A 115,343-nucleotide genomic window follows, 5' to 3' on the forward strand; every position below is an offset into this window, starting at 1 on the left:
GATGCATTCTTTATCGGCGCTTGGGTGAAAGGAGGAGGGGCGAAATCTCCCACGGTCTGTACTGCGTCAACAGTCAGAATCGAGCCTTGTCCCTCCTCCTCCCTTCAAGTCCTACCATACAAGCGAGACTGTTCGCGAAGGCGGCCTGCCAGCCGACCAATCTTCTGTCTGATGTACTCAGTTCCACTGTAGGAGTGAGCCTGCTCGCGATGGCGGCCTGCCAGCGACCAATCTTCTGTCAGATGTACTCAATCCAATTGTGGGAGCGAGCCTGCTCGCGAAAGCGGCCTGCCAATCGACCGATTTCCAGCTGTCTGACCTCAACCCAACAGCGCATTCGGTCTCATTCGGCTCTTGGAAAACCATGTCCCCGAGCCATTGCCGCCACATACAGCGTCAACACCAACAATCCAGCAACAAACCACGGAAATACCCCCACACCGAGGTTCCCCAGCAACAAACCACCCACCAACCCCCCGCCAGCAATCCCGACATTCCACAGCGTAACCAACATCGATTGCGCTGTGTCGGCAGCCTCTTTCGCAGTTTTCGCCGAGGCGGTTTGCAGCAGCGAGGGCATTGCGCCAAACGCCAGTCCCCACACAGCGGTGGCGATGTAAACCACGCTTGGCGAGTCGCGCCACAGGCCCAGTGCTATCGCGGACAGCAGGAACAGTCCGGCACTGATCAACACCAGTTCGCGCAGCCAGCGGTCAATCAGGCTGCCGACGATCCATAGGCTCAGCACCGAGGCGAGGCCGAATACCAGCAGCACGCGGTCGACACTCGCATCTAGCCCGGAGGGTTGCAGGAAGGGCGCGATGTAGGTGTACAGCAGATTGTGCGCAACGACGTAGGTGAGCGTGACCAGCAATACCGATCGCACGCCCGGCAAGGTAAACACCTGACGCAGCGGCATGCGCTTTCCCACGCGTTCGCCGGCGAAGTCTGGTACTTGCCAGCGCACCCAGACCACTAGCACAACGGTCAACGCGGTCATGATGGCAAAGCTCAGGCGCCAGCCGACAAGGGTGCCGAGCAGGGTGCCTGCCGGTATCCCCAGTGACAGCGCAAGCGGCGCGCCGAGCATGGCCACGGTAATGGCGCGGCCTTGCAGGTGCGGGGCGACCATGCGGCTCGCGTATCCCGCCAGTAGTGCCCAAAGCAAACCGGCAAATACCCCGGCGATAAAGCGGGCGATCAGGGTTAGCCAGTACCACTCCGACAGGGCGGTGATGCTGTTGGCGATGGCAAAGCCGGCGATGGCGGACAGCAGCAGCGGTCTGCGGCGCCAGCCGCGGGTGGCGATCGTCAGGGGAATTGCTGCGAGTATCGAACCGATCGCGTACAGCGTGACCAATTGCCCGATCAGCGCCTGGGAGACGTTCAGGCCGCTGCTCATCTGCGGCAACAGGCCGGCAGGCATGGCTTCCGTCATGACCGTTATGAATCCGGCAGTGGCCAGCGCCAGTAGTGCACCAAGAGGTAATCGCTCGTGGCGATCGACAGGCTGTACAAGTGCGGAGCAACCGAGTTGGGCATCGTTCATGAGCTGGCATCCATGTGCAAGGTAGACGAGGAGCACAGGGTAGGGCGCTGCAGATCGGCGAAAAACGGGTTAAGGTTCCGAACATATCGGATACGGATGTCAGCAATGGGAGGTTGGTATGGATAGCCTGGGCAGTATTTCGGTGTTTGTTCAGGTCGCCGAGACGCGCAGTTTTACTGAGGCTGGCCGACTGCAAGGGGTTTCATCGTCGGCGGTGGGCAAAAGTATCGCGCGGCTGGAAGCGCGACTCGGCGTGCGGCTGTTTCAACGCACCACTCGCAGCGTTACGCTGACCAGTGAAGGCGCACTGTTTCTGGAGCGCTGTCGCAAGATTCTCGCGGAAGTCGAGGCGGCGGAGTTCGAGTTGTGCGATGCGGCTGCGAAACCCCATGGCAAGTTGCGCATCAGCTTGCCACAGGTGCATGGCCTAGTGATGCCGGTCATGAACGAGTTCATGGCGTTGTACCCGCAGATTGAACTGGATCTGGATTTGACCGATCGCATGGTCGATGTGGTTGAAGAAGGTTTCGACGCCGTAATCCGCACCGGTAAACCACGGGATTCGCGACTGATGGCGCGACCGTTGGGCGAGTTTCACATGGTGCTGGTAGCCAGCCCCGCTTATTTACAGCAACGCGGTGTGCCGCAAACGCCCGGCGACCTGGCGACTCATGCGTGCCTTCGGCACACGTTTCATGCCACCGGCAAACTGGAAGCCTGGCCGTTGATTCGCGCGGAGGGCGCCGCCGAGCCGACGTTGCCGACTCGGCTGGTCAGTACGTCGATCGAGGCAGTGAGCCATGCCGTGCTGGCCGGCATGGGCATTGCCTGTCTGCCGGATTTCATGACCCGCGAGGCCGAGGCGCAAGGCCGCTTGCAGCGGGTGCTCGACGCGCATCTGCAGCACACCGGGCAGTTCTGGGTGCTATGGCCATCGAGTCGCCACGCCACGGCGAAATTGCGCGTGTTCATTGATCACTTGGCGTTGCGACTTTTTCCCGCAACTGACGGTCGATAGAGTTGTAACTGCTTTAAGACACTAATCCATGCGCCGCGGGGGCGTGATCTGTTGCACAATACGCCCCGGACTGTTTTCTCTCAGGATGTTCAATGTTGATTTCCACTCCCATGCGTGTTGTCGGGTTGGCGCTGTTGTTGACCGCTGTTGCCGGCTGTTCGAAAGACAAGCCGATGTATGAGCATGAGAACTTCGATGACTCCGGCACGTTTTCGCGCAATTACCCGGTGACCGATTCGGTCAGTTGCGAAGCGGCCCGTCGTGCGTTGCTCAGTCAGGGTTACATCATCACCAGCAGTGACCCGAAACTGGTCAGTGGCCACAAGAGTTTCCAGCAAACCGGCGATACCCATATGGAGATCAGCTTCAACGTGGTCTGCGCCGATGACGGCAGTGCCGGGCACCATGCGACGATGTTCGCCAACGCCTTGCAGGATCGCTACGCGCTGAAGAAAACCAACAACTCGGCCAGTCTCGGCGTGGGTGTGTTGGGTTCGGTGTCGATGCCGATCGGCTCGTCCGACGATTCGATGGTCAAGGTTGCCAGCGAGACGGTGACCTCGCAGAAGTTCTATGAGCGCTTCTTCACGTTGGTGGAGTTGTTCTTGCCGGCGGACGCGAAGAAAGCGGCGCATATCGAAGAGAAGCCGAAGGCTGATCTGGGTGTGCCTGAGGTGAAGGCGGCTCCGGCAGCGCTGGCGCCAACACCGACGCCAGCACCTGCGCCCGCCGCAACGCCTGCACCTGCTGCCGAGCCGGCTCCGGCGCCTGCTGAGGTCGCGCCCGTGACGTCGGAACCTGTTGCGCCACCGGCAGAGGCGCCGCCGATCACTCCGGCCCCGAGCGCAGAACCTGCACCGGCGACCGAAACCATCACGCCACCGGCCAACCCGGATATCCCGCCGCCCTCCGAGCCGATCCCGGCGATGCCAGCGTCCGGCCAATAAACCAGCCTCACCGCAAATCCCTGTGGGAGCGAGCCTGCTCGCGAAGACGGACTTTCAGTCACCTATGTGCTGAAGGGTCCGACGCCTTCGCGAGCAGGCTCGCTCCCACAGTGGTTTCTGATGCACTTAAAATCTCGTTACATTCCCCTGACAAAATTCCCGCGATAAATTCCTGACCACCTGCTACGTTTTATTCATGAAGGCCGGGTTTCACTTTTCCTTCACACGAGCACGTTAAGCTCGAGGCACTGTGCATTTGCTCAGGCCCATTCAAGAGAGCAGCAGGGGGATTACGCGATGGATGAATATCAAGAAGAGCTGCTTGAGTACCAGGCCTTTGAACTGGATCAACCCGAGCCCGCCGAAGACGCCACCGAGCTTTAACTCGCAGCTTGAAGCTTGAAGCTTGAAGCTTGAAGCTTGAAGCTGGTAACTCGCAGCTGCTTTTATGCCGTTTTGCGGTGACTGCGGCGGAATTCCCCCGGCGTCTGACCGCTCCAGCGTTTGAAGGCTCGCTGGAACGCTTCGGCTGAGGCAAACCCCAGCAGATAAGCGATTTCTCCGAAGGCCAGTTCAGTATCGCGGATATACGTCATCGCCAGATCCCGGCGCGTGTCGTTGAGGATCGCGCGAAACTGCGTACCTTCCTCGGCCAGTTTGCGTCGCAAGGTCCAGGTCGGCAGCTTCAGGCGTGCCGCCACTTCTTCCAGGTCGGGTTCCCGGCCACCATTGAGCAAAGGCCCCAGTAGCTGAGTGATGCGTTCGCGCAGGCTGCGGGTTCGGGTCAATTGCTCCAGTTCCCGTTCACACAGTTGCAGCAGATGCCGCCAGGTACTCGGGCAATGCTCGGGATTACGCTGTGCGAGGCTGTCGAGGCTCAGGCGCAGTTGATTACGCTCTGCACCGAACTGGATCGGGCAATCGCCCAACACGCTATAGGCATCGCGGTAATCCGGTTCTTCGAATTCGATTTCGATACGTTCAGCGCGCAGCGGTTCACGGCTGACGCTGGAGAGCTGATGCAGCCACCCGGCGATGATCGAGTCCACGACAAAACGGTTATAGGCGTTGTACGGGCTGATCGAATAGAAACGCAGCCACGCGCCATGGGCATCTTCGTGGAAGCTGGACTGGCCGCGATAGTTGGAGCCGTACAACGCCTCGAAACGGATCAGGCAGCGCGCGGCCTCACGCACGGTCGGCGCTTGTGCGGCGGTGACGCCGGCCAGCCCGGCCTGACTCAGGCGACTGAGCTGGCCCATGCGCAGGCCCAGCGCCGAATCGCCGGTCAACTGAATCGCCGCGTGGCCCAGGCGCATATAGCGCGGAATCGACAAACGCGCACCGGCCTCGGCCAGTCGCGCGGCGTCCAGACCATATTGCTCGAGCAACGGCTGTGGATCGGCTGCATGACTGCGCACGGCATCGGCGAGGCTGTGCACGAAGCCCACCGACAGATCCCCAAGGCGCATCGGCAGCGGCTTCATGGTTTACAACCAGAGGTTCAGCAAGCGCGCGCCACGGGCCTCGCCATCGGCAAACTGCTGACCGTTGCTGCTGAGGAAACTCTGGCCGGAACTGGCCTTGTCCCAGAACTGCCCACGCAGGAAAACGCTCATGCCGGCAATCGCTCGACTGCTCGGCGGTTGTGCAGTAAGGGTCAGGCGATGCCAGGCCTGGCCTTCGGTGAGTTCGCCGGGTTTGAGGCTGACCGAGCTCGGGGTGTTGGAACTCTTGTAGCCGCGCCAAGGCAGGTTCCAGGCACGATGACCGAGTACTTGCGCGGGCACCGCGACCAATTGCGCGCCTTGCTCGTCGAGTTTGCGGTAGTTATCCGGATACCAGCTGTCGCTGCCAATCAGCACGCCGAGGCGTCCGGCCGGAGTATCGACGACATTGAGCAAGTGTTTGTCTGCGCCTTCGATCACTTCTCGCTGATCGAACACCGGGTGCATCTGCCGTTGCGGCTGGCCAAGCGGCACGCCATCACGACTGAACACCACACTGCTATTGAACAACGCGCCGCTGCCGGGTTTGAGCTGGCCGTCGCGGATGCTCGGTTCTGGCAGCACGATCGAGCCGGCCACCAGCGTCACATGAAACTCCTTGGCCAGACCACCGAACAGCGCCTGATAGTCCTTGGCCATGGCCTTGGATTTCATGCGCAGGTACGCATCGTTGAGACGGTCTTTGCCGTTGGCGCTGAGCCAGGCGCGGGCAAACAATAACGGATTGCTCGCCGCCAGCCAGTTCATTGCTTCGGCGAGGGTCGGGGCCTGATACAACTCGTCTTTCTCGCCGCTGAGCAGCAGCCAGGTGCCGACGTTCTCCGGCAACACCACCACGGTTTTGTCATTCAACAACCCTTGATCCTGCGCTTGCTGCAGGTAGGCCGCCAGTTTGCGACGCAGGCGCTCGGGGCTCTGGTAGTCCGTGGGAAACAATTCGGGCTGGATGCCGAGCAGATTGCCACGGTCGGCGGGCGTGCCCTGGTTGACCGCCAGCTTGATACGCAGGTCCGACAAGTAATGTCCCGTCGGCCGATCCGCCGCCCACATGGCGTAGGTGGTCAGAGCGGCGACAATGGCCATGGAAAAGAACAGATACAAAAGTTTGCGCATGTAAACCAACAACTACCGGGTACAGGGTATGGCGACTAGGGTAGGGCGCATGGGCCTGGTTGCCAAGGGGCGCTGCGCATTTGGATCAATAAGTTGTCAGTTACGGTCATTGAGTGACAGCGATGCGACTCTTAGTCTGTCGAACATGACTGACGGGAGCCGCAGAGCCCCCGCAACTTTTCCGTGATTGCTCGTTGTGGAGTTACCGATGACCGCCGCTCATTACCCGCACCTGTTGGCCCCGCTGGACCTGGGATTCACCACGCTGCGCAACCGCACCCTGATGGGTTCGATGCACACCGGCCTGGAAGAAAAACCGGGCGGTTTCGAGCGCATGGCGGCGTACTTCGCTGAGCGTGCGCGCGGCGGTGTTGGCCTGATGGTCACCGGCGGTATCGGTCCGAACGACGAGGGCGGCGTGTATTCCGGCGCGGCCAAGCTGACCACCGAAGAAGAAGCGCTCAAGCACCGCATCGTTACCCGCGCGGTGCACGAGGCGGGTGGCAAGATCTGCATGCAGATCCTCCACGCCGGGCGTTATGCCTACAGCCCGAAACAAGTCGCGCCGAGTGCGGTTCAGGCGCCGATCAACCCGTTCAAGCCTAAAGAGCTGGACGAAGAAGGCATCGAGAAGCAGATCAGCGATTTCGTCACCTGCTCGGTGCTGGCGCAGACCGCAGAGTACGACGGCGTCGAGATCATGGGTTCGGAAGGTTATTTCATTAACCAGTTCCTTGCCGCGCACACCAACCACCGCACCGACCGCTGGGGTGGCAGCTACGAAAACCGCATGCGCCTGCCGGTGGAAATCGTTCGCCGTGTCCGCGAAGCGGTCGGCCCGAACTTCATCATCATTTTCCGTTTGTCGATGCTCGATCTGGTCGAGGGCGGCAGCACCTGGGACGAGATCGTCACCCTGGCCAAAGCCATCGAGCAGGCCGGCGCGACCATCATCAACACTGGCATTGGCTGGCACGAAGCGCGGATCCCGACCATCGCCACCAAAGTGCCGCGCGCGGCGTTCAGCAAGGTCACGGCCAAGCTGCGTGGCTCGGTGAAGATCCCGTTGATCACTACTAACCGCATCAATACCCCGGAAATCGCCGAGCAGATTCTCGCCGAAGGTGATGCCGACATGGTCTCGATGGCGCGGCCGTTCCTCGCGGATCCGGACTTCGTCAACAAGGCCGCCGAAGGCCGCGCCGACGAAATCAACACCTGCATCGGCTGCAACCAGGCGTGCCTCGATCACACCTTCGGCGGCAAGCTGACCAGTTGCCTGGTCAACCCGCGTGCCTGCCACGAGACCGAACTGAACTACCTGCCCGTGCAGCAGATCAAGAAAATCGCCGTGGTCGGCGCCGGTCCTGCCGGGTTGTCCGCTGCGACCGTGGCCGCCGAGCGTGGCCATCAGGTGACGTTGTTCGATTCGGCCAGTGAAATTGGCGGCCAGTTCAACATCGCCAAGCGCGTGCCGGGCAAGGAAGAGTTCTTTGAAACCCTGCGTTACTTCAAACGCAAGCTGCAGACCACAAACGTCGAGGTGTGCCTGAATACCCGCGTCGACGTGGCGAAACTGGTTGAAGGCGGTTACGACGAAATCATCCTCGCCACCGGTATTGCGCCGCGTCTGCCGGCGATTCCGGGCGTAGAAAACGCCAAGGTGTTGAGCTACATCGACGTGATCCTTGAGCGCAAACCGGTTGGCAAACGCGTGGCCGTGATTGGCGCCGGTGGTATCGGTTTTGACGTCTCGGAATTCCTCGTTCACCAAGGCGTAGCGACCAGTCAGGATCGCGCCGCGTTCTGGAAAGAGTGGGGCATCGATACGCAACTGGAAGCACGCGGTGGCGTTGCCGGGATCAAAGCCGCACCGCATGCACCGGCCCGCGAAGTGTTCCTGTTGCAGCGCAAGAAAACCAAGGTTGGCGATGGCTTGGGCAAAACCACCGGCTGGATTCACCGTACCGGTCTGAAGAACAAGCAGGTACAAATGCTCAACAGCGTTGAATACCTGAGCATCGACGACCAAGGCCTGCACATCCGCATCGGCGAAACCGGCGAGCCGCAAGTACTGGCGGTGGACAACATTGTGATCTGCGCGGGGCAGGATCCGCTGCGTGAACTGCATGATGGTTTGGTGGAAGCGGGGCAGAATGTGCACCTTATCGGTGGTGCCGATGTCGCGGCCGAGCTGGATGCCAAGCGTGCGATCAACCAGGGCTCGCGCCTCGCCGCTGAACTTTAAGCTCCGCCGCTTGACCTGTGGGAGCGAGCCTGCTCGCGAAAGCGGAGTGTCAGCCAATACACCTGTCGACTGACACGACGCCTTCGCGAGCAGGCTCGCTCCCACAGGGTTTGTGTTGTTCACAGATGCAGTGAACACCATCGAACAAATGTAGGAGTGAGCCTGCTCGCGATGGCGGCTTGTGAGCGACTAGAATGCGAGCTCTGTCCAGATCGAATCGCCGCCCATGCTTTTGCCTCCCTCCGATTGGTTACCCCAAGCCCCTCTCGAACACCTTCACCTCGACTGGCTGAAAACCGCCGGTATTGAAGTCGCGATCCTGCGCCTAGACCAGATCGACCCGCTGATCAGCGGCAACAAATGGTTCAAACTCGTCGAACACCTGAAAGCCGCTGACCGCTTGGGTGCCGAAGGCATCATCAGCCTCGGTGGTGCGCATTCCAATCATCTGCACGCGTTGGCGGCGGCGGGGAAACGGTTGGGGTTCAAAACCGTGGGGCTGTTGCGCGGGCATGCACAGGAAACGCCGACAGTGCAGGATTTGCAGGCGTTCGGCATGCGACTGCATTGGTTGGGTTACGGTGGCTATCGCGCACGAAACGAGCCAGGCTTCTGGGAGCCTTGGCTCGCGCAGTATCCGCAGTTGTATGCGGTGCCCGAGGGCGGTGGCGGTTTATCGGGGGCGCTCGGTTGTGCCGCGATCAAGAAACAGGCGCAAGCGCAATTGGCCACGCTCGGCTGGAGCGATTACCACGGATGGTGGCTGGCTTGCGGCACCGGGACGACACTCGCCGGGCTGGTCCTCGCCGAGGCCGGCGCGCATCCGGTCTATGGCGCGCTCGCAGTGCCTGAAGATCACGGCGTGGCGCCGCAGGTCGAGTCGATTATGCAGTCAGCCGGACTGGCCACTGCCGGCTATGAACTGATCGACGCCAGCCGTGGCGGTTTTGCCAAGGTTGATCCGGTGTTGCTGGAGTTCATCGAACAAACCGAGCAAGCCAGCGGCGTTCCTTTGGAGCCGTTGTACACAGGCAAAGCATTGCTGGCGCTCAAGCAGAAGGTCGAGGCAGGCAAGTTCACAACCGGCACGCGGCTGATCTTCATTCACACCGGTGGCTTGCAGGGCCGGCGCGGTTTTATCGCCAGCCCCTGACGATCAACCGCGCTTGGGCATCATCCGCAGCAGCGTGTTATCACCGACCACGTAATGGTGATAGAGCCCCGCCAGCGCATGCAGCCCGATCAGCCAGTAACCCACAGTGGCGATCAGTACATGCCAGCCCTCAACCTGTTTGGCGAAATCCTTGTTCTCCGCGACCAGCAGCGGCAGATCAAAACCATAGAACATCACCTGATGCCCTTCGGCGCTGGTAATCAGCCAGCCCAGAATCGGCATGCTGATCATGAACAGGTACAGCGCCCAGTGCATCAGCCGCGCCAGCACGGTTTGCCATTGCGGCGAGGCGGGGAAAATTTTCGGTGCCGGGCCGATGCTGCGTGCGAGCAGGCGAAACCACACCAGCACAAACACGGTCAGGCCGAGCATGTAGTGCACTTCGCGGATCAGCGTGCGCCCGCCACTGCCTTTGGGAAACAGGCCGCGCAACTCCATGCTGGCGTACACCAGCACCAACAGGACCAGCATCAGCCAGTGCAACAGGACCGATACGGTGCTGTAGCGTGATTCGGAACTTGTCCACGGCATACGGTGTTTCCTCACAGATCAGGGTCGAAACCTGCCGTTCTTGAGCGACGGCATGCTTTAACTGTAATCCGCTTTGGCGGATTTGCCTGAGGCTGATCGGACTTTCAATGCTCTGAGTCAGGGCTTGCCAATAAAAAACGCCAGCGTCGTGCAGACACTGGCGTTTTTCTTTGCAGCAAGCGGCAGGGATCAGCTCGATTGCGGCATTTCACCGTTGGCCAGACGCTTGTTGATGTCGGCGATGACTTCCGGCAAATCGGTAATGGTGTCGATCATGTAATGCGGGCGCGAGCCTTCGAACAGCGCGTGAATGCGTTTGCGCTCGCTGGCCAGTTCATCGCTGCCCAAGGCACGGAACCCTTCGTAGTCCAGACCCAACGCGTTGCCCGAGCAGATCAGCGCCACGGTCCACATTCCGGCGCGGCGGCCTTCGAGAATGCCCGGCACGGTATCGTCGATCTTCACGCACGCCGCGACATCGTCAATGCCCAGCGCGATCACGTTGGCCAGCGCCTGCGCCGGCCATGGGCGACCATTCGGCACTTCGTCGGTGGCGACCACGTGGTCGGCGACGTAGCCGTTGGTAGCGGCCAGTTCGACGACTTTATCCATTACTTGTTTCGGATAACCGGAGCAAGAGCCGATCTTGATCCCTTGCTGACGCAGGTTGGCGATGGTTTCCAGAGCGCCGGGAATCAGCGCCGAGTGTTCGGCGATCTTCTCGATCTGCAGCGGCATGAAGCGATTGTAGATCGCGGTGACGTCGTCATCGCTCGGCGTGCGGCCGAACGCCTTGCGATAACGTTCGGCCACTTGCGGCTGATCGCAGAGCGTGCGGATGTGATCCCACTTGCCCATGCCCATCGGGCCACGGGCTTCTTCGATGGAGACCTGCACGTCGAACTCGGCGAAGGCTTCGACGAAGATCTGCGTCGGTGCGAACGAGCCGAAATCGACCACGGTACCGGCCCAGTCGAGGATCGCGGCTTGCAGCTTGGTTGGGTTTTCGTAGTTCATGGCAATCAAATTCCTGAGTTGGCAATGCAATTCAAATGTAGGAGTGAGCCTGCTCGCGATAGCGGTTGATCATTCAACATCTTCGTCGACTGACACGGCCTCATCGCGAGCAGGCTCACTCCTACAGGGGATTGGTGGTGTTCTTAGACTTCGAGGACTTCCATCTCGCGCAACACTTCGCCGACCGCCGCGACGGCCTGGCGCATTTCGTCCGGGCTGACATGGCCGATGCAGCCGACGCGGAAGGTTTCGACCTGGGTCAATTTGCCCGGATAGAGGATGTAACCCTTGGCCTTGACCCGTTCGTAGAAATCCTTGAACTGATAACGCGGATCTTGCGGCGCATGGAACGTGGCAATGATCGGCGCCTGAATCGCCGCTGGCAGGAAGCTGCGCAAACCGAGCTTGCCCATCTCGTCCATCAACGCCTGACAGTTGGCGGCATAACGCGCATGTCGCGCCGGCAGGCCACCTTCTTCGTTGTATTGCAGCAACGCTTCGTGCAGCGCCGCGACCACGTGGGTCGGCGGGGTGAAGCGCCATTGCCCGGTTTTCATCATGTAGGCGTGCTGGTCGTACAGGTCCATCGCCAGCGAATGCGAATTACCGGCGGCAGCGGCCAGAGACTCTTTGCGAGCGAAGACAAACCCCATCCCCGGTACGCCTTCCAGGCATTTGCCGGACGCGGCGATCAGCGCGTCGAACGGCACTTGTTGCGCATCCACCGGCAGTGCGCCGAAGGAACTCATGGCATCGATAATCAGGCGTTTACCGTGTTGTTCGACGACCTGGGCAATCTCCGCCAGCGGATTGAGAATGCCGGTGCTGGTTTCGCAGTGAATCAGCGCGACGTGGGTGATGTCGCTGTCGGCGCGCAGCAGACGATCGACGTCAGCGGCGGTGGTCGGTTCGTCTTCAGCGGTTTCGAAGGTGCTGAACGAGCGGCCGAGTACTTCGCAGATCTTCGCCAGACGCTTGCCGTAGGCGCCGTTGATCAGCACCAGCACTTTGCCGTCACGTGGCACCAAGGTGCCGATCGCCGCTTCAACGGCGAAGGTGCCGCTGCCCTGCAATGGCACGCAGTGGTGAGTGGCGGCGCCGTTGAGGATCGCCAGCAATTGTTCGCAAAGGCTGGCGGTCAGTTGATTGAAACGGTCATCCCATGACCCCCAGTCGACCATCATCGCCTGGCGGGTGCGGGCCGAAGTGGTCAACGGGCCGGGAGTGAGCAGGATGGGTTCGGCGATACTCATTCGTGTGTCCTCGGATAGCGCTGTGGGATGAAGCTACGGGGCATACGTTGCAATTCGCCGTTGCATCAATCAAATTGTTTGTTGTTATGCTAGCCATCAGTGAGAGTTATCCATGAACCTGTTCCAGCTCCGCGCCTTCGATGCCGTGGCCCGTGAAGGCAGCTTCACCCGCGCCGCCGCGCGCTTGTTCATCAGTCAGCCGGCAGTCACCGGGCACATCAAGGCGCTGGAGGAGCACTACCAGATCACCCTGTTACGGCGCACCGCGCGACGGGTGGAACTGACTGAGGAGGGCACCAAACTCGCGGCGATTACCCGCGCGATGTTCGGCCTGGCGGAAGAGGCGCAAACCCTGCTTGAAGCTAACCGGCAATTGCTGACCGGGCGGCTGGAAGTGGCGGCGGACGGGCCGCACATGGTCATGCCGATGCTGGCCAGCCTGCGTGCACGCTATCCGGGGATCACGGTGAATCTGCGTTTGGGCAATGCCCAGGAAACCTTGGCGGCGTTGTTGTCGGAACACGCCGATGTGGCGGTGTTGACCGAAGTGGAGCCGCGCAAAGGCCTGCATCTGCAGGCGTTGAGCGAATCGCGGATTTGCGCGCTAGTGCCGGCGGGGCACCCATGGGCGGTGCGTGCCGGTGAAGTGAAACTCAAGGAACTGGATCAGGTGATCATGGTGCTGCGCGAGCCGAGTTCGATCACCCGGCGTACGTTTGATCAGGCCTGTGCGCAGGCGTCGATCCATCCGCGGGTGTTGCTGGAGCTCGATAGCCGTGAGGCGGTGACCGAAGCCGTCGCGGCTGAGTTGGGCGTTGGCGTGGTGTCATCGGTGGAGGTTAGTCATGACCCGCGGGTGGTGGCGATTCCGATTGTCGGCGAGGGGCTAATGAACCGGCACATGATCGGCTGCATGGAGCGGCGCCGGGAGTTGCGCTTGATTCAGGCATTCTTTGGCCTGGCGCCGGTCTGATACACCGTGGCGCTCCATTCGCGAGCAGGCTCGCTCCCACAGGGATATGCATTCCAAATGTGGGAGCGAGCCTGCTCGCGAAGGGGCCATCACGGTTCACCCAAGACTCTGGCGAACCATATCGAGAAAGGTCGCCACCACCCGTCGATTGCTTTGTTCACGCAAACACACCAGCGTCTCTGTCAGCCGTCGTGTGCAGTCGACAATCGGCAACGCACACACCCGCGAATCCGCACCAAACTCCGCCGCTGAAACCACGCCGACACCAATCCCGACCACCACCGCCTCACGCGCCGCTTCCCGTCCTTCCACCTGAATCGCCGGGCGAATGCGAAACCCCGCCCGGGCCATTTCCTCTTCCAGCGTTTGCCGCGTCACTGAACCGTGTTCACGCAGCACCAGCGGCGTGTCATCCAGGTCTGCCAGGCAGATCGATTCACGCTCGGCCCACGGATGATTGCGCGAAACGAACGCCACCATCGGATCATTGCGCAGCGGCACACACAGCAAGCGCTCATCACTGACATCCCGCCCGAGCAACGCCAGGTCGGCCTGATAGTTGAACAGGCGAAATAACGATTCATCGGTGTTGCCGGTCTCGATCTTCACGCTGATTCCCGGATAGCGCTCACAGAAGCGCGCGATCTGCGGCAGCACGTGGACCGGCGCATCCACTGCCAGAATCAGGCTGCCGGTCTGCAAGGCCTGGGATTCCTGCAACAGTTCCTGTGCTTCGGCTTCAATCACAAACAGGCGCTGGGTGATCGCCAGCAAGCGCTCGCCCAAGTCGGTCAGGCGTACGGAACGTTTATTGCGGTGAAACAGCAACACGCCGAAACGCTCTTCGAGTTTGCGCACTTGGTCGGATATCGCCGGTTGCGTGAGAAAAAGGCGCCCGGCGGCTTTGGTGAAGCTTCCATGCACGGCCACGGCGTGGAAGGCTTTGAGTTGGGCGTGGGACACCGACATGCAGTCACCTGATCGTTTAGTCAGTAACAAGCTGAGCTTATGTGTGAAATACGATAAATCGATTTTATTTATTAAACAGTAATTGCTTTGATCGGCTCACGCCATCGCTGACTGTCCGCTCGGGCAGCACGTTGGCCATGAGCCTGTGCGTGCAACAGCAGGACTCATCTGACCGATATCGCCGTAGGGACGGGGTGATATCGCAGTGCTCAACAATAAAAACACAGGCGTTTTGCTTAACGATTCTGCCGGCACACTCACACCCTGAGGTCAGAACCACTATGAACAAGCACATCGGCACCATTGCGCGTTGGCGCGTGCAGATTTTCGCGATTACCTGGCTTGCTTACGCCGCTTTCTACTTCACCCGCAAAGCGTTTTCGGTGGCCAAACTCGGCATCGCCGAAGACCCGACCTTCATGCTCGACAAGATGGCCATGGCCAACCTCGATGCGATTTATCTGGCGGCTTATGCCCTCGGCCAGTTCACCTGGGGCATGCTCGCCGACCGCTTTGGTCCTCGGGTCGTGGTGCTTGGTGGTCTGCTGATTTCCGCGGCAGCGGCGCTGGTGATGGGCAGTTACGCCACGTTGCCGATCTTCGCTACTTGTATGTTGATTCAGGGCTTGGCGCAGTCCACCGGATGGTCGGGATTGTGCAAAAACCTCGGTAGTTTTTTCCCCTCCCAACAACGCGGGCGAGTGCTCGGGTTATGGAGTTCCTGCTACGCCTTTGGTGGTCTGGTGGCGTCGCCGTTCGCCGGCTGGTGGGCGTACACCTTGATGGGCACCTGGCACGCGGCGTTCATTTCCAGTGCGGTGGTGGTCGCCGTCGTGGCGGTGTTGTTCTTTATCTTCCAGCGCAATAAACCGGAAGACGTCGGCTTGCCGGCGGTCGAGCCGGAACCTGAACTGACGGCGGAAGAAACCGAGGCCAACAGCAAACTCAGTGTCTGGGAGCCGTTAAAGGAAATCCTGCGTAACCGCACGGTGCTGGTGCTGGGCCTGGCGTATTTCATGTTGAAACCGGCGCGTTACGCGATTCTGTTGTGGGGCCCGGTGATTGTCTTTGAACAGATGCCCAGTGTCGGCAAGGTCGGCGCGGCGATCATTCCCACTTCGTTTGAACTGGCCGGGTTGCTCGGGCCGATCCTGATCGGGCTGGCCTCGGACAAACTGTTCGGCGCCCGGCGCATGCCGGCCTGCGTGTTGAGCCTGCTGGCGCTGACCGTGACGCTGGCGCTGTTCATGGCTGCGTTGCAGAGCGGCAGTGTGTTGCTGGTGGTCGCGCTGCTGTTCGTCATGGGCCTGACCTTGTACGGGCCGGACTCGATGATCAGCGGTGCCGCCGCGATCGACTTCGGCAAAGCCAAGGCCGGCGCCACCGCGGCCGGTTTCGTCAACGGCTGCGGCTCGGTCGGTGCGGTACTTGGCGGTTTGCTGCCGGGTTACTTCGACTCGGTGACGGTGTTTATCGTCTTCGCCGGTTGCGCACTGTTCTCGGCGCTGGTGCTGATTCCGCACTGGAACAGCCGCCCGGTCGGCGTGATGGAACCGCGCGCCTCAATCCCCAATTGCCCGCTGACGATCAAACCCCTGCGTTCCTGAAACCCTTGCCTCGCGGCCTGCTGCGGTGCTCGCGGCAGGCTGGGTTGTGGCCATCTGACTTGGAGAAAACCCATGAGACCGTTTTGGCTGGAGCAGGCCTTGCAGGCCGAGACCTCTGAAACCTGCCCGCCGTTGCAGGGCGAAGTACGCACCGATGTGTGCATTGTCGGCGGCGGCTACACCGGGTTGTGGACAGCAATCATGCTCAAGCAACAGAACCCTGAACTCGATGTGTTGCTGATCGAAGCGGACATCTGCGGCGCCGGCGCCAGTGGCCGTAATGGCGGATGTGCGTTGTCGTGGTCGGCGAAATATTTCACCCTTGAGCGCCTGTTTGGCGTCGAGGAAGCGGTGCGTCTGGTCAAGGAATCGGAACGCAGTATCCACGCGATCGGCGAGTTCTGTGAGCAGTACGGCGTCGATGCCGATTACCGTCTCGACGGCACGCTGTACACCGCGACCAACCGCGCGCAGGTCGGCTCGACCGACGCGGTGATCGCCGCACTGGAACGCAATGGCATCAACTCGTTCTCCCAGCGTCCGCTCGCCGATGTGCAGCGCATGGCCGGTTCGAGCAAGCATCTGGAAGGCTGGTTCTCGCCGGCAGCGGCCAGTGTGCAGCCGGGCAAACTGGTGCGTGGCTTGCGTCGGGTGGCATTGCAGTTGGGTGTGAAGATTCACGAAAACACGGCAATGAGCGGGCTGGAAGAAGGGCGTCCCGCACGCCTGCAAACGCCGACTGGCAGCATCGTTGCCGATCGCGTGGTGCTGGCGATGAATGCGTGGATGGCCCGTGCTTTCCCGCAATTCGAGCGCAGCGTGGCGATTGTCTCCAGCGACATGTTGATCACCGAACCGCGCCCGGATCTGTTGCAGGAGATCGGTTTGACCAGCGGCGTGACGGTGCTCGATTCGCGGATTTTCGTGCACTACTACCACAACACCCCCGACGGCCGGATCATGCTCGGCAAGGGCGGCAACACCTTCGCGTTTGGCGGGCGCATGCTGCCGGTGTTCGATCAGCCATCGCCGTATGCCAGCCTGCTGAAAAACAGCCTCGCCGACTTCTTCCCGGCGTTTGCCGATGTAAAAGTAGATGCCACCTGGAACGGCCCGTCGGATCGCTCGGTCACCGGTTTGCCGTTCTTCGGCCAGATGAGCAGCGCCGGCAATGTGTTTTACGGTTTCGGTTATTCGGGCAGCGGCGTCGGCCCGTGTCATATGGGCGGGCAGATTCTCGCGTCACTGGTGCAAGGCCTGGACAACCCGTGGACGCGCTCGCCGCTGGTCAACGGGCCGCTGGGTTATTTCCCGCCGGAGCCGATCCGTTACCTCGGCTCGTTGGTGGTGCGCAATGCGATCCGCCGCAAGGAGCGCGCCGAGGATAACGGGCGGCGCCCTCGGCATCTCGACGTGCGCCTGGCGAAATTCGCCGCTGCGGCCGGCAAGGCTGACAAAGGTTAATGCACTGCTGCACAGGCAGGAACTGCGGCAACTCCTGCCGATTGGGGCTAATGGGCGTCGCTATTGAGCAGCCAGTCGAGCAATAAGCTGCTGTCGCGGGCGCGCGGTGACTCGCGAGGCGGGGGCTTGCGTGAGTTGCCCAAGCACAGAATGGGCCGATCCGGATCGCTGTCGAGAAAGCTCACCCACACTTCGCTGCCGACACAGGGTAACTCCTCAGGGACGATTCGCCCGTTGGCCCTGGTCATGGCGATGGGCAGCCATATCGCATCGGCATTGGCATCGTCATCGGGTGCTGAATCCGCTGGCCACAACCTGACGGCGACGCGCCCCTGGTCGTCGAGTCTTGCCGGTTGCCCCTCGATACCAAGTACGTTCGCCAAGTGATACCCGGCGATGCTCGGGCGCTGTTGTTTAAGCGGCGGGCGAAAGTCTGTCGACCACGGTTGGGCAGTGAAATCGTTGTGATAGCGGTGTACCGTCGGCGTCGGGTCAAGAATCGAGGGGTGTTGACCCTGATGGCTAATGGCAGTGATCCGCCATTGTTCGTTGAAGCTGTTGATCGGATGTTCGCTGACTTGCAGCAAATGTCCGCTAAGCAACCCAATACAGTCGCTGCGGCCATTGACCGAACGAAGGTGGCAGCGTTGTCGCTCCAAGTGCCGTCGACTGCGTTGCTCGCTGTGGCGTTGTTCCAGAGAAAGCACCGGCGGCCGGGCCATTGATCGGCTTTGATTGGCAGCATCCTCGTCGATGGCCCGCTGCCCCCGATTGCGTACCGTGGGCAGTGTCGTCATGGGCGCGGCGTGGTGATGCTGGAATAGCGCGCTGACGCAGCGTGAGCGCGTTTGCTGATCATCCATGAACGGCACCAGGGCCGGTTCTTGCGGCAAACTCAGGCTGTCATCGGCGAAAACGACGACGTGACCGTCCGCGCGGTGTTCGAAGTGATAGTGGATACCTTCTTCCTCGCAGAGCCTGTGCAGCAGTGCCAGATCGCTTTCCTCGAACTGGATGCAGAACGGCCGCACCGGATAGCACCCCACGGTCATTTCAATCCGGTAGCCCTCGGCGGGCAGAGCATTTTCCGCGAGCAACTGCTGGAGAATCTGCGGCACGCTCTGTTGCACGAACACTCGACGTCTGCTCGGCTGTGCCAACCGCTGCAGCGACGGCACTATCATCAGGCGATAGCCGATGCGATGGGTACCGCAATGTTCACAACTGGCGCTGTGGATGATCCCGTGAATCCCGTGATGGTCGTCCAGGCGCAGGAATACCGGTTGCTGCAACAGCGTACCCGGCGCCACGGCGGGGGCCAGACCGATAAGTTCGATGTCGAACCGGTAAGGCTGGTTGAGCGCTTCCTCGCCGCGAAAGCGCAACACCGGCAGGCATAAACCGCTATTGGTCAGGGTCAGGGTAAACGGACTTTCCTTGTCATTGAGCATTCGAACAGGCTCTGTCAGGCAATACGGGTTTAAGAGGGTACGAAACCCCAGCGCCGAAAGGTCATGTCAAAGGGTGTTTTCAGAATCGCCCTACAAGGTCTGGTGAAGATGTCGATTCCACATTGTTTTTTTGGTCGATTGCCGACTTTAGGCCGTATAAACTTGCCGGCACGCGTCGGCCAATAGATGTCTCGGCGCCACAGATCAAGAGAGTGAGTAATGGGCGCACAGTGGAAGGTTAAACACAAAGAAGCGGCAGCCAACGCCAAGGGCAAGATCTTCGGCAAACTGGTGAAGGAAATCACCATCGCTGCCCGCAACGGTGCCGATACCACCACCAACGCACACCTGCGTCTGGTGGTCGAACAGGCCAAGAAAGCCTCGATGCCAAAAGAAACCCTGGATCGCGCGATCAAGAAAGGCGCCGGTCTGCTGGGTGAAACCGTGCAATACCATCGCGTGACCTACGAAGGCTTCGCCCCGCACCAGGTGCCGCTGATCGTCGAGTGCGTGACCGACAACATCAACCGTACTGTCGCGGAAATCCGCGTGGCCTTCCGCAAGGGCCAACTGGGCGCTTCCGGCTCGGTGGCCTGGGACTTCAACCACGTCGGCATGATCGAAGCCTCGCCGGACACTCCGGACGCCGATCCGGAAATGGCCGCGATCGAAGCCGGTGCTCAGGATTTCGAGCCGGGCGAAGAGGGCGCGACGCTGTTCCTGACCGATCCTACTGACCTGGACTCGGTGCAGAAAGCGCTGCCAGAGCAAGGCTTCACCGTGCTGTCGGCCAAGCTGGGCTACCAGCCGAAGAACCCGGTCAGCGGTTTGAGCGACGAGCAGATGGCTGAGGTTGAAGCGTTCCTCGAAGGCCTCGACAACCATGATGACGTGCAGGACATGTTTGTCGGCCTGGCGGGCTGATCGACTTCGTCAGTGATGGCCTCATCGCTGGCAGGCTAGCTCCCACACTGGATCTGTGGCGTTCACAAATCCCCTGTAGGAGCGAGCCTGCTCGCGATTGACCGCGCAGCGGTCACAGATTCTCAAGTTGCCGAATGACTTCGTCAAACCCCGGCCGCGCCAGCACATCCGCCTGACAGCAACGCCGCTCCAGCTCCTCAAGCACCGCACGCCGCTCATCACTCAACCCCGAGTCGATGCGCGCCAGCAATTCCCCCAGCAAAATCCCGAACGCACGCACTTCGATGCGTTGCAACGCGCGAGTTTCCGCTGTATCGGCAATGGCGTGGAACGACGCACCACCAAAATCGCCGAGCAGGCAATCGCCGCGCTCATTCAACAGAATGTTGTGCCCGTAGAGATCGCCGTGGGTGATGCCTTGCTGGTGCAAGTGATCGGCTGCCGAAGCGATGCCTTTGGCAATGTTCAGCGCGACCTCGGCAGTGAACCGGCAATCATCGGCGTAAACATCTCGTGAGCAAGACGCCAGGCTGGGCAGACCGGCGAGGTTGCCGAACGACGGATCGATCAACTGCATCACCAAGCCTTGCTGGCCGTCGGGATGGCCAATGATGCGCCCTTCGACCCGGATCAGATTGGGATGCAGGCCTGCGCTGATACAGGCATTCATTTCGTGCAGCGGCGAACCGTCGCTGGTCATTTCACCTTTGTACAGCTTCACCGCGACCGGTGTCACTGAGCCATCGTCGCGTTGCCAGCTCGCCCGGGAAATCACCCCCGAGGCACCTTCGCCCAAACGCTGTTCCAGACGCAGCGCCGACCAGGAGATTTGTGGTGTCGCTTCCAGCGCGGCAGCGTCCGCCTCGGTCTCCAGCGGGTTACCGGCGTAGGCCAGCCAGGTCAGGCTCGGCAGGTTGAGCAGCCACTGCGGCAGTTCGCTCAGGCGGTTGGCAGAGATGCGCAGCAGCTCCAGACGATGGCAGTTGCTCAGGGAGGGCGGCAGCGTTTGCAGACGGTTGCCGGACAGCATGAGTTTTTGCAGGGCAGGGCGCTCACCCAGTTCGATCGGCAGGTTCTCGATGCAGTTGTCGGTCAGGATCAGCCAGCGCAACGCTGGTGGCAGAGCGTTGCCGGGTACGTTGACGATGCGGTTGGCCTTGAAGCCGATCATCGTCAGGGCAGCGCACTGGCCGAGGCAGGCCGGCAGTTCGGTGAACGGGTTGTCGGAGCAGAACAGCACGCGCAGGCGTGTCAGACGATGCAAGTCATCCGGCAGGCTACTCAATTGGTTGCCGCTGAGGTTGAGGATTTCCAGAGTGTCGGCCAGATCGAAAATCTCGCGCGGGAACTCGGTCAGTCCGCAGGACAGATCCAGTCGCGTAATGCCCGACAACTCGCCGGCGCGTAATTGAGCAAGGGTGTGCATGTTGGTGTTCGCTATTGATCAGGGGCGCGCCGCTGGGGCGCGGGAATGGGCGACATGATAACGGCAAAGCCCGGGTTTGAATTGGACAGGTGGCGAAACTTCAGATGCCCTTGGTGGGAGCGAGCCTGCTCGCGAAGGTGGAGTGTCAGCCGCTGATGTTTTGACTGATCGGGCGCTTTCGCGAGCAAGCTCGCTCCCACTGGGCCGGTGTGGTCAGTCGTCGTTGTGCATCTCTTGCAACTGCCCCAAGCGGCTGCGGGTGCGCGCCAGGTCAATGGCGTGGCCTTCCAGGCTTTCACGCAAGGGCAGCCGGCCGAGTAGCGTCAGATGTTTGTCCTGGTCGTACAGCACGTCGATCAGGTTGATGAAGCGCTGTTGCGCGGCGATCGAGCATTCCCCCAGCTCTGGTAGATCATCAATGATCCAGCGATCGAAACGTCGGCACAGTTCCAGATAGTCCATGACCGCCGTTGGCTGTTCACACAGATCGCTGAAGGTAAAACCGACCCGCCGCTCTTCACACAATCGAGCCTGAAACTGCCGGGTGCCGACGGATAACCGAATGGCTGGCGTATCGGCCGGCGGCAGCTCCAGAGCGGTGCGTTGCGCTGGCGTGGCCGGCCACACGTAATGCCCCTGAGTGAAGATCTGATGTGCAGAGTGGCGCGCCTGACTGCGGTAATCGTGCGGACCACCGACTTCCATCACCTGCATGCGCGTATTGATCAGTTCGATCACCGGTTTGAAGCGCGCGTGATAGAGCGGATTGGGCAGCAGCCCTTCCGGCGCATAGTTGGAGGTGACCAACAGCAGAATTCGCCGTTTGAACAGTGCCTTGAACAGCCGGGTGATGAGCATGGCATCGCCGATGTCATGCACATGAAACTCGTCGAAACACAGCACCCGACAATCCTCCAGCAGTTCGTCGAGGGTCACTTCGAGGGCATCGTCCTGCTCGCGATGGCTGAACATGCCCTGATGCAATTGCGCGAAAAACTGATGGAAATGCAGGCGCCGTTTCTGGGTGATCGGCAAGGCCTGAAAAAAGCCATCGAGCAACCAGCTCTTGCCGCGTCCGACGGCGCCGAACAGATAGAGACTCGGCGCGGTTCGGTTGCTGGCGCCAAACAGCAGACTGGCCTGCTGCGCCATGCAATCAATGACGCGCTGCTGGCTGTGGCTGAGGGTGTAACCCTGACCGCCGGCCTTGTGCCGGAAGTAATCGCGGATCGACTGGGCGCTGGCGTCATGCCCGGCACCGGCCGGCAAACCCTTGCCCAACCAGCGGCGCAACGCCGGCCAGCGCTGGATCAGTCGCGATCGTTTCGGCGGGTGGACAGGCACTGTGGGCGTCTCCGTGTTCGTCAAGACCGGCTCCCGGGAGCGCGGCGACACAGTGTAACCAGGCGCCGGGTTGGCCAGCCACCACAGCGGATCGACAGTGGGCGGTAATTGAACAAATTTGTGCGGCACGTACAGCTATTTTTAGCGACATGGCTCGACCTGTTGCCAACCTTTCGAAACATATCCCGGGCGATCCCTGGATCCAATCGACTGGCGGAATCGTCGACCGTTGCTAACCTCAATCACAGAAACGACGTCGCAAGTGATCACTGACAAGGAACGGCGCAGTGAATGTACATGTGGTCATGGGCCTGCTGGGGGCACTCGTTGCGCCTGTTCATGCGGCAGATCTTCAGGTTGAAGTGCGCGTCGATGTGCAGCGCGGCTGCCAGTTGGTCGGCCAGCAGCGTAACGCCGGCATCGAGCAACTGGGTGTGCTCGACTTCGGCAGCACCGCACGCCTCGATGACCCCGCCGGGCCATTGGGCGCGGCGTTGACCAATCAGCGCCTGCCACGGCTGGAGTGCAACCCGGACACGCCGTACCAGATGCGCGTCGACGGTGGCTTGCATGGCGGTGTCGGTGAGGTCCGCTATATGGCCGCTTCGACGGGCAGCAAACCGATTCCGTACCGCTTGTATCAGGACGCGGCGCGACGGCTGCCGCTGGTGGTGGATGTGCCGGTCAGCGGGCGGGTGCCGGACAGCGGCACAGTGGAGCTGCCACTGTACGCGCGGATCGAGCGATTGGCCGAAGTGCCGCGAGTCGGGCGTTATTCGGATCTGGTCAAGGTAACGGTCACCTGGTGATCGCGATGGCAACAGGCACCGGTGGACGCGGGTGCACAAGGAAGGCGTTCAATGATGAGCGCGGTGATTGAGTCAGCGTAAAGGAGCAGGGACGGTCGCGATGACAGGAAAACACTGGATGGTGGTGGCGGCAGGTACGCTGGCATTGCTCGCAGACGAGGCGCAAGCGGCGGTCAGTGGGCAGATCAATGCGCGGCTGATCCTGATTGCCGGCTGCGAAGTCACCAACACCAGTACTCCCGACAGCCCGGTCAGTGCCCTCGGTACCCTCGATTTCGGCCTTCAGGGGCCCACCTGGAACGCACCGATCAAGGCCAGTCTCGACGGTGACAGCAGCGGCAAGCTCAACGTCGCCTGCAACCCCTCGGTCACCGGTTTCACCGTCACCATCGACGGCGGCACCCACGGTGACGGCAATACCCGGCGCCTCAGCAACGGCCGCCAGACTCTGCCCTATCAGCTGTTCGTCGATCCCTCCGGCGCCCGGAGCTACAGCATCGGCCAGCAACACAATTTCGCTGTCACCAGCGCTGCGCAGATACCCATTCCGGTATTTGGCTCGGTGGTGGCGAATACCCGTGCGGTACCGGCAGGTGTCTATACCGACACGCTGACGGTGACGCTCGACTGGTAACCCCGTAGAGGACGGACACCATGCGTACGTTTGCATCAAGGATAGGTTTGTCGTTGCTTGGCCTGGCGCTGGTTTCCAGTGCCAACGCCGCCACCACGGTCACCGGCCAGATCACCTCCAGCCTGATACTGATCAGCAGTTGTCAGGTCAACGGTGCGGGCGGTTCCACCGGGCTGAACTTCGGTGCGTTGAACTTCGGCACCGCCAACAGCCTGTTCACCACGGCCACCGGGCAAGTGTTGGGCGGTGGTGGCGGGGCGCTGTCGATTCTCTGCTCCAGCGGCACCACGCCGACGGTCAAAGTGCGCGCCGGTTCCCATGACGGCATGTCGCCGGGCGGCACCCGAGCGTTGTACGACGGGGTGGCCAATTACGTGCCGTACGACTTGTACACCGATGCCGGGCACTCGCAACTGCTGGCGATCGACGGGACGATCAATCTCGCCGCCAGCACCGGTGTCGCGCAGACGGTGAACATCTACGGTCAGGCGGTGGGCAAGGCCGGTTTGCCGGCGGGGACGTACACCGACACCGTCGCTGTTGAACTGACGTTCTGATGCCATGCGCCGCCATGGCTGTGCCGCGCTGCTCCTGCTCTGTGCGGGCAGTGCACCGCTGCCGCTGACCGCAGCGACGAGCCAGAGCTTTCAGGTCAGTGCCACGGTCACTGCCGGGTGTCTGGTGGTGGGCGGGGTGTCGAATTATGGCGGGCTGAACTTCGGTTCACGTTCGGCGCTGGCCACCGGCACCGTGCAGGTCGCGCTGACCGGCGGGGTGCAATTGCAATGCACGCCGGGGGTGACGCTGAACATGAGCGTTGATGGCGGCCAGTACAACAGCAGTGGCCGGCACATGCAGGTCAACAGCGGCAGTGCGCGGGTGGCGTATGCGCTGTTTCGCGATGCGGCGTACAGCCAGAGCCTGGGCATTGGCCAGAGCGTGGCGGTGGCCTACAGCGATGCGAACAACATCAGCCTGCCGATTTACGGTCAGGTGCAATTGCCGGGCAATCAGCCTGGGGGGACGTACAGCGACGTGTTGCAGGTGCAACTGTCGTGGTAAGGCGAAGTTGAATGGCCGACAAGGAGCAGGTTTATGGGGTCAGTGACGTCACGGCATTCTTTCGTGCGCTGTGTGATGTGGACGATGGTCATGCTTGGGGCAAGCCAGGCACAAGCGGCGAGTTCGGTACTGATCTGGCCGATCGATCCGGTGCTGGAGGCTGATCAACAGGCCAGTGCGCTGTGGCTGGAAAACCGTGGCAGCGAAACTGCCAATCTGCAGATCCGCGTATTCGGCTGGAGCCAGAGTGGTTTCGCCGAGCAATACCAGAACCAGCGCGACGTGATCGGCAGCCCGCCGGTGGCGAAGATCGAACCGGGGCAGAAACAATTGGTGCGTCTGACCCGCACCAAAGAGGTGCCGCCGGGGCAGGAACTGGCCTACCGGATCATCATCGACGAAATTCCTTCCGCACAACCCACGACCGCTGACGGCGGCAAAACAGCGGCAGCGATCCGCTTCCAGATGCGTTATTCGGTGCCGCTGTTTGCCTATGGCGCGGGGCTGTGGAGCAAGGAAGACAGCACCCGTGCGCGCGATCCCAAAGGTGTCGGCCTGCCGCAGTTGAGCTGGCGCACGGTAGCCGTGGACGGCAAGCCTTATGTGGAAGTGCGCAATCAGGGCGCGGTGCATGCGCGGCTGACCGACGTGGCAATCAAACAGGCCGGGCAGAGCAGACCGCTGGCCGAAGGGCTGTTGGGGTACGTGCTGCCGGGGGCGGTAATGCGCTGGCCGGCACCGGGGCCGTTGGCCGGTGATTCGGCGTTGCAGGTGCGGGTGAACGGCGCGCCGCAGGTGCAGAGCATTACACCTGCCAAGTGAGTGAGTCGTAGCGCAGTTATCTGACGTCGGCTAAAGCGGTATCAGGGAGGATTCAGTCCATTGACGGACGTAAAACGCGTATGAACCCAGGACGGGTTCGCCGTATTCAGCGTCCGTTGTGGCTCATCACCGGCGCGTGTTGCCTGATGTTCGTTCAACCATCCGGGGCCGGCGATCTGCCGCCGCCTCCCAGCGGCATGGAGGCCGTCAGTGATGCACAGTTGTTTCTGGAACTGGTGGTCAACCAGATGAATACCGGGCGCGTGGTGGCGGTGCAGCAGCGCGACGGGCGCTTGTTTGTCCCGGCGACGGCATTGCGCGAAACCGGCATGAAACTGCCCGACAGCCTTGGCGCCGAGGTCGATCTCGACAGTCTGGCGGGGCTGCACTGTGATTACGACAGTGTTGGTCAACGCTTGCTGCTGGACGTGCCGCCGGACTGGCTACCGGAACAGTTCATCGGCAATCGCCAGGCTTACCCGCGTACCCCGGCGCTGAGCAGTTTCGGCGCGTTGTTCAACTATGACCTGTACCTCAATGACACCGACGATGCTGGCACTTACCTGGCGGCGTGGAACGAAGTGCGGCTGTTCGACAGCTGGGGCACGCTGTCCAACACCGGGCAATACCGGCGCACCTTGTCCGGTGATTCGCTCAACACGCTGGACAACGGCTACTTGCGCTACGACACCACCTGGAGTTACTCCGATGACGAGCGGATGCTCACCTACGAGGCCGGTGACGTCATCAGCGGTGCGTTGCCGTGGAGCAATTCGGTACGTCTGGGCGGCGTGCAGTTCTCGCGGGATTTTGCCGTGCGCCCGGATCTGGTGACCTATCCGTTGCCGCAATTTGCCGGTGAAGCGGCGGTGCCGTCCTCGGTGGATCTGTTCATCAATGGCTACAAGTCCAGCAGCGCAGATTTGCAGCCCGGGCCGTACACGCTGACCAATATTCCGTTCATCAACGGTGCGGGCGAAGCCGTCGTAGTGACCACTGATGCGCTCGGTCGGCAAGTTTCGACCACGGTGCCGTTCTATGTCACCAGCACTTTGCTGCAAAAAGGTTTGAGCGATTTTTCTGTGGCCGCCGGTACGTTGCGTCGCGACTACGGTTTGAAGGATTTCAACTACGGGCCGGGTGTCACCTCCGGCAGCCTGCGCTATGGCGTCAGCGATAGCTTCACTCTGGAAAGCCATGCCGAAGCGGCCGACTCGCTGACACTGGGCGGCCTCGGTGGCAACTGGCAACTCGGTAACTTTGGTGTGCTCAACAGTGCGTTGAGCCAAAGCCGTTTCGATGGCGAGGGCGGTCACCAGGTCAGCCTCGGTTATCAGTACAGCAACCAGCGTTTCAGCTTTTCCTACCAACGCCTGCAACGCCACGATCAATATGCCGACCTGACTGTGGTCGACAGCCCCTATATCAGCCTTAGCCGGCGCAGCGAACAGGCGACGCTGAGTCTCAACCTCGACCGCTGGGGCAGTCTCGGCGCCGGTTACTTCGATGTGCGCGCGGCGGATGATTCGCGCACGCGGCTGCTCAACCTCAGTTGGAGCAAACCGCTGTGGCGCAACAGTAGTTTCTACCTGTCGGCCAACCGCGAGATCGGCGACAGCAACTGGGCGGTGCAGGCGCAATTGGTGATTCCGTTCGATCTGCGCGGCAGCCTGGCGATCAGCAGTGATCGCAGTAAAACCGGGCAAAGCCAGCAGCGGGTCAACTACAGCCGCGCGGTGCCGACCGAGGGCGGCGTAGGTTTCAATCTGGGTTACGCCAAGGGTGACGGCGCCGATTATCGTCAGGCCGACGTCACCTGGCGTCTGCAATCGGTGCAGTTGCAGGCTGGTGTCTACGGCACTTCCGACGCCGAAACCCGTTGGGCCGATGCCAGTGGTTCGCTGGTATGGATGGACCGTCAGGTGTTTGCTGCCAACCGCATCGACGACGCGTTTGTGGTGGTCAGCACCGATGGTTTTGCCGACATTCCGGTGCGCTACGAAAACCAGCAGGTCGGTCAGACCGACAAGAACGGTCATCTGCTGGTGCCATGGAGCAGCGCCTATTACCGCGGCAAGTATGAAATCGATCCACTGAATCTGCCGGCCAACGTGCGCAGTCCCAACGTCGAACAGCGCATTGCCGTGCGCCGAGGCAGCGGTTATCTGCTGGAGTTTCCGCTGAGCCGGGTGATCGCCGCGAGCATCGTGCTGGTCGACCCGCAGCAGCGCGAGTTGCCGCTGGGCGCGGGTGTTTTGCACGAGCAGAGCGGCACGCGGACGGTGGTCGGTTGGGACGGGCTGGTTTATCTGGAAAACCTGCAGGCGCAGAACTCGCTGCAAGTGACGCTGGCCGACGGCAAGACCTGTCAGGCGCAGTTCAGTGTCGACCTGAATCAGGATCAGGTGCCGTTGCTCGGGCCGTTGGTGTGTCAATGATGTTCAGGCGATGGCAATTGGCGCTGGCGCTGATGCTGCCGGGAGCGGTACAGGCCGCGTGTTCGGTGGTCAGCACCACGCCGGCGGCGTTCGGTACGCTCAGTTCGATTGCCGTGCGCACGACTTCGCAGCCCAGTTCCACATTGAATGCGGGGTTCAGTTGCACCGGTTCGCTGCTGTCCCTGCTGACCAGTAACGACCACTTCTGGGGCACTGTTTCTTCGAGTCAAGGTGGTTTGGTCGGGCCGACCGGCGATGTCATCAGCTACACGATCTACGCCAACAACAGCACCAGCTACCCGCTGACGCGCGGCACGGCCTATGACTTTGCGCGCAACGGCATCATCGATGCCCTGGGCCTGCTCAACGGTACGACGCCGAAAACCGTGCCGCTCTACCTCGGTACAACTATTGGCAGCAACGTTGCCGCCGGGGTGTACACCGAGACCCTGAGTATTTTCTGGAACTGGAATTACTGCTCGGGGATCGGCATCGGTGCCATCTGTCTCGGGCGCGATATCGCCAGCGGCACGACGTCGTTGACGGTGAATCTGACGGTGTCCAATGATTGCACGATTACTGCGCCGAACATCGCCTTTGGCAGCGCGCCGGTGGTCAGCGCTTTTACTCCGGTGACCGGACAGACGATCAATCTGGCTTGCACCAAGGGCAGTGCCTACACCGTGGGGTTGAGCGACGGGCAGAACGCGGTGAGTGTCGGCGGGCGGCGCCGGATGATTTCCGGGAGCAATTATCTGGCCTACGACATTTTCAAAAGTGCCGGCACTACGCGCTGGGGCAGCGTCGGCGCGGCGCGGCGGGCGAGTACCGATGCCGAGATCAATCCGGGGAACGGCTTGGGCACGGGCAGTCAGATTTTCAACTACAACGCGAAGATCTACACCGACCAGACCACGCCGCCGGCCGGTACTTATCTGGACAATGTGGTTTTGGACGTAGGTTTCTGAGCCTGACGCTGAACCCTTGTGGGAGCGAGCCTGCTCGCGAATGCGGTGTGTCATTCAGCAACGATGCGACTGATCTGGCGCCTTCGCGAGCAGGCTCGCTCCCACAGGGGGGAGGTGGTGATTTTCAGAATTGCAGTGATTGCTTGAGCTGTTGCGCCGCCGGTGTATCGACCGGGCTGACCATCGCATAGTTGTACCCGCCGCCCGACCAGTACTCGGCCTGCAAGTCGCCATCACTGCGGCTGCCACGCGGCAAAAAGGTGTTCTTCGGCCCCGGCGGGCGCACGTAGAAACTCACCTTGTGGCCACTGCCATCCTCATACATCACCATCGCTGCCGGACCTTCATCAGTGCTGAGCAAGCGTCCGCTGACCGGTTCGAACCCGGCCGCCTTCAGATCCGGTAAACGACTGGCCCGGTTGAAATAACGATCGAGCCAACGTTGCATGTCGCCGTCACTCTCCACCTTGTAATCAGCCGGCAGCATGCCTTGCTGGGCAATCAGGCGATAGGCCTGCAAAGCATCGGTCATCGGCAACATGGACGGGCGCACGAGGGTCATTTCCCGCGCCTGCCAGCCACTGAATCCGCCGACGCTGACCGCGATCAGCAATACCGCCGCGCTGGCCAGATGACGACGCGACTGGCGCTGACGGCGCTGGCGGATCATCGCTGGATCAAGCGCCGGATTGGCCGGCTGCTGCAATGCGCCGCTGAGTGCCGCGCGCAATTGTTGGGCATCCTGTTGCCAGGCGCGCACCTGCGCCGCTTCGTCCGGGTGACTGGCTAGCCAGGTCTCCAGCACACGCCGGTCGGCGTCGCTGAGTTGGTGGTCGACATACGCGTGCAGGTCACGCTCGTTGGGAGGCAGGCTGATCATTTGAGTATCCGCAAAGAAGGGCTGCTGATTTCGCCGTCGCTGAGTTGGCGCAAGGCCTGGCGGGCGCGGGACAGGCGCGACATCACGGTGCCGATCGGGGCGCCGAGAATCTCGGCGACCTCTTTATAGGAAAGGCCTTCCACCGACACCATCAGCAGCAGGGCACGCTGTTCGGTGGGTAGGCGATCGAAGGCTTGCAGGGTCGACTGGGCGATGACGGTGCGCTCGGCCGAGGGCTCGGCGTCGTCGCGACCGGTGAAGAATTCGAGCATGCGCGCATAGCGTCGGGAGCGGCGATGGGCGTCGAGAAACTGCCGATACAGGATCGCAAACAGCCAGGCACGCAAATCGCCGTCGGCGCGTTTGTGGCCCCAACTCGACAGCGCCCGCTCTAGGCTGGCCTGCACCAGATCGTCGGCGCTACTGCTGTTGCGTGTCAGTGACACGGCAAAGCGGCGCAATCTGGGAATGATTTCTCTCAACTGTTCGTCGAATTCGCTCATGAAATTCTACTAGTCACTACGCTGTGGACTAGGGAGACGCCCGTCGCTGGAGGTTATTCCACGTTCGGAAAAATAAATACCGTCGTGTGGAATAAACCCGGACGAGGTGCGTCTTGCTGATTCTTCCTACTTGTGGCCGATGGCCCTGGAGTTTTTCATGGTTGATCGTTCATCACCCGATACTGCGCCGCCCGGCGGGCCAAAGCGCCCGCCACTGAGTGCGGCGAGCCTGATTCTGCGTCTGGGCGGCATTGCTGTGGTTGTCGCCGCAGTGGCCGGGGCATTCGCCTACGTTCACGGCAACTTTGACCCACAACGCCTGACGCCAAAAGCGCTGGTCGATGTGCTGGAGAAAAACAACGGCGTGCACCCCGGGTTTCGCCGTAACCACGCCAAAGGCGTGTGCGTGATCGGCCATTTCGAGAGCAGTGGCGAGGCGCGGGTGTTTTCCACTGCGCAGGTGTTCAACGAACCGCAGACCCCGGTGGTCGGGCGATTCGCGCTGCCGGCGGGCAATCCGTATGCACCGGACAGCAGCGTGCCGATTCGCAGTCTGGCGCTACGGTTCACCCAAGCCAACGGGCAGCAGTGGCGCACCGGGATGAACAGCATGCCGGTGTTCCCGGTCGGTACGCCTGAGGCGTTCTATCAATTGCAGCAGGCGCAATCGCCGGATCCGGCCACCGGTAAACCGGATCCGGCGAAGGTCCCGGCATTCTTCGCCGCGCACCCGGAAACCGTGCCGTTTCTGACGTGGGTGAAGACCGCCAAACCTTCGGCCAGTTACGCCACCGAAACCTATAACAGTGTCAACGCGTTCTATCTGGTCGACGCCAGCGGTAAAAAGCAGGCTGTGCGCTGGAGCATGACGCCGTTGGCGCGCGACGCTGCGGGCGCCAGTGCACCTGAGGGCGGCGATTTTCTCGAGAAGGATCTGGTGCAACGCTTGGCATCCGCGCCGCTGCGCTTTCAGTTGAATATCACTCTGGCCAATCCTGAGGATCCGGTGAACGACGCCAGCAAGACCTGGCCCCAGGGGCGCAAGGTGCTGAATGCGGGCACGTTGGTGCTGGAAAAGACCCAGCCGCAACTGAGCGGCGAATGCCGTGACATCAACTACGACCCGCTGGTGCTGCCGGCCGGGATTCAAGGTTCCGACGACCCGTTGCTCGCGGCGCGTTCCGCCGGTTACGCCAATTCCTATCTGCGTCGCACCAGCGAAGTCAGCCAGTTGCCCGCTGCCAAACAGGAGGCTCGCCCATGAGAACTCAACCGACGCATTTCGCACTGTTGGCGCGACTGCTGCACTGGCTGATGGCGCTGATGATCATCGCCATGCTGTTTATCGGCGCCGCCATGGTCACCTCGGTTTCCGAGCGACATGAATGGTTGATCCATCTGCACAAACCGCTGGGCATCGCGATTCTGGCGCTGGTGATTGTGCGTTTGCTGGTGCGGCTGACCACGCGCCAGCCACCGTTGCCCGCGGATCTGCCGGATTGGCAAGTGCTGGCGGCCAAGGCTTCGCATTTGTTGCTGTACGCGTTGATGCTGGTGTTGCCGTTGCTCGGCTGGGCGATGATCAGCGCTTCGGGTGAGCCGGTCATGCTCAGTACAACGCTGCAGTTGCCAGCGATTGTTCCGGCCGATGCACAGTTGTTTGCGTTTCTGCGCAAGGCTCACGGGTATCTAGCTTATTTGTTGTTCCTGACGGTGTTGTTGCACCTGGCGGCGGCGCTGTTTCATGGCTGGATCCGCCGCGACGAGGTGCTCGACAGCATGTTGCGCGGTCGCGATCGCGGTTAACTCGCTTGAGTGGCGCATCGAGCCGGTGCGCCGCTTTTCAGGGTCAGCCACCAGTACGCGAGCGCCACGGCGTTGATGCCCGCGCCGAGCAGGCACACGCCAATCCAGCCGGCCCACGCGTACATCGCGGTCGAGCCGATGGAGCCGAGCGCGCTGCCGATCGAGTAAAACAACATGTAACCGGCGGTGAGACGGCTTTGCGCTTCGGGGCGTACGCTGTAGATCATGCTCTGGCTGGTGACGTGTACGGCTTGCAGGCCTAGATCCAAAGTGATCACGCCGAGCAGCAAAGCCCACAGCGAAGATTGGGTGAGGGCGATTGGTAGCCATGAAGCGAGCATCAGCAACAGCGAAAGACCGCTGACCCATTGCCCGAGGCCGCGATCAGCCAAGTGTCCGGCCCGTGCGGCGGCCAGCGCACCCGCTGCGCCGGCCAGTCCGAACAGACCGATTTCACTGTGCGACAGGGACAGTGGCGGCGCGGCCAGTGGCAACACCATCGGCGTCCACAGCACCATCGCGCTGGCGAAGGTCAGCAGGGCGAGGATCGCGCGTTGGCGCAGTACCGGTTCTTCTTTGAACAAACCGAAAACCGAGGCGATCAGTGCAATGTAGCCAGTCGCCGGTTGTGGTGATTCATGCTTGGGTAGAACTCGAAACAGCAGCAACGCCATCACCAGGGTCAGCCCGGCTGACAGAAAGTAGATCGCTCGCCACCCAGCCAGATCAGCCATGCCGCCGGCGACTGTGCGAGCCAGCAGGATGCCGACGACGATGCCGCTGGTGACCACACCGACCACGCGCCCGCGTTGTGCCGGGACAGCAAGTGTTGCGGCGTAAGCCACCAGCACCTGCGTCACTACGGCGAGCAGCCCCGTCAACGTCATGCCGAGCAGCAGCCAGACACTGCTGGGCGCCAACGCGATCATCAACAACGCCGCTGCCGACAGCAGGGTTTGAGTGACGATCAATCGGCGTCGATTGAGCAGATCGCCGAGGGGCACCAGTAACACCAGACCGATGCCGTAACCGATTTGCGTCAGGGTGATGACGATGCCGATAGTTGCCGGCGACATCGCAAACGCTTCAGCCATGGCGTCCAGCAAAGGCTGGGCGTAATACACGTTGCCCACGGCCAGCCCACAGGCCACAGAGAAAAGCAAAACGACGCTGCTTTTGAGAGGTTTCATATCTCGCATCCTTTTAGGTTTCAAAATAAAACCTTGATCACGGTATTGATTCGGGTTTTATTTTGCAACCTGTTTGCGCGGAACTGTGAATCGCAGAAAGCAAAAGATCGCAGACAAGCTGCGATCTTTTACAGGAAGCGGGAGGGGGATCAGCGCAGGGTATCAACCATGTCAGCGATAGTGGTCAGCACGTCTTTACCCAACTGTTTTGAGCGCTTGCCCGACCAGCCGGTGACTTTGTCGGGATGGTCGTCGTGATCCTTGAACGGCATTTCCAGCGTCAGCGACAGGCAGTCGTATTTCTGTCCGACGCTGTTGCACGCCAGGGTCATGTTGGCTTGGCCCGGTTCGTCGCGGGTGTAGCCGTACTTGGTCTGGAAATCTTTGGTGGTGTGTTTCAGATGGCTGCGGAAGTGTTCTTCGAGCTTCTCGATTCGCGGCGTGTAGCCGGGATTGCCTTCGCAGCCGGCGGTGAATACGTGGGGGATTTCTTCGTCGCCATGTACGTCGAGGAACAGATCGACGCCGTACTTTTCCATTTGCTGTTGTACGAAAAGTACCTCGGGGCTGACGTCCTGACTGGCGTTCTGCCAGGCGCGATTCAAGTCCTGGCCCATCGCGTTGGTGCGCAAGTGACCGTGGAAGGCACCGTCGGGATTCATGTTCGGCACCAGGTACAGATCAGCGCTGGCCAGCAGTTTGTTCAGCACGGGATCGTCGTGTCTTTCCAGACGTTCGATGACGCCTTCCATGAACCATTCAGCCATGTGTTCGCCGGGATGCTGTTGAGCAATGATCCAGATTTTGCGCTGACCTTCGGCACCGGTGCCTTTGCGCAGAAGCTGAATGTCGCGACCTTCGACGCTCTTGCCGGTGGCCAGCAATTCGGTGCCGGCCTTGCTCAGTGCCTGATCGATCAACCAGTCGTGACGGCCACGGCTATAGGGTTCGAAGTAGGCGAACCAGGCGTGGGTCTGCTCGGCTTCGAGACAAAAACGCAGGCTGTCACCTTCAAAACTGGTTGGAATGCGGAACCAATTGACGTGGTCGTAGGAAGCGACTGCCTGATAGCCGGTCCAGGCTTTGTTATAGGAGGATTGGCTGGCGTTGACCAGGCGAAACCAGTGTTCCTGATGAACATGCAGACCGCTGGCCTTGAAGTGGAACCACTGAAAATGGGCGCTGCGGGTATCCGGGCGAATGGCCAGAACCGGATTGAGCGGATTGCTGATGTCGATGACTTGGATGTTGCCGCTGTCGAAGTTGGCGCTGATGTCGAACGAGGATTTGGCCACGGTCATAATCGATTCCTGAATATGATTTTTATGGCCGTTACTGTACACGCAGGCAGGTCTGAAACCGAGGGGAATTGCGGGGTGTGGCGGGGGGCGTCCTCCATGACGCGGATGCAGCTTAGAGAGTGTGCGATTGATTCTCAAGTGCTAATTGTCATTAGTTTGCCCCAATGTGGCCGGGGTTGGCTTGTCATTCGATATTCTTTTGATATTATCCGCGCCATCGAATTTGCAACACCTGAAGACTTCATTAGCCTGAAGCCACAAGCCCGAAAAACGGGCAAAAAAAAGACCCGGCAAAAAGCCGGGTCAAAAACCGTGATTAGCCTGATGAGGAGATAGTCCAGAAGACCGACCTAAGGTCTCTGGTCCATCGACTGATCTCGCGACCAGCTGAATGCAATAATAATCATTATCATTTGCAAGTCAAATGTTTTTATCTGCGCGATTGGAAAATTCTTTCCTGTCCGTCTGCATTTCCGTTCCTCACGCTTCATCGCCATCGAGCGAATGGTCGACCATCGCCCGCGCCATATCCACCATGTGCACCACTGAAAAGGCCAGGTCGCGACTCGCGCCTTGCAGGTTTTCAGCTGCCTTGAACGCCGTGGCTGCGGCACAGCGCAACAGATCCGAGGCGTGCACCAGGGCTTCTTCGCCGCTCAGATGGCGCCTGACATCGAAAAAGCGTTCGTCGACCTCGGGTTCTGACACAGCTGGTTTCAAGTAATAGTCCAACGCTCGCTGCGCCGCTGCATTGCCCTGAGGCGAGGTGAAGGTGGTGTCCATTTGCAGATCGGGCAAGTCTTTGCTGCTGATATTCATGATGAAGAGGCACTCCTTGGTCGATTGAAAATCCGTGCCTTCAGAATAGTACTCTGTGTAGTTGTGACCAGAATTTAAATACTACAATATGTGTTTTGCTGGCCGAAGGCGTCGACGTAAGGTGCTGCACATGGATAAATGGATTGAGTTGGTCAAGGCCAAGATGAGTGAACTCAAAATCACTCAAACAGAGCTCGGAGAGCGCGTCGGCATGTCCCAGGGCGGGATCGGCCATTGGCTGAACAAGCGTCGCGAACCCGGCATCACGCAAATGAATCGCGTGCTGCAAGCGCTGGGCATGGATTTTCTGGAAGTGGTGCTGGTGATCCGGGAACCGCAAATAACATCTGACGACGACATGCCGCTGGCGCAGAAGTACAACCCTTACTTCCGTTACCCGGTCAGCGATTGGCAGACGACCTGCGAGGTGCGCGAGAGCGATGCGGCATCCTACGCCAAGGCATCAGGCAAACAGCGTTTCGAACTCACTGATTACCACGCGCGTGGCCCGGCGTTCTGGCTGACGGTGACGGGGGATTCGATGACGGCTCCCAGTGGCCAGAGCATCGCCGAAGGCATGCTGATTCTGGTTGATCCGGCGGCCGAGGCGGTGCCCGGTAAACTGGTGATCGCCCAGTGGCCCGACAGCGCCGAAGCGATTTTTCGCAAACTCGACGAAGAGGGCGGCCAGCGTTACCTGGTGCCGCTCAATCCGACGTGGCCAAAGGCGCTGCTGACCGATGAGTGTCGAATCATCGGTGTTGTGGTTCAGGCAACGGCGCGTTACTAGTCAGATCGATCCTCGCCAGGCGTAGGATCGATCCTCACATTCACACCTCTTCCAGTTCAACCAAAGCGCTGCCTTCGCCAACCATTTCGCCTTCCTGGCAATACAGCGCTTTGATCACCCCTGCATGCGGCGCACGGATGCTGTGCTCCATCTTCATCGCTTCCAGCACCACCAGTTGTGCACCGGCCTCGACCGATTGCCCGGCCTCGACCAGCACACGGACAATGCTGCCGTTCATGGGCGCCGTCAGGCCGCCCTGATGGCTGTGGCTGGCTTCGACAGCGCTGATCGGGTCGTACGTTTCGATGCGCCGCAACTCGCCGTCCCATTGCAGGTACAGCGAATCCCCTTGGCGGATCGCACGCAACGTACGACGGACGCCTTCGTGCTCGACGATAAGCACTTCGCCGGACAGTCTGGCGTGGTCAGCGGCGCTCAGCGTCAGGGCTCGGTCCTGCCCCTCGCAAGTCAGATGCAGAGTGATTTCCCGTGGCAGACCCGCACGCAAACCGCTGTTGAGCGACCAGGGCGAAGCAGGGTCATCCTGGCGCGCCAATTGCGGCAGACTCTGCGCCACCGCTTGCGCCGCCGCGCTCCAGAACGCATCGCTCAACGTGCCCGGTGCTGGCAGCAATTGCTCCTGATAGCGCGGGATAAACCCGGTATCCAGTTCCGCCGTCGCAAACGCCGGGTGCGCGATAATCCGTCGCAAAAAATTGATGTTGGTTTTCAAACCGCCAATCGCGAACTCATCAAGCATGCTCAGCAAACGCAGTCGCGCCTGCTCACGATCCTCGCCCCAGGCAATCAGCTTGCCGAGCATCGGGTCGTAGAACGGCGAAATTTCATCGCCTTCCTCAACCCCGCTATCGACCCTGCGCCCAGGCCCTTCAGCCGATTCGCGATACAACGCCAGACGCCCGGCTGCCGGCAGGAAGTCATTCGCAGGATCCTCGGCGTACAAGCGCACTTCAATCGCATGGCCGTTCAACGGCACTTGCTCCTGAGTGATCGGCAGTGCCTCACCACGCGCCACGCGGATCTGCCACGCCACCAGATCGAGACCGGTGATAGCCTCGGTCACCGGGTGTTCAACCTGCAAGCGCGTATTCATCTCCATAAAGAAGAACTCACCGCGCGCATCCAGCAAAAATTCCACAGTACCGGCGCCGACATAACCAATCGCCTGCGCCGAGCGCACAGCCGCCTCGCCCATCGCCCGACGCAGTTCCGGGGACAAGCCCGGTGCCGGCGCTTCTTCGACGACTTTTTGGTGGCGACGCTGGATCGAGCAATCACGCTCATTGAGGTACAGGCAATTACCATGCTGATCGGCGAACACCTGGATTTCCACGTGACGCGGCTTGAGCAGATATTTTTCCACCAGCATCCGCGAATCGCCGAACGATGACTGCGCTTCACGCTGTGCCGAGGCGAGGGCTTCGGCCAGTTGGCTGACATCCTCGACCACTTTCATGCCTTTGCCACCACCACCGGCCGTGGCCTTGAGCAGCACCGGATAACCGATGCGTTCGCAGGCATCGCGGAAGGTGTCCAGATCCTGTGCTTCGCCGTGATAACCCGGCACCAGAGGCACACCGGCGGTTTCCATCAACGCTTTGGCAGCGGACTTGCTGCCCATCGCGTCGATGGCCGAGGCAGGTGGGCCGAGGAAAATCAGGCCGGCCGCTTCAATCGCGCGGGCAAACCCGGCGTTCTCGGACAGAAAGCCATAGCCCGGATGAATCGCCTGCGCGCCGCTGGCCTTGGCCGCCGCGATCAGTTTGTCGATTTGCAGATAACTGTCGGCCGCTTTGCTGCCACCGAGATCGACACGAATATCCGCTTCACGACTGTGTCGCGCCTCGCGGTCGGTGGCGCTGTGCACGGCGACGGTGGTCAGCCCCAACGCTTTGGCGGTACGCATCACACGGCAAGCAATTTCGCCACGGTTGGCCACCAGCAGGGTGGTGATAACAGGTGCGCTCATCAACGCGGCTCCTTGGTTGCGGCTTGCCAGCTCGGCGGACGTTTTTGCAGAAAGGCGCGCAAGCCCTCCTGACCTTCAGGGCTGACGCGGATGCGGGCGATGGCATTTTCGGTGTAGCTGCGCAGCGCCGGGGTCAACGCGCCGTTGCCGACTTCACGCAGCAAATCCTTGCTGGCGCGCATGGCGGCGGGGCTGTTGAGCAGCAGGTTGTTGATCCACTGTTCGACTTGCTGATCAAGTTCAGCGGCGGGATAGCTTTCGGACAACAAACCGATTTCCCGTGCGCGTTGACCGCCAAAACGTTCAGCGGTCAGCGCATAACGCCGCGCCGCGCGCTCACCAATGGCTTGCACCACGAACGGACTGATCACCGCCGGCGCCAGGCCGATGCGCACTTCCGACAGGCAGAATTGCGCGTCATCGGCGCCAATCGCCATGTCGCAGCAACTGATCAACCCCAGTGCACCACCGAACGCCGCGCCTTGCACCACGGCCACGGTGGGGATTTTCAGTTTGGCGAGGTTGTACATCAGCTCCGCGAGTTCGCGAGCGTCGTCGAGGTTGGTGTGGTAATCGAGTTCGGCCGATTGCTGCATCCACGCCAGATCGGCGCCGGCACTGAAGTGCTTGCCACGGCCACGCACTAGCAGGAAACGCAGGCTGGCGTCGCTGGCGACTTTGTCGAGGGCGAGGATCAACTCGCGGATCATCTCGGCATTGAACGCGTTGTTCTTTTCCGCGCGGTTGAGCCACAGCGTCGCGAAACCGCGTGGGTCGCTTTGCAGTTCGAGGGTGTTGAAATCACTCATATTCATCCGTCTCCACGGTTCCTGTGGGAGCGAGCCTGCTCGCGAAAGTGTTGTACCAGTCGACATTTCCGCTACCTGACAAACCGTATTCGCGAGCAGGCTCGCTCCCACAAAAAATCACATCCGGAACACGCCGAAGCGGCTCGGTTCGATTGGCGCGTTCAGCGACGCGGACAGGGCCAGGGCCAGCACATCGCGGGTCTGCGCCGGGTCGATGACGCCGTCGTCCCACAGCCGTGCGCTAGAATAGTAGGGGTGACCCTGCTCTTCGTACTGGTCGAGGATCGGTTGCTTGATCTCGGCTTCCTGCTCGGCGCTGAAGGCCTGACCACTGCGTTCAGCCTGTTCGCGTTTGACCTGCACCAACACGCCCGCCGCCTGCTCGGCGCCCATCACGCCAATGCGCGCGTTCGGCCACATCCACAGGAAGCGCGGATCGTATGCGCGGCCGCACATGCCGTAGTTACCGGCGCCGAAGCTGCCACCGATGATCACGGTGAATTTCGGCACTTTTGCGCAAGCCACTGCCGTGACCAGTTTCGCGCCATGTTTGGCGATGCCGCCGGCCTCGTATTTCTGACCGACCATGAAACCGGTGATGTTCTGCAAAAACAGCAGCGGAATACCGCGTTGGCAGGCCAATTCGATGAAGTGCGCGCCTTTCTGCGCGGCTTCGGCGAAGAGAATGCCGTTGTTCGCCAGGATCGCGATCGGGTAGCCGTGCAGATGGGCGAAACCGCAGACCAGCGTGGTGCCGAACAAAGCCTTGAATTCATCGAACACCGAACCGTCGACCAGTCGCGCAATCACTTCGCGCACATCGAACGGTTGCTTGGCATCGGCGGAAACCACGCCGTACAACTCGTCGCTGGCGTACAGCGGCGCAATCGGCGCGCGCTGCTGCACCTCGCCGAGCTTGCGCCAGTTAAGGTTGGCGACGCTGCGGCGGGCGAGGGCGAGGGCATGTTCGTCGCTCTCGGCGTAGTGGTCGGCGACCCCGGAAATCTTGCAGTGCACATCGGCGCCGCCCAGGTCTTCGGCGCTGACCACCTCACCGGTCGCGGCTTTTACCAGCGGCGGCCCGGCGAGGAAAATCGTCGCCTGATTACGCACCATGATCGCTTCGTCAGCCATCGCCGGCACATAGGCACCACCGGCAGTGCAGGAGCCCATGACCACAGCGATTTGCGGAATGCCCATCGCGCTCATGTTGGCCTGATTGAAGAAAATCCGCCCGAAATGCTCGCGATCCGGAAACACTTCATCCTGACGCGGCAGGTTGGCGCCACCGGAGTCCACCAGATAGATGCACGGCAGGCGATTCTGCTGCGCGATGGTCTGCGCGCGCAGGTGCTTTTTCACGGTCAGCGGGTAGTACGAGCCGCCCTTAACCGTTGCGTCGTTGGCGACGATCATGCACTCGACGCCTTCGACACGACCGATCCCGGCGATCACACCGGCGGCCGGCACGTCTTCGCCGTACACCGCGTGGGCGGCCAATTGGCTGATTTCCAGAAACGGCGAACCCGGATCAAGCAAGCGGTTGATGCGCTCCCGCGGCAGCAGTTTGCCGCGCGAGGTATGGCGTTCCTGGGCTTTCGCGCCGCCGCCCTGCGCCACTTGGGCGAGCAGGGTATGCAGGGCGTCGACCTGTTTGAGCATCGCCGCGCTGTTGGCGGCGAACTCTGCCGAACGGGGATTGAGCTGAGTGTGCAGGATAGCCATGGCCAGCTCCGTTTAGCGGGTTTCGTTGAACAGTTCGCGACCGATCAGCATGCGACGGATCTCACTGGTGCCGGCGCCGATTTCGTACAGCTTGGCGTCACGCAGCAGACGGCCTGCCGGGAATTCGTTGATGTAGCCGTTACCGCCGAGAATCTGGATCGCGTCGAGTGCCATTTGTGTGGCGCGCTCGGCGGTGTAGAGGATCACCCCGGCGGCGTCTTTACGGGTGGTTTCGCCGCGCTCGCAAGCCTGTGCTACCGCATAGAGGTAGGCGCGGCTGGCGTTGAGCTGGGTGTACATGTCGGCGACTTTGCCCTGGATCAGCTGGAATTCACCGATGCTTTGGCCGAATTGTTTGCGGTCGTGGATGTACGGCACGATCAAGTCCATGCACGACTGCATGATCCCGGTCGGGCCACCGGACAGTACGACGCGCTCGTAATCGAGGCCGCTCATCAACACTTTGACGCCGCCGTTGAGGACGCCGAGGATGTTCTCTTCCGGCACTTCGACGTCATCGAAGAACAGCTCGCAGGTGTTGGAACCGCGCATGCCGAGCTTGTCGAACTTGTTGCTGCGGCTGAAGCCTTTCCAATCGCGCTCGACGATGAATGCGGTAATGCCGTGCGGGCCCTTCTCCAGATCAGTCTTGGCGTAGATCACGTAGGTGTTGGCGTCAGGGCCGTTGGTGATCCAGGTCTTGCTGCCGTTGAGGACGAAACGGTCGCCGCGTTTGTCGGCGCGCAGCTTCATCGAGACTACGTCGGAGCCGGCGTTTGGCTCGCTCATGGCGAGGGCGCCGACGTGCTCGCCGCTGATCAGTTTCGGCAGGTATTTGGTTTTTTGTTCATGGTTGCCGTTGCGGTTGATCTGGTTGACGCAGAGGTTGGAATGCGCGCCGTAGGACAACGCCACCGAGGCCGAGCCACGGCTGATTTCTTCCATCGCCACCACGTGTGCCAGGTAACCCAGGCCCGCGCCGCCGTACTCTTCCGGCACGGTGATGCCGAGCAGACCCATGTCACCGAACTTGCGCCACATGTCGGCGGGGAACAGGTTGTCGCTGTCGATCTGCGCCGCGCGCGGAGCGATCTCCTTGGCGACAAAGGACTGAACCTGATCGCGCAACATGTCGATGGTTTCACCGAGGGCGAAGTTCAGGGATGGGTAGCTCATGGGTCACCTTTTGGCTTTTTTGTAGGGTGGGGAGGGCGCGCACTCGGCTCTCACCTTTACGTTAACGTAAGCCTGTGACGGATGGCTGTCAATCACCCTTTACGTTAACGTCAACTTAGGCGAGAGTAGGGGCAGTTCAAGATTGAAAGCTGATTAGTTTTTGTAGGAGTGAGCCTGCTCGCGATCGCGTTGTGTCAGTCGACGTAAATGTTGACTGATGGATCGAGATCGCGAGCAGGCTCACTCCTACAAGTGACCGTCGGCAACCCATCAATAAAGACAATAGGGGTCGTCATGGATCAACCCAGTGCAAACCCGCAGCGCAGCTATACCCGGGGTTCTCAGGACAAAGCCTTGCTGGCGATGACCATTGGGCAGAAGTTCGATCAGACTGTTGCGCAGTACCCGGACGGTGAAGCGCTGGTGGTGCGCCATCAGCAGTTGCGCTACTCATGGCGGCAACTGGCCGATGCAGTCGATCTGCACGCCAGAGCGCTGCTGGCTTTGGGATTGCAGGCCGGCGATCGCCTCGGGATATGGGCGCCGAACTGCGCGCAGTGGTGCATCAGCCAATTCGCTACGGCGAAAATCGGCGTGATCCTGGTCAACATCAACCCGGCCTACCGCAGTTCCGAACTGGAATACGTGCTCAAGCAATCCGGCTGCCAATGGCTGGTATGCGCCGGGGCGTTCAAGTCCTCCAACTACCACGGCATGCTGCAGGGACTGGTGCCGGAACTGGCCGAGCAACCCATCGGCCAATTGCGCAGCGAACGTCTGCCAGAACTGCGCGGGGTGATCAGCCTCGACCCGCAGCCACCGTCAGGTTTCCTGCCGTGGTCTCAATTGGCCGACATGGCAACCAGTGTCTCCAAAGAACAACTAAACGAACGCAGCGACAGCCTGCACTTCGATCAACCGGTCAACATCCAGTACACCTCCGGCACCACCGGCTTCCCCAAGGGCGCGACCCTCAGCCACTACAACATCCTCAACAACGGTTACATGGTCGGCGAAAGCATTGGCCTGACCCCGCGCGACCGCCTGGTGATCCCGGTGCCGCTGTACCACTGCTTCGGCATGGTCATGGGCAACCTCGGCTGCATCACCCACGGCAGCACGATGATTTACCCCAACGACGCGTTCGACCCGTTGTTGACCTTGCAAACCGTCGCCGAAGAAAAAGCCACCGGCCTCTACGGTGTCCCGACCATGTTCATCGCCATGCTCGATCAGCCGCAACGCGCCGAGTTCGATCTGTCGAGCCTGCGCACCGGGATCATGGCTGGCGCGACGTGCCCGATCGAGGTAATGCGCCGGGTCATCAGCGAGATGCACATGAGCGAAGTGCAGATCGCCTATGGCATGACCGAAACCAGCCCGGTGTCGCTGCAAACCGGGCCAAACGATGAACTGGAATTACGCGTGACCACCGTTGGCCGCACCCAGCCACAGCTGGAAAGCAAGATCATCGACGAAGCCGGCAACCTCGTACCACGCGGCACCATTGGCGAACTCTGTACTCGGGGTTACAGCGTGATGCTCGGTTACTGGAACAATCCACAGGTCACCGCCGAAGCCATCGATGAGGCAGGCTGGATGCACACCGGCGACCTGGCGAGCATGAATGAGGAGGGTTACGTCAACATCGCCGGGCGCAACAAGGACATGATCATTCGTGGCGGCGAGAATGTTTATCCGCGTGAGCTGGAGGAGTTTTTCTTCACCCATCCGGCGGTGGCGGACGTGCAGGTGATCGGTATTCCGTGTTCGCGTTACGGCGAGGAGATTGTTGCCTGGATCAAATTTCATCCCGGCCACAGCGCTTCGGAGTTGGAACTGCAAACCTGGTGCAAGGAGCGCATCGCGCACTTCAAGACGCCACGGCACTTCAAGTTCGTCGAAGAGTTTCCGATGACGGTGACGGGCAAGATTCAGAAATTCAGAATGCGAGAGATCAGCATCGAAGAGCTACGCGAAAAGCTCGCCTGACGAGGATTCAATGTGGGAGCAAGCCTGCTCGCGAATGCAGTGTGTCATTCAGCGCAGATGTGTCTGATACACCGCTTTCGCGAGCAGGCTCGCTCCCACAAGGGATACGCAGTGAAAACACAAATCACAGAAAGCACAAAGGGGAGCCGAGGCTCCCCTTTAATTTTGTCGTCGCGTGCTCTTTTTTATTATTGAGGGTCGGTCTGTTGTTGTTTTTGGCAACCGTGGCCCTTTACCGCTGTTTTTGGCGACCCCCATCCGGGGTCAAGAGCAAACGTATTTTTTTGAGCGCTGATCTACTTTCTCGCTAAGCGATCCAACCGATTCGGGAGCTACCTGAAGGTAGTTTTATTGTTCTCTGCCCGGTTGCGGGTCACTCCTGAGAGCACCCTGAAAAGCACACCTTCTCCAAAAAAATCTGTTAGCTGCGTCTCTGCCGTGTTGTTTTTGTTATGTCAGAGTCGGTACGTCTTATTTTTATTGGTTTGCTGCTTTTTATTCTTGTTATGCCATAGAGATAGCAGAAGCCGTGCCAACTTTTAAAATCCTTTATAAATCAATGGATTGAAAGTTTCTGCGTTTTTTCACTCCGGCGAAGCCAGACAATTTGTTTCCGTGTTACTCGCTTCAACCCACATTCCGGACACAGCGGTAACACCTTGTCCCCTCACTGTGCTCTGCGAGCCTTGGCCACTCGCGAACCGCTCGGGCGACCGAGCACCGCGCTGATCTGCTGACCCGCAGCAATCAAGGCGTCCAGGTCGATTCCGGTCTTGATGCCGAGGCCGTTGAGCAGGTACACCACATCTTCGGTAGCAACGTTACCGCTCGCGCCTTTGGCGTACGGGCAGCCGCCGAGGCCCGCGATAGAGCTGTCGAACACCGAAATCCCTTCGAGCAGGCTGGCGTAGATGTTGGCCATGGCCTGGCCGTAAGTGTCGTGGAAATGCCCGGCGAGTTTTTCCCGTGGCACTTGCGCCGACACCACTTCAAACAAGCGCCGAGTCGCGCCCGCAGTGCCGGTGCCAATGGTGTCGCCCAGCGAAACCTCGTAGCAGCCCATCGCATACAACTCGCGCGCGACCATCGCCACTTGCTCCGGCGCGACCGTGCCTTCGTACGGGCAGCCGAGCACGCAGGACACGTAACCGCGCACGGTAACGCCGTGCTGTTGCGCCGCTTCCATGATCGGCGCAAAGCGCGCCAGACTTTCGCTGATCGAGCAGTTGATGTTGCGCTGTGAGAACGCCTCAGACGCGGCGGCGAACACCGCGACTTCCTTGACTCCGGCGGCTATGGCGTCTTCGAAGCCGCGCAGGTTCGGCGCCAGTGCACCGTAGGTCACGCCGGGTTTGCGCTGAATCTGTGCGAAGACCTCGGCAGAACCGGCCATCTGCGGCACCCATTTCGGTGAGACGAAACTGCCGACTTCTATATAGCCAAGGCCGGCGGCGCTCAAAGCGTCGACCAGTTGCACCTTGTCGGCGACGCTGATCGGTTGGGCTTCGTTCTGTAGGCCATCGCGCGGGCCGACTTCGATCAGGCGTACTTGGGAGGGGAGGGACATGGCGGTTGACCTGCTCTTTTGAATTCGTGGAGAACCCTTGTAGGAGTGAGCCTGCTCGCGATAGCGGTGTGTCAGATAATATTTGTTCGACTGACACACCGTTATCGCGAGCAGGCTCACTCCTACAGGGGATTTGTGTTGTCGGCTAGATGGCCTGCTGACTCTTGAGGGTTTGCTCCAGCGCCTGCACGCAGCGCTCCTCGGCGGTATCAAGCTCCAGTTTCATCTGTTCGATATCCAGCAACTGCTGCTCCAACTGCTCGCGGCGCTCCGTGATTTTCGCCAGCATGCTGTTGAGCTGTTTGGTGTTACCGCTGGACGGGTCGTAAAGCTCGATCAGTTCACGGCATTCGGCCAGCGAAAAACCGATGCGTTTGCCACGCAGGATCAGCTTCAGGCTGACCTTGTCACGTGGCGAATAGATGCGTTCCTGGCCTCGGCGCTCAGGACTGAGCAGGCCTTGCTCTTCATAAAAGCGGATCGCCCGGGTGGTGATGTCCAGCTCGCGGGCGAGGTCGGAGATGCTGTAAGTCTGGCTGCTCATGGAAGCGCTCGGAAAAAGGTCTTGGCGCTAAGCTAATGGCAGGTTGACGTTTACGTCAAGCGGGATGATTTGTGGTGTTCATGCTGGCCTCATCGCGAGCAGGCTCACTCCTACAATTGGTTGCATTTCTTCAGATGAAACACGGTCAACTGTAGGAGTGAGCCTGCTCGCGATGGCAGCGCCGCGGTAAAAAGCCCTACACCTTATCGAGCTTCTTCTCCTGCGCCGTCACCTGCTGGCACAACTCGATCATCTGCTCACGCATCCAGCGATTCGCCGGGTCCTGGTCAGTACTTTCATGCCAATACAGATGCGTCTCCACCGGCGGCACATCATTCACCGGCAGATTAAACGCCTGCAGTTCATGCCGACGGGCAAAGCGTTCCGGCACGGTCATGACCATATCCGTCTGCTGCATCACTTGCGAGGCCATCAAATAGTGCTGCGAACGCAGGGCAATCTTGCGCTGAATGCCCATTTTGCCCAGCGCCAGGTCGACATAACCCAAACCACTGCGGCGGCTGGAAATATGGATATGGGTCAGCGACAGGTAATCATCCAGCGAAAGCTTTTCCTTGCCCGCCATCGGATGGCCCTTGCGCATCGCACACACGTAGCGGTCTTCCATCAGCTTGACGTGGCGCACCTGCGGGTCGGTGTTGAGCGGTGCATCCACGGCAAAATCCAAGCGTCCGGCCGCCAGTTCCTTGGTGGTCTCGCGGCGTTTGGACAGGAAACTTTCGATGATCACCGTCGGCGCCAGACGGCGCAGGCGCTGGAACAGCGGCGGCAGAATCACCGCTTCGGTGAGGTCGGTCATGCTGATGCGGTAGGTCTTGACCGCTTGCGCCGGATTGAAGATGCGACTTTCCTGAACCGACACGCGCAGCAATGACAGCGCGTTGCGCACCGGGCCGATGATGTTCTGCGCCATCGGCGTCGGCACCATGCCCTGCGCGGTGCGCACGAACAGCGGATCATTGAAGGTCTCGCGCAACCGCGCCAATGCGTTGGATACCGCCGGCTGAGTGATGCCGACAATCTGCCCGGCGCGGGTCAGGTTGGCTTCGGTATAGATCGCGTCAAAGACGATGAAAAGGTTGAGGTCGACCTTACTCAGATTCATAACGCGGCTTCTCTTGTTATTTAGGGCGGTGTTTTGGGGGCTGGCAATCAGCCGATCATATATCGGTGATGAATGTTTATACACGCCGAGAATAGGCTAGGTAAATTATCAGCGCTGTTCTAGCATCGATTGCATGACTTGAACAACCTCTGCCCAAGAAGGTAATTGATCATGGATTTCGCTTATTCGCCCAAGGTGCAAGAACTGCGTGAGCGCGTGACCGCGTTCATGGACACTTACGTTTACCCGGCCGAAGCCGTTTTCGAGCGCCAGGTTGCCGAAGGCGATCGCTGGCAGCCGACGGCGATCATGGAAGAGCTCAAAGCCAAGGCCAAAGCCGAAGGTTTGTGGAATCTGTTCCTGCCGGAGTCGGAACTCGGTGCCGGCCTGACCAACCTTGAATACGCGCCGCTCGCGGAAATCATGGGCCGCTCGCTGCTCGGGCCGGAGCCGTTCAACTGCTCGGCGCCAGACACCGGCAACATGGAAGTGCTGGTGCGCTACGCCAACGAAGAGCAGAAACAGCGCTGGCTCGAACCGTTGCTGCGCGGCGAGATCCGCTCGGCGTTCGCCATGACCGAACCGGACGTGGCTTCGTCTGACGCGACCAACATGGCCGCCCGCGCCGTGCGTGATGGTGACGAGTGGGTGATCAACGGCAAAAAATGGTGGACCTCCGGTGCTTGCGATCCGCGCTGCAAGATCCTCATCTTCATGGGTCTGAGCAATCCCGATGCACCGCGCCACGCCCAGCACTCGATGATCCTCGTGCCGGTCGATACCCCCGGGGTGAAAATTGTCCGCCCATTGCCGGTATTCGGTTACGACGACGCACCACACGGCCACGCCGAAGTGCTGTTCGACAACGTACGTGTGCCGTACGAAAACGTCCTGTTGGGTGAAGGTCGCGGTTTCGAAATCGCTCAAGGTCGCCTTGGCCCAGGCCGGATTCACCACTGCATGCGTTCGATCGGCATGGCCGAGCGTGCACTGGAGTTGATGTGCAAACGTGCGGTGAGCCGCACTGCCTTCGGTAAACCGCTGGCGCGTCTGGGCGGTAACGTCGACAAGATCGCCGACTCGCGGATGGAAATCGACATGGCACGTCTGCTGACGCTGAAAGCGGCGTACATGATGGACACCGTCGGCAATAAAGTGGCGAAAAGCGAGATCGCGCAGATCAAAGTGGTTGCGCCGAACGTCGCGCTGCGGGTGATCGACCGGGCGATCCAGATGCATGGCGGGGCGGGGGTATCGAACGATTTCCCGCTGGCCTACATGTATGCGATGCAACGTACCCTGCGCCTGGCCGACGGCCCGGACGAAGTGCACCGCGCAGCGATCGGCAAGTTCGAGATCGGCAAGTATGTGCCGAAGGAAATGCTGCGTAGCGGTCATTAAGACTTAAGACCGCGTCGCCCCCTTCGCGAGCAGGCTCGCTCCCACAGGATGATCGTTCCCACGCTCTGCGTGGGAATGCATCCCGTGACGCTCTGCGTCACAGTGGACGCAGAGCGTCCATGGCGGCGTTACCACGCGGAGCGTGGGAACGATCTGGTGATATCAATACACCCAAACCTCAACCCGCCGATTCTTGATCCTTCCTTCATCCGCATTGTTCGCCGCCACCGGCATCAACGCGCCAAAGCCACGAACCTCACGCAGCACCACGCCGTTCTTCACCAATTCTCGCCGCACCGCCATCGCCCGCAGCTTTGACAGCAGGTCCGCCCGCGCAGGGTCGTCCTTGGCATCACCAAACCCAACCAATGTCACCGCGCGCTCGGTCTTGTCGTGGCGCTTTATATAGTCGAACACCCGCGCCAGATCCTGACGCGCCTTGTTATCGAGATTCGCGCTGCCTTCCTCGAAACGGAAATTCACCGTCAGACGTTGGGCGTGACGGCTGAGGGATTGATAACCCTCGGGCATCAGCGCATTCGGTGCGACGCTCATCGCATGCACGGTCTGACTGATAAATCCGCTGGCCGCCACGATTGCCTGGCCTTGGCGACTTTGCGCAAACGTCACCAAGGCTTTCGCCCACGGATTGTTGCTGTCGGGTGGCAGATAAAAAAACAGCCGTCGTGACAGCGGATAGTCTTCAGTGGCGATCAAGCTGTTGAGCGGCAGCATCGATTGCGACGCACCGTCGGCAATGGCCACCGCTTTGGCCTGACGCACGTAGGGCAAACCGATGAAGCCGATGCCCTGCGGATCCGCGCTGACGGCGTCGGACAATTGCTCGCTGGATTCAAACCGTTTCGCTGCGCTGCTCAGACTTTTCCCACGACGACTCAGGACTAACTCCTTAAACGTGTCGTACGTGCCGGACTGATCATCGCGTGCATATAAATGAATCGCACCGCCACGACCGCCGAGGTCTTCCCAGGTTTTCACCTCGCCGGCGAAGATCCGCGCCAGTTGCTCAGTGTCCAGTTGCTGCAGCGGATTTTCGGGATGAAGGATGATCGCCAGACCGTCGATGGCGATGACTTGTTCGGCGGCGGCGCTTTTCAGATCGCCCAGTGATTGCAGGGCCTGCAATTCACTGTCCTTGATTTCGCGGGAGGACGCGGCAAGGTCGGCGCTGGCGTTTTTCAACGCGGTGAAACCAGTGCTCGAACCGTGTGCGGCGACTTCAACGATCACGCGTCTGCCCTGAGCGGTCTGGCCGACGATGCGCAACTCGTTGGCGGTGTCCGGGGTTTCGCGATGGATTTTCAGCAAGCCCTGTTCTTGCAGCAGACCTTCGACCAGAGCCGGTCCAAGTTCGGCACCGATGGTGTTGGAGCCTTGAATGCGCAGCGCCGGGCCGTTTTCAGGAAGGGGCAGGGCGGCGGCAGAAACCGTCAGCCACGCACTCAAGAGAAAAACGCACAGAACACGCAGGGTCATGCCGGCACCGAATCAAGCCAAGGGGATTGCCGGGGAGATTAAGTCAGGCGCATGACCGAAAGATGACAACTAACCAATGTAGGAGTGAGCCTGCTCGCGATAGCGGTGTACCGCTCAACATTTATGTCGACTGATTCACCGCTATCGCGAGCAGGCTCACTCCTACAGGTATTGCGTAAGGCTTGGGATCAGCTTAGTTCAAGCCAGATCGGCGCATGATCGGACGGTTTTTCCATCCCGCGCAATTCATAGTCGACACCGGCGGCCTTCACCCGCGGCAACAAACCATGGGATGCCAGAATCACATCGATGCGCAGGCCACGCTTCGGCTCATCTTCAAAACCACGGCTGCGGTAATCGAACCAACTGAACATGTCGGTCACGTCCGGGTTCAGGTGCCGATAGCTGTCGGTCAAACCCCAGTTTTTCAGGCGTGCCATCCACTCGCGCTCTTCCGGCAGGAAGCTGCATTTGCCGGTTTTCAGCCAGCGCTTCATGTTGTCCGGGCCGATGCCGATGTCGCAATCTTCCGGAGAAATGTTCACATCGCCCATCACCACCAGCGGCTGCTCGTTGTGAAACTGGCTTTCCAGCAACGTTTGCAGATCGCTGTAGAAACGCTGTTTGGCGGGGAATTTGGTTGGGTGGTCGCGGCTTTCGCCCTGTGGGAAATAGCCGTTCATGATCGTCACCGGCACGCCATTGGCGTCGGCGAAGGTACCCCAGATAAAGCGACGCTGAGCGTCTTCTTCGTCGGTGGCGAAACCTTTGTGGATGGCGATCGGTTCCTGACGCGAGAGCATCGCCACGCCGTAATGGCCTTTCTGGCCGTGGAAATACACGTGGTAGCCGAGGGCGCGGACTTCTTCGAGCGGGAACTGGTCGTCGTGGACCTTGGTTTCCTGCAGGCCGATCACGTCCGGCTGGTGTTTTTCGATCAGCGCTGCCAGCTGATGCGGACGGGCGCGCAGTCCGTTGATGTTGAAGGAAACGATCTTCATGGTCGGCAGTCCTGGCAAAAGGGCGATGCTAGCTGACATGGGGGAGATGGGCCAGTGTGGGGTGGGAGAAATCACTTTTGTCTGTGGGATTTGTGTTGTCAGCAATGGCGCCATCGCGAGCAGGCTCACTCCTACAGGGGGAACGCATTCCAAATGTAGGAGTGAGCCTGCTCGCGATAGCGGTCGCCCAGTCGATGAAGATCCCGACTTGGTCTATACCTGTGGGGAACCACGCCACCCGCAAAAGGTTCGTACCAACAAGAGCGCCGCCATTTGAACGCGCCCCGGGGAGAATCACCGTCATGCCTGAAACCCAGACCGCCATCGCCGACATTCATATGCTCGACCGTGGCTACTCCCGCGAAGCTCGATCGCTGCTCTATCAGGCTTATCGCCATGAGCCGACCTTCGCTTACCTGTTCGAAGCCGAGCGCCCCGGCTACGAACAGCGCGTGCGGGCGACGGTGCGCGAACTGGTCAAACAACACTTTCTGCAGGATCTGCCGGCCATCGGCCTGCTGATCAACGATCGCCTGATCGGCATCGCCCTGATCGCGCCGCCGCAACGCCGTTTGGGCATCACCGAAAGCTGGGCGTGGCGCCTGCGCATGGTGCTCAGCACCGGATTCCGCTGCACCCGGCGCTATCTGGAATACCACGATGCGGTCGCCGCGTGTGTGCCCAGCGATTCCGTGCACATGCTTCCCTTGTTGGGCATTCACCCGCAATTCCAGGGCAAACACTTTGGCGAACAACTGCTGACCGCCGTACACAACTGGTGCGCCGTCGACGAAACCTCGCAAGGCGTGGTGCTCGACACCGGCAACCCACGCTATCTGGAATTCTATAAAAGGCAGGGTTACCAAGAGATCGGCGAAGTTGCCGTCGGGCCGGTGCGTGAACACGTATTTTTCCACGCCAATCCGCAGGTGTTACAAACTGCAACAGCATGACAATCGAACTTCTTGGGAAATTTCCTGTTCTATCACGCTCCCAAGCCCGTGATAGCATCCGCGCCTATGAAGTTTCCAGGAAGATTTACCAGTGGCGTGCTCCTGCTGTTAACCAGCTGCGCGGCGCTGGCGCAAAGTGAATTGGATGTGCGGATCAAACCGTCCAACGATGAACTCAAGGCCAATATAGAAGGCTATATCGGCAGCCTCGGCGATCGTGACGAAGAAGCCCTGCAGCGCTTCAGTCGCGGTGCCGAAGAGCAGGCGCGCAAGGCAGCCCAGGCGTTGGGCTACTACCAGCCGCAGATCGAAAGTGACGTCAAGGGTGGCGACAAGCCGCGCCTGGTGTTGAACATCGATCCCGGCGAGCCGATTCACCTGCGCAACGTGACCATCCGTGTCGACGGCCCGGCTGCCTCCCTCAAATCCTTTCGTGTACCGAAAAGCGACGCGCTCAAGTCCGGCGCGGTGCTTAACCATGGGCGTTATGAAGACGCCAAAAGACTTATTCAGAATCAGGCCTCGCGCTTCGGTTTTTTCAGTGGCCATTTCACCAGTCAAAAACTCATGGTCGACCCGCGCGCCGGGGTCGCCGACATCGAACTGATCTACGAAAGCGGCCCGCGTTATGCACTGGGCAAAGTCAAATTCGAAGGCGACACGCCGTTCGACGAAGATCTGCTGCAACGCATGGTGCCGTTCAAGGAGGGCGAGCCGTACGACTCCGAGCTGATCGCTGAGCTCAATCGCGATCTGCAATCGAGCGGTTACTTCGAAGGCGTACGCGTCGATGCCGCACCGACGACGGCGAAAAATGACGTGATCCCGGTGGACGTCAAACTCGACACACGCAAGCCACGGACCATGGGCCTGGGCCTCGGTTACTCGACCGACGTCGGCCCGCGCATCAAAGCCAACTGGACCCGCCACTGGGTCAACCCGCAAGGCGACAGTTATGGTTGGGAAGCCGAACTCTCGGCACCACGGCAAAACGTCGGGCTGTTCTATGACATCCCGCTTGACCCGCCGCTGACCGACAAACTGCGTTGGGCCGGCGGCTACCAGTTCGAAGACATCGACGGTTCCGACACACTCAGCAAACTGCTGACCTTCGGCCCGGAATGGCACAGCAAGTTGCCCAGCGGCTGGCAGCGGGTGATCTCGCTGAAATGGCAGCGTGAAGAATATGAACTCGGCGACGACTCGGGCCTGAGCACCTTGTTGATGCCTGGCATCAGTTATTCGTACCTGAAAAGCGATAACCGCATTGACCCGCACAATGGCTATCGCCTGAGCTTCGAAAGCAAAGTGGCGAAGGAAGGCCTCGGCTCGGACAACAACCTTTTATATGGCACCGCGCTGGTCAAAGGCCTGACCACGGTGTTCGACAAGCACCGCTTCCTTGGTCGCGTGCAGGTCGGCGGCAGCGCCACCAACGGCTACAACTCGATTCCGCCGTCGCTGCGTTTCTTCGCCGGTGGCGATCAGAGCGTGCGCGGTTATGACTATCAGAGCCTGTCGCCGAAAAACTCCGACGGTGACCGGATCGGCGGGCGTTACATGGTCGCTGGCAGCGTCGAGTATCAATACTCGATCGCCGAGAAATGGCGCGTCGCGACCTTCGTCGACCAGGGCAACTCTTTCAACAAACTCGAACTGCCGAACCTCAAGACCGGGGTCGGTATTGGTGTGCGTTGGGTCTCGCCGGTCGGGCCGATCCGCCTCGACCTGGCCCACGCACTCGACGACGATGGCGGCATCCGGCTGCACTTTTCCATGGGGCCTGAGCTGTGAAGCGTGGTTTGAAAATTACGGCGCTGGCGTTGTTGGCGCTGCTGTTGTTGATTGTATTGAGTGTCACCGCTGTGCTCGGCACGGCGGCCGGCAGCCGCTGGGTGCTGGGCCTTGTGCCGGGCTTGAGCGTGGAAAATTTTCAGGGCCGCCTCGGCGGGCAATGGAGTGCCGATCATTTGGTGTGGCAGCAGGACAGCAGCCGCGTCGAACTGAACAAGGCAATCTTCGCCTGGTCACCGCTGTGCCTGACACGCATGACCTTGTGCATCGAACAGCTCAAGGCTGATCAGGTCATTCTGCAATTCCCGCCGAGCGAAGAAACCACCGAGAGCGGCCCGATCAAACTGCCGGATCTGCAATTGCCAGTGGCCATCGAACTGGGCGACGTGCAGGTCGGCAGCCTGCTGTTCAACGGCAGCGAACAGCTCAAGGGCTTGCAACTGGCGGCGCACTGGACCGCCCAAGGCATGCAGATCGACAGCGTGAAATTGCAGCGCGACGACCTCAGCCTGAACCTGTCCGGCACACTCACGCCGACCGGCAACTGGCCGCTGAACATCGCCGGTGACCTGACCTTGCCATCGCCGGGCACGGGGCCGTGGACACTGGCGTTGAAGATCGACGGCGATCTGTTGAAAACCCTCAACCTGCACGCCGACAGCCGGGGTTACCTTGACGGCCAGTTGAGCGGCGAGTTGCAGCCACTGGCGGAAAACCTCCCAGCCAAAGTGCGCATCACTTCCGAGGCGTTCAAACCGAGCACCGATTTGCCGGACACCCTGCAACTCAATCAACTGGTGCTGACCGGCGAAGGCGACCTGAAGAACGGTTACCAACTGAACGGCAACGCCACGCTGCCCGCCGACAAAGGCCCGGTGGCGCTGTTGCTCAAAGGTAAAGTCGACGCCAGCGGCGCGCAGATCGCCGGCCTCGACCTGACGGCCAACGACAAGCAAAGCCTGAAACTCACGGGCAGCGTCGACTGGAGCAAAGGCCTCAGCGCCCAAGCCAATATCAACTGGCAGGACTTTCCGTGGCATCGGCTCTATAACGAAATCGACGAGCCACAAGTCGCCTTGCGTACGTTTACTGGCGAAGTCTCCTACACCGACGGCCAATACCTCGGCAACTTCGCCGCCGCACTGGATGGCCCGGCGGGCGCGTTTACCCTGAGCAGTCCGTTCAGCGGCAGCCTTAAACAGATCGCTTTGCCACAACTGAAAATGCAAGCCGGGCAGGGTAAGGCTGAAGGTCACGTCAATGTGCAGTTCGCCGACGGCATTGCTTGGGACACAGCGCTGGAGCTGTCGGCGCTCAACCCGGCGTACTGGGTTGCCGAGTTGCCGGGCACCTTGGCCGGGCCGCTGAAAAGCCAAGGCGAAATAAAAAATGAACGCCTGAGTTTGACCGCCGATCTCGACTTGAAAGGCAAACTGCGCGGTCAACCGGCGATCCTCCAGGCCAAGGCCGACGGCGTTGGCGAGCAGTGGAATCTCAACGCCCTGCAAATCCGCCTCGGCGACAACAGCATCAACGGCAAGGGCAGCCTGCAACAGAAACTCACCGGGCAGATCGATATCAAGCTGTCGCGTCTGGCTCAGCTCTGGCCGCAACTGCGCGGGCAGGTCAACGGGCAGGTCAATGTGGCCGGTACGTTGAAGGCGCCGCAGGGCAAGCTCGACCTGCAAGGTTCGCAACTGGCGTTTCAGGACAATCGCCTGCAAAGCCTCAACCTCGACGCCACCCTCGACAGTGCGCAGCGGGCGAAAATCGATCTGAAAGGTAGCGGCATTCAGGCCGGCGACACCAACCTGGGTGTGTTGGCCGCGAGTGCTCAGGGCGACATCAAGAACCAGAAACTCAACCTCGACCTGATTGGGCCGAAGCTGAAACTGGCCCTCGGTCTGGACGGCAATCTCGACAAAGGCAACTGGCGTGGACGCCTGGCCAGCGGCGATATTCAGGCCGGCGGCCAGGACTGGAAACTGCAGAATCCGGCAAAACTCGAACGCTTGGCTGACGGCAAAATCAACTTCGGCGCGCATTGCTGGATGTCCGGCAATGCCAGCCTGTGCGGTGAAGATCAGCGGCTGATGCCGGAGCCGAAACTGCGCTATCACCTCAAGCAATTCCCGATCGAAAGTCTCGCGCAATGGCTGCCGAAAGACTTTGCCTGGAAGGGTAAGCTCAACGCCGATCTGCAACTGGATCTGCCGGCCAGCGGCCCGAACGGCGTGGTCAGCATCGACGCCAGCGGCGGCACCTTGCGCATGAAGGACAAGGATCAGTGGCTGGACTTCCCGTACCAGACCCTGAAACTCACCAGCAAACTCACGCCCAAGCGCGTCGACACCGAACTCAACTTCGTCGGCGGCAAACTTGGCGAATTGATGGTGCAGGCGCAGCTCAATCCACTGCCGAAAAACAAACCACTGAGCGGCTCGTTCCGCCTCAGCGGGCTGGACCTGTCGGTGGCGCGGCCGTTTGTGCCGATGGTTGAAAAACTCACCGGGCGCCTGAATGGTAGCGGCACGCTTTCCGGCGGACTGCTGGCGCCGCTGGTCAACGGCACCGTGCAACTTAGCGATGGCGAAGTGTCCGGCGCCGAGTTGCCGATGGAGCTGCAGAATCTGCAACTCACCGCCCTGATTGCCGGCGAATCGGTACGCCTCGACGGCGGCTGGAAAAGCGGCAAGAGCGGGCAGGGCAGCCTGACCGGTAACGTCGCCTGGGGTCAGGCGCTGGTGGTCGATCTGGCGTTGAAAGGCACGCAGTTGCCGGTCACCGTCGAGCCGTATGCCAAGCTGGAAATGGCGCCGGACCTGAAGATTTCCATGGCCGGCGACGAACTGAAGATCGCCGGCAAGGTGCAGGTGCCCAAAGGCGAAATCACCGTGCGTGAATTGCCGCCATCAACGGTAAAAGTCTCCGATGACACGATCATCGTCGGTGCGCAGACCGAAGAGGGCAAACCGCCGCTGGCGATGAAAATGGACATCGACGTGGTGGTCGGCGAAGACAAACTCGCCTTCGCCGGTTTTGGTCTGACCGCCAACGTGCAAGGTCATGTGCACATCGGTGACAACATGGACACCCGTGGCGAACTGTGGCTCAACGACGGCCGCTACAGTGCCTACGGCCAGCGCCTGCAAGTGCGCCGTGCGCGTCTGTTGTTCGCCGGCCCCCTCGATCAGCCGTATCTGGATATCGAAGCGATCCGCCAGACCGACGACGTGATCGCCGGTATTCGCCTGAGCGGCAGCGCTGAGCAGCCGACCACACAGATCTTCTCCGAGCCGGCGATGAGTCAGGAGCAGGCGTTGTCCTATCTGGTCCTTGGCCGTCCGCTGAGCACCAACGGCGAAGACAACAACATGCTCGCGCAAGCGGCGTTGGGTCTCGGCTTGATGGGCAGTTCCGGGGTCACCAGCAGTCTGGCCAAGGATCTGGGGATTCAGGACTTCCAGCTCGACACGGCGGGCAGCGGCGATGCCACCAGCGTGGTGGCCAGCGGCAATATTACCGAGAAGCTCAGTTTGCGTTATGGCGTGGGCGTGTTTGAGCCGGCCAGTACCATTGCGCTGCGCTACAAGCTGAGCAAGAAGGTCTATGTCGAGGCTGCGAGTGGCGTCGCGAGTTCGCTGGATATTTTCTACAAGCGCGATTTCTAACGCGCGTTTCCCCTGGCCGGGTCGCGTCGCTGCGATCCGGCTTTTACAGAATGAATTAGACTCAGCGCTACTTGAATGCTGCGCGGTTGGCGGCTGCCCGAAAACAACAGAGACGCCTATGGTCCGCTTGAGTATGGTCTTGCTCGGTCACGAATTCGTCCGCAAGCGTTGGTCCGCACTGGCGCTGACGGGCATCGTCTGGGGCGCGGCCGGTGTGGGCATCTTCATTGATGCGCTGGACGGTGTTCTGTATTTCCCGCTGCATCTTTTCGGTTATCTGTTGTTGCTCGAAGCGCTGATCCTGCTGCTGGTGCCGGCACCACTAGCCGGGACCGCTGCGGCCCTGCGCAGAGCGCGCGGACTGGCTTTTCTCTTGCTGGGGCTGCTGATCGTCGACCGGCAACATGCTGCCGGGCTGATTCTGGCGGTGCTGTTTGGCGGGGCTTTTTTGCTCGATGGCGGTTTTCGGCTGGCGGCGGCGCTGGTGGTGCGCTTTGTCGGTTGGCAAGTGTCGCTGCTGGCGGGGTTGTTCGAAATCGGCTTTGGCGTGTTTATCCTCGAACCGTACCCGACGCTGTACAAGGGCACGGTGCCGTTTTGCATTGGCATGAGCCTGTTTCTTTCGGGTTGCGCGTTGTTGCGGCAAGCCGTGCGCTTCAAAAACCAGCTGCCGCTGACAAGCCCTTTGTCGGTCAGTGCGCCGGCCAGCAGCGATGCGTTGGTGATTCATGTCTGGACCCCCAGCGGCACCGTCGACGACACTCTGGTGCGCAATCGCCTGCTCAACCGCTACATCGCGGCGGTCGATATCAACGGCGTGATCTCCGCCGGCCATGCGGCACTGGAATGTGGCCCGGACATTTACATCAGCCATTACCCGCAGGACGACATCGATCGTTCGGCGGGGGATTTTGTGCGATTGCTGCGGGCGACGCCGAACAACGATGTCGCCGGCAGGTTTCTGCCGGATTATGCGGGGGAGGTGGCGGACTGGTGTCCGTCTTCGGTGCAGGTCAGTTTTGCCCATTACGACGCCCGGCGCCTGCATGCGTTCTGGACAGAGTATCGGCAGAACAGCACTTACAACCTGACCAGTCGTAACTGTTCCAGTGCCGTCGCCCATAGCCTCGAAGCGGCCTTGGAAGGGGCGATGAATCGGGGGCATTCGAGCATGCTGGATTTCACCCGAGTCATCTTCAGCCCCGAGTTCTGGGTCGCCGCGCAAGTGCGCAAACGGGCAGAGGCGATGGCCTGGACGCCCGGACTGGTGCTCGACTATGCGCGGGCGTTGCATGCTGCAATCGAGCCGGCACCGCCGGGTTGGCACAGCATTTATGCGGTGAGCAAACGCGCCTTTGGGTACGTGGCGACTGCCTTGCGGGGGCGTGAGGTGCATCCGGTGCAACCGCCATCTGTGCATCCTTCTGACGAATCCTGATCAATTCTGTACCGAGTCGCGGCCTTCGCGAGCAGGCTCGCTCCCACATTGGATCTCTGAGCAACGCGGAATTTGTGTTCGCTGGAGATCCCCTGTGGGAGCGAGCCTGCTCGCGAAGGCGTCCGCCTGAGCGCCACAAAAACCCACTCCACTGGTCAACTAATTACCAAGCCTGCTAACTATTCCATTGACATTCGCTGCCTAGGCAGTAACATCTCGACATACATTCACTGCCTAGGCAGTTATTAGGTGAGCAAATGAAGCATTTCACCCCGGACGAATTCAAACATTGCCATCTCGGCCTGTTGCTTGGCCGTGCGGCGCTGCTCAAGGACCGGATCATCGACACTCACATGGAACCCCACGGCATCACTGCCGCGCAGTTCAAGGTGTTGATCATCATGGCCCAGTTCGGCGTCGATACTCCGGCCGAACTGTGCCGGCATCTGTCGCTCGACAGCGGTTCGATGACACGCATGCTCGATCGTCTGGAGCAGAAAGGCTTTCTGGCTCGCCAGCGCAGCGAAGGCGATCGCCGTCAGGTGCAACTCAAGCTGACCGAGCAAGGCCAGCAACTGGCCGATCGCCTTCCGCACATCGGCGCCGACGCGATGAATGAACTGGCCGGCGCCATCTCTCGCGAAGAGCTGAAAACCTTGGAATACATCCTCAAGAAAATCCTGCTGGCAGCCGGTGACCCGATCACCATCCAGCGCTTAGGTGAACACAATGAGCGGTAAAACCTTGCGCAGCAGCCTGACCCTGGTGCTGTCGGCGATGATTCTGGCCGGTTGCGCCAATTACAGCGGCCTCGACACTGAAGGTCAGCGGCTTGATGCCGGGAAGCTGAAGACAGCGCAGTCTCTCGAAGGCGTCACCCTGTCACCGGCCGCGTGGCCGAAGAGCGACTGGTGGACCAGCCTCGGCGATCCGCAACTCGACGGTCTGATCCGCGAAGCGCTGCACGACAGCCCGGACATGCAGATCGCTGAAGCCCGCGCGCATCAGGCCAGCGCCGCTGCCTATGCCGCCGATGCCGAACGTTATCCGACCCTCGACGCCAGCGCCGGCATCAGCCGTTCGCGTCTGGCCAAGGATCAGGACCCGCTGGGGCAGGGCGATGCCTACGCCACCGTGCGTAACGTCAGCGCCGGTTTCAATTACAACTTCGACCTCTGGGGCGGCCAGCGTGATGCCTGGGAAGCTGCACTCGGTCAGGCCCGCGCCGCTGAAGTTGATCGTCAGGCCGCACAGCTGACCCTCGCCGCCGATGTCGCTCGTGCCTACAGCGATCTCGGTCAGGCGCACATCGTTTATGACCTGGCGAACGAAGACCTCAAACGCACCAAGCAGATGCTCGACCTGAGCCAGCGTCGCCTCAGTTCCGGGATCGACAGCCAGTACCAGTTCCAGCAAACCCAGAGTCTGGAAGCCAGCTCCGAAGCCAGCCTGATCGATGCCGAAAAACGCCTGAACAGCGCGAAAATCGCTTTGGCCGTGCTGCTCGGCAAAGGCCCGGATCGCGGCAACGAAATCGCTCGACCGAAAGTCCTGCAAGCCAGCGCTGTCGCCGTGCCGTCGGTATTGCCAGCGGAATTGCTCGGCCGTCGCCCGGATCTGGTCGCCGCCCGTTGGCGCGTCGAAGCGGCGAGCAAAGACATCGACTCGGCGAAAACCCGCTTCTATCCCAACTTGAACCTCACCGCTTCGGCCGGCGCCGAGTCCTTGTTGGGTGACGCGATGTTCGGTTCGGCCAGTCGCTTCTTCAACATTGCCCCGACCATTTCGGTGCCGATCTTCGACGGCGGACGCCTGCGCGCCAACCTCGATGCGCGCGACGCCGATTACGACCTGGCGGTGGCGCAGTACAACAAAAGTCTGGTGAAAGCACTGGGCGATGTCAGCGACACGATCAACCAGTTGCGTGACATCGGCCGGCAGATCGGTGCGCAGCAACACGCCACCGACATTGCCCAGGATTCTTACAACACCGTCGTCCAGCGTTACGGTTCCGGCATCGGCAACTACCTGGACGTGCTCAGCATCGAGCAGCAATTGCTCCAGGCCCAGCGTCAACTGGCCAACCTCAATGCCGAGCAGATCGACCTGTCGATTCAACTGATGCAAGCGCTGGGCGGCGGCTTCCAGGGGCAAACCCTGACCGCAGCCAACGCCAGCCCAGCCACGCCGCACAACTAATTCAAGGTAATTGTCATGGCCACTGCCGAAAACACCCAAGCTCAAGGCAACACCCCGGACACCGGCAACCCGCGCAAACGCAAAGTCATGCTGTTGGTGCTGGCCGTTGTGGTTGCACTCGCCTGCGCCGGCGTCTGGGCGTATCACGAGTTCATCGGGCGCTTTAACGAAAGCACCGACGACGCCTACGTCAACGGCAACGTTGTCGAAATCACTCCGCTGGTGACCGGCACTGTGGTCAGCATTGGTGCTGACGATGGTGATCTGGTTCACGAAGGTCAGGTGCTGATCAACTTCGACCCGAACGACGCTGAAGTCGGCCTGCAAAGTGCCCAGGCGAAACTGGCGCGCACCGTGCGTCAGGTGCGCGGCTTGTACAGCAACGTTGATGGCATGAAAGCCCAGGTCAATGCGCAACAGGCCGAAGTGCAGAAAGCCCAGGACAACTACAACCGCCGGAAAAACCTCGCGCAGGGCGGGGCGATTTCCCAGGAAGAACTGTCCCACGCTCGCGACGACCTGACCTCGGCGCAAAACGCCCTGGCCAACGCCAAGCAGCAGCTGAAAACCACCAGCGCGCTGGTCGATGACACCGTGGTCTCGTCGCATCCGGACGTGATGTCGGCCGCTGCCGATCTGCGTCAGGCCTACCTGACCAATGCCCGCAGCACCTTGATCGCGCCGGTCACCGGTTACGTGGCCAAGCGCACCGTGCAACTCGGTCAGCGTGTGCAGCCGGGCACCGCGTTGATGGCGGTGATTCCGCTGGATCAACTGTGGATCGACGCCAACTTCAAGGAAACCCAACTGCGTGACATGCGCATCGGTCAGCCGGTCGACATCGAATCCGATATCTACGGCAGCGATGTGAAGTACAGCGGCACCGTCGACAGCCTCGGCGCCGGTACCGGTAGCGCGTTTGCCCTGTTGCCAGCGCAGAACGCCACCGGTAACTGGATCAAGATCGTTCAGCGTGTGCCGGTGCGGATTCACATCAACGCCGAAGAGCTGGCCAAGCATCCGCTGCGCGTCGGTCTGTCGACCAATGTTGAAGTGAACCTGCACGACCAGAGCGGTCCGGTGCTGGCGCAGCAGCCGCCGCAAAAAGCCTCGTTCAGCACCAACGTCTACGACCGCCAACTGGCTGAAGCCGACGCGATGATTGCGCAGCTGATCCACGACAACAGCGCTGCGCTCAGCAAAACCGCGCAACGCTGACCTGCACTGACCTTGTAGGAGTGAGCCTGCTCGCGATAACGGTGTATCTGTCGAGGAAATTGGGTCTGACACACCGCTATCGCGAGCAGGCTCACTCCTACAGGGCTGCGGCGACCATCAGGTTTCATAGGATTCACAATGAGCAATAACGCCTCTTTCACGCCGCCCAGCCTGTTGCTCAGCACCATCGGCCTGTCGCTGGCGACGTTCATGCAAGTGCTCGACACCACCATCGCCAACGTGGCGCTGCCGACGATTTCCGGCAACCTCGGGGTGAGTTCGGAGCAGGGCACCTGGGTGATCACCTCGTTCGCCGTGAGCAACGCGATTGCGCTGCCGCTGACCGGTTGGCTCAGCCGCCGTTTCGGTGAGGTGAAGCTGTTTCTCTGGGCCACCATTCTGTTTGTGCTGGCCTCGTTTCTCTGCGGTATCTCGACGTCGATGCCGGAACTGATCGGCTTCCGCGTGCTGCAAGGTCTGGTCGCCGGGCCGTTGTACCCGATGACGCAAACCCTGTTGATCGCGGTCTATCCACCGGCGAGGCGAGGTATGGCCCTGGCGTTGCTGGCGATGGTCACAGTGGTTGCGCCGATTGCCGGGCCGATTCTTGGCGGCTGGATTACTGACAGTTACAGCTGGCCGTGGATCTTCTTCATCAACGTGCCGATCGGCATCTTTGCGGTGATGGTCGTGCGTTCGCAACTGGCCAAACGTCCGGTGGAAACCAGCCGTCAGCCGATGGATTACGTCGGTCTGATCACGCTGATCATCGGTGTCGGCGCGTTGCAGGTGATCCTCGACAAGGGCAATGATCTGGATTGGTTCGAGTCGAACTTCATCATCATCGGCGCGGCGATTTCGGTGATCGCGCTGGCGGTGTTTGTCATCTGGGAAATGACCGACCAGCATCCGGTGGTGAATCTGCGGCTGTTCGCCTACCGCAACTTCCGCATCGGCACGCTGGTGTTGGTGCTGGGTTATGCCGGGTTCTTCGGCATCAACCTGATCCTGCCGCAGTGGTTGCAGACACAAATGGGCTACACCGCGACCTGGGCCGGTCTGGCCGTAGCGCCGATCGGCATTCTGCCGGTGCTGCTGTCGCCGTTTGTCGGCAAGTACGCGAACAAGTTCGACTTGCGTCTGTTGGCCGGGCTGGCGTTTCTGGCGATTGGCTTGAGCTGCTTTATGCGAGCTGGATTCACCAATGAGGTGGACTTCCAGCACATCGCGCTGGTGCAGTTGTTCATGGGCATTGGTGTGGCGCTGTTCTTCATGCCGACCCTGAGCATTCTGATGTCGGACCTGCCGCCGAGTCAGATTGCCGACGGTGCCGGTCTGGCGACTTTTCTGCGGACGCTGGGCGGTAGCTTTGCGGCGTCGCTGACCACATGGATATGGATTCGCCGGGCGGATCAGCATCATGCGTATATGAGTGAAAGCATCAGCACCTTTGAACCGGCGACGCGCGAGACCTTGAATCATTTGGGCGGGGCGAGCCAATCGGCTTATGCGCAGATGGATCAGATTTTGACCAGTCAGGCGTACATGCTCTCTACGGTGGATTACTTCACGCTGCTGGGCTGGGGGTTTATGGGGTTGATTCTGATTGTATGGCTGGCGAAGCCGCCGTTTGCTGCGAAAGCAGGGCCTGCTGCTTCAGGACACTAAGGTCAAAAGCCCCTCACCCTAACCCTCTCCCGGAGGGAGAGGGGACTGACCGTGGTGGATGTTCGAGGTACACCGACTTGCAATACCGAGTCGAACTCAGGTTTTGAAAAGCATAGAGATCGGCTCCCTTTCCCCCTCGCCCCCCTTGGGGGAGAGGGCTGGGGTGAGGGGGGTAGCGATCTTCAGCCGTGCGGCAAAGCCAGTGGCGGGGCGAAGTCGAACGGCGTCAGGGCGTACCCGCTCTCATCCACCTGCAATGCCCAACCCTGCCGATCCCAATCCCCCAGCACAATCCGCTTCGCCGCTTGCTCACCGAGCTGCAACTTGTGAATCGCCGGGCGGTGGGTATGTCCGTGAATCAGGGTTTTCACGCCAAATTCCTGCATGATCCGCGGAATCTCTTCCGGCGTGACATCGACAATGTCATTAGCCTTCATCCGCGTCTGCGCCTTGCTCTCGCTGCGCAGCTTGCGCGCCAGTTTATGGCGGCTGCTCAGTGGCAGATTGCGCAGGATAAACAGCGTGATCGGGTTACGCAGATAACGCCGCAGCTTCATATAGCCGACGTCGCGGGTACAGAGGCTGTCGCCGTGCATCAACAGCACCGGCTCGCCATAGAACTGCACGACACTCGGGTCCTTCAACAACGTACAGCCGGCCTGCTTGCAGAAGGCCTTGCCGAGCATGAAGTCGCGATTGCCGTGCATCAGAAAAATCGCCGTGCCGCTGTCGCTCAATTCGCGCAGGGCCTGGCAGATGGAACGCTGGAAGGGCGTCATGGCGTCGTCGCCAATCCACGCTTCGAAGAAGTCGCCGAGAATGTACAACGCACTCGCCGAGCGGGCGCGTCCGGCGAGCAAATCCAGAAACGCCCGGGTAATGTCCGGGCGCTCCTCTTCCAGATGCAAGTCTGAAATCAGCAATATCACGCTTCGATGATCTCGGCTTTCTCGATGATCACGTCGTCTGCTGGTACGTCCTGATGGCCGGCCTTGGAAGTGGTCGACACGCCTTTGATCTTGTCGACAACGTCGGTGCCGGCGGTCACTTTACCGAATACCGCGTAGCCCCAGCCTTGCACGTTCTTGCCGCTGTGGTTGAGGAAGGTGTTGTCGGCAACGTTGATGAAGAATTGCGCGGATGCCGAATGCGGCTCCATGGTGCGGGCCATGGCAACGGTGTACTTCTCGTTGGAAAGACCGTTGTCAGCTTCGTTCTGGATGCTTGGACGCTTGTCTTTCTTTTCCTTCATGCCTGGCTCGAAACCGCCGCCCTGGATCATGAAGTTACCGATGACGCGGTGGAAAACGGTGTTTTCGTAGTGACCGGCGTTGACGTACTCGATGAAGTTGGCGACGGTGATCGGCGCCTTTTCAGCGTTCAGTTCGATGACGATGTCGCCATGATTGGTGGTCAATTTAACTTGAGTCATGATCGCTACTCTTTAGAGGAATTCGTGGTTTTGGGACATCGAGCCCCCAAACCGGTTCAGCCAGCGTGGGCCAAGGTGCGCAGTTTAGCGTGACAGGCGCGAATTTCGAGGCTGTTTTTCAATTCCCGGCGATAAAAAGCACACCTTTATAGGGCCTGCTCTGTCAGCCCCTTGACAGCATCGGCTATGATAGCGGCTTTGTTTTGTCTGGCCCCCTCTGCGGCCGCGCACATGTAAGTCAAGGATCCTATGAGCAAGCCCACTGTCGACCCTTCCTCGAATGCCAAGTCCGGCCCTGCCGTGCCGGTCAATTTCCTGCGGCCGATCATCCAGGCAGACCTGGACTCGGGCAAGCACACCCAGATCGTTACCCGTTTCCCGCCTGAGCCCAACGGCTACCTGCACATCGGTCACGCCAAGTCGATCTGCGTGAACTTCGGCCTGGCCCAGGAGTTCGGCGGCGTCACGCACTTGCGTTTCGACGACACCAACCCGGCCAAGGAAGACCAGGAATACATCGACGCGATCGAAAGCGACGTCAAATGGCTGGGCTTCGAATGGTCCGGCGAAGTGCGCTACGCCTCGCAGTATTTCGACCAGTTGCACGACTGGGCCGTTGAGCTGATCAAGGCCGGCAAAGCCTACGTCGATGACCTGACCCCAGAGCAGGCCAAGGAATACCGCGGCAGCCTGACCGAGCCGGGCAAGAACAGCCCGTTCCGCGACCGTTCGGTTGAAGAGAACCTCGACTGGTTTGCGCGCATGCGTGCCGGTGAATTCGCCGACGGCGCCCGCGTGCTGCGCGCGAAGATCGACATGGCCTCGCCGAACATGAACCTGCGCGACCCGATCATGTATCGCATCCGCCACGCGCATCACCACCAGACCGGTGACAAGTGGTGCATCTACCCGAACTACGACTTCACCCACGGTCAGTCGGACGCCATCGAAGGCATCACCCACTCGATCTGCACCCTTGAGTTCGAAAGCCATCGTCCGCTGTACGAGTGGTTCCTCGACGCGTTGCCAGTGCCGGCGCACCCGCGTCAGTACGAGTTCAGCCGTCTGAACCTCAACTACACCATCACCAGCAAGCGCAAGCTCAAGCAACTGGTCGATGAAAAGCACGTCAACGGCTGGGACGATCCGCGCATGTCCACGCTGTCGGGCTTCCGCCGTCGTGGCTACACGCCGAAATCGATCCGCAACTTCTGCGAAATGATCGGCACCAACCGTTCCGACGGCGTGGTTGACTTCGGCATGCTCGAATTCAGCATCCGTGATGACCTCGACCACACCGCGCCGCGCGCCATGTGCGTCCTGCGTCCACTGAAAGTCGTGATCACCAACTACCCGGAAGGCCAGGTCGAGAACCTCGAGCTGCCGCGTCACCCGAAAGAAGACATGGGTGTACGCGCGCTGCCATTCGCCCGGGAAATCTACATCGACCGTGACGACTTCATGGAAGAGCCGCCGAAGGGCTACAAACGCCTGGAACCGGCCGGTGAAGTGCGTCTGCGCGGCAGCTACGTGATCCGTGCCGACGAAGCGATCAAGGACGCCGATGGCAACATCGTCGAACTGCGTTGCTCGTACGATCCGGAAACCCTCGGCAAGAACCCTGAAGGCCGCAAGGTCAAAGGCGTGATCCACTGGGTGCCGGCTGCCGCCAGCGTCGAGTGCGAAGTGCGTCTGTACGATCGTCTGTTCCGCTCTCCGAATCCTGAGAAGGCCGAAGACAGCGCGAGTTTCCTCGACAACATCAACCCTGATTCGCTGCAGGTACTCACCGGTTGTCGTGCTGAGCCATCGCTTGGCAATGCACAGCCGGAAGACCGTTTCCAGTTCGAGCGCGAAGGTTACTTCGTCGCTGATTTGAAGGACTCGAAACCAGGTCAGCCGGTATTCAACCGTACCGTGACCCTGCGTGATTCGTGGGGCCAGTGATTCAGCGTCAAAGGAAATAACGTGCTAACGATCTACAACACGCTCACCAAGAGCAAAGAAGTCTTCAAGCCGCTGGATGGCAACAAGGTGCGCATGTACGTCTGCGGGATGACCGTGTACGACTACTGCCACCTTGGCCACGGCCGCAGCATGGTCGCGTTCGACCTGGTGACCCGCTGGTTGCGGTTCAGCGGTTACGACCTGACCTACGTGCGCAACATCACCGACATCGACGACAAGATCATCAACCGCGCCAACGAGAACGGTGAATCGTTCGAAGCGTTGACCGAGCGCATGATCGCCGCGATGCACGAAGACGAAGCGCGCCTGAACATCAAGAAGCCGGACATGGAACCGCGCGCCACGGATCACATTCCGGGCATGCACGCGATGATCCAGACCTTGATCGACAAGGGCTACGCCTACGCCCCGGGCAATGGCGACGTGTACTACCGCGTTGCCAAGTTCATGGGTTACGGCAAGCTGTCGCGCAAGAAAATCGAAGACCTGCGCATCGGCGCGCGCATCGAAGTCGACGAGTCGAAACAGGACCCGCTGGACTTCGTGCTGTGGAAAGCCGCCAAGCCGGGCGAGCCAAGCTGGGAATCGCCGTGGGGCGCCGGGCGTCCGGGCTGGCACATCGAGTGCTCGGTGATGTCCACCTGCTGCCTCGGCGAAACCTTCGATATTCATGGCGGCGGCAGCGACCTCGAGTTCCCGCACCACGAAAACGAAATCGCCCAGAGCGAAGCGGCCACCGGCAAGACCTACGCCAACGCGTGGATGCATTGCGGCATGATTCGTATCAATGGCGAGAAGATGTCCAAGTCCTTGAACAACTTCTTCACCATTCGCGACGTGCTGGAAAAGTACCACCCGGAAGTCGTGCGTTACCTGCTGGTGTCGAGCCACTACCGCAGCGCGATCAACTACTCGGAAGACAATCTCAAGGACGCCAAAGGCGCTCTGGAGCGTTTCTACCACGCGTTGAAAGGCCTGCCGACTGTGGCGCCTGCTGGCGGCGAAGCGTTTGTTGAACGTTTCACCACGGTAATGAACGACGACTTCGGTACGCCGGAAGCCTGTGCGGTGCTGTTCGAGATGGTGCGTGAGATCAACCGTTTGCGTGAGAGCGATCTCGATGCGGCGGCGGGTCTGGCGGCGCGTCTGAAAGAGCTGGCGAGTGTGTTGGGTGTGTTGCAGTTGGAGGCGGATGACTTCCTGCAGGCGGGCGCTGAAGGGCGTGTCGATGCGGCTGAGGTTGATGCGCTAATTGCGGCGCGTCTGGCTGCGCGGGCGGGTAAGGATTGGGCTGAGTCGGATCGGATTCGTGATCAGCTCACGGCGATGGGTGTTGTGCTGGAAGACGGCAAGGGTGGGACTACCTGGCGTCTGGCTGACTGAGATCAGGGACGCGGAGCGTCCCGGGCTGCATTCCCACGCGGAGCGTGGGAACGATCAACAAAACCCGCCTTGTGCGGGTTTTTGTTTGGGTGCGAAAAAAAGCCCCTCACCCTAACCCTCTCCCAGAGGGAGAGGGGACCGATTGGGGGATGTTCAGGAAATACACCGACTTGAACGTGCTGCTTTGAATCCATAATCGACTGGTTTTTTCAGGTCGATGTACAACGCCAGACACTTCGGTCAGCTCCCTCTCCCTCCGGGAGAGGGCTGGGGTGAGGGAGAGGGTGTCAAAGAGACACGCCGACTTGAACCTGCCTTGAATCCATAATCGACTGGTTTTTTCAGGTCGCTGCATTACGCCAGACACCTCGGTCAGCTCCCTCTCCCTCTGGGAGAGGGCTGGGGTGAGGGTTGCTTTTGCCGTTCGCGTAGGTCTTGATGTCGGCAACGCGTTCAGCCGGATGCTGAGCGGCGATGATCATGTAAGGGAAACATCATGGCCAATCACTATCGCGAACTGCTAACGACCCCCGGCGCCACCGGGCTAGTGCTCGCGAGTTCTATCGCCCGCTTGCCGCAGGCAATGATCGGCATCGGCATCATCACCATGCTGGTGCAGCAAACCGGGGTTTACTGGCTGGCCGGCACCGTCGCCGGAACGTTCACCCTGGCCAATGCGCTGCTCGGCCCGTACATCTCGAGACTGGTCGATCAACATGGCCAGAGCCGCGTGCTGCCCGTCGTCACGGCGTTCAGCATTGCCATGTTGCTGGCGCTGATCATTGCCGTCCACTGGCGCGCACCCGCCACATTGCTGTTTGTTCTGGCGGCACTGGCGGGGACGATGCCGAGCATGCCGTCGATGATCCGCGCGCGATGGACGCAGTTGTTTCGGGGCAAGCCGCAACTGCACACGGCGTTCTCGCTGGACACGGTCCTCACCGAAATGGCCTACATCGTTGGCCCGCCGCTGGCGATCGGTCTGAGCGTGAGTTTCTTTGCTGAAGCCGGGCCACTGGTTGCGGTTGGATTGCTGGCCGTCGGGGTAACGGCGTTCCTCCTGCAACGCCAGACTGAACCTAAAGTTGTCGTGGGCCACGCCAGTCATGGTGGCTCAACCCTGCTGATTCCCGGTGTACGCACCATTGTGCTGGCGCTGTTGGCGATGGGTGTCATTGGCGGAGCAATCGATGTCGCCGTCGTGGCGTTTGCCAATGCGCAAGGCTGGCCAGCCTCCGCAACCTTCATCCTCGCCGCCTATGCGTTTGGCTCACTGGTCGCGGGACTGACATTCGGTGCGATGAGGGTTTCGCTGGCGATCGAAAAACAGTTCCTGATCGGGATATTGGTCACGGCGTTCACCGGCGTGTTGCCTGTTTTTGCAACGGATGTTTATGTGCTGACAGCGGCGCTGTTTATCGCGGGCATCTCGTTTGCGCCAACGATGGTCGTGGTGATGAAAATGGGGACGATCATTATCCCGCCGTCGCGGATTACTGAAGGGCTGACGTGGATGACCACCGGTATCAGCATTGGCGTTGCGCTGGGCGGCATGCTGGCGGGGTTGGTGATTGATGCGTGGGGCGCGCGCGCGGGGTTTGGCGTCGCCATTGGTGCGGGGATCATGATGGTGGTTGTTGTACTGGTGGGGCTGCGCACATTGGAGGCGGCTTCGGTTGCGCATGTTGAGCCGGAATTTTCGCCCTCACCCTAGCCCTCTCCCCCAGGAGAGGGGACTGAATGGGGGATGTTCGAGAAATACACCGACCTGACCGATTTGCACCGAATCCATAATCGCCACGATGTTTCAGGTCAATGTCCAGCGCCAGACACCTCGGTCGGCTCCCTCTACCTCCGGGAGAGGGCTAGGGTGAGGGGAACGGGATTCACTCAACCCTCAATCTGCCGCAGCCGCTTGTAAAGCGTATTGCGGCTAACACCCAAGCGCCGTGCCAAGTGCGAAATATTCCCCCCAGCCGCTTTCAACTCCCGGTTCAACGCCTCCACATCATTCAAATCAACCGCCAACAGCGCCGCGCTCTCCACTGGCTCCATCTCCAGATCAACAAAAAAATCATCCGGCAAATGCTCCAGCCTCACCGGCTGCTCCTCAGCCATCGCCAACGCCACCTGCATCACGCTACTCACCTGGCGCAAATTCCCCGGCCACGGATGCCTTTCAAACAATGCCAACACCTCCTGACTCAATCCCGCCCATTGCGTCGGCTCACGATGCTGCTCCCACAGTCGTTTAAACAACGCCTCCTTATCACTGCGCTCCCGCAGCGGCGGCAGCTCCAGCGTCAGGCCACCAATGCGGTAATACAAATCCTCACGAAACCGGCCCAATTGCACTTGCTCGCGCAACGAACGGTTAGTCGCCGAAATAATCCGCAGATCTACCGGGAACAACTCGCTACTGCCGACCGGTTGCACGCAGCGCTCCTGCAACACCCGCAACAACCGCGCCTGAGTCGGCAGCGGCATATCGCCAATTTCATCAAGGAACAGCGTGCCTTTATCCGCCTTGCGAATCAGGCCGATGCTGCCTTTCTGGTTGGCGCCGGTGAACGCGCCTTTCTCGTAACCGAATAACTCGGACTCAACCAGTTCGGCGGGGATCGCCGCGCAGTTGACGGCGATAAATGCCTGTTTACTGCGGGAGCTTGCTTGATGAAGGGCTTTGACGAAAACTTCCTTGCCGACCCCGGTTTCGCCATGAATCAGCAACGGAATGTCTTTCTCCAGCAAACGCTCAGCCTGACGCACGGCTTTTTCTACGCGACTGTCGCCGAAGTGCAGGGTGTTGAGGCTGATCGCGGTGGGCGCGGCAGTTTTGGCTTCAACAGCAAAAACGCGCGGCTGAACTGACGCCTGCTTCGGCCGCTTCAACAAACACTGAAAACGGTTACGCCCGGACGTCTGCAAGGCAAACGGCAACCCGTCCGGCTGGTTGATCAACTCCAGCAGCGACACCTTGAACAGACTTTCAACGCTGACCCGCGACAAACGCAGGCCGAGCAGATTGTCGGCGCGGCGATTGGCCGACAGCACCTGTCCGCTCTCATCAAAAATCAACAACCCGGCCCACTGACTGTCGAGGTTGTTCAACCCGGTGTTGAAGGTCAGTTGAAAGTGCTGGCCATGGAACAGATTGAGGATCAGCCGGTTTTCCACGGTCTGGCTCATCATCTTGACCATGCCCAAAGTGTGCGAGGGCGGCAGATAGCTGTCGCTGGACACATCAAGCACAGCAATCACCTTGCGCTCGGCGTCGAAAATCGGCGCAGCGGAACCGGTCATGAAACGGTTGGCTTTCAAAAAGTGTTCATCGTGTTCGATATGCACCGCTTGCTCACAGGCCAGTGCCGTGCCGATCGCATTGGTGCCGCTGCAGCGCTCCATCCAGCTCGCCCCAGCCTGAAAACCCCGGGCCAGATTCGGCTCGATAAAGCGCTGCGTGCCCCACGAGGTCAGCACCTGGCCCTGATTGTCGGCGAGCATGATCAGGCAGTTGGAGTTGCTGAGGATGTTTTCGTAATAGGGCAGGACTTCCTGGTGCGTGGTCTGCACCAGTGAATGATGACTGTCGAGCAACTGCGCAATGCCGGTGGCGGGCAGTTGATCGAAGGCCGGCGTGCTTTGGTGGTCGAGACCGAACGCGCGGCAACGTTGCCAGGAAGTCTGGACGATCGCGTCGTGGGACAGCGGCGGGGCAGGTGCGGCCATGGCAGTCAGCCTCTGATGCAGCGATTTTTATTGTTGTTATGAACCCGATCTTTGAAACCAACACAGATCCCTGTAGGAGTGAGCCTGCTCGCGATAGCGGTCTATCAGACAAAATTGCATTGACTGACACACCGCTATCGCGAGCAGGCTCACTCCTACAGGGATCTTCGGCGTCCATGAGATCGGGCAAAAAGCGCTTATAGAGTGTTGTTCACTATTGTTCATTGTCAATCGCCCAACTGTTCAAATGTGTTCAGCAATGAACGCCCAATTGCCACGATTTCAACGATTTTCACGACAAATCAACCACTTGCCATTCCTGGCACGAAACTCGCTCCCGTGCACAGGTCGCTTGACTCCAATTATAAAAAGGCCGAGCCATGTCACTCACCCTGGAGCACGTCAGCCGTACCGTCGAGGGCCAGACCTGGATCGACGATGCGTGTCTGAAATTCGAACCCGGTTCTTTCAACGTTTTGCTCGGCCGCACGCTGTCCGGCAAAACCAGCCTCATGCGTTTAATGGCCGGGTTGGATAAACCTGACAGCGGCCGCATCCTGATGAACGGCGTCGACGTCACCCAACGCCCGGTGCGTCTGCGCAACGTGTCGATGGTCTATCAGCAGTTCATCAATTACCCGACCATGACCGTGTTCGAGAACATCGCCTCGCCGTTGCGTCAGGCCGGGGTCTCCAAAGAAATCATCCACAGCAAAGTGCAGGAAACCGCGAAGATGCTGCGCATCGAGAAGTTTCTGCAGCGCTATCCGCTGGAACTCTCTGGCGGCCAACAGCAACGCACGGCCATGGCGCGCGCACTGGTCAAGGACGCCGAGCTGATTCTGTTCGATGAGCCGCTGGTCAACCTCGACTACAAACTGCGCGAAGAACTGCGTCAGGAAATGCGCGAGCTGTTCAAGGCGCGCCACACCATTGCGATCTACGCCACCACCGAACCCAACGAAGCGCTGGCACTCGGCGGCACCACGACGATTCTTCACGAAGGCCGGGTGATTCAAAGCGGTCCGTCGACTTCGGTCTATCACCAGCCGCAAACCGTGCTCGCCGCCGAATTGTTCTCCGAACCGCCGATCAACCTGATGCCCGGGCGCATTGCCGGTAACGAAGTGAGTTTTGCCAACTTCGTACACTTCCCGTTGAACGTCGATCTGCGCCCGGTGGGCGAGGGCGAGTTCCGTTTTGGCGTGCGCCCCAGCCATATCTCGCTGGTGCCGAGCAACGATGACGATCTGGAATTGGCAGTGACCGTCGAAGTCGCCGAGATCAGCGGTTCGGAAACCTTCCTGCATGTGCGCAACGAGCATTTCCTGCTGGTGCTGCACCTGCCCGGCGTTCACGAATACGACGTCGATGCGCCGATCCGCATTTATATCCCGACCCATAAACTGTTCGTTTTCGATGCGCAGGGCCGTCTGGTGCAAGCACCGGGCCGGCGTGTCGCGAGGGTTGCCTGATGGCCGAAATCCGTTTGCAGCACCTCGCCCACAGCTACAGCAAAACCCCGAGCGGCGCCGAGGATTACGCGATCCGCGAGATGGATCACGTCTGGGAGCAGGGCGGCGCCTACGCCTTGCTCGGGCCGTCGGGTTGCGGCAAATCCACTTTGCTCAACATCATTTCCGGCCTGCTCAGCCCCTCGCAGGGCCACGTGTTGTTCGACGGCAAAGCGGTCAATGACCTGACGCCGGAGAAGCGCAACATCGCCCAGGTTTTCCAGTTTCCGGTGGTCTACGACACCATGACTGTGTTCGACAACCTGGCTTTCCCCCTGCGCAATCAGGGCATGGCCGAGGCGAAAGTACACAGCAAGGTGCAGGAAATCGCCGAAGTCCTCGACCTGCAAAACCTCCTTAGCAAAAAGGCGCGCAACCTCACCGCCGACGAAAAACAGAAAGTCTCGATGGGCCGTGGCCTGGTCCGCGACGACGTTTCCGCAATCCTGTTCGACGAGCCGCTGACGGTGATCGATCCGCACCTGAAGTGGAAGCTGCGGCGCAAGCTCAAGCAGATTCACGAGCAGTTCAACATCACCATGGTCTACGTCACCCACGATCAACTGGAGGCCTCGACCTTCGCCGACAAGATCGCGGTGATGTACGGCGGCCAGATCGTCCAGTTCGGCACGCCACGGGAACTGTTCGAGCGGCCGAGCCACACCTTTGTCGGCTATTTCATCGGCAGCCCGGGGATGAACCTGATCGAGGTGCAGCCGCAACCCGGCGGCGTCGGTTTCGCCTCGACGCACTTGCCGTTGTCCGACGCCATGCAGCGACATATCCAACACGGTCAGTGGAAAAATCTGAAGGTCGGCATCCGTCCTGAATTTATTCATGTGTGGGACGAGCCGTTTGATGACGCCATGCAGGCCAGGGTCGTACACGTCGAAGACCTCGGCACCTACAAAATCATGACCCTCGACCTCGACGGTGCACCGCTGAAAGTACGTCTGGCCGAAGACAAACCGGTGCCAGAAGGCACCGCGTACATCAGTTTCCCGGCGCAGTGGCTGATGGTCTATGCCGATGAATTTCTGCTGGAAGCCGACGAAGAGGTGCAGCCATGAACAAGGTGCAGAACAACAAGGCCTGGTGGCTGGTGTTGCCGGTGTTCCTGCTGGTGGCGTTCAGTGCGGTGATCCCGATGATGACCGTGGTCAACTATTCGGTGCAGGACATCTTCGACCAGTCCAGCCGCTACTTCGTCGGCGCGGACTGGTACAAGCAAGTGCTGCTCGACCCGCGTCTGCACGACTCGTTGCTGCGTCAGTTTATCTACTCGGCGTGCGTGTTGTTGATTGAAATTCCGCTGGGCATTGCCGTTGCCCTGACCATGCCAACCAAGGGTCGCTGGTCGTCGGTGGTGCTGATCATTCTGGCGATTCCGTTGCTGATTCCATGGAACGTGGTCGGTACGATCTGGCAGATTTTCGGCCGCGCCGACATTGGTCTGCTCGGTTCGAGCCTCAACGCCATGGGCATCAGCTACAACTACGCGGCCAACACCATGGACGCTTGGGTGACGGTGTTGGTGATGGACGTCTGGCACTGGACTTCATTGGTGGCGCTGCTGTGTTTCTCCGGATTGCGCGCAATTCCCGACGTGTATTACCAGGCCGCGCGGATCGACCGCGCCTCGGCCTGGGCGGTGTTCAGGCACATTCAGTTGCCCAAGCTGAAGAGCGTGCTGCTGATCGCGGTGATGCTGCGCTTCATGGACAGTTTCATGATCTACACCGAGCCGTTCGTGCTCACCGGCGGCGGGCCGGGTAACGCCACGACCTTCTTGAGTCAGACGTTGACCCAGATGGCCGTAGGGCAATTCGACCTCGGTCCGGCAGCGGCGTTCTCGCTGGTGTACTTCCTGATCATCCTGTTGGTGTCCTGGCTGTTCTACACCGCCATGACGCACTCCGACGCCAACCGCTGAGGCCCGGCCATGAGCAAGAGAAAGCTGATTCCGTTGCTGGTGTACATCCTGTTCCTGCTGGTGCCGATCTACTGGCTGCTGAACATGTCGTTCAAGAGCAACACCGAAATCCTCGGCGGCCTGACGCTTTTCCCACAGGCCTTTACGCTGGCGAACTACAAGGTGATCTTCACCGATCCGAGCTGGTACACCGGTTATCTGAACTCGCTGTATTACGTGAGTTTGAACACGGTGATCTCGCTGAGCGTGGCGTTGCCGGCGGCGTATGCGTTTTCGCGCTATCGTTTTCTCGGCGACAAGCACCTGTTCTTCTGGCTGCTGACCAACCGCATGGCGCCGCCGGCGGTGTTTCTGCTGCCGTTCTTTCAGTTGTATTCGTCGATCGGTCTGTTCGATACGCACATCGCCGTGGCGTTGGCGCATTGCCTGTTTAACGTGCCGTTGGCGGTGTGGATTCTCGAAGGGTTCATGTCTGGGGTTCCCAAGGAAATTGACGAAACCGCCTACATCGACGGCTACAGTTTCCCCAAGTTCTTCGTGAAGATTTTCATCCCGCTGATTGGCTCGGGCATCGGCGTCACGGCGTTTTTCTGCTTCATGTTTTCCTGGGTCGAACTGCTGCTCGCGCGCACGTTGACCTCGGTGAACGCCAAGCCGATCGCCGCCGTGATGACGCGCACGGTTTCAGCATCGGGTATCGACTGGGGCGTGCTGGCGGCGGCGGGGGTGTTGACCATTCTGCCGGGCATGCTGGTGATCTGGTTTGTTCGCAACCACGTGGCCAAGGGCTTTGCCCTCGGTCGGGTCTGAGGAGCTGATGATGGAATGGATGAGCTGGACCACGCCTACCGCAGCATTCTTCATCGTCATCGGCCTGATTCTGGTCGGCATGACTACCTGGGAATTGCGTTCGCCGAGCATCCTGCGGCGAGGTTTTCTACCGATTGCCACCACCCGTGGTGATCGTTTGTTTATCGGTCTTCTCGGCAGCGCCTACCTGCATTTGCTGGTGATCGGCGCCACCGACTGGAGCATCTGGGTGGCGTCCGCGTTGTCCCTGGTGTGGCTGTTGGCTGTGATGCGTTGGGGCTAGTCGAGTCGTTCGGCAACGCGGCTCCACAACTTAAACAGGAGGTCTCTATGTTCGACAAAAACAATAAGCTGCGACATAGCATTTCATTGGCAGCCATGCTGGCACTCAGCGGTTTGAGCGCATCCGCCTGGGCCGATGCCTACGAGGACGCGGCGAAAAAATGGATCGGCATTGAATTCAAACCGTCGACCCTGACGGCCGAGCAGCAACTCGAAGAACTGAAGTGGTTCATCAAGGCCGCCGAGCCGTTTCGCGGCATGGACATCAAGGTCGTTTCCGAGACCCTGACCACCCACGAATACGAGTCGAAAGTGCTCGCCAAGGCGTTCAGCGAAATCACCGGGATCAAACTCACCCACGACCTGCTGCAAGAAGGCGATGTGGTCGAGAAAATGCAGACGGTGATGCAGTCGGACAAGAACATCTATGACGGCTGGGTCAACGACTCGGACTTGATCGGTACGCACTTTCGCTACGGCAAGACCGAATCGATCACCGACCTGATGGCCAACGAAGGCAAGAACTTCACCTCGCCAACCCTCGATATCAAGGACTTCATCGGCATCTCATTCACCACCGCGCCGGACGGCAAGATCTATCAATTGCCCGACCAGCAATTCGCCAACCTGTACTGGTTCCGCGCCGACTGGTTCGAGCGTGCCGATCTGAAAGCCAAGTTCAAGGAAAAGTACGGCTACGAATTGGGCGTGCCGGTGAACTGGTCGGCCTATGAAGACATCGCCAAATTCTTCAGCGAAGACGTCAAGGAAATCGACGGCAAACGCGTTTACGGGCACATGGACTACGGCAAAAAAGACCCGTCGCTGGGCTGGCGCTTCACCGATGCCTGGTTCTCCATGGCCGGTGGCGGCGACAAGGGCATACCCAACGGCTTGCCAGTAGACGAGTGGGGGATTCGCGTCGAGGATTGCCACCCGGTCGGCTCCAGCGTGACCCGTGGCGGCGACACCAATGGCCCGGCGGCAGTGTTCGCCACCACCAAGTATGTCGACTGGCTGAAGAAGTACGCGCCACCGGAAGCGGCGGGCATGACCTTCTCCGAGTCCGGTCCGGTGCCGTCACAGGGCAACATCGCCCAGCAGATCTTCTGGTACACCGCGTTCACCGCCGACATGACCAAACCGGGCCTGCCGGTGGTCAACGCCGACGGCACGCCGAAATGGCGGATGGCGCCATCACCGCGCGGGCCGTATTGGGAAGAGGGCATGAAGCTCGGTTATCAGGACGTGGGTTCGTGGACGTTCATGAAATCCACGCCTGAGAAACAGAAGCTGGCAGCGTGGCTGTACGCGCAGTTCGTGACCTCGAAAACCGTGTCGCTGAAGAAAACCATCGTCGGCCTGACGCCGATTCGCGAGTCGGACATCAACTCGCAGGCGATGACCGATCTGGCGCCGAAACTCGGTGGTCTGGTCGAGTTCTACCGCAGCCCGGCCCGCGTGCAATGGACTCCGACCGGAACCAACGTGCCGGACTATCCGCGTCTGGCACAACTGTGGTGGAGCCATATCGCTGAAGCAGCGAGCGGTGAGAAGACCCCGCAACAGGCGCTCGATGGTCTGGCCAAGGATCAGGACGCGATCATGACGCGCCTCGAACGCTCCAAGGCCCAGGCCACTTGTGCACCGAAGATGAATCCGGAGCGCGACGCGCAGTACTGGTTCGATCAACCGGGCGCACCGAAACCGAAACTGGCGAACGAGAAGCCGAAGGGCGAGACCGTGAGCTATAACGAACTGCTGAAATCCTGGGCGGATGCGCGTAAGTGATAGGGGAACTGTGAAAGGCGAACGGCACCGGAAGGTGCCGTTTTCTTTACTGTCTGTGCCATTGCTATCGCGAGCAGGCTCACTCCTACAGGGGATTGAGGCGTACGCATCATCTGTGAACGATACAAAAACCTGTAGGAGTGAGCCTGCTCGCGATTGCGGTGTGTCAGATAACAAAGATGTGACTGACCCACCGCCATCGCTTGCAGGCAATCTCACACAGATTGCAGTGGTGTTCACAAAACTCCAAAACACCCTGCCCACTGCAGCAGCTACTAAAGGGCATCGGTCAATGCCAGCTTCATGCTTGAATTTCTTCAAAGGTATCAAGCATGGCGTCAGGCAATGGCGAATCGAAATCTTCAGGCAGCACCAACTTGCCTTTCATAGCGCCAATTCGTGGTGTACCGGTTTTTCCTGTGTGAGCGAGAAGGCGCTGCGCCCGACCTTGGACTGCCAGAATCTCGATTTCTGCAACCAACTCGCAAAACATGTCTCTGCTCATAGTTTGACCCGCATCGTTCTTCAATCTGCAAAGACATTAACCATAGAACTCCACACTCAAGGCTGGCTGTAGGACGAAACGGATGTTAGGGCGGGAGCTTTCGGAGTTTGTGCGGAGACGAGAGCGTATCGGTAAGAAATCGTACAAAACTCCCGATTCCCATTCTGACATTCAACATGGATATCGCCTGATCCGACGCTTTCGCGAGCAAGCTCGCTCCCACAGGTTTTGGCGGCGTCCACATGTTTTGTGGATGACTACTGCCCCTGTGGGAGCGAGCCTGCTCGCGAAGGCTGAGTATCAGGCAGTGCAGATGTTGCAGGACCCACCGCCATCGCAAGCGGGCGAAGGCCTGCAGGTTTCAGTGGTGTCCACAAAACCTGAGTACCCCGCAAATCACTGTGGGAGCTTGCCTGCAAGCGAAGGGGGCGTTGGCGTCACCGCAGGAAAGCCAAGCCGGAACACGGTCATCGCCCCCGGCAAGCTCTTAACCTCCGCCACCCCCTGATGCAGGCTCATGATCGAGCGCACGATCGCCAGCCCCAATCCCGTGCTGCCCTGCGAGCGTGAGCGGCTGCTGTCGACGCGGTAGAAGCGGTCGAACAGATGTGGCAGATGTTGCGCCTCGATCCCGGCACCGGGGTTGCTGACCAGCAGGGAGGCCTGGTTCGCTCCTTGTTCGATCAGCAACGTCACGGTTTTCCCGTTCGGGCAGTGGCGCAGCGCATTCGACAGCAAATTCGAAATCGCCCGTTGAATCATCAGCCGATCGCCCATCACCGTCGCGCTGCCGACGACATTCAAATGAATGTTCTTATCCTGCGCCGACAATGAAAACATCTCGGCCACTTTCGCGACTTCAATCTCCAGCGCCACCGCTTCAAACGGCGCCAGCGCCGACGGATGACTCACCTGCGCGAGAAACAACATGTCCGAGACAATCCGCGCCACGCGCTCCAGTTCCTCGGTGCATGACACCAACACATCTTTGTACTCATCCACCGAGCGCTCGCGCGAAAGGGTCACCTGCGCCTTGCCCATCAGGTTATTGATCGGCGTACGCAGCTCATGCGCCAGGTCATCGGAAAATTGCGACAACTGCTGCACCCCGGCATCCAGCCGATGCAGCATGAAGTTGATGCCCTGCGCCAGTTCACTCAACTCCTGCGGCATGTTTACCACCGACAGCCTGTGTTCCAGATCCTGGGTAGAGACCATCGCCGCCACTTTGCGAAACTCGCGCAGCGGCGCCAAACCCCGCTGCACCGCGCCCCAGGCCGTCAGGCCGATAAACACCAGCAACAATGGCAAGGCAATCAGCGTCGAGCGCAGATACGCGCTGAGCAAAGCCTGATCATGGGCGTTGTCCATCGACAGCAGCACCGGCACGCTGTTGCCGTCCTTGAGGCGAATCAGCTTGGACACGGTGAGGAATTTCGCCCCTTCGGCATCGATGCTGTCGGAGTAAGTCAATTGATCAGTGGTTGCCCGCACTGCTTTCAATTCAACCCGTGGATCAGTCAAACCGCTGCCGGATTTAAGCAGCGGCGAGCGCAGGTTCAAGCGGTCATAAATCGTCAACGTCAGGTTGTCATGGCCCATCACCTGATCGAGCAGAATATGCGGCTTGCCACTGATTTCATTGGCATCGATGTACAGCGACAGGCTGTGCTCCACCTGCGCCATCTTCTTTTCCAGGCTGTCTCGAGATAGCGCATTCAGTTCATGGGTCAGAGCGAAGTAGGCGAGGATCGCCAGAAACACCACCAACAGTGCGCCGAGAATACTCACCGTCAAACCAAGGCGCATCGACAGGCTGGAGGGCTTCATTCCCGTGCCTCCAGCACATAGCCGACACCGCGCAGGGTGTGAATCAGTTTGCTGTCGAACGGGTCGTCGATCTTCGCCCGCAAACGGCGGATCGACACTTCGACCACGTTGGTGTCGCAGTCGAAATTCATGTCCCACACCAGCGAGATAATTTGTGTGCGCGTCAGCACTTCACCGGACTGGCGCATCAGCAAATGCAGCAGGGCGAATTCCTTGGTGGTCAGGTCAATACGCTGCGCGCCACGAAACGCACGATGGCGGCCCGGATCGAGTTCCAGATCAGCGACTTTCAGCACCTGCGGCACCGGGATGTTTTCGCTACGGCGCATCAATGTGCGCACCCGCGCCAGCAATTCGGGGAACTCGAACGGCTTGACCAGATAATCGTCGGCGCCCAGATCCAGGCCGCGAATCTTGTCGGCCAAACGCCCGCGCGCGGTGAGCATCATCACTCGTGTGGAATGAGTGCGACGCAACTGTTCCAGCACACCCCAGCCGTCGAGTTCCGGCAGGTTCACGTCGAGAATAATCAGGTCATACGCTTGTTGTTGCGCCAGATGCAGGCCATCGGCACCGGTGGCCGCGTGGTCAACGACATAACCACTTTCGGTCAAACCCTGATGCAAGTATTCGGCAGCTTTAAGCTCGTCCTCGACGACAAGGATTCGCATGATCTTTCACCACTTTTATTTGATGGGTATTTAATTAAGAAGGCCCTCACCCTAGCCTTCTCCCAGAGGGAGAGGGGACTGAGCGCGGGATATTTCGGAACTACGCCGACGTTAAAACAATTTACTGAATCCATAATCGACTTGATGTAACAGGTCGATAAATAACGCCAGACACTTCGGTCAGCTCCCTCTCCCCCCGGGAGAGGGCTGGGGTGAGGGGAAGTCCGGACGATAAAGGTTGTAGTGGCTACAGGGTCAACCACCAAGCGCTTTAAAACGGTGCTCTGCGACAGCCGGTCGCAGCGCAAGCCACAAAATCCCCATGACTTTTATTCCGGCAAGTGCAATTCAGCAGATAACTAGCGCGTTTTTGTTTCGATGTATTTCGATAACGCCGCCAGCACTTCGCATCCTAGAGCAAAACAACTTCGGCAAACCGTGGATAACGGATTTGTAATGTTCCAGTCACCTTGTCGATAAGTTCAAAACCCTACCGTGGCGGCATCCGAGATTCTTGAATAAAGGAAGTCTTCCATTGCCCGGTTTAATAAAACTGACGGCGCGATCACGCCTGAAAAAAACCGCCAGCGGCATCCTGTTGCTGGCCTGTACCAGCCTTGCAAACGCGGCGCCCCTGACTCTGGAGCAAGCCCTGCAAAGTGCCTTCGCCGGCAACCCGGACCTGGCCGCTGCGCAGTGGGAAATCGGCATCGCTCAAGGCGAGCGTCAGCAAGCCGGGCTGATCCTCAATCCCGAAGTGTCGTGGGAGGCTGAAGACACTCGCCGCGATTCGCGCACAACCACGGTGATGCTCAGTCAGCCGATCGAACTGGGCGGCAAACGCGGCGCGCGGATCGATGTCGCCAGCCGCGCGCAGGACGCTGCCGGCATCGAACTGGAGCGCAAGCGCAATGCCTTGCGTGCAGACGTCATTCAGGCGTTCAACAGCGCGCAAACCGCGCAGCAACGCTTGCAGCTGTCGCGGCAATCCCTGCAATTGGCCGAGCACGGTGTGCGCGTGGCGCAAGGGCGCATCGAAGCAGGAAAATCATCACCGGTCGAAGGCACGCGCGCGCAAGTGCAGCTCTCGGAAGTGCGCCTTGAACTGAGCCGGGCAGAACGCGATCAGGCCACCGCGTACCAACAATTGGCGCAAGTCATGGGCGCGCCGTTGCCGACGTCGACCAAGGTGCAGGCACCCACGCAAAGCATGCCGGACGTTCCTCCACCGACACGATTGCTCGAACGTCTGAACGAGACCGCCGAACTGCGTCTGGCCAAACTGCAGATCGATCAACGCGAAGCGTCATTGGGCCTGGAAAAATCCCAGCGCATTCCCGACCTCACCGTGAGCATCGGCAGCCAGTACAGCGAAACCGAGCGCGAGCGGGTCAACGTGGTCGGGCTGTCGATGCCGATTCCGCTGTTCAACCGCAATCAGGGCAACGTACTCGCCGCAGCGCGCCGAACCGATCAGGCGCGGGATCTGCGCAACGCCACCGAGCTGCGTTTGCGCACGGAAATCCAGACCAGTCTCGAGCAATGGCAGACCGCCAATGGCGAGGTAAAGGCATTCAACCAGACCATCCTGCCTGCGGCGCAAAGTGCGGTCGACAGCGCCACCCGTGGTTTCGAAATGGGTAAGTTCGGCTTCCTCGATGTGCTCGATGCGCAACGCACTTTGATCAGCGCCCGTAGCCAGTACATCCAGGCAGTCAGCGAAGCGACCGATGCCCGCGTACGCATTGAACGGATCTTCGGCGACCTCAGCGTCAGCCCTTGAATTTCACTTTTCACAGCACTGCGCGCAGGTATGACGCAGAGGAGTTTCCATGGATCAAAAACTGATGGTGGTCGCGGTGGCGACGTTGGCGCTGGGCATTGGTATCGGCTCGATGTGGGCGGGCGATGCAAGCATCGATGCCCATGCCGATGAAGCAGCCGAACATGCCGATCACGCCGAAGAAGGTGCCGCCGCCGAAGGCGAGCATGGCGAAGAAGGGCACATTGAGTTGAGCGCCGAACAAATCACCGCTGCCGGCATTCAACTCGCCGAAGCACGGGCGCAAAACATCAGCCGCGGTCTGCCATTCCCCGGCGAAGTGCGCTTCGACGAAGACCGCACTGCCCACGTCGTGCCACGCGTGCCGGGCGTGGTCGATTCGGTGGCGGTCAACCTCGGGCAAACCGTGAAGAAGGGCCAGTTGCTGGCGGTGATCGCCAGTCAGCAGATCTCCGATCAACGCAGCGAACAAGCTGCCGCGCAGCGTCGCCTGGCCTTGGCGCGCACCACCTACGAGCGCGAGAAAAAACTCTGGCAGGACAAGATCTCCGCCGAGCAGGATTTCCTCCAGGCGAAACAGGCGCTGGAAGAGGCGGAGATCGCCATGAACAACGCCCGGCAGAAAATTAGCGTGCTCAGCGGCAGCGTGGTCGCCACCGGCGGCAATCGCTATGAATTGCGCGCGCTGTTCGACGGCGTGGTGGTGGAAAAACACCTGACGCCGGGCGAGGTGGTTGATGAAAGTACAGCGGCGTTCACGCTCTCGGATCTGTCGCGAGTGTGGGTGACGTTCGGCGTGTCACCGAAGGATCTGAACAAGGTTCAAGTAGGCAAAGCGGTCACCGTCAGCGCCCCGGAGTTGAACGCAGAAGTGGTCGGCAGCGTGGCTTACGTCGGCAGCCTGCTCGGCGAACAAACCCGCACCGCGACCGTCCGCGTCACCCTGGAAAATCCGCAAGGCTCGTGGCGCCCCGGTCTGTTCGTCACCGCGCTGGTCGCCACTGACAGCCGCGAAGCGAAAGTCGCCGTACCGGAATCTGCGATCCAGACCGTCGAGGACAAATCCACGGTGTTCGTGCGTACCGACGATGGCTTCGAAGCGAGAGCAGTAGAGCTGGGCAGTCGCGCAGGCGGCCATGTGGAAATCACTCAAGGCCTGGAACCGGGCGCGCAAGTCGCCAGCGCCGGCAGCTTCGTCCTCAAGTCGGAGCTGGGCAAAGCCTCAGCCGAGCATAGTCATTAATTCTGGAAGGTCCTCATGTTCGAACGCCTGATCCAGTTTGCCATCGAGCAACGCATCATCGTGCTGCTCGCCGTTCTGCTCATGGCCGGCCTCGGCATCGCCAGTTATCAAAAACTGCCGATCGACGCCGTACCCGACATCACCAACGTCCAGGTGCAGATCAACACCGGCGCCGCCGGGTTCTCGCCGCTGGAAACCGAGCAACGCATCACTTTCCCGATTGAAACCGCGATGGCCGGTTTGCCGGCACTGGAGCAGACCCGTTCGCTGTCGCGCTCGGGGCTGTCGCAAGTCACGGTGATCTTCAAGGACGGCACCGACCTGTTCTTCGCTCGTCAGTTGGTCAACGAGCGTTTGCAGATCGCCAAGGAGCAATTGCCCGAAGGCGCGGAAGCGGTCATGGGGCCGATTTCCACCGGCCTCGGCGAGATCTTTTTGTGGACGGTCGAGGCCAAGGAGGGCGCGCTCAAGGACGACGGAACCGAGTACACGCCGACCGATCTGCGGGTGATTCAGGACTGGATCATCAAGCCGCAATTGCGCAACGTGCCGGGTGTGGCGGAGATCAACACTATCGGCGGTTTCGCCAAGGAATATCAGATCGCGCCGGATCCGAAACGCCTGGCGGCGTACAAGCTGACGCTTACTGATCTGGTCACCGCGCTGGAGCGCAACAACGCCAACGTCGGCGCCGGTTACATCGAGCGCAGCGGCGAGCAATTGCTGATCCGCGCGCCGGGGCAAGTGGCGAGCACCGAAGACATTGCCAACATCGTCATGGCCAATGTCGACGGCACGCCGATCCGCGTGAAGAACGTCGCGACAGTGGAAATCGGCCGCGAATTGCGCAGCGGTGCGGCCACAGAAAACGGTCGCGAAGTGGTGCTCGGCACGGTGTTCATGCTGATCGGCGAGAACAGCCGCTCGGTCTCGCAAGCGGTCGCCAGCAAGCTCGAACAGATCAATAAATCCCTGCCGCAAGGCGTGATCGCCGTGCCGGTGTACGACCGCACGCACCTGGTCGACAAAGCCATCGCCACAGTGAAAAAGAACCTTATCGAAGGCGCGATTCTGGTCATCGCGATTCTGTTCCTGTTCCTCGGCAATATCCGCGCGGCGCTGATTACCGCGATGGTGATTCCGCTGTCGATGCTGTTCACCTTTACCGGGATGTTCAGCAATAAAGTCAGCGCCAACCTGATGAGCCTCGGCGCGCTCGACTTCGGCATTATCGTCGACGGCGCGGTGGTGATCGTTGAAAACACCCTGCGTCGACTGGCCCATGCGCAGCAGCATCACGGACGATTGTTGACCCGTGCCGAGCGTTTCAAGGAGGTGTTCGCGGCGGCGAAAGAAGCGCGGCGACCGCTGATTTTCGGGCAGTTGATCATCATGGTCGTGTACCTGCCGATCTTCGCGCTCAGCGGCGTCGAAGGGAAAATGTTCCACCCGATGGCGTTCACGGTGGTCATCGCTTTGCTTGGCGCGATGTTGCTTTCCGTGACCTTCGTGCCGGCGGCGATTGCGTTGTTCGTAACCGGCAAGGTCAAGGAAGAAGAGGGCGCGGTGATGCGCGGCGCACGTCGCGTTTATGCACCGGCGCTGGCGTGGGTGATGAGTCATCGTGCTGTCGCGGTGGGCGCTGCTTTGGGCGTGATCGTGCTTAGCGGTGTGCTCACCAGCCGCATGGGCAGCGAGTTTGTGCCGAGCCTCAGCGAAGGGGATTTTGCTTTGCAAGCGTTGCGCGTGCCGGGCACCAGCCTGACGCAATCGGTGGACATGCAGCAGCGGCTGGAAACGCTGATTCTGGCGAAGGTGCCGGAAGTCGAGCGCGTTTTTGCTCGTACCGGCACCGCCGAAATCGCCTCCGATCCGATGCCGCCGAATATCTCCGACAGCTATGTGATGCTCAAGCCGAAAGAGCAGTGGCCGGATCCGGGCAAGTCCCGCGAAACTTTGATGGCCGAACTGCAAGCCGCCGCCGCGACACTGCCGGGCAGCAACTATGAACTGTCGCAGCCGATCCAGTTGCGTTTCAACGAGCTGATCTCCGGCGTGCGCAGCGACGTCGCGGTCAAGGTGTTTGGTGATGACATGGACGTGCTCAACGCCACCGCTGCGAAAATCGCTGCTGCCATGCAAAAGGTCAACGGCGCATCCGAAGTGAAGGTCGAGCAAACCACCGGGTTGCCGGTGCTGACCATCAACATTGATCGCGACAAAGCGGCGCGCTACGGGCTCAACGTCGGTGATGTGCAGGACACCATTGCCGTTGCGGTCGGCGGGCGTAAGGCCGGGACGTTGTATGAGGGTGATCGGCGTTTCGATATGGTCGTGCGCTTGTCAGATGCCATGCGCAAGGATATCGACGGCTTGTCGGCGTTGCTGATTCCGGTGCCGGCGCCTTTGAATGGAGCGGCGAATCAAATCGGCTTTATCGCGCTGCAAGACGTCGCCAGCCTCGACCTGGTGCTCGGGCCGAATCAGGTCAGCCGCGAGAACGGCAAGCGTCTAGTGATCGTCAGCGCCAACGTGCGCGGGCGTGATATCGGTTCGTTTGTCAGCGAGGCCGGTGAGGTGATCGAGCGTGATGTGCAAGTCCCGGCCGGTTACTGGACCAGTTGGGGCGGGCAGTTCGAGCAACTGCAATCGGCGGCCAAGCGCTTGCAGATCGTGGTGCCGGTGGCGCTGCTGCTGGTGTTCGGCTTGTTGTTCATGATGTTCAACAATCTCAAGGACGGCTTGCTGGTGTTTACCGGGATTCCGTTTGCCTTGACCGGTGGGGTCATGGCGCTGTGGTTGCGGGATATTCCGCTGTCGATTTCGGCGGGGGTCGGGTTTATCGCGTTGTCCGGGGTGGCGGTGTTGAACGGCTTGGTGATGATTGCGTTTATTCGTAATTTGCGTGAGGAGGGGCGTTCGCTGTCCGATGCCATTAACGAAGGTGCGCTGACGCGTTTGCGGCCGGTGCTGATGACAGCGCTGGTGGCTTCGCTGGGCTTTATTCCGATGGCGCTTGCGACCGGCACAGGTGCGGAGGTGCAGCGACCACTGGCGACTGTAGTGATCGGCGGAATCCTGTCCTCGACGATCCTCACGTTGCTGATCTTGCCGGCGCTTTACCAACTTGCCCATCGCCGGGATGAGGACGCTGTTCCAACTAAATAGGTAATCCCCTTGTAGGAGTGAGCCTGCTCGCGATAGCGGTCTATCAGTCAGATCTAAATTGACTGACCCACCGCTATCGCGAGCAGGCTCACTCCTACAGGTTTTGTGTTCGACTTCAGGAGAGTGCCGGGCACATAACGGATATGTAATTTCCCCGCCACCGTCACGATAGGTTCGGATTGTTACCTTGATCCCGTCAGTTACTTAAACGAGGAATCAACGATGAAACTTGCCCAACTCAGTACCTTCGCCGCCGCTCTGGCGATCTCTTCCGTGGCGTTGGCCGAAGGCGGTGGCGACCGCACTTTCGAGCGGATGATGAGCAGCCATGACCGCTCCATGGAACTCTTCGTCGCCAAGGAAAAAGCCGCCGGCAACCCGGTGGTCGTCAACGACAAGAAAGACGACAAGACCCGCGAGCTGTAAGCCTGCTGCACCTGAACAAGCCCGTTATCGCGCATCGATGCCGGGCTTTTTTTACGCCCGGACGGGAAGGAAATGGATATGAAAGTACTCAAGTTGATCGCATTCGCGGTTGTCATGGCGATGTCGGTGAATGTGCTGGCTGAAGGCGGTGGTGACCGCACCTTTGAACGCGCGCTCAGCGCCAACAGCAAAGCCATGGAACAGTACGCCGCCAACCAGGGCAAAGCGCCGCCGGTGGTGAAGGATTACGAATACGGAATGAAGCTGGACGTGGTCAAGGTGGTGAGTGTGGTGAAGCCGCAGCCTGCGTGCAAAGTGGTGCCCACTGCGATGACCTACGAGGATTCCAAAGGTCAGCTCAACACCATCAAGTACAACGTGATGGGCGTGTGTCGAAACGGCGGGAGCTGAATCTGTAACGTCTAATCGCGGTCCCCTGTAGGAGCTGCCGAAGGCTGCGATCTTTTGATCTTGATCTTTAAAATCAAAAGATCGCAGCCTTCGGCAGCTCCTACACGTTCTGTATTTCAATTCGTGATGTTTAAGTGTTGTGTGGGAAGAGCGGAACCTTCCCACAATGTTTTCAGGTTGTCCGTCGGACGTCAGCTCTCTAGCCTGTGTGGGTCGCTGCCAATTCAGCGATCGGGATTGGAACCCCGTGGCTCAACTGAAGCAAAACGCACTGTTCATGACGTATGCTTGCGCACTTTCATGTGTGCACTCCGTTATGGCGGCTGTGCGCGGGAGACTTCGAGTCTGTCGGGTTTGCTCAGTTGCCCGGGTTCCAACCTGCGTACAGCTGCCACCCTTTCGCGTGGAACCGAAAGGGCCAGCTCCACCTTCAAGCTGAGTAAAACATTATGAAAAAGCCAACCCCGAATCCCCCCGAAACAGACGTCATCCCGGACGCCAACTCAACATCCCCCTACGCCTCCGTCGAAACTAAAAAACTTCACGAAGCCGCCGACCGCGCCCTCGATTTCTACCTCAAACCCTCAGTCGCCATCATGTCCGCACCGTACATCCCCAACCAGATGTTCCTGGTCAATCCCAAAGCCGACACCGAATCATTACTGGCCAACGCCAGCGAATCCCTGGCCTCGGCCACGGTGATGCTCGGCGACTTCGCCGCGCTGTTGGGCGGCACCCATCGCAAGACCCTGCTCGGTATCGCGCAGGTCGTCATGCTTGGCGAATTAGCGGTGAACAAAGCGCTGGATAACGTAGATCCAAACGCGTAGCTATCAATGGCCGGGTTTTATCCGTTGTTTTTGCGTTGACCTCAAAATCCTGCCCCCTCAGCCCAGCCCTCTCCCCCGAGGGGGCGAGGGGGAAGGGAGCAGATCTTCAAGCCATTCAAAACCAGAGTACGCCCCGGTTTTTCAGGTCGATGTATCTTCAACAACCAGCTCGGTCAGTCCCCTCTACCTCTGGGAGAGGGCTAGGGTGAGGGCCGGGCCTAAACCTGGAATACATAACCACGGCAAAACACAGCGCAAAAAAAAGCGCCCCGAAGGACGCCAAAAGATTCACCTCTTACCAAAGGAGCAAGGAGCTTCTAAAGGTGAATTTGCATCAACCGCGCAATCAGAGAATCGCCAGCGGATACTCGACAATCACCCGCACTTCATCCAGATCCGACTCGAACGCCGTGGCGCGGGTTGTGGCTTGGCGCAAGCGCAGTGACAGGTCTTTCATCGAACCGCTTTGCACCACGTATTTGACTTCGATATCGCGCTCCCAACGTTTCTGATCGGTCAGCGGATTGCCCTCGGCATCGCGACGCATGTACACCGCGTTGGCATTGGAATAATCCGCGTCGGTGCCGCGTGCGTAACGGGTCATGAACGACAGACCCGGTACGCCATAGGTGCTCATGTCGAGGTCATAGCGCACCATCCACGAACGCTCTTTCGGCGAGTTGAAGTCGCTGTACTGGATCGAGTTGTCGAGGAAGATCGAATCGGATTGGCGCAGGTAATCGAAGTCGTCATTGCCGTTGTTGCGCTGGTGGGAGAGGGCGACGGAGTGGGCACCAAGCTTGACGCCGACACGGCCGCTCCAGATGTTGTTGTCGAACTCGCCGAGCAGTTGTTTGCCTTCATCGACGGCCTTGTAATAATTCAGGCCACCGAACAGCGACAGATCATCGGACAGCGGATAGGTCCAGGCAGTACCGGCGTAATACTGATTCCAAGCATCCTTGAGGCGACTGGAGTACAGGCTGAAACTGAGGTTTTTGTTCAGCACGTAATCCCCGCCGCCATAAGCGATCCACGGCGAGTTGACCGGGCCTGCGTAGAACGTGGCGAAGTTCTCGCGCATGTCGCTGGACACCGGTTGGCTCATCGCATGCAACCGACCGCCCTGCAACGAAAGACCTTCAATGCTGGTGTTGCTCGCCGTCACCCCGCGAAAGCTTTCCGGCAGCAGGCGCGAGTCACCCGCCGCAACCACCGGATTGGCCGGGAACACATCGCCAACCTTGACCACCGTATCGAACGCCCGAATTTTCGCGGCGCCGCCAACCTTGGTGTATTCGTCCCGCGCTTCGCCGTCGCTGTTGACCGGCAACACATCAAACGAACTGCGCCCGCCATTACGGCCGTCACCGGTGTCGAGTTTCAGCCCAATCATCGCAAACGCATCGACCCCAACTCCGACGGTGCCTTGGGTGAAACCGGATTCGAACTTGCTGATCACGGCATGCGCCCAAGCCTCGGAATAACCGTTGCCGGTGGGGCTGGACTGACCATTGCGATGATCACGATTGAAGTAGAAATTGCGGTTGAGCAGCGTAAGGCTGCTGCCTTCGACAAAGCCTTCAGGCTTGTCTTCTGCAAACACCATGGACGGCCCGGCGCCGACCACCACCGCTAAAGCGGCCATCGATATTTTTGTAGGGTTAACCATCAAACACTCCTTGGGTTCGGCAGAACGGGAACGTGCTTCGGCGTGGGTTTTATTGTTCGGCGGGGCAGGGCCCGCCGGCATTGGTCGCCGGGTCACATCGTTGCAAGCTGCGGATAACGCCAAGGTGATGCGGGAATTACAATTTCGTCATGTGGTTATTTGGATTGAGTGAACGCCACACAAACCTGTGGGAGCGAGCTTGCTCCCACAGTGGTCTGAGTGAGTCTGATCGATCACATGAGAGCAGGTTTGGCTTTTTATCGTTCGAAGGTATCCAGCAAACCGTGTGATAGAGAGGCATCAGTTTCGGCGGGAAGTATGAGTTTGCCCTTCGTGTCGCCGATCCGTTTTACACGCGTCTTCTTCAATGTGATTTTGCCTTGGCGTTCTCTGGCTATCGCACCAATGCCATCCATCAACTCTGAAAAAATATCCCGCTTCATGGTTCGTGGATCTCCACTTGATAGGTGATCCTCAAATTTAACTACAAATGTCTTCTACGGAATGTCAGCCGTTGCTCACGGGTTTGCAGGCAAATTCCTAAAAAGGGGAGAGCGTAGTAAGTCAAAAGATCGCAGCCTTCGGCAGCTCCTACAGACCGCATACCATCCCAATGTAGGAGCTGCCGAAGGCTGCGATCTTTTTGACGTTAAATCCCACAAAAACAAAAACGGCACCCGAAGGTGCCGTTTCTATTTGTAGCTAAAAGCGACGGAGCAATCAGCCCGCCAGACCCGCCTGCTGAACCAGAGTCAGCAATGGCTGCGGGTACACACCCAGGAAGAATGCGACCAAGGCGATGGCCAGCAGCATCACGCCGCCTGCCTTCTGTTCCCAGTGCAGCTGGGCGTCGTGACGACGCAGGTTTGGCTCGATCAGGTACAGGGTGACCATCACGCGCAGGTAGTAGAAGACGCCGATGGCGCTGCCCAGCACCAGCGAACCGACCAGCCACCATTGGTGCGATTCAACACCGGTAGCGATGATGTAGAACTTGCCGATGAAGCCAGCGGTCAGCGGGATACCCGCCAGCGACAGCATCATCACGGTCAGCACGGCGGTCAGGTACGGACGGCGCCAGAACAGGCCGCGGTATTCGTACAGGGCATCCGCGTCACGGCCGTTGTACGGCGAGGACATCAGAGTGATCACGCCGAAGGCGCCGAGGCTGGTGATCACGTAGGTGACCAGGTACACGCCGATGGCTTCCACCGCCAGACCCTTGCTCGCCACTAGAGCGATCAGCAGGTAGCCGAAGTGTGCGATGGACGAGTAACCGAGCAGACGCTTGAGGTTGCTCTGGGTCAGGGCCAGCAGGTTACCGAACAGGATCGAGGCGATGGCGATGACGGTCAGCACGTCGCTCAGCACGCCGCTGCTGGCAGCAGGGGAGATCTGGAACAGACGCACCATCACCGCAAACACCGCAACCTTGGAAGCGGTCGCGAGGAACGCGGCGACCGGTGCCGGAGCACCTTCGTAAACGTCCGGCGTCCACAGGTGGAACGGTACCAGCGACAGCTTGAACGCCAGACCGATCAGCATCATGCCCAGGCCCAGTTGCGCCAGCGAGCTTGGCAGGCCAGTCGCAGCCAGCGCCTGACCGATACCGACGAAGCTCAGCGAACCCGAGTCTGCGTACAGCAGCGCCATACCGAACAACAGGAATGCGGAACCGGCGGCCGACAGCACCATGTACTTGATACCGGCTTCCAGCGAGCGCTTGTTGAAGAAGGCGTAAGCCACCAGACCGTAAACCGGTACCGAGAGCAGTTCCAGACCGATGAACAAACCGGCCAGGTGCTGCGCGCTGACCAGAACCAGACCACCGGCGGCGGCCATCAGGATCAGCAGGTACAGTTCTTCACGGTTGCCCGGGTAACCCGAACCGCCATCACCCAAGTAGGCGTGGGCGAGGGTCACACAGGCGAGGGTGGCGACCAGGATCAGCGCCATATACAGGCAAGCGAAGGTGTCGATTTGCAGCAATGGAGTCACGGCCAGAGGCGCGACTTTCAGGGCTGGCAGGATCGACAGCAAGGCCAGGTTCAGACCGGCGACCGAGATCAGGAAGGTCTGCGAGTGGTTGCGGCGCCAGGCGATTGCCAGCATCACCACGATAATGGTGAGGCTGGTGATCAACAGTGGCGCAAGCGCAATAAAGTGTTGAATCGTGAATTCCATAGCGCTCTTACCGGGCCGAAGCGAGTTGAGTGAAGGCGGTGCCGAGCCACTGCTGCACGCCATGCATCGTGGCGGCAGACGTGTCGAGGAACGGTTGCGGGTAGACGCCGAGGTAAACCAGCAGCACCGCAAGGCCGAGCACCATGATCAGTTCGCGAGCGTCCATGCCGTGCAGGATCGAATCCGATTTCGACGGACCGAAGTAGGCACGGTGGATCATGATCAGCGAGTAGACCGAACCGAACACCAGACCGGAAGTGGCAATCGCAGTGATCCATGGCCAGCTTGCGAAGGAGCCGATCAGGATCAGGAACTCACCGACAAAGTTACCGGTACCCGGCAAGCCCAAGGATGCGGCTGCAAAGAACAGGCTGATTGCCGGCAGGTAAGCGATACGCGACCACAGACCGCCCATCTCACGCATGTCACGAGTGTGCAGACGCTCGTACAACTGACCGCTGAGGATAAACAGTGCCGCCGCCGACACACCGTGCGCCAACATCTGGATCACTGCACCTTGCAGGGCCAGTTGGCTGCCGGAGTAGATGCCGATCAACACGAAACCCATGTGGGAAACGGACGAGAAGGCGATCAGACGCTTGATGTCGGTTTGTGCGAAAGCGAGGAACGCACCGTAGAAGATCCCGATCAGGCCGAGGGTCATGGCAATCGGCGCAAACTCGGCCGAAGCATTCGGGAACAGCGGCAGGGCGAAACGCAGCAGGCCGTAAGCAGCGGTTTTCAGCAAGATACCGGCGAGGTCGACGGAACCGGCAGTCGGCGCCTGGGCGTGGGCATCAGGCAACCACGAGTGGAACGGAACCACTGGCAGCTTGACCGCGAAGGCGATGAAGAAGCCGAGCATCAGGATGTACTCGGTGGTCATCGACATCTTGGTTTTCAACAGGTCGGCGTAGTTGAAGGTAATCACGCCAGTGTTGTTGAAGTTGACCAGCACCAGACCGAGGATCGCCACCAGCATGATCAGGCCGGAAGCCTGAGTGAAGATGAAGAACTTGGTCGCCGCGTAGATCCGGGTTTTCTTGCCGTCCGAAGAACTGTGACCCCAGAGCGCGATGAGGAAGTACATCGGCACCAGCATCATTTCCCAGAAGAAGAAGAACATGAACAGGTCGAGGGCGAGGAACACGCCGACAACGCCGCCCAGGATCCACATCAGGTTCAGGTGGAAGAAGCCAACGTGACGTTGAATCTCTTTCCACGAGCAGAGTACCGAGAGGATGCCCAGCAGACCGGTCAGCAGGATCATCAACAGCGACAGGCCGTCGAGGGCCAGGTGCACGTTGATGCCGAAGCGCTGGATCCAGACATGCTTGAACTCAAGCGCCCAGGTCGGATCGGCGCCAGGCGCCGGCGCAAATGAATAGTCACCGTGGGCCCACAGCCAGAGGCCGAGGGCGAGTTCCAGGGTCATGGTCAACAGCGCAATCCAGCGCGGGAGGGTAGCGCCGAAGCGCTCACCCATCCAGCACAGCAGGCCGCCGATGAAGGGGATCAGGATTAGCCAAGGCAGAATCATGACGGGCTCGTTTCCTTTCGCAAATTCGCAAGGTTCATATCAGACCGCTACCAGCACGATGGCGCCAATCACCAGCACGGCACCAGCAGCCATCGAAGCAGCGTACCAACGCAGTTGACCGGTCTCGGTGCGGCTCAGGGCGGTGTGACCACCCTTGGCCATACGCGGGATCAGACCGATGGTCTGGTCGAGCGGGTCTTTGCGCAGTACGTGGCTGATCGCCAGGTAAGGCTTGACGAACAGTTTGTCGTAGATCCAGTCGAAGCCCCAGGCAGCGAACCACCAGGCCGAAAGGAAACGGCCGATGCCGCTGTTGGCGATCGCCGTGACGAAGCGACGCTTGCCGAGGAACAGCAGCGCTGCCAGCAGGATGCCGGCCAGGGCGATGGCGCCCGAAGCGATTTCCAGACTGTGCTTGGCTTCGCCACCGGCATGGCCAACGCTTTCTGGCAGCACGCCGTGCAGCGGTGGCACGATCATGGCGCCGACGAAAGTCGACAGCACGATCAGCACCGACAGTGGCAGCCAGTGCGAGATGCCGTGACCGGCGTGGGCTTCAGTCTTGGCTTCACCGTGGAACGTGATGAAGATCAGGCGGAAGGTGTACAGCGACGTCATGAACGCGCCGACCAGACCTGCGTAGAGCAGACCGTGGTTGCCGCTGGCGAACGCTTCCCAAAGGATTTCGTCCTTGGAGTAGAAACCGGCGGTGACCAGTGGCAGAGCAGCGAGGGCGGCACCACCGACGATGAAGCTGGCGTAGGCCAGTGGCAGCTTTTTCCACAGACCGCCCATCTTGAAGATGTTCTGCTCGTGGTGGCAGGCAACGATCACCGCACCGGAAGCAAGGAACAGCAAGGCCTTGAAGAAGGCGTGGGTCATCAGGTGGAAAATCGCGCCATCCCATGCACCAACGCCCAGCGCCAGGAACATATAGCCGATCTGGCTCATGGTCGAGTAGGCGAGGATACGTTTGATGTCGGTCTGAACCAGAGCGGCGAAACCTGCCAGCACCAGCGTCACACCGCCGACGATGCCGACCAGGTGGAGGATTTCCGGCGCCAGGGTGAACAGACCGTGGGTACGGGCGATCAGGTAGACACCGGCGGTAACCATGGTTGCGGCGTGGATCAGTGCCGAAACCGGAGTCGGGCCGGCCATCGCGTCCGCGAGCCAGGTTTGCAGCGGCAGTTGTGCCGATTTACCGACCGCGCCACCCAGCAGCATCAGGGTTGCCAGGGTGATCCAGAAGTCGCCGACCTGGAATTTCTGCGGTGCCAGCACCAGCAGTTCCTGGATGTTCAGCGTGCCCACTTGCTGGAACAGGATGAACAGGCCGATGGCCATGAACACGTCGCCGATCCGGGTCACGATGAAGGCCTTGAGTGCGGCGTTACCGTTGTTGCGGTTGCTGTAGTAGAAACCGATCAACAAGTACGAGCACAGGCCCACGCCTTCCCAGCCGAAGTACAGGAACAACAGGTTATCGCCGAGCACCAGGAACAGCATGCTGGCGATAAACAGGTTGGTGTACGAGAAGAAGCGCGAGTAGCCCGCTTCGCCGCGCATGTACCAGGACGCGAACAGGTGGATCAGGAAACCCACGCCAACGACCACGCCGAGCATGGTGATCGACAGGCCATCGACGTAGAGGGCGAAGTCAGGCTTGAAGCCTTCGACCGCCATCCACTTCCACAGCACCAGGGTGTAGTGACCGCCTTCCGGTGGCGCGACGTTGAATTGCCAGATGACGTAGGCGGCGACAATCGCCGACAAGCCAATGGAACCCACGCCGATCAGCGCCGAGAGGTTTTCCGACCAGCGTCCACGGGAGAACGACAGCAGCAGGAAACCGATCAGAGGGAATACGAAAGTCAGAAAGATCAGGTTCATCCGCGCATCTCACTGGCAGCGTCGATATCGAGCGTGTGGAAGCGGCGATACAGTTGCAGCAGGATCGCCAGACCAATACTGGCCTCGGCGGCTGCAAGGCTGATCACCAGGATGAACATGATCTGTCCATCCGGCTGGCCCCAACGGGCGCCAGCAACAATGAACGCCAGTGCAGAGGCGTTCATCATCACTTCCAGACTCATCAACACGAACAAAATGTTGCGGCGGACCATCAGGCCGACCAGACCAAGGCAGAATAGGATGCCGGCAACTGCCAGACCATGTTCGAGAGGGATAGCAGGCATGTCTTACTCCTTCGCCTCGTTACGGCCCAAATGGAACGCCGTGACGGCTGCGGCGAGCAGCAGCATCGAGGCGAGTTCGACCACCAGCAGGTACGGACCGAACAGGCTGATGCCCACGGCTTTCGCGTCTACGGTGGTGTGGCCGATGGCCTGGCCGCTCTGGTGAGCGAACAGCACATACAGCAGTTCGGCCAGCAGCAGCGCGGCGAGAATCACCGGACCGGCCCAGATGCCGGGCTTGAGCCAGACGCGTTCTTGCTGAACCGAGGCGGGACCCAGGTTCAGCATCATCACCACAAACACGAACAGCACCATGATGGCGCCGGCGTAGGCGATCACTTCCAGCACGCCGGCGAACGGCGCGCCGAGTGCGAAGAAGGTCATGGCCACGGCGATCAACGAGATGATCAGGTAGAGCAGGGCGTGCACAGGGTTGGTGTTGGTGACTACGCGAAGCGTGGACACAACAGCGATACCCGATGCGAAATAGAAAGCGAATTCCATCGTTCTTCCTTAAGGCAGCAAGCTCTTCACGTTGATCGGTTCGGCTTCGTTCTGCGCGGAGCCTTTCGGCTTGCCAGCGATTGCCATACCTGCAACACGATAGAAGTTGTAATCAGGGTTTTTGCCGGGGCCGGAGATCAACAGATCTTCTTTCTCGTACACCAGGTCCTGACGTTTGAACTCGGCCATCTCGAAATCCGGAGTCAACTGGATTGCGGTGGTCGGACAGGCTTCCTCGCAGAGACCGCAGAAAATGCAGCGCGAGAAGTTGATACGGAAGAAGTCCGGGTACCAGCGACCGTCTTCGGTTTCAGCTTTCTGCAGCGAGATGCAACCCACCGGGCAAGCCACGGCGCACAGGTTGCAGGCAACGCAACGCTCTTCGCCATCGGGGTCGCGGGTCAGGACGATGCGACCACGGTAGCGTGGTGGCAGGTAGACCGCTTCTTCCGGGTATTGCAGGGTGTCGCGCTTGCGAAAGCCATGGCCGAAGACCATGACCAGGCTGCGCAACTGGGTACCAGTACCCTTAACGATGTCGCCAATATATTTGAACATGGGTCAAATCCTCACTGAACCGCGACTGCAGGCGTGTTCCACAACACGACCGCAGCGGTCACCAGCAAATTGATCAGGGTCAGTGGCAGGCAGAATTTCCAGCTGAAATCCATCACCTGGTCATAACGCGGACGCGGGATAGAGGCGCGCAGCAGGATGAACAGCATGATGAAGAACGCGGTCTTCAGTGCGAGCCAGACGAACGCCAGTTGCGGCAAGATGCCGAACGGACCGTGCCAGCCACCGAAGAACAGGGTGACCAGCAGCGCCGAGATCAGGATGATGCCGATGTATTCACCGACGAAGAACATGCCCCATTTCATACCGGCGTATTCAATGTGGTAACCGTCGGCCAGTTCCTGTTCCGCTTCCGGCTGGTCGAACGGGTGACGGTGAGTCACGGCGACGCCAGCGATGAAGAACGTACAGAAGCCGAAGAACTGCGGAATGATGAACCACAGGTTCTGCGCCTGGTACTCGACGATGTCGCGCATGTTGAACGAGCCGACCTGGACCACGATGCCCATCAGGGCCAGGCCCATGAACACTTCGTAGGACACGGTCTGCGCCGACGCACGCAAGCTGCCGAGGAGGGCGAACTTGTTGTTACTCGACCAGCCGGCGAACAGCACCGCGTAGACCGATAGACCGGCCATGGCGAAGAAGAACAGCAGGCCGATGTTCAGATCCGCGACGCCCCAGGTCGGGGTGATCGGGATGATCGCAAAGGCGATCAGCAAGGCGGACATGGCCACCACCGGCGCCAAAGTGAAAATCACTTTGTCGGCAAACGGCGGAGTCCAGTCTTCCTTGAAGAACATCTTCAGCATGTCGGCGGCGATCTGGAACATACCGAACGGGCCAACGCGGTTCGGACCGTAACGGTCCTGCCACCAGCCCAGCAGGCGACGTTCGACAAAGCTGAGCAACGCGCCCGCGACCACCACGGCCAGCAGAATCACGATGGCTTTGACGACCGAGAGGATCACATCGATCACTTCAGGGGTGAACCAGGTCATTGCGCTGCCTCCTGCAGACCGTCGACGGATACGCCGGCGAATGCCGGTGGAATGCCGGCGATGCCCGCAGGCAGTGCCACCAGACCGGCGCCCAGTTCTTCATTGATACGCAGCGGCAGACGCAGGGTCTGACCGGCCACGTTCAGGCTCAGCAGGGCACCGTCGTTGACGCCCAGACGATCCGCTTCCGACTTGGCCAGAGCCACGTATGGAGCCGGAATGCGCTCTTGAACCGGTGCGGCTTTCGAAGAGTTCTCTTCGCTGCCGAACAGGTGGAAGAACGGCACGGCTTGCCAGGTGCCCGGCGCCGGGTTGAATGCGCGCGGTGCGGCAGCGAACCAGTTCAGCGAATCGCCAGTGCTTTCGATCAGGCGGGTGCCCGGGTCGCCGGCACGGATGTGACCACCGACTTCGTCCTGGAACTTGTTCCACGCTTGTGGCGAGTTCCAGCCAGGCGACCATGCGAACGGAACCTGCTGACGAGGTTCGGCAGAGCCCGAGTAACCTTCCATGGAGAAGGCGAACGCGGTGTCTTTGTCTTGCGGAGTGCGCGGTTCGTGAACGCTGATGTCGGCGCGCATGGCGGTGCGACCGGAATAACGCAGCGGCTCACGCGCCAGTTTCAGACCCTTGATGCGGAACGCTGCCGATGGTGCAGCGTCGACGATGCGCGCCAGTTGCTCGGTGCTCGAAGCAACGGCAGCGGTGACGTGGTCGAGTTGCGTCCAGTCGATCGGCTGGTTCAGCAGGGTCGCGCGCAGGGCGTGCAGCCAGCGCCAGCCTTCGTGAACCAGAATGCTCGCATCCATGTATTGCGGGTCGAAAACCTGGAAGAAGCGCTGGGCGCGACCTTCCTGGCTGACCAGCGTACCGTCGCCTTCAGCGAAGCTCGCGGCTGGCAGAACCAGGTGCGCGCGGTCGCTGGTAGCGGTTTTCTGATGGTCAGCAACGATCACCACTTGCGCAGCGTTCAGTGCAGCATCGACTTTTTCTTTGGCGGTGCGGGTGTACAGATCGTTTTCCAGCACAACGATGGCGTCGGCTTTACCGTCGATGACAGCTTGCAGCGCAGCATCCACCGATTCGCCACCGAGCATGGCCAGACCGAGGCTGTTGGCTTCCGGGACGATCAGGCTGATCGAACCGTTCTTCTCGCGCAGCTTCAGCGCCTTGGCGATGTTCGCCGCGGCTTCGATCAAGGCTTTGGAGCCCAGCGAAGTACCGGCGATGATCAGCGGACGTTTGGCCGCGAGCAGGGCGTCAGCAATACGCTGAGCCAGTTCCAATGCTTCGGCGTCCAGACCTTCAACGGCCGGGGCGCTGGCATCCAGCGCGTGAGCAACAGCGAAACCGATGCGTGCCAGATCATCTGGAGCGGCGTGTACGCATTCTTCAGCGATGTCGTCGAGCTTGGTTTCCGCCAGGCTGGCGATGAACAGCGGGTTCAGCGCGTGCTGACCGATGTTCTTCACCGCAGCGTCGAGCCAAGGCTGGACGCGCATGGCTTCGGCCATGTCTTCAGCTTTGCCCTTGACCGATTGACGCAGCGACAGCGCCACACGGGCGGCGGTCTGGGTCAGGTCTTCACCGAGGACGAAAATCGCGTCGTGGTCTTCGATGTCGCGCATGTTCGGCACAGGCAACGGGCTGTCTTTCAGCACTTGCAGGACCAGACGGATGCGCTCCAGTTCGGACGCTTCGATACCCGAGTAGAAGTGCTCGGCGCCGACCAGTTCGCGCAGCGCGTAGTTGCTTTCAAGGCTGGCACGTGGCGAACCGATGCCGACGATGTTGCGCCCGCGCAGCAGGTCAGCAGCTTTATCCAGTGCAGCATCCAGACCGAGCTTGGTGCCGTCGGCCAGCAGTGGCTGACGTGGACGGTCGGTGCGGTTGACGTAGCCATAACCGAAACGGCCACGGTCGCATAGGAAGTACTGGTTCACCGAACCGTTGAAACGGTTTTCGATGCGACGCAGTTCGCCGTAACGCTCGCCCGGGGAGATGTTGCAACCGCTCGAGCAGCCATGGCAGATGCTCGGCGCGAATTGCATGTCCCACTTGCGGTTGTAGCGTTCGGAGTGAGTCTTGTCGGTGAACACACCGGTCGGGCAGACCTCGGTGAGGTTGCCGGAGAACTCGCTTTCGAGGGTGCCGTCTTCAACGCGACCGAAGTACACGTTGTCGTGGGCGCCGAATACACCGAGGTCGGTGCCGCCAGCGTAATCCTTGTAGAAACGCACGCAGCGGTAGCAAGCGATGCAGCGGTTCATTTCGTGGGAAATGAACGGGCCCAGTTGCTGGTTCTGGTGGGTGCGTTTGGTGAAGCGATAACGGCGCTCGTTGTGGCCGGTCATCACGGTCATGTCTTGCAGGTGGCAATGACCGCCTTCTTCGCACACAGGGCAGTCGTGCGGGTGGTTGGTCATCAGCCATTCAACAACACTGGCGCGGAACGCCTTGGATTCTTCATCGTCGATGGAGATCCAGGTGTTGTCGGTGGCAGGGGTCATGCAGGACATGACGATGCGACCACGGGTGTCGTTCTCGTCGGTGTACTGCTTGACCGCGCACTGGCGGCAAGCCCCGACGCTACCAAGCGCGGGGTGCCAGCAGAAATAAGGGATGTCGAGGCCCAGCGACAGACATGCCTGTAACAGGTTGTCTGCCCCGTCGACTTCGAGCGCTTTGCCGTCTACGTGGATAGTGGCCATGGTTCAAAGGTCTTCGTTGGCCCGGTGTCAGCGGGCGTGGCTAATGGAATCTTGTTATCCGTCCGAATCCAGTCAGCCCCGAAAGGCGTCATCGGACGAAAGGCGAAGGGCACGGACCCTTCGCCTTTTTAAGCGTTTACGCGCCGATTACGATCGGCCTTGCCAGAGGCGGGACGGCGGCGCTGACTGGCGCGATACCGGCTTCGAACTCTGGACGGAAGTATTTGATGGCACTGCCCAACGGTTCCACGGCACCCGGTGCGTGAGCACAGAAGGTCTTGCCCGGGCCGAGGAAGTTGACCAGACCCAGCAGGGTCTCGATATCGCCCGGCTGACCGCGGCCTTGTTCGATGGCCATCAAGAGCTTGACGCTCCATGGCAAACCATCGCGGCACGGGGTGCAGAAACCGCACGACTCGCGAGCGAAGAACTGCTCCATGTTGCGCAGCAGCGAGACCATGTTGACGCTGTCGTCCACCGCCATGGCCAGGCCGGTACCCATACGGGTGCCCACTTTGGCGATGCCGCCGGCATACATTTGCGCGTCGAGGTGTTCTGGCAGAAGGAAACCGGTACCGGCGCCGCCTGGCTGCCAGGCCTTGAGTTTGAAGCCGTCGCGCATGCCGCCGGCGTAGTCTTCGAACAACTCGCGACCGGTAACGCCGAATGGCAATTCCCACAGGCCGGGGTTTTTCACTTTGCCGGAAAAGCCCATGAGCTTGGTGCCCATGTCTTCGCTGCCTTCGCGCGCCAACGATTTGTACCAGTCAACGCCGTCGGCAATGATCGCCGGCACGTTGCACAGGGTTTCCACGTTGTTCACGCAGGTCGGCTTGCCCCACACGCCGACAGCGGCAGGGAAGGGCGGCTTGGAGCGCGGGTTGGCGCGGCGGCCTTCGAGGGAGTTGATCAGTGCGGTTTCTTCACCGCAGATGTAACGCCCGGCGCCGGTGTGGACGAACAGCTCGAAATCGAAGCCACTGCCGAGAATGTTTTTACCCAGCAGGCCCGCAGCCTTGGCTTCTTCCACGGCACGGTTGAGGTGCTTGGCGGCGGTGGTGTATTCGCCACGCAGGAAGATGTAGCCACGGTAGGTTTTCAGCGCGCGAGCACTGATCAGCATGCCTTCGATCAGCAGATGGGGCAGTTGCTCCATCAGCATGCGGTCTTTCCAGGTGTTCGGCTCCATTTCATCCGCGTTGCACAGCAGGTAGCGGATGTTGATGGATTCGTCTTTGGGCATCAGGCCCCACTTCACGCCAGTGGGGAAGCCTGCACCGCCGCGACCTTTCAAGCCTGCGTCTTTCACGGTCTGGACGATGGCGTCCTGATCCATGTCGGCGAAGGCTTTGCGCGCAGCGGCGTAACCGTTCTTGGCCTGGTACTCGTCGAGCCACACGGCTTCGCCGTCGTCACGCAGACGCCAGGTCAGCGGGTGAGTCTCGGCCGAACGCTGAATGCGGTTGGCAGGACCGAAAGATGTCAGGGTCATACGTAGCCCTCGAGCAGTTTGGCGACGCCAGCAGGCTGCACATCACCAAAGGTGTCGTCGTCGATCATCAGCGCCGGTGCCTTGTCGCAGTTGCCGAGGCAGCAGACCGGCAGCAGGGTGAAACGACCGTCGGTGGTGGTCTGACCCAGGCCGATGCCCAGATTGTTCTGGATTTCGCTGACCACCGACTCGTGGCCACCGATGTAGCAGACCATGCTGTCGCAGACGCGAATGATGTGACGGCCAACCGGCTGACGGAAAATCTGGCTGTAGAACGTCGCCACACCTTCAACGTCGCTGGCCGGGATGCCGAGGATCTCGCCGATCGCGTACAGGGCGCCGTCCGGCACCCAGCCGCGTTCTTTCTGAACGATCTTCAGGGCTTCGATCGACGCCGCGCGCGGGTCTTCGTAGTGATGCAGCTCGTGCTCGATGGCCGAGCGCTCGGTTTCACTCAGGGTGAAACGGTCTGTCTGGATAAGCGTGCTGTTCATGCTTAGCGGTCCACGTCGGCCATAACGAAATCGATACTACCCAGGTACGCAATCATGTCCGCGACCATGCTGCCTTTGATCACCGAAGGGATCTGTTGCAGATGCGGGAAGCTTGGAGTGCGGATCCGGGTACGGTAGCTCATGGTGCCGCCGTCGCTCGTCAGGTAATAACTGTTGATGCCCTTGGTCGCTTCGATCATCTGGAAGGATTCGTTGGCCGGCATGACCGGGCCCCACGAAACTTGCAGGAAGTGCGTGATCAAGGTTTCGATGTGCTGCAGCGTGCGTTCTTTCGGCGGCGGCGTGGTCAGCGGGTGATCCGCCTTGTACGGGCCTTCCGGCATGTTGCGCATGCACTGGTCGATGATCTTGATGCTCTGGCGCATTTCTTCGACGCGAACCATGCAGCGGTCGTAGGCATCGCCGTTGGCAGCCAGCGGTACTTCGAACTCGAAGTTTTCGTAGCCGGAGTACGGACGCGCTTTACGCAGGTCGAAATCGCAACCGGTCGAACGCAGGCCAGCACCGGTGACACCCCATTCCAGGGCTTCTTTGGTGTTGTACTGGGCGACGCCGATGGTACGGCCCTTGAGGATGCTGTTCTGCAGGGCAGCCTTGGTGTATTCGTCGAGGCGTTTTGGCAGCCATTCAACGAAGTCTTTCACCAGTTTTTCCCAGCCGCGCGGCAGGTCGTGGGCAACACCACCGATGCGGTACCAGGCCGGGTGCAGACGGAAACCGGTGATGGCCTCGATCACCGTGTACGCCTTCTGGCGGTCGGTGAAGGTGAAGAACACCGGGGTCATCGCACCAACGTCCTGGATGTAAGTCCCGAGGAACAGCAGGTGGCTGGTGATCCGGAAGAACTCGGCCATCATGATGCGGATGACGTCGACCTTCTCAGGCACCTTGATGCCGGCCAGCTTCTCGACCGAGAGCACGTACGGCAGGTTGTTCATCACGCCGCCGAGGTAGTCGATACGGTCGGTGTACGGGATGAAGCTGTGCCACGACTGACGCTCGGCCATCTTCTCGGCACCACGGTGGTGGTAACCGATGTCCGGCACGCAGTCGACGATCTCTTCACCGTCCAGTTGCAGAATGATGCGGAACGCACCGTGCGCCGAAGGGTGGTTCGGGCCGAGGTTGAGGAACATGTAGTCCTCATTCGGGCCGGAGCGCTTCATGCCCCAGTCTTCCGGACGGAAGCGCGCGGCTTCTTCCTCAAGCTGTTGCTTGGCGAGGTTGAGGCTGTACGGATCGAATTCGGTGGCGCGCGCCGGGAAGTCCTTGCGCAGCGGGTGACCTTCCCAGGTCGGCGGCATCATGATGCGCGACAGGTGCGGGTGACCTTTGAAGTCGATACCGAACATGTCCCAGACTTCACGCTCGTACCAGTTGGCGTTCGGCCAGATGCTGGTGACGGTCGGCAAGCTGAGGTCGCTCTCGGACAAGGCGACCTTGATCATCACGTCACTATTACGCTCCAGCGACATGAGGTGATAGAACACGGTGAACTCGGCGTCGCTCGGCAGTCCTTGACGCTTGGTGCGCAGACGCTCGTCCACGCCGTGCAGGTCATAGAGCATGACGTACGGCTTGGGCAGGTTACGCAGGAAAGTCAGGACTTCGACGAGTTTGGCACGCGCCACCCACAGCACCGGCATGCCGGTGCGGGTCGACTGAGCGGTGAACGCTTCGGCGCCAAAACGGTTGTTCAATTCAACGACCACATCCTGGTCGTCTGCCTTATAAGGCGGGATGTACAGAGCACTGCCTGTAGTCATGGTTATTTTTTCGCTTTCGGTCAACGTAAAGAATGAAGCCAGCTTCTCGTTTCTTTTGTAAGAACAGATCTGGATCAGACTTCGTCAGGGCTGCGCAGGTTGGTGACTGCGATTCGCTGTTCGCGGCGCTGTTCCTTCTGCGAAGGCATGTCGGCGCGATAAACGCCTTGATCACCAACGACCCAGGAAAGCGGACGACGCTCCTTGCCGATCGATTCCTGCAACAGCATCAAGCCTTGCAGAAATGCTTCCGGACGGGGCGGGCAGCCAGGTACGTAGACGTCCACGGGCAGGAACTTGTCCACCCCTTGAACCACAGAGTAGATGTCGTACATGCCGCCGGAGTTAGCGCACGAACCCATGGAGATAACCCACTTCGGCTCGAGCATCTGCTCGTAGAGACGCTGGATGATCGGCGCCATCTTGATGAAGCAGGTACCGGCGATAACCATGAAGTCGGCCTGACGCGGCGATGCCCGGATAACTTCGGCGCCAAAGCGCGCGATGTCGTGGGGCGCCGTGAAGGCGGTGGTCATTTCCACGTAGCAGCACGACAGGCCGAAGTTGTACGGCCACAGGGAGTTCTTACGTCCCCAGTTGACCGCGCCACTCAGCACGTCTTCCAGCTTGCCCATGAAAATGTTTTTGTGGACTTGATCTTCTAACGGATCGGAAACGGTTTCCCGTTCGCCAATCGGATATTGCTCGTTAGGAGCATCGGGGTCGATCCTGGTGAGATTGTATTGCATTGCCAAAGCCTCATTGTTTCAGCTTCGCCTGCCGCTTGCGACGAGCTTCCGGAGCCCAGTCAAGGGCGCCCACTCGGAACAGGTAGACAAGACCTGCCAACAGAATTGCTATGAAAACGAGAGCTTCGACGAATCCGGTCCAGCCGCTTTCGCGGACGGACACAGACCATGCAAAGAGAAAGAGGGCTTCGATATCGAAGATCACGAAGAGCATCGCGACCAGATAGAATTTGGCTGAGAGCCGCAAGCGGGCGCCACCGGTAGGTAGCATGCCGGACTCGAACGGTTCGTTTTTGCTGCGACCCCAGGCTTTTGACCCAAGGAGGCTGGAGACGCCAAGCATGAAGGCACACAGGCCGACGACACCCAGAAGGAAAATGGCAAAGCCCCAGTTGTGGGCCATGAGTCCTGTCGCTTCGGGCATGCTGGTAATCCTTAACAGAGAGCAAAGGTCTCTGAGCTTGATAAAGAAATAGGCAGTGACGATATGTCGCAGCAATCAATCGCGCTGATTTTATGGCTAAACACCCTGCAAGTAAAATTCCTATAGCGAAATTATTTATTGGAATAAGGACATAGCGCATCTCCAATGCCCTGCAGCCCATGCGTTGCGGGCATTAGGCGGGTTTATGCAAATAATGTTTTGTAGGGAATGTAACGAACATAGTTGCGGCTAAATGATAATTGATATCGTTTGGAGTGATTTTGTAACTGTTTAACGGGATGTCAGTTGGGAAGTTGTCTTACTTGCACGTTACTGCAAGTAGCGACGGCGCCCGTTTTAGCGGATTTTTCTGACGGTTGTACCGCGCTGGATCAATGTTTTCTCCGAACGACACCGATCCCTGTAGGAGTGAGCCTGCTCGCGATAGCGGTGTGTCAGCTTGCGCATGCGGTGACTGACCCACCGCTATCGCGAGCAGGCTCACTCCTACAGGGATTTGTGGTGTTCATTAAATCGGGGCAAAAAAAAACGCCCCGAACCAGTCGGGGCGTCAGTTTTGCGGCTCTGCGGTTAGCTTTCTATACGATCCGCAAAGGCCGTTTGCTCAGCGAAGCCGAATCAGTGGAACTGTTCTTCTTCAGTCGAACCGGTCAGTGCGGTGACCGACGACGAGCCACCTTGAATCACAGTGGTCATGTCGTCGAAGTAGCCGGTGCCGACTTCCTGCTGGTGAGCCACGAAGGTGTAGCCCTTGGCGGCGTCGGCAAATTCCTGCTCTTGCAGTTTCACGTAGGCAGTCATGTCGTTGCGGGCGTAGTCGTGCGCCAGGTTGAACATGCTGTGCCACATGTTGTGAATGCCGGCCAGGGTGATGAACTGGTGCTTGTAACCCATGGCGGACAGTTCGCGCTGGAACTTGGCGATGGTCGCGTCGTCGAGGTTTTTCTTCCAGTTGAAGGAAGGCGAGCAGTTGTACGACAGCAGTTGGTCCGGGTATTCCTTTTTGATCGCTTCGGCGAAGCGGCGAGCTTCGTCCAGATCCGGCTTGGCGGTTTCGCACCAGATCAGGTCGGCGTACGGCGCGTAAGCCAGACCACGGGCGATGGCTTGATCCAGACCAGCACGGACCTTGTAGAAACCTTCCTGAGTGCGCTCGCCAGTCACGAACGGCTGGTCGTATGGGTCGCAATCGGAAGTCAGCAGGTCAGCGGCGTTGGCGTCGGTACGGGCCAGAATGATGGTCGGGGTACCGGCAACGTCAGCCGCCAGACGAGCAGCGGTCAGCTTCTGTACGGCTTCCTGAGTAGGAACCAGTACTTTGCCGCCCATGTGACCGCATTTTTTCACGGAAGCCAGTTGGTCTTCGAAGTGAACGCCGGCGGCGCCTGCTTCGATCATGCTCTTCATCAGCTCGTAAGCGTTCAGCACGCCGCCGAAACCGGCTTCAGCGTCAGCCACGATCGGCGCGAAGTAGTCGATGTAGCCGTCGTCGCCCGGGTTCTTGCCGGCTTTCCACTGGATCTGGTCAGCACGACGGAACGAGTTGTTGATGCGCTTGACCACGGTTGGAACCGAATCCACCGGGTACAGCGACTGGTCCGGGTACATGGATTCTGCGGAGTTGTTGTCCGCAGCCACTTGCCAGCCCGACAGGTAGATCGCCTGGATACCGGCTTTAACCTGCTGAACAGCCTGGCCGCCGGTCAGGGCGCCCATGCAGTTGACGAAATCTTTCTCAGGACGGAAGGACGGCTTGGCACCCTGGGTGACCAGGTTCCACAGCTTGTCGGCGCCCATTTTTGCAAAGGTGTGCTCAGGTTGAACCGAGCCACGCAGACGGACGACGTCAGCAGCGGAGTAAGTGCGTGTCACGCCTTTCCAGCGCGGGTTTTCAGCCCAGTCTTTTTCGAGGGCTGCAATTTGCTGTTCGCGTGTCAGTGCCATGGAGATAAACCTCGTCGCGTCTTTTATGAAAAGTTGTTCTGCGGTGGAAAATTCCTGCGCTCGCTGACCAGAAGCTTAGGTGGTCAAGTCGGATTCGGCGGGGTAGGCGACGGGATGAACGATGGGCTCGAGGGGAAGTGAGCAGGTAGTGGCGGACTGTGGGCGCATTCGGGCGTCGTGGGCCTCTATACGGTCTACAGTGTGATGCCGGGTTACCTAAATACGCTTCCGTCCCTCGGGACAACTTCGTTCCAGTCGGCAACCTCGTCAAACACACCTTGTGGGCGGTACAGACACGAAGCGGTTCGCGGGGTAGGTGCGAACATCGCTTCGAAGGCCCTTGCCAGGGCCTCTGATTAGCGGGAGCGAGGCCATCATGCCTTCGCTTTTTTACCCCGTCAAACGTTTTGTAGTGCTTTTTTTCAAGCACTACATCTTTCGTCTAATACGACTAATCAGTCAGTTTTCGGTGCTTTAGTCCAATGCGTCGACTTTCACCCACAAGGTCATGTCATCCCGGCCTTGAGTCGAGTAGCTGCGGGTCAGGCCCTGTTTGTCGGCCTGAGTCTGGCGATTGACGCCGGCGAGGGTGATCCATTCACCGAGGCGCCCGCTGACAGTTGTGTCGGTGCTTTGCACGTTCACTACATCGGGACGTTCCTGGCTCATGCGGTCACGGTTGGTACTGATGGCGAGATGAACGATGTCGCCGGTGACGCTGGCGGTGACGTAGAAACCCTGGGTGACGTTGCGATATTGGGTCTGGCTGTTGTAACCGCCGTAGGAGTCGCTCTGAACATTGGTGATCGGTACGCTCTGGCCGACTTGAATCAGCGCGGGCATGCCATCGGTGGCCTGCACCTGCTGCACGCCGCCTTCGCGGCTGGCGGTGCTGCGGCTGATGATGCGGGTCTGGTTCGGTTGAGCGCCGTTAACCGAATAGCCTTCATCGCCACGGCCATTGTTTTCATTGGTGTCGACGCTGATCAGCAAGCGCTTGGGCGCCGTGTCCAGTTGCGTGATCAGCGCCTTGAGTTCCTGGATCTTGTCCGGCTCGGCCTTGATGATCAGCTGGTTGCCGTAGGCGCTGACCTGACCGTCCTTGCCGAGGAAGTCTTGTGCCATCGGCAGCATGTCGGCGCTGGTGCGGTAATTGAGAGGCACGATTTCTGTGGCTGCCATCACCGAAAAACTGCAACCGAGCAGCAGGGTGGTGAGCAGGGTGCGTAGGGACATGTCCGTTATCTCCGCTTTCGAAAGGCTTGATATTGCCAGTTTGTCGGCCTGGGGTGGGGCAAGTTGAATCGTAGACAGCAAAACGCCCCGGCATCGGTTGATGTCGGGGCGTGATCGTTCCCACGCTCTGCGTGGGAATGCAGCCAGTGACGCTCTGCGTCACATGCCGCTAGGGACGCGGAGCGTCCCGAGAGGCATTCCCACGCAGAGCGTGGGAACGATCAGGGCAGAGCTCAGGCCGAATGCCGAACCATGTCGACATGCGGAATCCCGGCTTCGAGGAATTCCTCGCTGACCAGGCTGAAGCCCAAACGCTCATAGAACGCCGTGGCTTGCACCTGGGCGCTGAGCATCTGCTGTTTCAACCCACGTTCTTCAGCTTCAGCAATGACCGCTTGCATCAGCGCATCACCGACTTTCATGCCGCGCCAGTCTTTCAGCACGGATACCCGGCCAATGTGCCCGTCGGGCAACAGGCGCGCAGTGCCGATCGGAAAGTCGCCTTCAAACGCCAGAAAATGTACGGCGGTCGCGTCATCCGCGTCCCATTCCAGCTCAGGTGGCACCGATTGCTCGGCGATGAACACCGTTTCACGAATGCGCCGGATCTCGGCGATGTCCTTCTGCCAGTCTGCGACACGAACGCGAATTTTATTCATCAGCAAACCCCAGGCTGCCTTGCTTGACCAGTTGGCACAGCAGGCTGCAAGCGTCTTCGTCGTTCAGCCACTCACCGAGGTTGTCGGTGTGCAGGGCGTCGGCGGCGCAGATCAGCTTCAGCAGTTCGCGCAGCTTGCCCGGCAGGTAACGGCTCTGGCCGCTGGCGAACAGCAGCAGGTCGTCATCGACTTCCGACCAGGCCAGGCGCGCACTCGGGTTGCGGATCAGAATGGCGCCATCCTGCAGGGCGGCGAGGAAGTCTTCTTCTTCGATTTCTTCCGGGCCGGCCACCAGTTCCGGGTAGCGCGGCTCGGTCATGTACTGGCCGAACCAGGTCAGCAGCAGGCGCTCGTCGCTCATGTGTTCGGCGAGCAGGGCTTTCAGGCGATCCAGTGCGTCGTGTTGAATCTGGTGTGGATCGCTGGCCGGCTGTGCGTCGGCATCGGTGTAGCGCTCTTCGTCAGTCAGGAACTGGCTGAGGAAGTCGGTGAAGTGAGTCAGTACTTCAGAGGCGCTCGGTGCGCGGAAGCCGACCGAGTAGGTCATGCAGTTATCGACCGCAACACCGCAGTGAGCCAGACGCGGCGGCAGGTAGAGCATGTCGCCCGGTTCCAGCACCCACTCTTCGGTCTCGTGGAATTCGGCGAGGATGCGCAGATCGGCGTGTTGCAGCAGCGGGCTCTCGGAATCGCACATCTGACCGATTTTCCAGTTGCGCTTGCCGTGGCCTTGCAGCAGGAACACGTCGTAGTTATCGAAGTGCGGACCAACACTGCCACCCGGGGCGGCGAAGCTGATCATCACGTCGTCGACGCGCCAGCTCGGCAGGAAGCGGAAGTTTTCCAGCAGTTCGCTGACTTCCGGTACGAATTGGTCGACCGCTTGAACCAGCAGGGTCCACTCTTTTTCCGGCAGTTTGCTGAACTCGTCTTCAGCGAACGGGCCGCGACGCAGTTCCCATGGACGCTCGCCGTGCTCGATCACCAGGCGCGATTCGACTTCTTCTTCCAGGGCCAGGCCGGCCAGTTCGTCGGCGTCGATCGGGCTTTCGAAGTCAGGAATCGCCTGACGGATCAGCAATGGCTTTTTCTGCCAGTAGTCACGCAGGAACTCGCGTGCCGTGATGCCGCCCAGAAGTTGAAGAGGAATATCGGGATTCATATGTAACCTATTGAAAAAAAGCACTTTTCAGACGGGAATAAAAACGCCCGGCGCGGCCGGGCGTCTCAAACGGGTCAAGCGGTCGATCAGATGCGTTTGGCTTGCGCTACAGCGTTGCCGATGTAGTTGGCCGGGGTCAGTTGCTTGAGCTCGGCTTTCGCTTCGGCAGGCATGTCCAGGCCATCGATGAAAGTCTGCAACGCTTCCGGGCTGATGCCCTTGCCGCGGGTCAGTTCTTTCAGCTTCTCGTACGGGTTTTCGATGTTGTAGCGGCGCATCACAGTCTGGATCGGCTCAGCCAACACTTCCCAGCAAGCGTCGAGGTCAGCGGCAATCTTCTGCTCGTTGAGCTCCAGTTTGCTGATGCCTTTGAGGCTGGCTTCGTACGCGATCACGCTGTGGGCGAAGCCGACACCGAGGTTGCGCAGGACGGTGGAGTCGGTCAGGTCGCGCTGCCAGCGGGAAATCGGCAGTTTGCTCGCCAGGTGCTGGAACAGTGCGTTGGCGATGCCCAGGTTGCCTTCGGAGTTTTCGAAGTCGATCGGGTTGACCTTGTGCGGCATGGTCGACGAACCGATTTCGCCAGCGATGGTGCGCTGCTTGAAATAACCCAGGGAGATGTAGCCCCAGATGTCACGGTCGAAGTCGATCAGGATGGTGTTGAAGCGTGCGATCGCGTCGAACAGCTCGGCGATGTAGTCGTGCGGTTCGATCTGCGTGGTGTACGGGTTGAAACCCAGACCCAGTTCGTCTTCGATGAAGGCGCGGGCGTTGGCTTCCCAGTCGATCTGCGGGTAGGCCGACAGGTGCGCGTTGTAGTTGCCGACAGCGCCGTTGATCTTGCCCAGCAGTGGAACGGCAGCGACTTGAGCGATCTGACGCTCGAGACGGTAAACCACGTTCGCCAGCTCTTTACCCAGGGTGGTCGGGGAGGCTGGTTGGCCGTGGGTGCGCGACAGCATCGGCACGTCAGCGAAACGGATGGCCAGTTCGCGGATGGCGTTGGCGGTCTGGCGCATCAGCGGCAGCATCACGTCGTCACGGCCTTCGCGCAGCATCAGGGCGTGGGAGAGGTTGTTGATGTCTTCGCTGGTGCAGGCAAAGTGGATGAACTCGCTGACCTTGGCCAGCTCCGGCAACTTGGCCGCCTGCTCTTTGAGCAGGTATTCGATCGCTTTGACGTCGTGGTTGGTAGTGCGCTCGATCTCTTTGACGCGCTCGGCGTGTTCCAGCGAGAAGTTTTCAGCCAGTTCATTGAGAACGGCGTTGGCCTCGGCGGAGAAGGCTGGCACTTCAGGGATACCCGCGTGGGCGGCCAGGCGCTGGAGCCAGCGCACTTCAACCAGAACACGGGCACGGATCAGGCCGTACTCGCTGAAAATCGGGCGCAGGGCCTGGGTTTTGCCGGCGTAGCGGCCGTCAACAGGGGAAACCGCAGTGAGCGAAGAAAGCTGCATGGGGTGTTCTCGGACAGTCGGGCAACGAAATGGGGCGCGTATCATACATGAAAAAATCCGCCGGTCCGTTGCCAACTGACCGGCGTATTACGCGTTACAGGCTACAAAGCTTTTATTGCAGGGCGAATTACTCGCTGCGCATCAACGGATACAGCTCTTTGAGCAGCTTGCGCCGGCTGATCACCAACTGCCAGCGATGCCCGCCAAGCTGTCGCCACAGGCGCGCCGAACGAATGCCGGCAAGCAGCAAGGCGCGGATCTTCGAAGCATTGCTCGGCTGCTGCAGGTTGCGCATGTCGCCATGCACCTGAATGCGTTGGCGCAGGGTGCTCAGGGTGTCCTGATACAGCGCGCCGCAAGCCGCGACCACGTTTTCGTGGGCCGGGCCGAAATGCTCGACCTGCGACTGAATCTGCGGCAAACGCTTGCCGATGATATCGAGCATGTCGTTGCGCTTGGCCAGTTGACGCTCCAGACCGAGCATCGACAGCGCGTAACGCAACGGCTCGCGCTGCAACGTGCTCGGGTCGCGTTCGAGGGCGCCGATCAGTGCCCGGTAGCCCTCGCGCAGATTGATGTCGTCGCCGCCGTACACGTCCAGCGTGTCTTTAGGGTCGCGCACCAGCAGGCTGCCGAGCATGCAACTCAGGCCGGCTTCGCTGGTCTGGCCGGTCTTGGCGATCCGGTCGACCAGCACGGCGGCGAGAAACACGCCGCCGAGCGCCGTCAGTTGTTCCTGAGTCGGGCTCATGCCTGGCCGCTCCACGGCTCGGCCACTTCGATCACGCCGCCACCGAGGCAGATTTCACCGTCATAGAACACCACGGACTGGCCCGGCGTGACCGCACGTTGCGGTTCGTCGAACACCGCGCGATAGCCGCTGGCGGTTTTTTCCAGGGTGCAGGCCTGGTCGCTCTGGCGATAACGCACTTTTGCGGTCAGGCGCAGCGGCTGGCTCAGGTCGATCGGGTTGACCCAATAGATTTCCGAAGCGAGCAGGGCGCTGGAAAACAGCCACGGATGGTTGTTGCCTTGGCCGACGATCAATTCGTTGGTGTCGAGATCCTTGCGCAGCACGTACCAAGGCTCGTCGCCGGCGTCTTTCAAACCGCCGATACCGAGGCCCTGGCGCTGACCGATGGTGTGGTACATCAAACCGTGGTGACGGCCGATGACGTCGCCTTCGGTGGTCTTGATCTCGCCCGGTTGCGCCGGCAGGTATTGCTTGAGGAAGTCGCTGAAACGCCGCTCGCCGATGAAGCAGATCCCGGTGGAATCTTTCTTTTTGGCGGTGGCCAGCTCGTATTTCTCGGCAATCGCCCGGACTTCCGGCTTTTCCAGTTCTCCGACCGGGAACAGGGTCTTGGCGATCTGTTCGCCGCCAACGGCGTGCAGGAAGTAGCTCTGATCCTTGTTCGGATCGAGGCCTTTGAGCAGTTCGGTGCGGCCATCGATATCGCGGCGGCGCACGTAGTGACCGGTGGCGATCAGGTCGGCGCCGAGCATCATGGCGTAA

The 115,343-nt window shown here is 59.9% G+C and carries 94 protein-coding genes and 1 pseudogene (1 of these 95 running past the window's edge); 43 read left to right on the top strand and 52 right to left on the bottom strand.

Going from position 1 to position 115,343, the window contains the following annotated elements; translation table 11 throughout:
* Positions 1–343: 343 nt before the first annotated feature.
* Positions 344–1,549: an MFS transporter gene (locus tag CKW17_RS00005; protein WP_095118160.1), complete on the bottom strand. Its 1,206-nt coding sequence runs from the start codon at positions 1,547–1,549 to the stop codon at positions 344–346.
* A 118-nt stretch (positions 1,550–1,667) separates the two neighbouring features.
* Here CKW17_RS00005 and CKW17_RS00010 point away from each other — a divergent pair, with 118 nt between their 5' ends.
* Positions 1,668–2,567 carry a LysR family transcriptional regulator gene (locus CKW17_RS00010; RefSeq protein ID WP_095118161.1) on the top strand — a complete coding sequence of 300 codons (900 nt, stop codon included), beginning with the start codon at positions 1,668–1,670 and terminating at the stop codon, positions 2,565–2,567.
* A 92-nt stretch (positions 2,568–2,659) separates the two neighbouring features.
* Positions 2,660–3,514, top strand: a complete 855-nt coding sequence (locus CKW17_RS00015) for a DUF2242 domain-containing protein (protein WP_095118162.1) — start codon at positions 2,660–2,662, stop codon at positions 3,512–3,514.
* Between the two features lie 446 nt (positions 3,515–3,960).
* On the opposite strand, the gene CKW17_RS00020 is transcribed toward CKW17_RS00015, so the two are convergent.
* The gene (locus CKW17_RS00020; protein WP_095118163.1) at positions 3,961–5,001 is read right to left on the bottom strand and encodes an AraC family transcriptional regulator; all 1,041 of its coding nucleotides are present in this window, start codon (positions 4,999–5,001) and stop codon (positions 3,961–3,963) included.
* Between the two features lie 3 nt (positions 5,002–5,004).
* On the bottom strand, positions 5,005–6,135 hold the full coding sequence (locus CKW17_RS00025; protein ID WP_095118164.1) for a carbon-nitrogen hydrolase family protein: 1,131 nt from the start codon (positions 6,133–6,135) through the stop codon (positions 5,005–5,007).
* A 208-nt stretch (positions 6,136–6,343) separates the two neighbouring features.
* Between CKW17_RS00025 and CKW17_RS00030 the strand changes: the two genes are divergently transcribed.
* A complete protein-coding gene (locus CKW17_RS00030) occupies positions 6,344–8,383 on the top strand; it encodes an NADPH-dependent 2,4-dienoyl-CoA reductase (protein ID WP_095118165.1) in 2,040 nt (679 codons plus the stop codon).
* A gap of 226 nt (positions 8,384–8,609) precedes the next feature.
* Entirely contained in the window at positions 8,610–9,536 is a 927-nt protein-coding gene (locus CKW17_RS00035; protein WP_095118166.1) for a 1-aminocyclopropane-1-carboxylate deaminase/D-cysteine desulfhydrase, read from the top strand.
* A gap of 3 nt (positions 9,537–9,539) precedes the next feature.
* Here CKW17_RS00035 and CKW17_RS00040 read toward each other — a convergent pair whose 3' ends face one another.
* The 3 genes from CKW17_RS00040 to CKW17_RS00050 form a co-directional block, all read right to left on the bottom strand.
* Complete coding sequence (locus CKW17_RS00040; protein WP_095118167.1) at positions 9,540–10,088, bottom strand: cytochrome b; 549 nt, start codon at positions 10,086–10,088, stop codon at positions 9,540–9,542.
* A 189-nt stretch (positions 10,089–10,277) separates the two neighbouring features.
* Positions 10,278–11,105, bottom strand: coding sequence for a phosphonoacetaldehyde hydrolase (gene phnX, locus CKW17_RS00045; protein ID WP_095118168.1), 828 nt, complete (start codon positions 11,103–11,105; stop codon positions 10,278–10,280).
* Positions 11,106–11,248: 143 nt separating this feature from the next.
* Positions 11,249–12,358, bottom strand: coding sequence for a 2-aminoethylphosphonate--pyruvate transaminase (locus CKW17_RS00050; RefSeq protein WP_095118169.1), 1,110 nt, complete (start codon positions 12,356–12,358; stop codon positions 11,249–11,251).
* 112 nt (positions 12,359–12,470) lie between these two features.
* On the opposite strand from CKW17_RS00050, the gene CKW17_RS00055 reads away from it, so the two are divergent.
* Positions 12,471–13,331 (top strand): LysR substrate-binding domain-containing protein, encoded by an 861-nt coding sequence (locus CKW17_RS00055; protein ID WP_095118170.1) that lies wholly within the window; start codon positions 12,471–12,473, stop codon positions 13,329–13,331.
* A gap of 96 nt (positions 13,332–13,427) precedes the next feature.
* Here the strand turns inward: CKW17_RS00055 and CKW17_RS00060 are convergent, their stop codons facing one another.
* Complete coding sequence (locus CKW17_RS00060; protein WP_095118171.1) at positions 13,428–14,300, bottom strand: LysR family transcriptional regulator; 873 nt, start codon at positions 14,298–14,300, stop codon at positions 13,428–13,430.
* A 281-nt stretch (positions 14,301–14,581) separates the two neighbouring features.
* Here CKW17_RS00060 and CKW17_RS00065 point away from each other — a divergent pair, with 281 nt between their 5' ends.
* Together CKW17_RS00065 and CKW17_RS00070 are read left to right on the top strand one after the other, a co-directional pair.
* Complete coding sequence (locus CKW17_RS00065) at positions 14,582–15,907, top strand: MFS transporter (protein ID WP_095118172.1); 1,326 nt, start codon at positions 14,582–14,584, stop codon at positions 15,905–15,907.
* A gap of 72 nt (positions 15,908–15,979) precedes the next feature.
* Positions 15,980–17,371, top strand: coding sequence for an FAD-dependent oxidoreductase (locus tag CKW17_RS00070; RefSeq protein WP_095118173.1), 1,392 nt, complete (start codon positions 15,980–15,982; stop codon positions 17,369–17,371).
* Positions 17,372–17,418: 47 nt separating this feature from the next.
* Here CKW17_RS00070 and CKW17_RS00075 read toward each other — a convergent pair whose 3' ends face one another.
* Entirely contained in the window at positions 17,419–18,822 is a 1,404-nt protein-coding gene (locus CKW17_RS00075; protein ID WP_095118174.1) for a type VI secretion system Vgr family protein, read from the bottom strand.
* Between the two features lie 219 nt (positions 18,823–19,041).
* Between CKW17_RS00075 and CKW17_RS00080 the strand changes: the two genes are divergently transcribed.
* Positions 19,042–19,746 (top strand): YebC/PmpR family DNA-binding transcriptional regulator, encoded by a 705-nt coding sequence (locus CKW17_RS00080; RefSeq protein ID WP_038362748.1) that lies wholly within the window; start codon positions 19,042–19,044, stop codon positions 19,744–19,746.
* A gap of 112 nt (positions 19,747–19,858) precedes the next feature.
* Here the strand turns inward: CKW17_RS00080 and CKW17_RS00085 are convergent, their stop codons facing one another.
* Together CKW17_RS00085 and zapE are read right to left on the bottom strand one after the other, a co-directional pair.
* Complete coding sequence (locus CKW17_RS00085) at positions 19,859–21,172, bottom strand: leucine-rich repeat-containing protein kinase family protein (RefSeq protein ID WP_095118175.1); 1,314 nt, start codon at positions 21,170–21,172, stop codon at positions 19,859–19,861.
* A 213-nt stretch (positions 21,173–21,385) separates the two neighbouring features.
* On the bottom strand, positions 21,386–22,516 hold the full coding sequence (gene zapE / locus CKW17_RS00090; RefSeq protein ID WP_095118176.1) for a cell division protein ZapE: 1,131 nt from the start codon (positions 22,514–22,516) through the stop codon (positions 21,386–21,388).
* Between the two features lie 305 nt (positions 22,517–22,821).
* Between zapE and CKW17_RS00095 the strand changes: the two genes are divergently transcribed.
* The 7 genes from CKW17_RS00095 (at position 22,822) to CKW17_RS00125 (ending at position 29,249) form a co-directional block, all read left to right on the top strand.
* Positions 22,822–23,325: a spore coat U domain-containing protein gene (locus CKW17_RS00095; protein WP_176470033.1), complete on the top strand. Its 504-nt coding sequence runs from the start codon at positions 22,822–22,824 to the stop codon at positions 23,323–23,325.
* 100 nt (positions 23,326–23,425) lie between these two features.
* A complete protein-coding gene (locus CKW17_RS00100) occupies positions 23,426–23,959 on the top strand; it encodes a spore coat U domain-containing protein (protein ID WP_034154701.1) in 534 nt (177 codons plus the stop codon).
* Between the two features lie 20 nt (positions 23,960–23,979).
* Positions 23,980–24,516: a spore coat protein U domain-containing protein gene (locus tag CKW17_RS00105; protein WP_034154702.1), complete on the top strand. Its 537-nt coding sequence runs from the start codon at positions 23,980–23,982 to the stop codon at positions 24,514–24,516.
* A 4-nt stretch (positions 24,517–24,520) separates the two neighbouring features.
* On the top strand, positions 24,521–25,021 hold the full coding sequence (locus CKW17_RS00110) for a spore coat U domain-containing protein (RefSeq protein WP_016983916.1): 501 nt from the start codon (positions 24,521–24,523) through the stop codon (positions 25,019–25,021).
* A gap of 33 nt (positions 25,022–25,054) precedes the next feature.
* Positions 25,055–25,843 carry a molecular chaperone gene (locus tag CKW17_RS00115; RefSeq protein ID WP_095118178.1) on the top strand — a complete coding sequence of 263 codons (789 nt, stop codon included), beginning with the start codon at positions 25,055–25,057 and terminating at the stop codon, positions 25,841–25,843.
* Between the two features lie 80 nt (positions 25,844–25,923).
* Positions 25,924–28,281 carry a fimbria/pilus outer membrane usher protein gene (locus CKW17_RS00120; protein ID WP_095118179.1) on the top strand — a complete coding sequence of 786 codons (2,358 nt, stop codon included), beginning with the start codon at positions 25,924–25,926 and terminating at the stop codon, positions 28,279–28,281.
* Positions 28,278–29,249: a spore coat U domain-containing protein gene (locus CKW17_RS00125; RefSeq protein WP_095118180.1), complete on the top strand. Its 972-nt coding sequence runs from the start codon at positions 28,278–28,280 to the stop codon at positions 29,247–29,249. Before CKW17_RS00120 ends, CKW17_RS00125 begins: the two co-directional genes overlap by 4 nt.
* Positions 29,250–29,373: 124 nt before the next feature.
* Here the strand turns inward: CKW17_RS00125 and CKW17_RS00130 are convergent, their stop codons facing one another.
* Together CKW17_RS00130 and CKW17_RS00135 are read right to left on the bottom strand one after the other, a co-directional pair.
* Complete coding sequence (locus tag CKW17_RS00130) at positions 29,374–30,129, bottom strand: anti-sigma factor (protein ID WP_095118181.1); 756 nt, start codon at positions 30,127–30,129, stop codon at positions 29,374–29,376.
* Positions 30,126–30,632, bottom strand: a complete 507-nt coding sequence (locus CKW17_RS00135; RefSeq protein WP_095118182.1) for a sigma-70 family RNA polymerase sigma factor — start codon at positions 30,630–30,632, stop codon at positions 30,126–30,128. The genes CKW17_RS00130 and CKW17_RS00135 overlap by 4 nt, the downstream gene beginning before the upstream one ends.
* 157 nt (positions 30,633–30,789) lie before the next feature.
* Between CKW17_RS00135 and CKW17_RS00140 the strand changes: the two genes are divergently transcribed.
* A complete protein-coding gene (locus CKW17_RS00140) occupies positions 30,790–31,896 on the top strand; it encodes a catalase family peroxidase (RefSeq protein ID WP_095119000.1) in 1,107 nt (368 codons plus the stop codon).
* Positions 31,893–32,438, top strand: a complete 546-nt coding sequence (locus tag CKW17_RS00145; protein ID WP_095118183.1) for a cytochrome b — start codon at positions 31,893–31,895, stop codon at positions 32,436–32,438. Before CKW17_RS00140 ends, CKW17_RS00145 begins: the two co-directional genes overlap by 4 nt.
* On the opposite strand, the gene CKW17_RS00150 is transcribed toward CKW17_RS00145, so the two are convergent.
* The 3 genes from CKW17_RS00150 to CKW17_RS00165 all read right to left on the bottom strand — a co-directional run bounded on the left by CKW17_RS00150 (position 32,435) and on the right by CKW17_RS00165 (position 35,748).
* On the bottom strand, positions 32,435–33,628 hold the full coding sequence (locus tag CKW17_RS00150) for an MFS transporter (protein ID WP_095118184.1): 1,194 nt from the start codon (positions 33,626–33,628) through the stop codon (positions 32,435–32,437). The two genes, CKW17_RS00145 and CKW17_RS00150, sit on opposite strands and share 4 nt — an antisense overlap.
* Positions 33,629–33,777: 149 nt before the next feature.
* Positions 33,778–34,929, bottom strand: a complete 1,152-nt coding sequence (locus CKW17_RS00155) for a M14-type cytosolic carboxypeptidase (protein WP_095118185.1) — start codon at positions 34,927–34,929, stop codon at positions 33,778–33,780.
* A gap of 480 nt (positions 34,930–35,409) precedes the next feature.
* Complete coding sequence (locus CKW17_RS00165) at positions 35,410–35,748, bottom strand: DUF6124 family protein (protein ID WP_093434137.1); 339 nt, start codon at positions 35,746–35,748, stop codon at positions 35,410–35,412.
* Between the two features lie 130 nt (positions 35,749–35,878).
* On the opposite strand from CKW17_RS00165, the gene CKW17_RS00170 reads away from it, so the two are divergent.
* Positions 35,879–36,538 (top strand): LexA family transcriptional regulator, encoded by a 660-nt coding sequence (locus CKW17_RS00170; RefSeq protein ID WP_095118187.1) that lies wholly within the window; start codon positions 35,879–35,881, stop codon positions 36,536–36,538.
* Between the two features lie 40 nt (positions 36,539–36,578).
* Here the strand turns inward: CKW17_RS00170 and CKW17_RS00175 are convergent, their stop codons facing one another.
* The 4 genes from CKW17_RS00175 to CKW17_RS00190 form a co-directional block, all read right to left on the bottom strand.
* A complete protein-coding gene (locus CKW17_RS00175) occupies positions 36,579–38,528 on the bottom strand; it encodes an acetyl/propionyl/methylcrotonyl-CoA carboxylase subunit alpha (protein WP_095118188.1) in 1,950 nt (649 codons plus the stop codon).
* The gene (locus CKW17_RS00180) at positions 38,528–39,337 is read right to left on the bottom strand and encodes a gamma-carboxygeranoyl-CoA hydratase (RefSeq protein WP_095118189.1); all 810 of its coding nucleotides are present in this window, start codon (positions 39,335–39,337) and stop codon (positions 38,528–38,530) included. Before CKW17_RS00180 ends, CKW17_RS00175 begins: the two co-directional genes overlap by 1 nt.
* 117 nt (positions 39,338–39,454) lie before the next feature.
* Positions 39,455–41,062: a carboxyl transferase domain-containing protein gene (locus CKW17_RS00185; protein ID WP_095118190.1), complete on the bottom strand. Its 1,608-nt coding sequence runs from the start codon at positions 41,060–41,062 to the stop codon at positions 39,455–39,457.
* 12 nt (positions 41,063–41,074) lie between these two features.
* A complete protein-coding gene (locus CKW17_RS00190) occupies positions 41,075–42,238 on the bottom strand; it encodes an isovaleryl-CoA dehydrogenase (protein WP_095118191.1) in 1,164 nt (387 codons plus the stop codon).
* 294 nt (positions 42,239–42,532) lie between these two features.
* Between CKW17_RS00190 and CKW17_RS00195 the strand changes: the two genes are divergently transcribed.
* Entirely contained in the window at positions 42,533–44,230 is a 1,698-nt protein-coding gene (locus CKW17_RS00195; protein WP_095118192.1) for an AMP-binding protein, read from the top strand.
* A gap of 667 nt (positions 44,231–44,897) precedes the next feature.
* Here the strand turns inward: CKW17_RS00195 and CKW17_RS00200 are convergent.
* The 3 genes from CKW17_RS00200 to CKW17_RS00210 all read right to left on the bottom strand — a co-directional run bounded on the left by CKW17_RS00200 (position 44,898) and on the right by CKW17_RS00210 (position 47,467).
* Entirely contained in the window at positions 44,898–45,797 is a 900-nt protein-coding gene (locus CKW17_RS00200; RefSeq protein ID WP_095118193.1) for a hydroxymethylglutaryl-CoA lyase, read from the bottom strand.
* 145 nt (positions 45,798–45,942) lie between these two features.
* A complete protein-coding gene (locus CKW17_RS00205) occupies positions 45,943–46,341 on the bottom strand; it encodes a MerR family DNA-binding transcriptional regulator (protein ID WP_007917234.1) in 399 nt (132 codons plus the stop codon).
* A 196-nt stretch (positions 46,342–46,537) separates the two neighbouring features.
* Positions 46,538–47,467 carry a LysR family transcriptional regulator gene (locus tag CKW17_RS00210; RefSeq protein WP_016986544.1) on the bottom strand — a complete coding sequence of 310 codons (930 nt, stop codon included), beginning with the start codon at positions 47,465–47,467 and terminating at the stop codon, positions 46,538–46,540.
* Between the two features lie 171 nt (positions 47,468–47,638).
* On the opposite strand from CKW17_RS00210, the gene CKW17_RS00215 reads away from it, so the two are divergent.
* The gene (locus tag CKW17_RS00215; RefSeq protein WP_093434163.1) at positions 47,639–48,868 is read left to right on the top strand and encodes an acyl-CoA dehydrogenase; all 1,230 of its coding nucleotides are present in this window, start codon (positions 47,639–47,641) and stop codon (positions 48,866–48,868) included.
* A 162-nt stretch (positions 48,869–49,030) separates the two neighbouring features.
* Here the strand turns inward: CKW17_RS00215 and CKW17_RS00220 are convergent, their stop codons facing one another.
* A complete protein-coding gene (locus tag CKW17_RS00220) occupies positions 49,031–50,365 on the bottom strand; it encodes a substrate-binding domain-containing protein (RefSeq protein ID WP_095118194.1) in 1,335 nt (444 codons plus the stop codon).
* A gap of 188 nt (positions 50,366–50,553) precedes the next feature.
* On the bottom strand, positions 50,554–51,366 hold the full coding sequence (xthA, locus tag CKW17_RS00225) for an exodeoxyribonuclease III (RefSeq protein WP_007917227.1): 813 nt from the start codon (positions 51,364–51,366) through the stop codon (positions 50,554–50,556).
* Between the two features lie 302 nt (positions 51,367–51,668).
* On the opposite strand from xthA, the gene CKW17_RS00235 reads away from it, so the two are divergent.
* From CKW17_RS00235 to CKW17_RS00270, 8 genes are all read left to right on the top strand, one after another.
* Positions 51,669–52,319, top strand: coding sequence for an N-acetyltransferase (locus tag CKW17_RS00235; RefSeq protein ID WP_095118196.1), 651 nt, complete (start codon positions 51,669–51,671; stop codon positions 52,317–52,319).
* 66 nt (positions 52,320–52,385) lie between these two features.
* The gene (locus tag CKW17_RS00240; protein WP_095118197.1) at positions 52,386–54,113 is read left to right on the top strand and encodes an autotransporter assembly complex family protein; all 1,728 of its coding nucleotides are present in this window, start codon (positions 52,386–52,388) and stop codon (positions 54,111–54,113) included.
* On the top strand, positions 54,110–57,784 hold the full coding sequence (locus CKW17_RS00245) for a translocation/assembly module TamB domain-containing protein (protein ID WP_095118198.1): 3,675 nt from the start codon (positions 54,110–54,112) through the stop codon (positions 57,782–57,784). The genes CKW17_RS00240 and CKW17_RS00245 overlap by 4 nt, the downstream gene beginning before the upstream one ends.
* A 118-nt stretch (positions 57,785–57,902) precedes the next feature.
* Positions 57,903–59,222 carry a DUF308 domain-containing protein gene (locus CKW17_RS00250; protein ID WP_095118199.1) on the top strand — a complete coding sequence of 440 codons (1,320 nt, stop codon included), beginning with the start codon at positions 57,903–57,905 and terminating at the stop codon, positions 59,220–59,222.
* Between the two features lie 257 nt (positions 59,223–59,479).
* Positions 59,480–59,962 carry a MarR family winged helix-turn-helix transcriptional regulator gene (locus tag CKW17_RS00255; RefSeq protein ID WP_095118200.1) on the top strand — a complete coding sequence of 161 codons (483 nt, stop codon included), beginning with the start codon at positions 59,480–59,482 and terminating at the stop codon, positions 59,960–59,962.
* Positions 59,952–61,421: an efflux transporter outer membrane subunit gene (locus tag CKW17_RS00260; RefSeq protein ID WP_095118201.1), complete on the top strand. Its 1,470-nt coding sequence runs from the start codon at positions 59,952–59,954 to the stop codon at positions 61,419–61,421. Before CKW17_RS00255 ends, CKW17_RS00260 begins: the two co-directional genes overlap by 11 nt.
* Before the next feature lie 15 nt (positions 61,422–61,436).
* Positions 61,437–62,639, top strand: a complete 1,203-nt coding sequence (locus tag CKW17_RS00265) for an efflux RND transporter periplasmic adaptor subunit (protein WP_095118202.1) — start codon at positions 61,437–61,439, stop codon at positions 62,637–62,639.
* Positions 62,640–62,777: 138 nt separating this feature from the next.
* Positions 62,778–64,307, top strand: coding sequence for a DHA2 family efflux MFS transporter permease subunit (locus CKW17_RS00270; RefSeq protein WP_016986555.1), 1,530 nt, complete (start codon positions 62,778–62,780; stop codon positions 64,305–64,307).
* 182 nt (positions 64,308–64,489) lie between these two features.
* Here the strand turns inward: CKW17_RS00270 and lpxH are convergent, their stop codons facing one another.
* Together lpxH and CKW17_RS00280 are read right to left on the bottom strand one after the other, a co-directional pair.
* The gene (lpxH, locus tag CKW17_RS00275; RefSeq protein ID WP_095118203.1) at positions 64,490–65,236 is read right to left on the bottom strand and encodes a UDP-2,3-diacylglucosamine diphosphatase; all 747 of its coding nucleotides are present in this window, start codon (positions 65,234–65,236) and stop codon (positions 64,490–64,492) included.
* Positions 65,233–65,739 carry a peptidylprolyl isomerase gene (locus CKW17_RS00280; RefSeq protein ID WP_095118204.1) on the bottom strand — a complete coding sequence of 169 codons (507 nt, stop codon included), beginning with the start codon at positions 65,737–65,739 and terminating at the stop codon, positions 65,233–65,235. The genes lpxH and CKW17_RS00280 overlap by 4 nt, the downstream gene beginning before the upstream one ends.
* Positions 65,740–65,988: 249 nt before the next feature.
* On the opposite strand from CKW17_RS00280, the gene CKW17_RS00285 reads away from it, so the two are divergent.
* The 3 genes from CKW17_RS00285 to CKW17_RS00295 all read left to right on the top strand — a co-directional run bounded on the left by CKW17_RS00285 (position 65,989) and on the right by CKW17_RS00295 (position 70,804).
* Complete coding sequence (locus tag CKW17_RS00285; RefSeq protein WP_095118205.1) at positions 65,989–67,686, top strand: glutamine--tRNA ligase/YqeY domain fusion protein; 1,698 nt, start codon at positions 65,989–65,991, stop codon at positions 67,684–67,686.
* Positions 67,687–67,707: 21 nt separating this feature from the next.
* The gene (cysS, locus tag CKW17_RS00290; RefSeq protein WP_016986558.1) at positions 67,708–69,090 is read left to right on the top strand and encodes a cysteine--tRNA ligase; all 1,383 of its coding nucleotides are present in this window, start codon (positions 67,708–67,710) and stop codon (positions 69,088–69,090) included.
* Positions 69,091–69,586: 496 nt separating this feature from the next.
* Positions 69,587–70,804 carry an MFS transporter gene (locus CKW17_RS00295; protein ID WP_095118206.1) on the top strand — a complete coding sequence of 406 codons (1,218 nt, stop codon included), beginning with the start codon at positions 69,587–69,589 and terminating at the stop codon, positions 70,802–70,804.
* Positions 70,805–70,980: 176 nt separating this feature from the next.
* On the opposite strand, the gene CKW17_RS00300 is transcribed toward CKW17_RS00295, so the two are convergent.
* Complete coding sequence (locus CKW17_RS00300; protein WP_095118207.1) at positions 70,981–72,819, bottom strand: sigma-54-dependent Fis family transcriptional regulator; 1,839 nt, start codon at positions 72,817–72,819, stop codon at positions 70,981–70,983.
* A 380-nt stretch (positions 72,820–73,199) separates the two neighbouring features.
* Between CKW17_RS00300 and CKW17_RS00305 the strand changes: the two genes are divergently transcribed.
* From CKW17_RS00305 to CKW17_RS00330, 6 genes are read left to right on the top strand one after another with little or no spacing between them, the layout of a single operon-like run.
* A complete protein-coding gene (locus tag CKW17_RS00305) occupies positions 73,200–74,294 on the top strand; it encodes an ABC transporter ATP-binding protein (RefSeq protein WP_007912480.1) in 1,095 nt (364 codons plus the stop codon).
* Entirely contained in the window at positions 74,294–75,403 is a 1,110-nt protein-coding gene (locus CKW17_RS00310; RefSeq protein WP_095118208.1) for an ABC transporter ATP-binding protein, read from the top strand. The genes CKW17_RS00305 and CKW17_RS00310 overlap by 1 nt, the downstream gene beginning before the upstream one ends.
* Positions 75,400–76,266, top strand: coding sequence for a carbohydrate ABC transporter permease (locus CKW17_RS00315; protein ID WP_007912484.1), 867 nt, complete (start codon positions 75,400–75,402; stop codon positions 76,264–76,266). The genes CKW17_RS00310 and CKW17_RS00315 overlap by 4 nt, the downstream gene beginning before the upstream one ends.
* Positions 76,267–76,275: 9 nt before the next feature.
* Positions 76,276–77,076 carry a carbohydrate ABC transporter permease gene (locus tag CKW17_RS00320; protein WP_090284391.1) on the top strand — a complete coding sequence of 267 codons (801 nt, stop codon included), beginning with the start codon at positions 76,276–76,278 and terminating at the stop codon, positions 77,074–77,076.
* A 10-nt stretch (positions 77,077–77,086) separates the two neighbouring features.
* The gene (locus CKW17_RS00325) at positions 77,087–77,359 is read left to right on the top strand and encodes a DUF2160 domain-containing protein (RefSeq protein ID WP_007912485.1); all 273 of its coding nucleotides are present in this window, start codon (positions 77,087–77,089) and stop codon (positions 77,357–77,359) included.
* A 47-nt stretch (positions 77,360–77,406) separates the two neighbouring features.
* Entirely contained in the window at positions 77,407–79,149 is a 1,743-nt protein-coding gene (locus CKW17_RS00330) for an ABC transporter substrate-binding protein (protein ID WP_095118209.1), read from the top strand.
* Between the two features lie 301 nt (positions 79,150–79,450).
* On the opposite strand, the gene CKW17_RS30505 is transcribed toward CKW17_RS00330, so the two are convergent.
* The 3 genes from CKW17_RS30505 to CKW17_RS00345 form a co-directional block, all read right to left on the bottom strand.
* Positions 79,451–79,642 carry a hypothetical protein gene (locus tag CKW17_RS30505; protein WP_256586173.1) on the bottom strand — a complete coding sequence of 64 codons (192 nt, stop codon included), beginning with the start codon at positions 79,640–79,642 and terminating at the stop codon, positions 79,451–79,453.
* Positions 79,643–80,050: 408 nt separating this feature from the next.
* Positions 80,051–81,484, bottom strand: coding sequence for a heavy metal sensor histidine kinase (locus CKW17_RS00340; protein ID WP_095118210.1), 1,434 nt, complete (start codon positions 81,482–81,484; stop codon positions 80,051–80,053).
* Positions 81,481–82,155, bottom strand: a complete 675-nt coding sequence (locus tag CKW17_RS00345) for a heavy metal response regulator transcription factor (RefSeq protein ID WP_007920164.1) — start codon at positions 82,153–82,155, stop codon at positions 81,481–81,483. The genes CKW17_RS00340 and CKW17_RS00345 overlap by 4 nt, the downstream gene beginning before the upstream one ends.
* A gap of 535 nt (positions 82,156–82,690) precedes the next feature.
* Between CKW17_RS00345 and CKW17_RS00350 the strand changes: the two genes are divergently transcribed.
* The 6 genes from CKW17_RS00350 (at position 82,691) to CKW17_RS00375 (ending at position 90,016) form a co-directional block, all read left to right on the top strand.
* Positions 82,691–83,938: a TolC family protein gene (locus CKW17_RS00350; protein WP_095118211.1), complete on the top strand. Its 1,248-nt coding sequence runs from the start codon at positions 82,691–82,693 to the stop codon at positions 83,936–83,938.
* 49 nt (positions 83,939–83,987) lie between these two features.
* Positions 83,988–85,181, top strand: coding sequence for an efflux RND transporter periplasmic adaptor subunit (locus CKW17_RS00355; protein ID WP_095118212.1), 1,194 nt, complete (start codon positions 83,988–83,990; stop codon positions 85,179–85,181).
* A 15-nt stretch (positions 85,182–85,196) separates the two neighbouring features.
* Positions 85,197–88,349, top strand: a complete 3,153-nt coding sequence (locus tag CKW17_RS00360) for a CusA/CzcA family heavy metal efflux RND transporter (protein WP_095118213.1) — start codon at positions 85,197–85,199, stop codon at positions 88,347–88,349.
* A gap of 222 nt (positions 88,350–88,571) precedes the next feature.
* Positions 88,572–88,775 (top strand): co-regulatory protein PtrA N-terminal domain-containing protein, encoded by a 204-nt coding sequence (locus CKW17_RS00365; RefSeq protein ID WP_095118214.1) that lies wholly within the window; start codon positions 88,572–88,574, stop codon positions 88,773–88,775.
* A 78-nt stretch (positions 88,776–88,853) separates the two neighbouring features.
* Complete coding sequence (locus tag CKW17_RS00370) at positions 88,854–89,186, top strand: DUF2790 domain-containing protein (RefSeq protein WP_095118215.1); 333 nt, start codon at positions 88,854–88,856, stop codon at positions 89,184–89,186.
* A 449-nt stretch (positions 89,187–89,635) separates the two neighbouring features.
* Positions 89,636–90,016 carry a DUF6124 family protein gene (locus tag CKW17_RS00375; protein WP_095118216.1) on the top strand — a complete coding sequence of 127 codons (381 nt, stop codon included), beginning with the start codon at positions 89,636–89,638 and terminating at the stop codon, positions 90,014–90,016.
* A gap of 346 nt (positions 90,017–90,362) precedes the next feature.
* Here CKW17_RS00375 and CKW17_RS00380 read toward each other — a convergent pair whose 3' ends face one another.
* From CKW17_RS00380 to mnmA, 22 genes and pseudogenes are all read right to left on the bottom strand, one after another.
* On the bottom strand, positions 90,363–91,688 hold the full coding sequence (locus CKW17_RS00380) for an OprD family porin (protein ID WP_095118217.1): 1,326 nt from the start codon (positions 91,686–91,688) through the stop codon (positions 90,363–90,365).
* Positions 91,689–92,035: 347 nt separating this feature from the next.
* A pseudogene (locus tag CKW17_RS30680) lies at positions 92,036–92,131 on the bottom strand (transcriptional regulator); the annotation flags it as partial.
* Between the two features lie 277 nt (positions 92,132–92,408).
* Entirely contained in the window at positions 92,409–93,872 is a 1,464-nt protein-coding gene (nuoN, locus tag CKW17_RS00390) for an NADH-quinone oxidoreductase subunit NuoN (RefSeq protein WP_007920173.1), read from the bottom strand.
* A 7-nt stretch (positions 93,873–93,879) separates the two neighbouring features.
* Positions 93,880–95,412: an NADH-quinone oxidoreductase subunit M gene (gene nuoM / locus CKW17_RS00395; protein WP_016986254.1), complete on the bottom strand. Its 1,533-nt coding sequence runs from the start codon at positions 95,410–95,412 to the stop codon at positions 93,880–93,882.
* Positions 95,413–95,451: 39 nt separating this feature from the next.
* A complete protein-coding gene (nuoL, locus tag CKW17_RS00400) occupies positions 95,452–97,305 on the bottom strand; it encodes an NADH-quinone oxidoreductase subunit L (RefSeq protein ID WP_007920175.1) in 1,854 nt (617 codons plus the stop codon).
* Positions 97,302–97,610, bottom strand: a complete 309-nt coding sequence (gene nuoK / locus CKW17_RS00405) for an NADH-quinone oxidoreductase subunit NuoK (RefSeq protein ID WP_003223790.1) — start codon at positions 97,608–97,610, stop codon at positions 97,302–97,304. The genes nuoL and nuoK overlap by 4 nt, the downstream gene beginning before the upstream one ends.
* Before the next feature lie 3 nt (positions 97,611–97,613).
* Positions 97,614–98,114, bottom strand: coding sequence for an NADH-quinone oxidoreductase subunit J (nuoJ, locus tag CKW17_RS00410; protein ID WP_007920176.1), 501 nt, complete (start codon positions 98,112–98,114; stop codon positions 97,614–97,616).
* Positions 98,115–98,123: 9 nt separating this feature from the next.
* The gene (gene nuoI, locus CKW17_RS00415) at positions 98,124–98,672 is read right to left on the bottom strand and encodes an NADH-quinone oxidoreductase subunit NuoI (RefSeq protein ID WP_007920177.1); all 549 of its coding nucleotides are present in this window, start codon (positions 98,670–98,672) and stop codon (positions 98,124–98,126) included.
* Positions 98,673–98,683: 11 nt separating this feature from the next.
* The gene (gene nuoH / locus CKW17_RS00420) at positions 98,684–99,691 is read right to left on the bottom strand and encodes an NADH-quinone oxidoreductase subunit NuoH (RefSeq protein ID WP_095118219.1); all 1,008 of its coding nucleotides are present in this window, start codon (positions 99,689–99,691) and stop codon (positions 98,684–98,686) included.
* Positions 99,688–102,402, bottom strand: coding sequence for an NADH-quinone oxidoreductase subunit NuoG (gene nuoG, locus CKW17_RS00425; RefSeq protein ID WP_095118220.1), 2,715 nt, complete (start codon positions 102,400–102,402; stop codon positions 99,688–99,690). The genes nuoH and nuoG overlap by 4 nt, the downstream gene beginning before the upstream one ends.
* 136 nt (positions 102,403–102,538) lie before the next feature.
* On the bottom strand, positions 102,539–103,894 hold the full coding sequence (nuoF, locus tag CKW17_RS00430; RefSeq protein ID WP_007920184.1) for an NADH-quinone oxidoreductase subunit NuoF: 1,356 nt from the start codon (positions 103,892–103,894) through the stop codon (positions 102,539–102,541).
* Complete coding sequence (gene nuoE / locus CKW17_RS00435; protein ID WP_007920186.1) at positions 103,891–104,388, bottom strand: NADH-quinone oxidoreductase subunit NuoE; 498 nt, start codon at positions 104,386–104,388, stop codon at positions 103,891–103,893. The genes nuoF and nuoE overlap by 4 nt, the downstream gene beginning before the upstream one ends.
* A gap of 2 nt (positions 104,389–104,390) precedes the next feature.
* Positions 104,391–106,175 (bottom strand): NADH-quinone oxidoreductase subunit C/D, encoded by a 1,785-nt coding sequence (gene nuoC, locus CKW17_RS00440; protein ID WP_095118221.1) that lies wholly within the window; start codon positions 106,173–106,175, stop codon positions 104,391–104,393.
* A gap of 74 nt (positions 106,176–106,249) precedes the next feature.
* The gene (locus CKW17_RS00445) at positions 106,250–106,924 is read right to left on the bottom strand and encodes an NADH-quinone oxidoreductase subunit B family protein (RefSeq protein WP_053121628.1); all 675 of its coding nucleotides are present in this window, start codon (positions 106,922–106,924) and stop codon (positions 106,250–106,252) included.
* Positions 106,925–106,934: 10 nt separating this feature from the next.
* On the bottom strand, positions 106,935–107,348 hold the full coding sequence (locus CKW17_RS00450; protein ID WP_003223812.1) for an NADH-quinone oxidoreductase subunit A: 414 nt from the start codon (positions 107,346–107,348) through the stop codon (positions 106,935–106,937).
* Between the two features lie 639 nt (positions 107,349–107,987).
* Positions 107,988–109,313 (bottom strand): isocitrate lyase, encoded by a 1,326-nt coding sequence (aceA, locus tag CKW17_RS00455; protein WP_007920195.1) that lies wholly within the window; start codon positions 109,311–109,313, stop codon positions 107,988–107,990.
* Between the two features lie 474 nt (positions 109,314–109,787).
* Complete coding sequence (locus tag CKW17_RS00460) at positions 109,788–110,549, bottom strand: secretin N-terminal domain-containing protein (protein ID WP_095118222.1); 762 nt, start codon at positions 110,547–110,549, stop codon at positions 109,788–109,790.
* 233 nt (positions 110,550–110,782) lie between these two features.
* Positions 110,783–111,208, bottom strand: coding sequence for a GNAT family N-acetyltransferase (locus tag CKW17_RS00465; RefSeq protein WP_034155132.1), 426 nt, complete (start codon positions 111,206–111,208; stop codon positions 110,783–110,785).
* Complete coding sequence (locus CKW17_RS00470; RefSeq protein WP_095118223.1) at positions 111,201–112,370, bottom strand: cupin domain-containing protein; 1,170 nt, start codon at positions 112,368–112,370, stop codon at positions 111,201–111,203. The genes CKW17_RS00465 and CKW17_RS00470 overlap by 8 nt, the downstream gene beginning before the upstream one ends.
* 86 nt (positions 112,371–112,456) lie before the next feature.
* Positions 112,457–113,827, bottom strand: coding sequence for an adenylosuccinate lyase (gene purB, locus CKW17_RS00475; RefSeq protein ID WP_003223822.1), 1,371 nt, complete (start codon positions 113,825–113,827; stop codon positions 112,457–112,459).
* Positions 113,828–113,954: 127 nt separating this feature from the next.
* Complete coding sequence (hflD, locus tag CKW17_RS00480; protein ID WP_016987411.1) at positions 113,955–114,578, bottom strand: high frequency lysogenization protein HflD; 624 nt, start codon at positions 114,576–114,578, stop codon at positions 113,955–113,957.
* On the bottom strand, positions 114,575–115,343 hold the 3' portion of the coding sequence (gene mnmA, locus CKW17_RS00485; protein WP_095118224.1) for a tRNA 2-thiouridine(34) synthase MnmA. 356 nt of this gene lie beyond the right edge of the window; the window shows 769 of its 1,125 coding nt (coding positions 357–1,125); its start codon lies off the right edge, out of view; the stop codon is at positions 114,575–114,577. Before mnmA ends, hflD begins: the two co-directional genes overlap by 4 nt.

The sequence above is a fragment of the Pseudomonas sp. Irchel s3f10 genome (assembly GCF_900187515.1).
Taxonomy (GTDB): domain Bacteria; phylum Pseudomonadota; class Gammaproteobacteria; order Pseudomonadales; family Pseudomonadaceae; genus Aquipseudomonas; species Aquipseudomonas tensinigenes.

Bases quoted from the DNA above. Each gene is read 5' to 3' on its own strand.
- CKW17_RS00125 (WP_095118180.1), top strand. From the start codon at position 28,278: ATGATGTTCAGGCGATGGCAATTGGCGCTGGCGCTGATGCTGCCGGGA.
- CKW17_RS00055 (WP_095118170.1), top strand. From the start codon at position 12,471: ATGAACCTGTTCCAGCTCCGCGCCTTCGATGCCGTGGCCCGTGAAGGC.
- CKW17_RS00195 (WP_095118192.1), top strand. From the start codon at position 42,533: ATGGATCAACCCAGTGCAAACCCGCAGCGCAGCTATACCCGGGGTTCT.
- CKW17_RS00345 (WP_007920164.1), bottom strand. From the start codon at position 82,155: ATGCGAATCCTTGTCGTCGAGGACGAGCTTAAAGCTGCCGAATACTTG.
- CKW17_RS00190 (WP_095118191.1), bottom strand. From the start codon at position 42,238: ATGAGCTACCCATCCCTGAACTTCGCCCTCGGTGAAACCATCGACATG.
- nuoG (WP_095118220.1), bottom strand. From the start codon at position 102,402: ATGGCCACTATCCACGTAGACGGCAAAGCGCTCGAAGTCGACGGGGCA.
- CKW17_RS00105 (WP_034154702.1), top strand. From the start codon at position 23,980: ATGCGTACGTTTGCATCAAGGATAGGTTTGTCGTTGCTTGGCCTGGCG.
- CKW17_RS00005 (WP_095118160.1), bottom strand. From the start codon at position 1,549: ATGAACGATGCCCAACTCGGTTGCTCCGCACTTGTACAGCCTGTCGAT.
- aceA (WP_007920195.1), bottom strand. From the start codon at position 109,313: ATGGCACTGACACGCGAACAGCAAATTGCAGCCCTCGAAAAAGACTGG.
- CKW17_RS00075 (WP_095118174.1), bottom strand. From the start codon at position 18,822: ATGCTCAATGACAAGGAAAGTCCGTTTACCCTGACCCTGACCAATAGC.
- CKW17_RS00180 (WP_095118189.1), bottom strand. From the start codon at position 39,337: ATGAGTGATTTCAACACCCTCGAACTGCAAAGCGACCCACGCGGTTTC.
- CKW17_RS00135 (WP_095118182.1), bottom strand. From the start codon at position 30,632: ATGAGCGAATTCGACGAACAGTTGAGAGAAATCATTCCCAGATTGCGC.
- CKW17_RS00100 (WP_034154701.1), top strand. From the start codon at position 23,426: ATGACAGGAAAACACTGGATGGTGGTGGCGGCAGGTACGCTGGCATTG.
- CKW17_RS00330 (WP_095118209.1), top strand. From the start codon at position 77,407: ATGTTCGACAAAAACAATAAGCTGCGACATAGCATTTCATTGGCAGCC.
- CKW17_RS00255 (WP_095118200.1), top strand. From the start codon at position 59,480: ATGAAGCATTTCACCCCGGACGAATTCAAACATTGCCATCTCGGCCTG.
- CKW17_RS00025 (WP_095118164.1), bottom strand. From the start codon at position 6,135: ATGCGCAAACTTTTGTATCTGTTCTTTTCCATGGCCATTGTCGCCGCT.
- nuoC (WP_095118221.1), bottom strand. From the start codon at position 106,175: ATGACTACAGGCAGTGCTCTGTACATCCCGCCTTATAAGGCAGACGAC.
- CKW17_RS00305 (WP_007912480.1), top strand. From the start codon at position 73,200: ATGTCACTCACCCTGGAGCACGTCAGCCGTACCGTCGAGGGCCAGACC.
- CKW17_RS00145 (WP_095118183.1), top strand. From the start codon at position 31,893: ATGAGAACTCAACCGACGCATTTCGCACTGTTGGCGCGACTGCTGCAC.
- nuoE (WP_007920186.1), bottom strand. From the start codon at position 104,388: ATGAACAGCACGCTTATCCAGACAGACCGTTTCACCCTGAGTGAAACC.
- CKW17_RS00065 (WP_095118172.1), top strand. From the start codon at position 14,582: ATGAACAAGCACATCGGCACCATTGCGCGTTGGCGCGTGCAGATTTTC.
- CKW17_RS00040 (WP_095118167.1), bottom strand. From the start codon at position 10,088: ATGCCGTGGACAAGTTCCGAATCACGCTACAGCACCGTATCGGTCCTG.
- CKW17_RS00035 (WP_095118166.1), top strand. From the start codon at position 8,610: ATGCTTTTGCCTCCCTCCGATTGGTTACCCCAAGCCCCTCTCGAACAC.
- purB (WP_003223822.1), bottom strand. From the start codon at position 113,827: ATGCAGCTTTCTTCGCTCACTGCGGTTTCCCCTGTTGACGGCCGCTAC.
- nuoF (WP_007920184.1), bottom strand. From the start codon at position 103,894: ATGACCCTGACATCTTTCGGTCCTGCCAACCGCATTCAGCGTTCGGCC.
- hflD (WP_016987411.1), bottom strand. From the start codon at position 114,578: ATGAGCCCGACTCAGGAACAACTGACGGCGCTCGGCGGCGTGTTTCTC.
- CKW17_RS00120 (WP_095118179.1), top strand. From the start codon at position 25,924: ATGAACCCAGGACGGGTTCGCCGTATTCAGCGTCCGTTGTGGCTCATC.
- CKW17_RS00460 (WP_095118222.1), bottom strand. From the start codon at position 110,549: ATGTCCCTACGCACCCTGCTCACCACCCTGCTGCTCGGTTGCAGTTTT.
- CKW17_RS00310 (WP_095118208.1), top strand. From the start codon at position 74,294: ATGGCCGAAATCCGTTTGCAGCACCTCGCCCACAGCTACAGCAAAACC.
- CKW17_RS00360 (WP_095118213.1), top strand. From the start codon at position 85,197: ATGTTCGAACGCCTGATCCAGTTTGCCATCGAGCAACGCATCATCGTG.
- CKW17_RS00030 (WP_095118165.1), top strand. From the start codon at position 6,344: ATGACCGCCGCTCATTACCCGCACCTGTTGGCCCCGCTGGACCTGGGA.
- nuoN (WP_007920173.1), bottom strand. From the start codon at position 93,872: ATGGAATTCACGATTCAACACTTTATTGCGCTTGCGCCACTGTTGATC.
- CKW17_RS00210 (WP_016986544.1), bottom strand. From the start codon at position 47,467: ATGAATCTGAGTAAGGTCGACCTCAACCTTTTCATCGTCTTTGACGCG.
- CKW17_RS00355 (WP_095118212.1), top strand. From the start codon at position 83,988: ATGGATCAAAAACTGATGGTGGTCGCGGTGGCGACGTTGGCGCTGGGC.
- CKW17_RS00250 (WP_095118199.1), top strand. From the start codon at position 57,903: ATGGTCCGCTTGAGTATGGTCTTGCTCGGTCACGAATTCGTCCGCAAG.
- CKW17_RS00200 (WP_095118193.1), bottom strand. From the start codon at position 45,797: ATGTCCCTCCCCTCCCAAGTACGCCTGATCGAAGTCGGCCCGCGCGAT.
- CKW17_RS00150 (WP_095118184.1), bottom strand. From the start codon at position 33,628: ATGAAACCTCTCAAAAGCAGCGTCGTTTTGCTTTTCTCTGTGGCCTGT.
- CKW17_RS00140 (WP_095119000.1), top strand. From the start codon at position 30,790: ATGGTTGATCGTTCATCACCCGATACTGCGCCGCCCGGCGGGCCAAAG.
- CKW17_RS00285 (WP_095118205.1), top strand. From the start codon at position 65,989: ATGAGCAAGCCCACTGTCGACCCTTCCTCGAATGCCAAGTCCGGCCCT.
- CKW17_RS00365 (WP_095118214.1), top strand. From the start codon at position 88,572: ATGAAACTTGCCCAACTCAGTACCTTCGCCGCCGCTCTGGCGATCTCT.
- CKW17_RS00375 (WP_095118216.1), top strand. From the start codon at position 89,636: ATGAAAAAGCCAACCCCGAATCCCCCCGAAACAGACGTCATCCCGGAC.
- CKW17_RS00370 (WP_095118215.1), top strand. From the start codon at position 88,854: ATGAAAGTACTCAAGTTGATCGCATTCGCGGTTGTCATGGCGATGTCG.
- CKW17_RS00300 (WP_095118207.1), bottom strand. From the start codon at position 72,819: ATGGCCGCACCTGCCCCGCCGCTGTCCCACGACGCGATCGTCCAGACT.
- CKW17_RS00470 (WP_095118223.1), bottom strand. From the start codon at position 112,370: ATGAATCCCGATATTCCTCTTCAACTTCTGGGCGGCATCACGGCACGC.
- nuoL (WP_007920175.1), bottom strand. From the start codon at position 97,305: ATGAACCTGATCTTTCTGACTTTCGTATTCCCTCTGATCGGTTTCCTG.
- CKW17_RS00235 (WP_095118196.1), top strand. From the start codon at position 51,669: ATGCCTGAAACCCAGACCGCCATCGCCGACATTCATATGCTCGACCGT.
- CKW17_RS00175 (WP_095118188.1), bottom strand. From the start codon at position 38,528: ATGAGCGCACCTGTTATCACCACCCTGCTGGTGGCCAACCGTGGCGAA.
- xthA (WP_007917227.1), bottom strand. From the start codon at position 51,366: ATGAAGATCGTTTCCTTCAACATCAACGGACTGCGCGCCCGTCCGCAT.
- CKW17_RS00205 (WP_007917234.1), bottom strand. From the start codon at position 46,341: ATGAGCAGCCAGACTTACAGCATCTCCGACCTCGCCCGCGAGCTGGAC.
- CKW17_RS00450 (WP_003223812.1), bottom strand. From the start codon at position 107,348: ATGCCCGAAGCGACAGGACTCATGGCCCACAACTGGGGCTTTGCCATT.
- CKW17_RS00260 (WP_095118201.1), top strand. From the start codon at position 59,952: ATGAGCGGTAAAACCTTGCGCAGCAGCCTGACCCTGGTGCTGTCGGCG.
- CKW17_RS00270 (WP_016986555.1), top strand. From the start codon at position 62,778: ATGAGCAATAACGCCTCTTTCACGCCGCCCAGCCTGTTGCTCAGCACC.
- phnX (WP_095118168.1), bottom strand. From the start codon at position 11,105: ATGAACTACGAAAACCCAACCAAGCTGCAAGCCGCGATCCTCGACTGG.
- nuoK (WP_003223790.1), bottom strand. From the start codon at position 97,610: ATGCCTGCTATCCCTCTCGAACATGGTCTGGCAGTTGCCGGCATCCTA.
- nuoM (WP_016986254.1), bottom strand. From the start codon at position 95,412: ATGATTCTGCCTTGGCTAATCCTGATCCCCTTCATCGGCGGCCTGCTG.
- CKW17_RS00050 (WP_095118169.1), bottom strand. From the start codon at position 12,358: ATGAGTATCGCCGAACCCATCCTGCTCACTCCCGGCCCGTTGACCACT.
- CKW17_RS00265 (WP_095118202.1), top strand. From the start codon at position 61,437: ATGGCCACTGCCGAAAACACCCAAGCTCAAGGCAACACCCCGGACACC.
- CKW17_RS00155 (WP_095118185.1), bottom strand. From the start codon at position 34,929: ATGACCGTGGCCAAATCCTCGTTCGACATCAGCGCCAACTTCGACAGC.
- CKW17_RS00295 (WP_095118206.1), top strand. From the start codon at position 69,587: ATGGCCAATCACTATCGCGAACTGCTAACGACCCCCGGCGCCACCGGG.
- CKW17_RS00280 (WP_095118204.1), bottom strand. From the start codon at position 65,739: ATGACTCAAGTTAAATTGACCACCAATCATGGCGACATCGTCATCGAA.
- CKW17_RS00185 (WP_095118190.1), bottom strand. From the start codon at position 41,062: ATGGCTATCCTGCACACTCAGCTCAATCCCCGTTCGGCAGAGTTCGCC.
- CKW17_RS00130 (WP_095118181.1), bottom strand. From the start codon at position 30,129: ATGATCAGCCTGCCTCCCAACGAGCGTGACCTGCACGCGTATGTCGAC.
- CKW17_RS00095 (WP_176470033.1), top strand. From the start codon at position 22,822: ATGGGCCTGCTGGGGGCACTCGTTGCGCCTGTTCATGCGGCAGATCTT.
- CKW17_RS00445 (WP_053121628.1), bottom strand. From the start codon at position 106,924: ATGCAATACAATCTCACCAGGATCGACCCCGATGCTCCTAACGAGCAA.
- CKW17_RS00215 (WP_093434163.1), top strand. From the start codon at position 47,639: ATGGATTTCGCTTATTCGCCCAAGGTGCAAGAACTGCGTGAGCGCGTG.
- CKW17_RS00320 (WP_090284391.1), top strand. From the start codon at position 76,276: ATGAGCAAGAGAAAGCTGATTCCGTTGCTGGTGTACATCCTGTTCCTG.
- CKW17_RS00325 (WP_007912485.1), top strand. From the start codon at position 77,087: ATGGAATGGATGAGCTGGACCACGCCTACCGCAGCATTCTTCATCGTC.
- CKW17_RS00465 (WP_034155132.1), bottom strand. From the start codon at position 111,208: ATGAATAAAATTCGCGTTCGTGTCGCAGACTGGCAGAAGGACATCGCC.
- CKW17_RS00110 (WP_016983916.1), top strand. From the start codon at position 24,521: ATGCGCCGCCATGGCTGTGCCGCGCTGCTCCTGCTCTGTGCGGGCAGT.
- CKW17_RS00340 (WP_095118210.1), bottom strand. From the start codon at position 81,484: ATGAAGCCCTCCAGCCTGTCGATGCGCCTTGGTTTGACGGTGAGTATT.
- nuoI (WP_007920177.1), bottom strand. From the start codon at position 98,672: ATGTTCAAATATATTGGCGACATCGTTAAGGGTACTGGTACCCAGTTG.
- CKW17_RS00170 (WP_095118187.1), top strand. From the start codon at position 35,879: ATGGATAAATGGATTGAGTTGGTCAAGGCCAAGATGAGTGAACTCAAA.
- nuoH (WP_095118219.1), bottom strand. From the start codon at position 99,691: ATGACCTGGTTCACCCCTGAAGTGATCGATGTGATCCTCTCGGTCGTC.
- CKW17_RS00315 (WP_007912484.1), top strand. From the start codon at position 75,400: ATGAACAAGGTGCAGAACAACAAGGCCTGGTGGCTGGTGTTGCCGGTG.
- CKW17_RS00115 (WP_095118178.1), top strand. From the start codon at position 25,055: ATGGGGTCAGTGACGTCACGGCATTCTTTCGTGCGCTGTGTGATGTGG.
- CKW17_RS00220 (WP_095118194.1), bottom strand. From the start codon at position 50,365: ATGACCCTGCGTGTTCTGTGCGTTTTTCTCTTGAGTGCGTGGCTGACG.
- CKW17_RS00020 (WP_095118163.1), bottom strand. From the start codon at position 5,001: ATGAAGCCGCTGCCGATGCGCCTTGGGGATCTGTCGGTGGGCTTCGTG.
- CKW17_RS00010 (WP_095118161.1), top strand. From the start codon at position 1,668: ATGGATAGCCTGGGCAGTATTTCGGTGTTTGTTCAGGTCGCCGAGACG.
- CKW17_RS00070 (WP_095118173.1), top strand. From the start codon at position 15,980: ATGAGACCGTTTTGGCTGGAGCAGGCCTTGCAGGCCGAGACCTCTGAA.
- CKW17_RS00240 (WP_095118197.1), top strand. From the start codon at position 52,386: ATGAAGTTTCCAGGAAGATTTACCAGTGGCGTGCTCCTGCTGTTAACC.
- CKW17_RS00380 (WP_095118217.1), bottom strand. From the start codon at position 91,688: ATGGTTAACCCTACAAAAATATCGATGGCCGCTTTAGCGGTGGTGGTC.
- CKW17_RS00060 (WP_095118171.1), bottom strand. From the start codon at position 14,300: ATGTCGGTGTCCCACGCCCAACTCAAAGCCTTCCACGCCGTGGCCGTG.
- CKW17_RS00085 (WP_095118175.1), bottom strand. From the start codon at position 21,172: ATGCACACCCTTGCTCAATTACGCGCCGGCGAGTTGTCGGGCATTACG.
- CKW17_RS00165 (WP_093434137.1), bottom strand. From the start codon at position 35,748: ATGAATATCAGCAGCAAAGACTTGCCCGATCTGCAAATGGACACCACC.
- CKW17_RS00015 (WP_095118162.1), top strand. From the start codon at position 2,660: ATGTTGATTTCCACTCCCATGCGTGTTGTCGGGTTGGCGCTGTTGTTG.
- CKW17_RS00080 (WP_038362748.1), top strand. From the start codon at position 19,042: ATGGGCGCACAGTGGAAGGTTAAACACAAAGAAGCGGCAGCCAACGCC.
- nuoJ (WP_007920176.1), bottom strand. From the start codon at position 98,114: ATGGAATTCGCTTTCTATTTCGCATCGGGTATCGCTGTTGTGTCCACG.
- CKW17_RS30505 (WP_256586173.1), bottom strand. From the start codon at position 79,642: ATGTTTTGCGAGTTGGTTGCAGAAATCGAGATTCTGGCAGTCCAAGGT.